The following is a 102437-nucleotide window of genomic DNA, read 5'->3' as shown; positions in this document are numbered from 1 at the left end:
CGCGCGAGAGGCGGCGGCGCGCGCGCGCGNGNGNGNGNGNGTCGCGTATTCCCCTCCACCACCGACTGCGTCGGCCGTCCCCCTCCCCATCGCTGCGCGACAGGGAGGACTTGCGGTACTTCCCTTCCCCCTCACTCCCCTGTAGGGCGCGGCCCATGGCACTCGCACCGATCCTCAGCTGGGAAAATCTTGGCCTCGTCCAGGGCAATGGTTGGCTCTTTCAGGGCCTCGACATCAACGTGGGGCCGCGCGACCGGCTGGCGCTGATCGGCCGCAACGGCGCCGGGAAAACCACGCTGCTCAAGCTGCTGGCGGGGATCGTCGATGCCGACAAGGGCACCCGCTCGGTGCAGCCGGGCACGCGCGTCGTCACGCTGGAACAGGACCCGTTCTTCACCGGCTACAACACCCTGCTCGACTTCGCGATCCATGGCGACGACGCCCCCGCGCAGCACGAAGTCGAGGCGATCGCCGACCAGCTCGGCATCGACCTTTCGCGCGAGGCCGCCAGCGCATCGGGCGGTGAGCGCCGCCGCGCCGCGCTGTGCCGTGCGCTGGCGATGGAGCCCGACCTGCTGCTGCTCGACGAGCCGACCAACCACCTCGACCTCGCCGCGATCGACTGGCTGGAATCGTGGCTGCAGCGCTACAACGGCGCCTTCGTGGTCATCAGCCACGACCGCACCTTCCTCACCCGCCTGACCAACGCGACGCTGTGGCTCGACCGCGGCGGCCTGCGCCGCAAGGACATCGGCTTCGGCGGCTACGAGGCATGGGAAGAGGAAGTCTACGCCGAGGAAGCGCGCGCCGCGCAGAAGCTCGACGCCAAGCTCAAGATCGAGGCGCACTGGCTGGAACGCGGCGTAACCGCGCGCCGCAAGCGCAATCAGGGCCGTCTGGCGAAGCTGTGGGAAATGCGCGCCACCCGCGCCGCGATGGTCGGCCCGCAGGGCGCGGCCAAGCTGGAAGTCGTCGCCAACGACAGCAAGACCAAGTCGGTGATCGTCGCCGACAAGGTGACCAAGGCCTTCGGAGACCGCACGGTCATCAAGGACTTCTCCCTACGCATCCAGCGCGGCGACCGCATCGGCATCGTCGGCGCCAACGGTTCGGGCAAGACCACGCTGCTCAAGCTGCTGATGGGCGAGATGCAGCCCGATTCCGGCACGATCACGCAGGCCGCCAGCATGGAGCCCACTGTGATCGACCAGCAGCGCAGCCGCATGGAGCCGGAAATGCGTATCCGCGACGTGCTGGCCGAAGGCAGCGACTGGATCGACGTGCGCGGGGTGCGCAAGCACATCCAAGGCTATCTCAAGGACTTCCTGTTCGATCCGGGTCTGGTCGAGGCGAAGGTCGGCACCCTTTCGGGCGGCGAGCGTTCGCGCCTGCTGTTCGCGCGCGAATTCGCCACCACCTCCAGCCTGCTGGTGCTCGACGAGCCGACCAACGATCTCGATCTGGAAACGCTCGACCTGCTGCAGGAAGTGATCTCGGACTACGACGGCACCGTGCTGATCGTCAGCCACGACCGCGACTTCCTCGACCGCACGGTGAACATCACGCTGGGCCTCGACGGCTCGGGCCACATCGACGTGATCGCGGGCGGCTATGCCGACTGGGAAGCCAAGCGCCGTGAGCGCACCGTGGGCGCGGCGAAGAAGGCCAAGGCGGAAACCGCAGCCGCCGCGCCGCAGATGCCCGCCAAGAAGGCCAAGCTGTCCTACAAGGACCAGCGCGACTACGAACTGCTGCCCAAGCGGATCGCGGAACTGGAAGGCCTGATCGCGCGCGACGAGACGGCACTGTCCGACCCGGCGCTCTATACGCGCGACCCGAAGAAGTTCGCCGCGCTGACCGACGCCATCGCCAAGGCACGGACTGAAAAGGATACGGCGGAGGAGCGCTGGCTGGAACTGGCGGAGCAGGTCGAGGGCTGAAACCCACCCCCAACCCCTCCCGCGAGCGGGAGGGGAGCGAGACTTGGCGATTTATCGACTAGTCGCAGCGGGGTGGGCATACCGTGCGCAACGCCCCCTTGCCAAACCCCGCCAATCGGCCGATAGCCCCCTTAAACCAAATCGGTTACAGAGGCTCCGCATGATAAACCGCATCCGCGACATCCGCCGCCAGAAGAACATGACTCTGGCCGACGTGGCGCTGGCCTGCGATCCGCCGACCACCGCGCAGACCATCGGCCGCCTCGAAACCGGCATGCGCAACCTGTCGCTGGTATGGATGAACCGCATCGCCGCCGCGCTGCAGGTGGAGCCGGAAACGCTTCTGCGCTCCGAAGGCGCCGAGCCCGCCCGCCTAGTCGCCACGCTGGGCACTAAAGGCGCCGAGGCGCTGAAGAAGCCGGTCGATGCCGTGCTGCCCAACGATCTCTCCGCCGATGCGCCATGGGTCGTGGTTTCAGTGGACGCCGCCGTCGGCGAATACCGCGAGGGCGACCAGCTGTGGCTGCGCCAGCACCGTCCGGAAGAGGCCACCGACCTGCTCAACCGCGACGTCCTCGCGCCCATGCCGGGCGGACGCTTCGCGTTCGGTCGGCTTATCGAGGGTAGTGCACAAACCGTCACCCTCCTGCCGCCCGCCGCTGGCAAAAGCCCGGTCGCGGTGGAACAACCCGCCTGGCTCGCGGTTGCCGAAATGCTGGTCCGCAAGCTCTGACCCTCGGCCGCCACGGGAAATCCATGCACGTCCTGTCCATCGCCACGCTGTTTCCCAACCCGGTGAAGCCCTCGTTCGGCGTTTTCGTCGGCAACCAGATGCGCGCGGTCGTCGCCAGCGGTCAGGTGGAACTGACGATGGTGAGCCCCATCGGCATCCCGCCCTGGCCACTCTCCACGCGCGAGCCCTACGCGCGGCTGAAGGACATTCCGGAGGTGAGCGACGCGGTGGGCCTCAAGGTCCACTACCCCAAGTTCACCACGTTCCCGAAAGTCGGCGGTGACACCAATCCGGGGCGCATCGCCCGCGCCGTGCTGCCGTTGGTGCGCAAATTGCACAAGGAGAAGCCCTTCGACCTCGTCGATGCGCAGTTCTTCTTCCCGGACGGCCCGGCCGCGGCGATCGTCGCGCGTGAACTGGGCATTCCGCTGACAATCAAGTCGCGCGGGGCGGACATCCATTTCTGGGGCCAGCGCCCGCATGCCCTGAAGCAGATGCTGGAGGCGGCGCACCAGTCCGCCGGGCTGCTCGCGGTCAGTCAGGCGCTGCGCGAGGACATGATCCAGCTCGGCATGCCCGCCGACCGGATCGACATCCACTACACCGGCCTCGACCGCGAGAAGTTCCATCCGATCGAGCGCGGCGCCGCTCGCGCCCTCGTCTCGGCGATGCCGAATCTCGGCATCTGGTCCGAAGGTCCGCTGCTGGTGACGCCCGGTGCGCTGATCCCGCGCAAGGGTCAGGCGCTGGTGATCGAGGCGCTGTGCCGCCTGCCCGAAGCCCGCCTTGCGCTGGCCGGTAGCGGCGAGGACGAGGCACGGCTGAAAGCCCTCGCCCAGCGCCTCGGCGTGGCCGAGCGCGTGCAGTTCCTCGGCCTCGTCGATCACGAACTGCTGCCGCACGTCCTGTGCGCGGCGGACGTGCTGGTACTGCCCTCCGCCAGCGAGGGACTGGCGAACGTGTGGGTGGAGGGCCTCGCCTGCGGCACCCCGATCGTCATTCCCGACATCGGCGGCGCGCGCGAGATTGTCAGCGACGCCAGCGCCGGACGCATCGTCGAACGCACCCCCGACGCCATCGCGGCAGCGGTGGAGGACATCCTCGCCGATCCGCCGACACAGGCGCAAGTAGCCGAACACGTCAGCCGCTTCTCGTGGGGCGTCAATGCCGAGAACATCGTGCACTTCTGGAAGGGCGTGCTGGGGCAGGACGAACCCGCCCCGGAGCTTGAGGAAACCGCCTGACTTTTGCTTCGTCATTGCGAGCGCAGCGAAGCAATGACGGATTTCAGAGCGACGAGCCGCCGTCCAGCACGAACTCCGCGCCGGTGGCGAAGGCGCTCTCGTCGCTGGCGAGGTAGAGGCACAGCGCCGCCACTTCCTCCGGCTTGCCGAGACGGCCGATCGGGTGGCCCGCGACCCATTCGGCGTAGAGCTTTTCGGGCTGGTCGGATTGCGCCAGCACTTTGTCGAGGATCGGCGTGTGGATCACGCCGGGATGCACCGAATTGCAGCGGATGCCGTACTTCTCGTGCGCGTAGTGCAGCGCGATCGACTTGGTCATGTGAGTGACGCCCGCCTTCGCGGCGTTATAGGCGGCCAGATAGTCCCGAGCACGGATGCTCGCCATCGAGGCGATGTTGATGACCGAACCGCCGGTGCGCTTCATCAGCGGAACGACATGCTTGCAGCCAAGGAACGGCCCGGCAAGATCCACGTCGAGTTCATGGCGGAAAGCGTCCAGAGTCAGCGCCTCCACCGAACCGACGGTGGTGATCCCGGCGCAGTTCACAAGCACGTCGAGGCGGCCATGCAGTTCGTCCGCCCGAGCGAAGGCGGTGATCCACTGATCTTCCTGCGTCACGTCGAGAGGGACGAAATGCGCCGCCGCGCCAAGGTCTGCGGCCAGCCGCTCGCCCGCAGCCGCGTCGATATCGGCGACCAGCACCGCTGCGCCCTCGGCCATGTAACGGCGCACGATCGCCTCGCCCAGCCCCGAGGCGGCGCCGGTGACCAGCGCCACTTTGCTTTCGATCCGTCCCGTCATGCCGCTCTCTCCGTTTTTCTTCGGCCACGGACTTGGCCCGCGGCGTCGCTCTCGGCCACCTGTGCAAAGTGAGAGCGGCGCTTCGCCCGGGGCGCCCCTAGCCTTCGCGGCACAACGAAGAGAGGACAATTCCATGCGCATCATCGTGGCCGGCTGGCTGCGCTATGCAGGCGACGAGAGCACCTGCGCCGAGATCATCACCACGGGCCGCGACCACATCCTCGCCGCGCGCGAGGAGAAGGGTTGTCTCGCCTATACGTGGGCGGTCGATCCGATCGATCCCGGCGTGATCCAGGTCTACGAGGAATGGGAGAGCGAGAAAGACCTCCTCCAGCACTTCGCCGACCCGCCTTACGCCGACATGCGCGCGCATCTGGAGCAGTGGGAGATCACCGGGTTCGGCGTGCAGCTTTACGGCGCGGGCATGCCGGAGGCGGTCTATGCGGATGACGGCTGGCCGCGGAAGGAGATTTTCGGGGTAACGCTGGAAGGCTGACACCGGGCAAATGTGCGTCGTCCCGGACTTGATCCGGGACCGCTGGCCGTGAACCACCGAACCATCGGCAGGGTGCTTCGCGGCGAGCACGCATCTAAAGACAGCCAGCGGCCCCGGATCAAGTCCGGGACGACGTCACCCCTCGATCGGGATCAGGAAATCCATCGTGTAGCGCTTGGCCTTCCAGCCCTCGGGCGTGCGCACGACGTCGAAGTAGTAGCGCCCGTTGACGGTGATCCCGCCGCCCGCCTTGTACTTGCCCATGCCGATCACATAGGCGCGGATCGACGCGGTATCGCCGTCGTAGGCGGTGATCGCGAAGTTCGTCAGGTAATGCGCGTGAGCCGCCATCGCCGTGAAGGTGTCCTCGAAGAACTTGCGGATCTCGCCGTGTCCATTGAGGCTGGGAAAACCGATGCCCGACAGGTCGAACACCGCGTCCTCCACGAAGACGGCGCAGATGCCGTTAAGGTCATGCAGGCTGTCGACGGCATGGGCATAGGACACAAGCAGGTCCTGGATCGCCAGACGATCCTCGATGGGGCAGGCGATCATTCTGACGCACCCTTCACGTAATCGTTGAGCAGTTCGTGGAAGCGCTGGATACGCTTTTCCTGACCCGGCAGGATGCAGCCCTTGAACCCGCGGGAGTTCAGGCCCTGTTGCTGGCTGGTGCCGATCGACAGGTCCTGATCGGCCACGTAGCCCACCGAAACGCCGTCGCCGTAAACCGAATGGCGCGCCACCGCGTCATGCTGCAGCGGCAACATGCCGAGCGGGGTGAAGACCTCCTTCATGCCCTCGACCGGCGGATAGAGGCACCAGTGCTGGAACACGCACTTTTCCGGATCGGTCGGGTGCGGCTCGGTGCGCAGGACCTGCAACTGCTCGGGGCTCATGGTGAGCGTCAGGTTGGGGAACAGAGTGCAGTGGAAATAGTCCACCAGCTGCTGGTCGCTCATGTTGTCGTAATTGGTGTAGCCCCGGCCCGGACCGAGGCGGCGCTTCGCCTCGATGATCGCTTCGCGCAGATCACCCGTGCGGCCGTTGTATTCCTCGGGATCGATGCCCCACGCCCGCGCTGCCTCGCCCAGCGGAGCGGGCACTTCGGAGGTGTGGTAATCGACGCGGGTGGTCGCCTGATGGCCCTTCATCCACATCGAGTTGTGGCCCGAGGGGTACATCTCGAACAGGGTGTCGGGCAGGCCGTCGTTGATGAAGGTCGCCAGTTCGGGGTGGATCGTCGGGAGGTGATAGCTCTCGTTGAAGTTGTCGCGGATGATCTTCCAGTTGAAGTCCGCATCGGCCGAGACGTTGAGCACCCGCACCCAGTTCTCGATTCCGTAGCCCTTAAGGCGCTCGGGGAACGGTTCGAGCCATTCGTGCAGCGGGGCGACGTCGTCGTCCATGCACCAGAACACGAACGGGCCCCATGTCTCGCAGCGCAGTTCGGAAAGGTGGACCTTGCCGCAGGGCGTGCCGCCTTCGAAATCGTCGGGGTCCTGCACTTTGGCGAGGGTGCCGTCGAGGTCGAAGGTCCAGTTGTGATAGCCGCAGACGATGCGCGGCACGCTGGCCATCTCGCCCAGCACGAGCCGGTTACCCCGGTGCGGGCAGGAGTTGTAGAACGCCTTGATCGAGTCGTCCTCCTGCTTGACCATGATGACGGATTCTTTGGCGAAGTTGTGGCGGATGATGTCACCCGGCTCCTCCAGTTCCGCCAGCAACCCGCCAAGGTGCCAGACCTTGGGCCAAAGGTTCTTCATCTCGCCGTCCATCCACTCCTTAGTGGTGTAGCGGTCGGCGGTGATGGTATCGCCGCGCACCGGCGGATCGAATTCCTGCGAGTAGCGGGAAACCTTGGTATGGATGTTCATGGCTTCAGGTATCCTGTGGTTATCGCTGTTATCGTTGGCCAGAATTGGACTGGCTGGGATCGGTGCCGGCCCGGCCGCCGCGCGGGGCTTCCGGATTGGCGGCGAAGAAGTCGAGGGTGCCCGGATCGTCCTTGACCCAGTCGGTCACCAACGTGCGGGTGACGATGCGCCATTCGCCGTCGCGGCAGGCATAAGTGTCGAGGTAGCGGCCCGAGATGAACAGGTCGCGCACGCCCCCGTCCTCGCTCGAAACCGAGTGCCACGCCTGGAAGTACCACTCGCCGGTAGCGCCATCCCCGTCGACGGCGATGCGCGACTGGCCGAGCAGGTGGTGCGTGGCGTTCATGTCGGCGAGGAAGCCTTGCGCGAAGGCCACGAATTCGTCGGCGCTGCCCTTCATCAGGCCGCAGTCGACGACGGCGTCGTCATGGAAGGCGCTGCGCTGCAGGTCCGGTTCCAGCCGGTCGAGACCGCGCATGTAGCGCGCCGCCGCATCGGCGATGTCGCGCCGCGCAGCGAGGTCGCGGACTTCAGCCTCGAGGTCGAAGCGGGTGGTCGTCAGAGTGTCCAAGAGGCAGGACTCCGGACAGATTGCTCGCGTGCGCTGGGCATGGCCTTTCACTCTCCCGTTCCCGGACAGGGCGCGTCTGTTTTCTTGCGCGCCTCTGGCCTTGAGTGCGGCCGGCGATAAATAAACCGGCTCAACTGCCGGTTTTTATGCTACGCTCCGGCGCATCTGCTAACCTGCGACTTAGGATAGGTTCGGGCGAACCCGCTGATAGCGCAGGGAAACAAAGGGATACGGGGGAAGGACGATGAAGGCCGAGGCACTGCAGGACCGGATGCTCAACGCGCTCATGCCCGAACTGCATGCCCGCCTGCCGGAGAATGGCGTCCCCGAAAAGTGGCAACAACGCAAGAGCGCGATGATGCGCGAGCGGCTGGTTTCCGGAGCGATCGACTGCCTCGTGGAGAGCGGCTACCCCGGCCTTACCACCGCCGCGGTGGCGAGCGCCAGCGAGGTGTCGCGCGGGACGATGCACCATCACTTCCAGACCAGAATGGAACTCGTGTCCGCCGTCGTCGATCAGGTCGTCTACCACCGGATGCGCACGTTCCTCGCCGACTACTTCGACGCGGTTTCGCGCCGCACCGACGAGCCGATGATCGAACTGGCCTGCGATGCCCACTGGCGCTCGGTCCAGACGCGGGACTATGCGGCATGGCTCGAACTGGCCGTCGCGGCCCGCACCGACGCGGAACTGGCGGCAATCTTCGAACCCGCCGCGCGCCGCTACGACGCCATCTGGGCAAGCGAGATGATCGAGGCCTTCCCGCAATGGCGGGAGGACTGGGACAACCTGAAGCTCGCGCACGACTTCACCAGCGCGGTGCATGCCGGGATGCTCCTGCACAAGCCGATCTTCGACGACACGCGGATCGACCGCCTGCGCCGCTTCGCCGCACGCACGATGCAGAAGCTGAGTGAGGATGCGGCGGGGGCTTCGACAAGCTCAGCCTGAGCGGGATCGGGAACAGAGCCCTACCTCCGCTCACCCTGAGCTTGTCGAAGGGGCGCAGCACCCGCGCTTCTCTCAAAAGTCACAGGTGTCGCTGCGGCGATCCCTCTTCCAGACTTGCTCCCGATAACGAATCCCGAAAACCGGGCATCGAAGGAAAGGATATCCCGATGGCGACAGTGGCAATCACCGGAGCAGCGCGCGGCATCGCGTACGAACTCGTCAAGCAGCATGCCGAGCGCGGCGACCGGGTCTATGCCCTCGCCCGCGATCCCTCGGGCGCGGCCGCGCTCAACGAACTGGCAGCCTCCTCGGACGGCAGGATCACGGTCCACGCGATGGACGTGGGCGACAATGCCTCGGTCGCCTCGGGCGCTGCGGATACCGGCAGCGAACCGGTCGACGTGCTGTACAATGTCGCCGGCGTCACCGGCAAGGCGGAACCGCAGTTTGACGGGATCGACTGGGACGACTTCGACAATTCGATCGAGATCATGCTGAAAGGCCCGCTGCGCGTGCTCAGCGCCTTCCTGCCGCGCCTGCACGACGGTTCGAAGGTCATCAACTTCTCCAGCCAGCTCGGCGCATCGACCTGGCCTTACGGCGGCTACTGGCCTTACGCGGCGGTCAAGGCAGGTCTGAACCGCATGATGCGCTCGGTCGCGTTCGACCTGAAGGAACGCGGCATCGTGGTCGGCGTCATTCACCCCGGCTACGTCGCCACCGACATGAGCGGCCCCGGCGCCGACATCTCCCCGCAGGAAAGCGCGTCCTCGATCATGGCCCTGACGGATGGCTGGGCGATCGAGGAGACCGGCGAATTCTACAAGTGGAACGGCGAAAAGCACGCCTGGTAAGGAGACCCCGACCATGGCATTCACCGGACCGCTGGAGGACCGCATCCTCATCCGCGAATTGCTCGATACTTATGCCCACGCGGTGATGACCCGCGATGCCGAGACATGGGCCTCGACCTGGGCGGAGGATTCGTACTGGGCCTTGCCCGAATTTCCCGACCTTGGCGGCTTCACCGGCAAGGAAACGATCGTTTCCGCCTGGGTGGAATCGATGAAGAACTATGGCCTCGGCGGCAATGCCGCCAAGCCGATGGTCTACGTGGCCCACCCCGGCGAGATCCGCATCGAGGGCGACCGGGCCTCGGCGATCTCCTATACCTCGGAGATCTTCGAGGACCCGGCCTCGGGCAAGACCATGCGCCTTCGCGGCCGCTACGTGGACGAACTTGCGAAAGCGGACGGCCAGTGGCGCTTCACCCGCCGCGAATACACGACCTTCGACGCGCGCGAGGATTGATGCCCCGTCGTCCCGGGGCCAAGCCCGGGACGACGACGGCTTCACAGCCCCAACTGCTCGAACATCTTGCGGGTCATCGCGCTCATGTGAGCCATGACTTGCGCAATGGTGCCCTGCACTTCCGCGAAGCGCAGCGGCTTCACGCGCTCGACCAGCACTTCCTCAGGCGTTGGCTGCTGCGCAAAAAGCGCCATGACCTCGTCGGCGAATTCATCGAGCGGTTGGTAGCCTTCGCGCGTGCTCTGTCCGGGGGTGAGGTCGGTCTGCACGGCGGGAGGAGCAAGTTCGATCACCTCGACGCTACCGCGCAGCATCTCGCGAAGCGACATCGTGTAGCTGTGGATCGCAGCCTTGGTCGCATTGTAGGTCGGTGTGCCCGGCAGCGGCACGAAGGCCAAGCCCGACGTAACGTTGACGATCGTCCCGTCGCCCCTGGCCACGAGATGATCCACCAGCGCGTCGATGAGCCGGATCGGGCCGAGCAGGTTGGTGGTGATCGTCGCCTCGGCGTCCGACAAGTCGCGGGCGCGGTCCAGCCGCTCGTAGCGCATGATGCCGGCATTGTTGACCAGCACGTTGAGCGCCGGGAACTTCTCCAGCACTTCTGCGGCGAACGCAGCTACGCCTGCGGCGCTTTCCACGTCGAGCCTGATCGCATGCATGTTCTCGCGGCCCGCACAGGCGGCTTCCAGCGCGTCAAGGCGACGCCCGGCGACGATCACGGTGTTACCCGCATCGTGGAAGCGCTGCGCCAGCGCCTCGCCGATGCCCGAGCCGCCGCCGGTGATGAGGATGGTGTTTCCGGTGGTCTTCATGGGGACACTCCTTGGTTGACGCCTCCGATCTAGCACTCCACATTCTATCGGAAAGAAGGCACCCAAAAGATTTATACTTACCCGAAAGAGAGTGACCCAATGGCCGCCCGTCCCGCCCCCGACAAGAACTGCGAGCACATCGACCCGCGCGTGGAAGCGCTCGTCACCGAGCTGATCGGGCGTGTAGCGGACAAGTGGACGATGATCCTGCTCGAAGTGCTCGAGGAAAACGGCGTGCAGCGCTTCACCCAATTGGCCCGCGCCGTGCCGGATATCAGCCAGAAGATGCTGACCCAGACGCTGCGCCGCATGGAGAGGGACGGGATGCTGACTCGCACCGTCCATCCCGTAGTCCCGCCGCGAGTGGACTATGCCCTAACCCCGCTGGGCGAGACGCTGTCCGAGGCCTTCTGCGGCGTATGGATGTGGGCGGAAGCGAACCTTGATCGCGTGGAAAGAGCACGCGAGGAATTCGACGCGCGTTAGAGCGGCTCCCGAGTCATCAGGTGATTCCCCCTGCTTAGAAAATGCTCTAATTCAGGAGGCTGCGCAGCAGTTCCATCGCGCTGCGCCGGGCCAGTCGCTCCGGGACGTAGACGACCGGGACGGCCTTTCCCTCGATCAGTTCGGCGACGTCGATGGTTTCCTTGAGCGCGATGCCGCAGCGGTCATGCGCGCGCCAGCGGACCTGTCCCTTGATCACCTGATCGCCGACGACAAGCTCTACCGCGACGCCGCGTGCCGGAGGTGCATCGACCAGCGCCAGCACACCGCGCGAAGAGGCATTGGCCAGCGTCGCCTCGGCAACGCGGCTACCGATGCGGATGTTGGCCTTGATGGCCAGCATCGTGCGCGTTTCCATCCGCTGACGGTGAATGAACATGCCCGCTCCCTGCAAAGAACCGGGTCCGAGTATACGGGATGAATGCCTAAAACGGAGTTAAATCGCCTTTAACATCCCGGCCCGCCTTCACGGCGGGCCGGGAGCGTGGATCACGCCGCCTTCTTCTTAAGGCGCCAGGCATGCAGCAGCGGCTCGGTATAGCCGCTCGGCTGCTCGACGCCCTTGAACACGAGGTCGCAGGCCGCCTGGAAGGCCATGCTGGTGTCCCAGTTGCCCGCCATCGGTTCATAGAGCGAATCGCCCGCATTCTGCGCATCGACCTTGGCGGCCATGCGCTTGAGCGATTCCATGACCTGCTCCTTCGAGCAGACACCGTGCAGCAGCCAGTTCGCCATGTGCTGGCTGGAGATGCGCAGCGTCGCGCGGTCCTCCATCAGCCCGACATCGTTGATGTCCGGCACCTTGGAGCAGCCGACGCCCTGGTCGATCCAGCGCACGACATAGCCGAGCAACCCTTGCGCATTGTTGTCGAGTTCCTCGCGAACCTCTTCCTCGGACCAGTTGGTGCCTTCGGCCAGCGGCACCAACAGTAGCAGGTCGAGCCCGGGAATGTCCTCATTGGCGATGCCTTCGCGCAGGCCGAAGACATCGACCTGGTGATAATGCATCGCGTGGAGTGTCGCAGCGGTCGGCGACGGCACCCAGGCAGTGTTAGCGCCGGTCTTCGGGTGGCCGATCTTCTGCTCCATCATGTCGCGCATCATGTCGGGCGCCGCCCACATCCCCTTGCCGATCTGCGCCACGCCCGAAAGACCATGGCGCAGGCCGATGGCGACGTTGCGCTTCTCGTAGGCCGCGATCCACGCCGAGCCCTTGATCGCGGCCTTGCGGATCATCGGACCCGCATGCATCGAGGTGTGAATCTCGTCGCCGGTGCGGTCGAGGAAGCCGGTGTTGATGAAAACGATACGGTCCTTCACCGCCTCGATGCAGGCACCAAGGTTCGCCGACGTCCGGCGCTCCTCGTCCATGACGCCGACCTTGATGGTGTAGCGCGAGAGGCCCAGCAGGTCCTCCACCGCATCGAACAACGCGTTGGTGAAGGCGCACTCCTCAGGCCCATGCATCTTGGGCTTGACGATGTAGATGCTGCCCTCGCGGCTGTTGCCGTACTTCGTGAGGCCCCGAACGTCCTGCGTCGAGATTGCGCTGGTGATCACCGCGTCCATGACGCCCTCGGGGATTTCCGAGCCATCGGGCAGCAGGATCGCCGGGTTGGTCATGAGGTGACCAACATTGCGCACGAACAGCAGCGAGCGGCCGAACAGCGCCTTCTCGGCCCCATCCGCAAGCGTCACCGTCTTGTCGGCCGCCAGTTCGCGCGTGAGCGTCCGGCCACCTTTTTCGAAGGTGTCGGTCAGGTCGCCCCGGATGATGCCAAGCCAATTGGAATAGCCGGCGATCTTGTCTTCGGCATCGACCGCCGCGACCGAATCCTCGAGATCGACGATGGTGGTCAGCGCGGCTTCGAGGACGATGTCGGCGATGCCAGCCTTGTCCGTGCTGCCGACCTGGCTGGCCGCATCGACGACGACTTCGATGTTGAGGCCGTTGTTGGCGAACAGCAGGCCCTTGGCGGTACGACCGATGAACTGCGACGCGTCGGCGATTTCGACTGTATCGACATCTGCCAGATCAGCCCACGAGCCTGCCTTCAGCGGCACCGCCCGGTCGAGGAACGCCCGACCCGCCGCGATGACTGCGGCGCCGCGCACCGCGTCGTAGCCCGGCCCCTGCGCGGGCGCGGCGTCGAGCGCATCGGTGCCATACCAGGCGTCATAAAGGCTGCCCCAGCGAGCATTGGCGGCGTTCAGCAGAAAGCGCGCGTTGAGCACGGGCACGACCAATTGCGGCCCGGCCATCGTCGCGATTTCGGGATCGACGCCCTGGGTGCCGATGGTGAAGTCGGCCGGTTCGGGCACGAGATAGCCGATCTCGCGCAGGAAGGCCTGATACTCGGCCTGGTCGATCGGCTTGCCCGCACGCGCAAGGTGCCACTCATCGATCCGGGCCTGAAGCGAATCGCGCTTGTCGAGGAGTGCGCGATTGCGCGGCGCAAACTCGGCCACGAGCGACGCGAAGCCCTGCCAGAAGCCGGCAGCATCCTGTCCGATCGGGGGCAGAACCTGCTCCTCCACGAACTTCGCCAGCCCCGCATCGACCTGCAGCCCCGAACGATCAACTCTGTCAGTCATTGCCATCTTCACCCTTTGGCCTCGCAATGGTTTGGAACGCGCACGGGTATCGTGCCACGCTCTCGTCAAATACCAAAACTGCCCTGGGGAAGGATGTGAGCCCTATGGCCGATGCGCGCGGCCTTGGCAACCGCGCCGAAAGTATCGTCATCCATCAGTCGGTTGCGACGCGGGACACCTTTTACGGGCCCGTCCTGATTTATTAATCGTCGGAAACCCTTACATTCAAGGTTTCGTTAAGCACGAGACTCGGCGGGAACGCGCGGTTGGCACGAACGTTGCTGAACTGTGACCAGAACAAAGGGATGAAAATGCTCCGGAAAGTCGGTCGCCTGTTCGTGATCAAGAGCAACTGGGAAGCCTACATGATCATCTACGCCCTCGCGCTGGGCGCGGTGGAGCGTGGCAGTGTGTACCTTACCCGGTTCCCCGGATTCGGTGGCAAGCTCCTGTTCCTGGCTTGCACCGGCGCCGTGTTCATGGCCGGCGCCAAGATACTCGACTGCATCAAGTTCGAGAAGGCCGCGCTGCTTGCGAAGGCACAAGCCTCCTCTCCCGACCATGGGGTCGAGCGAAAGGCCGCGTAACTGTCAGAAATTCGCCCCGTCGATCTTTTTGACCGTCAGCGCGTCAAGGTCGGCGTCCGGCACGCAGCGCAAGTTTATCGCCGCCATCTTCGCGCCGTCGGGCCCCTCTCCTCGCGCAAAGGCCTCAACCCCGCAGGTCGGGCAGAACTGGTGCCCGATCACGTGCCGGTTGAAGCGATACTCGACGAGATCATCCGCCCCGCTCCCGATCGTCAGGGCCTCGTGCGGGACGAAGGCAAGGAGGAATCCCTTGCGGCGGCAATGTGAGCAATTGCAACTCATTGCCTCGGCAGGAATTTCTCCGGAGACCGAGAACGTCACCTTGCCGCAATGGCAGCTGCCTGAAAATGTCATGGCCGAACCATCCTTTCCGTGAAGCGGCCGCAAGCCGGGCATGGAGCGGAGAGGTGGGGCGATTCTGTTGATAGGCTCGCCCCCAGCCCCCGGAATCCGCTTCTGTTACCCGGTGGGTCCAACCGTGTTCTAACTTTGTAACTTCAGGGCGTTAGCCCCTAGAATTACGCCGCGAGAGCAAGTGCTTCGTTGTCGTTGGCACTTATGAGTTTTGAGCCTTGAACGGGTTACTCAGCCCGGAAGAAAACACCGCTTTTCAACACACGTCGATCCTAGTTCGGCCCCGTCATCACCCCTGCGACAACAGGGTTGTTCCCGTATGGAAACGGGTGATGGTGGAGCCGCCGGGTACCGCCCCCGGGTCCGCTGCGTCTATTGCACGGGGCAATTTATCCTCATAGCCGACCGAGGCCGGCAGGAGCCCATATAGGGGCTCCCGCCTGAATGTGAAGTGAAAGTGGATGAGTTGTTTGGGGAATGCCCATGCTGGGCATTCCCGTTGCGGCACCGGCCCACGCCCCCACCCGACCACCCAACGATAGTACCCTAAGGGTGGTCGGGTGGGGGCGTGGGCCGGTGCCGCAAAAATCCGCCTGCGGCGGATTTTCAGATTACTTCTTGCGCAGTTCCTCGAGGATTTCCTTCAGCGCGATCAGTTGCGGATCAACCGGGGCTTCCGGTGCCGGAGCGGCTGCAGCGGCTTCGGCTTCCTGCTTCTTCACCGAATCGATCATCTTGTTGACCGAACGGACCAGCAGGAACAGCACGAAGGCGATAATCAGGAAGTTGACCACCTGGGTGATGAACTCGCCGTAGCCGATCATCGGCACGCCGGCCGCCTTCAGCGCGGCATAGTCGGTAAGGCTGCCCTTGTAGTCCGCCGGTGCGTCGCCCAGCTGGAAGAAATACTTCGAGAAATCGATGCTGCCGAACAGCCAGCCGATTACCGGCATGATCATGTTCTCGTTCAGTGACGACACGATCTTGCCGAAGGCAGCACCGATCATCACACCGACTGCGAGGTCCAGCACGTTGCCGCGTGCAATGAACTTCTTGAATTCGTCTACGATTGCCATGCGCCTGGTTCCCCTTCTGCCGGCCAAATGGAAATAAATCTGAGTGCTGTTTGACACACTCCACCCGGCCCCTCAAACGTTTGTTAACCGACCGGGTTTCCACCGAGCCCGCCCGGCGTCCTTGATCCGCCATCGCGGAGCGCTATCTATCCCGTGGAAGCCGCCGGTTCGCCCGGCGCGCAGTGGAGGAACGAAGTCCGATGACGCTCTTCAACGCCCGCTCGGCAAAGACCGGTCTGGTTCTCGCGGCCGCGCTTTCGCTGTCCGCTTGTGGTTTCAACTCGGTGCCTACCAAGCAGGAGGCTGCCAAGGCCAAATGGGCCGATGTCGAGGCCGCTTTCCAGGAACGCTCGAACCTCGTTCCCAACCTTGCCGCCGTCGCCAAGGGTGCGGCCGAGCAGGAAAAGTCGATCCTCGTCGGCGTGACCGAGGCCCGCGCCAAGGCCACCTCGGTGCAGATCAGCGCCGACGACCTCGGCGACCCGAAGAAGATGGAGCAGTTCCAGCAGGCGCAAGCCAACCTTGGCGCCGGCATCGGCCGCCTGCTCGCCAGCGTGGAAGCCTATCCGGACATCAAGTCCAGCACCAACTACCAGATGCTGCAGAGCCAGCTCGAGGGTCAAGAAAACCGCATCCGCGTCGCCATCCGCGACTACAACGGCGCGGTTCAGGACTACAACACCGAAGTCCGCACTTTCCCCTCGATGATCGGCGCGCGCCTGCGCGGAGCCGATCCGCTGGTGCCCTACAAGGCCGTTACGCCCGGCGCCGAAGCCGCCCCGAGCCTCGAAGGAAAGCTCTGATCCGATGGCCCGCATCCGGGCCGTCTCGCTGGCCGCGCTTCTGTGCCTGCTGGCCCTCGTTTCGGGGGCTGGCAGCGCATGGGCGCAGGCCGCGCAACTGCAGTTCCCCAAACTCACGGGGCGCGTCGTCGATGCCGCGAACATCATCCCCGACGCCGAGGAAGCGCAACTGACGCAAAAGCTGGAGGCGCTGGAGAAGCAGTCGCACCGCCAGCTGGTGGTGGCGACGATCCCTTCGCTCAATGGCTACGAGATTTCCGACTACGGCTACCAACTCGGCCGCGCCTGGGGGATCGGGCAGAAGGGTGACAACAACGGCGCCATCCTCATCGTCGCACCCAACGAGCGCAAGGTGCGCATCGAGGTCGGCTACGGCCTCGAAGGCACACTGACCGACGGGATGAGCTTCCTCATCATCAACCAGCAGATCCTCCCCCGCTTCAAGGCCAACGATTACCCCGGCGGGATCGAGGCAGGCACCGACGCCATCATCAGGCAACTGACCCTGCCCCCCGAAGAGGCGCAGAAGATCGCCGCCCAGGCCGACAAGGCGCGCGCCGATCAGGGCGACGACATCTCGCCCGGCACGGTCATCTTCATCCTCTTCGTGATCTTCTTCTTCGTCCTGCCGATCATGCGCGCGGCCAGCCGCGGCGGACGGCGCAGCCGCTACGGCAGCATCGACACACCGATCATCTGGTTCCCCACCAATTCCGGCGGTAGCAGTTGGGGTGGCGGCGGTGGCTGGGGCGGCGGAGACGGCGGCGGCTTCTCCGGAGGCGGCGGCGATTTCGGCGGCGGCGGCGCGAGCGGGGACTGGTAGGCCATGGCAAGACCCAAATACCTCACCCCCGAGGACCACGAGCGCATCCGCGCCGCGGTGGCCGAGGCCGAACTGCTCAGTTCAGGCGAGATCGTCACGATGCTGACCGACCGATCGGACGGCTACACCGACGTCGCGCTGGCGTGGTCGGCCTTCGTGGCGTTCCTGGCCCTCTCCGCGCTGGCGATCGCGCCTGATTTCTACATGGGTCTCTACGACGCACTGATCGCCGACTGGGGCCATGAGTGGTCGCCCGGAATGATCCTCTCGCTGGCGCTGGGCGTGGCGACGATCAAGTTCGCGGGGATGACGCTGCTGCAGCTGTGGCAGCCGCTCAAGTTCTTCCTGATCCCGGCGCCCATCCGCACCACCCGCGTCCACGGCCAGGCCACCCGCGCCTTCCGCATGAGCGCGGAGCGGCGCACCACCGGGCGCACCGGCATCCTCATCTACATCTCGATGCGCGAACACCGCGTCGAGATCCTCGCCGACGAGGCCATCGCCAGCAAAGTAGAGCCCGGCACCTGGGCCGACGCCATCGCCGCGATGCTGGGCGAACTGCGCGAGGGCCGCACCGCCGACGCCATGATCGCCGGCGTCGCCAAAGTCGGCGCGATCCTCTCCTTGCACGTCCCGCGCCTGCCGGACGACGTCAACGAACTGCCCGACGGAACCATCGAATTATGAGCATGCCGGATCATTACGATGCCGATCACCCCGTCGAGACGATGTGGGAAGGCCGCTTCATCACCGTGAAGAAGAAGGGCCGCTGGGAATACGTCGGCCGCGCGCGCGGCATCCGCGCGGCGGTGATCCTGGCGATCGACCCGGAAGACCACGTCATCCTCGTCGACCAGTACCGCGTGCCGCTCGGCAAGCGCTGCATCGAACTGCCCGCAGGGCTCGTCGGCGACGATGACGATAAGGCCGATGAGCACGCCGCCACCGCCGCCGCGCGCGAACTGGAGGAGGAAACCGGCTACCACGCAGGCCGCATCGAGAACCTCGGCGAGTTCTACTCTTCGCCCGGCATGGTCTCCGAAAGCTTCACGCTGTTCCGCGCGCACGATCTGGTGAAGGTCGGCGAAGGCGGCGGCGTCGACAGCGAGGACATCGTGGTGCACCGCGTGCCGCGTTCGGGGCTTGCACAGGCGCTCGAAACGTGGCGCGGCGAGGGATACGCGATCGACGTGAAGATGCTCACGCTGCTCGGCCCGTCCATCCTCGGCTGACATGCGCACCAACCCCGGCGTCTGCCAGCGCAAGGCGCGCTACGCCAGCGAAGCCGAGGCGCTGGAAGTCGCCGCGCGGGCACCCTTCCCGCTGCGTCCGTACAAGTGCGGGCTGTGCCGCAGGTATCACCTGACCAGCCGGACCAAGGGCATGAAGCTGCCGAAGTTCGAACTGGAGAGGCGATCGAGTAATTCCTCCCCGAGCTTGTCTCGGGGAGGTGGCAGCCCGGAGGGCTGACGGAGGGGGAATTTCCGGAACTCGCGCCCTCCACCACCCGCTGCGCGGGCGGTTTCCCTGCCCGAGACAAGCTCGGGGAAGAATTTTACTTACAGCGTCGTGAAGATCGCGCCGAAGTCCTTGCCGCCGTTGCCGGCCTCGACGAAGGCTTCGTAGATCTTCGTCGCGTGCTCGCCCATCGGCACGGTGGCGCCCGCCGTCTCAGCGCCGCCCATGGCGAGACGCAGATCCTTAAGCATCAGCGCCGAGGCGAAACCGCCCGCATAGCCATTGTCCGCCGGGCTGGCCGCGCCGACGCCCGGTGCCGGGGTATAGTCGTTGAGCGACCAGCAGTAGCCGGTGGACTTCGAGCTGATCTCGTAGAACTTCTGCGGATCGAGGCCCGCCTTCTCGGCCAGCGCCAGCGCCTCGCAGGTGCCGATCATGTGGACCGCGAGCAGCATGTTGTTGCACATCTTGGCAACCTGCCCCGCGCCGCTCTCGCCCGCGAGAATGACGGCTTTGGCCATCGGTTCGAGCACGACTTTCGCCTTCTCGAACGTGGGTGCCGGACCGCCCACCATGAAAGTAAGCGTGCCGCCGTTGGCCGCCGCGATGCCGCCCGAGACCGGGGCATCGACCATCTCGTAGCCCGCCGCCGTCGCCAGCTCGGCCACTTCGCGCGCCGTGGCGAGGTCGATGGTCGAGCAGTCCAGGAACAGCGCGCCCGCCGGGGCCTTGCCGATCACGTCGGCAGTGTAGACCGCCTTCACGATGCCGCCGTTGGGCAGCATCGTGACGACGGCTTCGGCGTCCTTCACCGCGTCGGGGACGGCGGTATAGGTGGCGCAGCCGTTCTCGGCCGCCTTGGCCAGCGCGTCGGCGGACAAGTCGAAGGCGTGGACTTCGTGGCCCGCCTTGACGAGGTTTGCGGCCATGCCGCCGCCCATATTGCCCAGGCCGATGAATGCGATCTTCATGGAATATCTCCCCTCCCGCTTGCGGGAGGGGCCGGGGGTGGGCCTTCTCCCGAAACTAATGGTGGACCTGTCTAAATCAGGCCCACCCCTGCCCCCTCCCGCAAGCGGGAGGGGAATGCGACGTTACTTGCCCTTCCACACCCCGGGGCGCTTCTCGACGAAGGCGGCCATGCCTTCGGCCTTGTCCTCGGTCGCGGTGAGCACCTGGAACATGCGGCGCTCCAGCACGAGGCCGGTGTCGAGCGTGGTCTCGAAGGCGAGGTTGACCATTTCCTTGTTCATGGTCGCGGCGAGCGGCGGCATCGCGGCGATCGTCGCGGCCGACTTCAGCGCCGTCTCCAGCAGGTCGGCGAGCGGTACGACTTGGCTGACGAGACCCGAGCGCTCCGCCTCCGCAGCATCCATCATGCGGCCGGTGAGGCACATGTCCATGGCCTTCGACTTGCCGACGGCGCGGGTCAGGCGCTGCGAGCCGCCCATGCCCGGCGCGACGCCGAGCTTGATCTCGGGCTGGCCGAACTTCGCGTTTTCCGAGGCGATGATGAAGTCCGCCATCATCGCCAGTTCGCATCCGCCACCCAGCGCGAAACCGTTGACGGCCGCGATCCAGGGCTTGCGGGTGGTCTTGACGATCTGGCTGGTCCAGCCAGCGAAGAAGTCCTCCGAATAGAACTCGGCGCTGGGCTTGTCCGACATCTCCTTGATGTCGGCGCCAGCCGCGAAGGCCTTCTCGCCCGAACCGGTGATGACCGCGCAGCCCTGCGACGGGTCTGCCTCGAAGGCGGCGAAGGCCGCGATCAGATCGGCCAGAACCTTCGAATTCAGCGCGTTGAGTGCCTGCGGACGGTTGAGCGTGATGAGCGTGACGCCGCCCTTCTGCTCGACCAGGATCGTTTCGTACGTGCTCATAGGGGCTTCCATTCCTCTTCGGGGGAAAGGGGCGCGAAGATCGCGTCCAGCATCTCTTCGGTCACGCCTTCGGGCGTAGCCGGGTTCCATTGCGGATTCTGGTCCTTGTCGACGATGACCGCGCGCACCCCTTCCGCAAAGTCCGGCAGGACCAGCACGCGGGCGCCGAGGCGGTATTCCATGGCCATGTTCTGCGCGAACGTCTCCAGCCCCAGCGAGGCTTCGAGCTGGCGCAGCGAGACCTTGCAGGCCTGCGGGCTCTTGGTGCGCAGGCTCGCGAGTTCCTTCACCGCCCATTCGCCGCCATCGCTTTCCAGCGAGGCCAGCACCTGTTCCAGCGTGTCGAAGACGAAGTGCTTGCGGATCGCACCGGCGTTGGCGGCGACCTTGGGTTCCGGCGCCTTGACCGAGAGCGCGGCGAGGACGCCGCCGATCTCGTCGCCCGCAGCGATCCGGCTCTTGGCCTCGGCCAGCGCTTCGGAGGGAAGGTAATGGGTGGAAAGGCCAGCCCAAAGGCATTCCGCGCCGTCGAAGCGCGCGCCGGTCAGCGCCAGGAACTGGCCAACGCGACCATCTAGGCGCGAGAGATACCAGCCGCCGCCGACGTCGGGGAACAGGCCGATACCGGTTTCGGGCATGGCGTAGCGGGTGTTCTCGGTCGCCACGCGGTACTTCGCGGGCTGCGAGATGCCGACGCCGCCGCCCATGGTGATGCCGTCCATGAAGGCGACGATCGGCTTGTCGTACGTGAACAGCTGGTGGTTGAGGCGGTATTCCTCGAAGAAGAACCTGCGTCCCTCCACGCCGCCGTCGTTAAGCGCGGAATGGCGCAGCAGGTTGATGTCGCCGCCCGAGCAGAACCCGCGCCCTTCGGCGTGGTCGATCAGCACGACTTCCACCGCGTCGTCGGTGGCCCACGCGGTCAGCTGCGCGCTCATCGCCTCGCACATGGTGAGCGTCAGCGCATGGATTGCCTTGGGGCGGTTGAGCGATATGACGCCTGCGACGCCTTCGCGCCGGAACAGCACTTCGTCAGTCATGAAGGCCCCCTTACTTGACCAGTTCGCGGCCGACGATCATGCGCATGACCTCGTTGGTGCCTTCGAGGATGCGATGGACGCGCAAGTCGCGCCAGAAGCGCTCGATCGGATAGTCCTTGAGGTAGCCGTAGCCGCCGAAGATCTGCAGCGCGCGGTCCACCACCGAGGAGCCGGTGTCGGTGGCGATCAGCTTGGCCATGGCGGAGAAGCGCGTCTTGTCGGGCGCTCCCGCCGTCACCTTGGCGGCGGCGAGGTAGAGCAGCGCGCGGGCGGCCTCCAGTTCGGCGGCCATGTCGGCGAGGCGGAACTGGGTGTTCTGGAACTCGGCGATCGGCTGGTCGAACTGCTTGCGGTCCTTGGCATACTGCACCGCCTCGTCGAGGCAGCGCTGCGCTCCGCCGAGCGAGCAGGCGCCGATGTTGAGGCGGCCGCCGTCGAGGCCCGCCATCGCGAACTTGAAGCCGTCACCCTCGGCGCCGACGCGGTTCTCGGCCGGGATGCGCGCGTCTTCGAAGACGACCTGCGCGGTGGGCGAGCTGTTCCACCCCAGCTTCTTCTCCGGCGCACCGAAGCTGACGCCGGGGGTGTCCTTGTCGACCACGAAGCAGGAGATGCCGCGCGACTTGTGCTCGCCGGTGCGGGCCATGACGACGTAGACGTCGTTGACGCCGCCGCCCGAGATGAACTGCTTGGTGCCGTTGAGGACGTAGTGGTCGCCATCCAGCCGCGCCGTCGTCTTGAGCGCCGCCGCGTCCGATCCCGAGCCGGGTTCGGTCAGGCAGTAGGACGCGATCTTCTCCATCGACACGAGGTCTGGCAGGTAGCGGTCCTTGAGCTGCTGGTCGCCGAATTTGTCGATCATCCACGCGCCCATGTTGTGGATCGAGATATAGGCGCTGGTCGCCGGGCAGCCGTAGGACATGGCCTCCATGATGAGCGCCGCGTCGAGACGGCCAAGGCCGATGCCGCCGCTTTCCTCGGACACGTAGATCGCGCCGAAGCCCAGTTCGCCCGCGGCCTTCCAGACGTCGACGGGATAGTGATGCTGCTCGTCCCACTCCGCCGCGAAGGGGGTGATCCGGTCGGCGGTGAACCGCTGCGCCGTTTCCTGGATCGCGAGCTGGTCTTCGGTGAGGCCAAACTGTTCGGTCATCGTGATTCCTGTTTGGCCATGGGGCCCTGTTTCGTCATGGGCGCTGTCAACCGCAGCGGGTGTATGTGAGCGGTCCCGGCATCGCGTCCTTGCCGTAGTCCCGCCGGATCATCATCTTGCCGTCCTCAGCCACGTCGAGCACGACGTCGTTGGTCCAGCTCTGGCCTTCGCCGGTGTAGTCGAAGGTGCCCCGGATGCGGCTTTCGCCGGCTTCCTTGATTTCGCCCAGCTTCGCCACCGACTCGTAGAACTTGAGCTGGTCGGCCGAGACTTCGAGCAGGCCCTTCGCATCGCCCTTCGTACTGGTGCAGTCGGCCGGGACGAGGCCCCAGCGGCCGCGGATCGTCTCGGGGATTTCCGATGCGCTCGCGCCGCCGCCGGCATCGAGCCCCGCTTCGCTCGCCTCGACCGGGGCGGGCGATTCCTGGAACACTTCCTCGGTCTCGGTCGGCGCCGCCGAGGTGGCGGGCGTCGCGGGCTCTTTCGAGCAGGCACCCAGCGCCAGCGCGGCGGTCAAGGCGAGAAAGGGAAGCGTGCGGGTCATCGGTCATCTCCATCCACGGAACCGGATAAAAGGTGTGGAACGCTCCACCCCTCTACCCGGTTGCCGCACGAAGATCAGCCCACCAGTGCGATGATATCCTTGCCGAACAGCGCTTCGTCCGACGGGATCACCTTGTGCTGCGCCAGCGGCTTCGACACCCAGGTCTCGTTGATGAGATCGCGCCACGTCACGTTGTTGTTGGTGCCGTTGCCGCCCCACGAACCGCAGCCCAGCGAGAAGGTCTGGCGCATGCCGTTCCACACGTTGCCCGAGTTCGAGGCCGACTGCGGCTGGTTCACCATCACGCGGCTGGTCTTGGTGCCCTCGGCCAACTTCATGATGTTGGCGTCGCTCTGCGAATAGATGCCGCAGGAATGGCCCTGGCCCTGGTAGCCCTGGATGGCGTTGGTCAGGCGGATCGCCTCGTCGATGTCCTTCGCGCGGTAGAGCGCCATGGTGACGGTCATCTTCTCGCCCGAGAACTTGTAGTCCGGGCCGTAGCCGGTTTCGGGCACGATGAAGAAGGCAGTGCCTTCGGGGATCGCGAAGCCGGCATAATCGGCGATGAACTTGGCCGACTGGGCGACGACTTTGGCGTTGATGTGCTCGCCGTCTTCCCAGATCGCGTTCTGCAGCTTGGTCTTATTCTCACCCTCGATGATGAAGCCGCCCTTGGCCTTCAGCTTTTCGAGCATGGTGTCGTAGATCGCGTCTAGCAGGATCACCGCGTTGTCCGACGAGCACGAAGCGGCATAGTCCAGCGTCTTCGACAGCAGGATCTTGGCGGCGGCGTCATCGAGGTCGGCGGTGTCGTCGACGGTGATGACCGCGTTGCCCACGCCCACGCCCAGCGCCGGGGTGCCCGATGAATAGGCCGCCTTCACCATCGGCGTGCCGCCGGTGGCGAGGATGCGGTCGCACTGCTTCATGACTTCGTTGGTCTTTTCGACCGAGGGCTGCTCGATCGGGATCACGAGGTCGGCGGGCGCGCCCATCTTGACCAGTGCATCGCGCATCAGGTTGCAGATCTTGGCGTTGATGAACTTCGCGCGTGGGTGCGGGCAGATGATGATCGAGTTCCGGCCCTTGACCGCGCTGATCGCCTTGATGACCGGGGTAGCCTCAGGGTTGGTCGAGGGCGACAGCGCACCGATCACGCCGACGGGCTTGGCCAGCTTGACGATGTTCCGCTCGGGGATCTCGTCGATCACGCCGACCGACTTGTCGTCGATGATGTCGTAGAGGGTGGCGCGGGTCTTGACCGAAATCTTCTTGAACTTGCCCTCGTAGTTGCCGAGCTGGGTTTCCTCGACGGTCTCACGGGCGATTTCCTCGTCCATGCCGGGCTTGCACACGGCGTAAACCATGCCGCGGATCCAAGTGTCGACCTGCTCCTGCGTGGCGTTTTCGATCTGCGCCTGCGCGGCGCGCGAACGGGCGACCAGTTCGGCGACTTCGGCGGCGACGGGGGTTTCGGCGATCAGTTCGGCAGTGGCCATGTCCATCTTCCCTTAAAATTTGCGCGCAGGTGTCCGGCGAGGCCCCGCGTTTCGCTGGCATCCGGATCGTCCCTCGCCTTCACGAGTAGGCGATCCGCCACACACTCCTCACCTGCACCTTTGAGCAGGGCGAAGCAAGTTTAATTAATCGCGCGATTAAAACGCCGGGTTGCAAAAACAGCATCTGAGGACGCGGTTCGTGCAATGATCGCCCGCCGGACGATTTCGCCATGAATACCGGTGCCCCCTTGCCCGGCACAGGCCTTACAGGCACTAGGGATGCACGATATCGCGATGGCGCTTCCGTTCGGAAATGCTAACTGCGGTTCCATATGACGAACACCCGGCGCGCAAGGTCGCCGCCGGCACAACAGACGAAGGTGACATGCGCGTGAGTGAGACGACCATCGATGCGGCGGAATTCCGTAAGGTCCTGGGCACCTATCCCACCGGCGTCTGCGTCATCACCGCGCTGGACGAAGGCAAGCCGGCCGGCATGGTGGTCGGCAGCTTCACCTCGGTATCGCTCGACCCGCCGCTGGTCGGCTTCTTCCCGGACAAGTCATCGACCTCGTGGCCGCTGATCGAGAAGGCCGGCCACTTCTGCGTGAACGTCATGGCCAGCGACCAGGGGCCGGTCTGCAAGGCCGTCACCGCCAAGGGCGAAGCCAAGTTCGTCGGCGTCGAATACGCCATCTCGGACCATGACCTGCCGGTCATCGCCGACTCCATCGCCGCGATCGAGTGCAAGCTCTACTCGGTGACCGAAGCGGGCGATCACTGGTTCGTGCTGGGCCAGGTGCTGCGCATGGAGACCGTGCGCGAGGACGAGCCGATGCTGTTCCATCGCGGCCGCTACGGCAGCTTCGCGGAGAAGATGTAACAATCCCGTGTCCCGGACTTGCTCCGGGGCGACGTATCGCTTCGGCGGTTTGACTCTCCCGGCACATATGCTGTTCACCTGTTCAGCATTATTGATCCGGGAGAGCATTGCACATGACACGTTCGCTTGACGGCAAAGTCGCCGTCGTCACCGGCGCGGGTTCGGGGATCGGCCGGGGCATCGCGCTGCGGCTGGCCGAGGACAAGGCCGCCATTGCGGTGTGGGACCTCAACCCCGAAGGCGCGGCAGAGACGGTGAAGCAGATCGAGGCGGCGGGCGGCAAGGCGCTGGCCATCACCGTCGACTGCTCGGACAAGGCCGCGATCAAGGCTGCTGCCGACGAGACCCGCGCGAAGTTCGGCGCCATCACCATCCTCGTCAACAACGCCGGCATCGCACCGTTCACGCCGTTCATGGACGTGCCGGAAGAGGAATTCGACAAGGTTATCCGCATCAACCTCAAGGGTCCCTGGCTAGTGACCCGGGAGATCGTGCCGGACATGCTGGCCGCCAGCTGGGGGCGGATCATCAACATCACCTCCTCTTCCACGCAGTCGGGTTCGTTCGCGCAGAGCCATTACGTCGCCTCGAAGGGCGGGCTGCTGGGGCTGACCAAGGCGCTGGCAATGGAACTGGGCAAGACCGGGATCACCGCCAACATGATCCCCCCCGGCTCGATCGACACCCCCATGCTGCGCGGCGCGCCGATCGACGCGGATGCCTATGGCGCCTCGCTGCCGGTCGGGCGGCTCGGCCAGGTGGCGGACATCGCGGCGGCGGCGGCGTTCCTCGCTTCCGATGAAGCGGGCTACATGACCGGGCAGACGATCAGCACCAACGGCGGCCGCTACATGGGTTCGGCCTGAGCCATCCTGGGTCCCGGGCTTGCCCCGGGACCGGCGACGGCCATTAGACGAGAGCTGCGACGGGTGCTTTCATCCCGGCGCGCCGCGCTTTAAGGTCTTGGCATGACCTCGCAATTCCGCATCCCCGTGGGCGGCGCCGTCCTCAGTGGCGAGCGCCGCGACGCCCCCGGAACGCCGCTGGTACTGGCACACGGCTTCGGCGGATCGCGGCGCGACTGGGACCCGCTGGTCGCCGCCCTCACCGTGCCGCGCCCGTTGATCGTCTACGATCAGCGCGGCTTCGGCGACTCCGACATTGGCACCGACATTGACGACTCGGCTTATTCGCATGCCGACGACCTCCTCGCCGTGCTCGATGCGCTGGGGATCGCCGAGGCGGACTTGTGCGGCATGTCGCTGGGCGGCGCGACGGTACTGAATTTCGCGCTCGACCACCCGGAGCGGGTGCGGCGGCTCGTTCTGGTGAGCCCCCTGATAGTCGGCTGGACCTGGACCACCGACTGGGTCGAGCGCTGGAAGGCGATCGGCCGCGCCGCCCGCGCGGGCGACATGGCGCAGGCACGCGCGCTGTGGTGGGAGCACCCGCTGTTCGACGCGGTGCGGGAAACCACCGCCGCAGCCGCCATGCGCGCCTCGATCGAGGCTTTCCACGGCCGCCAGTGGGTGCAGGACGCCCAGCGCCCCGCCCTCCCCGACAGCGAGCGGCTGGGCCAGCTCGCGATGCCGGCCCTGCTGCTGACCGGCGGGTGCGACACCGCCGACTTCCGCATGATCGCCCAGGCCATCGCCGCGATGGGACAGCGCGTCATCCGCATAGACCATGAAGCGGCGGGGCACATGCTCAACCTCGAAATGCCCGGGACGATCGCGGCCGAGATAGAGCGGTTCCTCGGCTAGACCGGTGCATCCTCCACCATCATCGCCGCCGCGCGCGCATCGAGAATATCCTGCAAATGGTTGACCGGATCGCCCACGGTCACCCCGCCCTCCACCGGGATCGCCGCGCCGGTCATGTGCCGCGCGGTCGCTGGCGAGGAACAGCGCGACTTGGGCCGCGTCCTCGGGCTCTCCCCGTCACTTGATGAGCTGGTTGGAGAGGTAGACCGCGTTCACCCCCTCCTCGATCCCCGCCGCCAGCGCGGTGTCGGGGCCCGCCTGCCCGAACGAGGACAGCCCGGTGCGCACATGTCCCGGCACCAGGCAGTTCAGCCGGATGCCATGCCGTGCAAGGTCGATGGCCGAGGACTTGGCGAACTGGATCAGCGCCGCCTTGGAAGCCCGGTAGGTCATCATCCCCATGCCCGCCAGCGTCCCCGCGATCGACGCGTTGCTGAGGATCACCCCGCCCCGCCCTTGCCTGCGCCTCACCCGCGCCGCATTGCGCGTCCCCAGCATCGGCCCCAGCACGTTGACGCGCATCACCCGGTCGAAGTCGGACAGTTCGTCGTCGAGGAAGTTCAGCCAGGGGCGGGTCGATATGAAGACCGCCGAGGGCCTCGACCTCGTCAAGCGCATGGTCGCCACGGCCGACATCCTGATCGACAACATCCGCTACGGCGATTCCACCGCAGGCGCCTGCGCGGCGCTCGCCTGCGTGGCGGCGCTTCATCACCGCGAAAGCACCGGTGAGGGCCGGTTCATCGATCTGTCCGCCGTGGAAGCGATGACCGGCCTCGTCGGCGACAGCCTTTCGCCGCGAGCGTCATCGGTGCGGTGCCGGAGGCCGACGGCAACTTCCATCCCGAGATGTGCCCGCACAGCGCATACCCTTGCGCGGAGCACAGCTGGACAAGTATCGCAGTGGCGAACGAAGCCGAATGGCAGGCGTTGTGCCAAGTGCTCCAAGCCCCCGCACTGGCCGCCGACGAGCGCTTCGCCGCCCTCGCCGACCGGCTTTTGAACCGCTTGGCGCTGGACGCTGCGATCGGCGCGCTGACCGTCTCGCACGATGCTGCGCGACTTGCCGAAAAGCTCAGGAATGCAGGCGTTCCGGCGTTCAAGTCGATGAGTTCGCTGGACCTCGTCACCGTTGCATTCCTATGGCAGCGGCAGGCATATCGCCTGGTCTCCGATCACCGCTCCGGCACTCGCCCGATCATCGGCCCGTCCTGGCGGACCAGCCCCGATCCGCCCCTCATCGAACGCGGCGCGCGGTTGCTCGGGGAGCATAACGGCTACGTCTAACGCGATCTGCTGGGCTTGCGGAGGGGCGAAATGGACGATCTGATCGCGCGCAAGGTGATCGACTAGGGGCATTCCCCGGTCGGCCAAATTCGGGGAGGACATCATGAAACTAGGCTTTGCGATGCCGCACATGCTGCGGCTCAAGGCGACGATGCAGCCGTGGGAAACCGAGGTTACCGGCGCCGATCAGACCCGCCTTGCGAAATGGGCGGAAAAGCTGGGTTTCGAGATGATCGCCGTGCCCGAGCATCACGTCATTCCGAAAAGCCACGTCGATCTTTCCGGGCCTTTCTACTTCAATGCCTATGCCGCCATGGCCTATATCGCCGGGGCGACCGAGCGGGTGCGCGTCAATTCGTGCATCGCGATCCTGCCGGCGCAGCATCCGATCGTCACGGCCAAGGCGCTCTCGACGATGGACTGGCTGTCGAGCGGCCGGGTCACGATCACTTTCGCCGTCGGCTGGCTCGAGGAGGAATTCGCGCTGCTCGGTGTCCCCTTTCACGAACGCGGGGCAATGGCGGAGGAGTACATTCAGGCGATCATCGCACTGTGGACTCAGGAAAATCCCGAATTCGAGGGGAAATACGTCTCATTCCGCGATGTCGCCTTCGAGCCGAAGCCGGTACAGAAGCCGCATCTGCCCGTCTGGTTCGGTGGTGATGCCGACGCCGTCCTCAAGCGCGTTTCCCGCTATGCGCAAGGCTGGTGGCCATTTCTGACCAAGCCCGAGGACATTCCCGCGCGCATCGACTTCATCCGCTCCCAACCCGACCATAACGGCCAGCTTGCGGACATCTATTACGGCATGTCCACCAGCCGCGTCGGCGAGGGTCATGCGGTGCTCGACGATCCCACCGCCCGTCCCGGCCAGACGAAACAGGAGATCATCGACCGCCTCGGCTGGCTGAAATCCCTGGGTGTCACATGGAGTTCCGTGCCCATCCCGGCCCTTCCCGGCATCCAGGCCTATTACGATTACACCCAATGGATCGCCGAGGAGATCATGCCCGCGATCCGGTGAGCGAACGTCGCCGCGATGCCTGCGACGAACGCCTTGACCTGATGGCACTCGACGGCCCTTAACGGCACACAGAACGGGGAGAGCAACACATGAGCCCACCAAGACCGAGGCCGAAACTGGACCAGGAAAACACGGCGTTCTGGACCAGCGGCGCCGAGGGCGAACTGCGCATCGTTCGCTGCAGCGACTGCGGCGAATACACCCATCCGCCCCGCATCCTGTGCCGCCATTGCCAGTCCGAAAACGTAGCCGCGCAGGCTGTCGCCGGGACCGGGGTGATCGACACTTTCACGGTCAATCACCAGCCCTGGGCCAAGGACCTCCCCGTCCCCTACGTCATCGCCCGCGTCGCGCTCGACGGAGTGCCCGGCGTCTACCTCACCACCAACATCGTGAACTGCCCGGTCGAGGCCGTCGCGTTCGGCGATCCGGTCCGCGTGGTGTTCGAGGAGCAGGCCGGCATCTTCTATCCCTTGTTCGAGAAGGTCGGCTGATGGCCCGCGAAGCCTACATCACCGGCGTCGGCCAGTCCGAGGTGGGCGTGCGCCTGCCCCGCCATCCGCTGCTGCTGACGCTCGACGCCGCGAAGGAGGCGATCGCCGAGGCGGGCCTTACCTTCGGGCAGATCGACGGCGTGTTCTCGTTCCCCGGCAAGAGCCACGGCTACCTCGCCTTCTCGCCCGTCGGCACCGACGAGGTGATCGAGGCGCTCGGCATCAAGTCGAAGTGGCAGATGGGCGGACTGGAGCAACCGGCGCAGCTCTCCGCCATCGGTATGGCGGCGTGGGCGGTGAAGCAGGGCATCTGCCGCCACGTGCTGTGCTACCGTACCGTCTACGAGGCGGGCGGCATGGCCGATCCGGCGACCTACATGGGTGCGCGGTCGGACACCGTCTCCGGCGCCTCGCAGTGGACCAGCCCGTTCTGGGCGACTTCGGCCGCCTGCTGGACCGCGCAATATGCCGCGCGCCACGTCCACAAATACGGGTTGACGCGCGAACAGTTGGGCCAGATCGCCATCAACGGCTCCAAGAACGCCATGCTCAACCCAAGGGCGCGCGCGATCACCAAGGAGGAACTGACGCTCGACAAGTACATGTCGGCACGGATGATCTCGACGCCGCTGTGCCTCTACGACTGCGACCGTTTCTCCGACGCCTCCACGGTGGTGATCGTCTCGGCCGGCGATGCGCTCGACGAGATCACATGCGAGCCGATCCGCATCGCCGCGATGTCGGGCTCTGTCGACCGGTATTCGTGGGATCAGGTCGAGTGGCCCGCCGCCTACGATGCCGGGCGCGACTTGTGGCAGCACACCGATTACACCGTAGGCGATGTCGATACCGTGCAGTTCTATGACGGCTTCGCCTATCTGCCGATCACCTGGCTGGAGGGCCTGGGCTTCTGCGAGAAGGGCGAAGGCGGCCGCTTCATCGAAGGCGGCACCCGCATCGCGCGCGATGGCCAACTACCGCTCAACACCGCAGGCGGTCAGCTCGGTGCGGGACGCCTGCACGGCTTCGGCTTCGCGCACGAGGCGGTGACGCAGCTGCGCGGCAAGGCAGGCGAGCGGCAGATCCCCGGCGATCCCAGAGTGGCGGTGGCGACATCCGGCGGCGGCCCGCTCGCGGCGGCGCTGCTGCTGGCGAAGGACTAGACGGCTCCGGCCTCGCGGGCTCTCCTCTCGCGAGGTCGGGGATACGGAAGAAGGCTTCGAAAAGCTCAGCCTGCCCCTTCCACAAGCTCAGGGTGAGGGGCGGTTGTGCAAGAACCTCCAATCCCGCTCAGGCTGAGCTTATCGAAGCCCCAGCGCAATCACGCAACCGTCGGCGGTACCACGCTCGCCTTCGCCCGCTTGACCGGCTTGGCGCGCTTCAGCCCGATCAGCGGGCGCAGCGGCCCGACCTCGCGGCCAACGAGATAGAACAGCCAGGAACCGCCCGCCACTACCGCGCAGAGCACCAGAAACTCCGGCAGAGCCGTCAGTCCCTTGTCGCGCAGCCAGTAGCTGACCAGCACCATCACCGTCTGGTGCGCGATGAACACCGGGAACACCGCCTCGGCCAGCATGCCGCGCCAGCGGGCGTCACGGTTCCAGAAGCGATCGGCGATGCCGAACAGAGCGATCACGGTACCCCAGCACTGCACCGCCTTGGCGAAGTCCAGCGGCTCCATCCATGCACGCGGCGTGCGCACGTTGCCGGGAAAGTACCACGCCTCGAGTGCGACGAAGGCGTAACCCGCCAGCCCCAAGACCAGCGCCCATTTCCACTGCCGTGCGATCGCCGCGCGCAGCGGTTCCGAGTTGCGCAGCAGGTAGCCGAAAAGGAACATGCCGCCATAATGAAGGTGCGCGCAAAGGTCGGTGAGCAGGCTGTGAGTGTCGGTCCAGCCGTCGCCCGGCGCGCGTACCGCATAGATGGCCAGGCATCCGAACGGCAACAGCCACGGCCCCGACAGCAGCTTCTCCGATCCCCGCGCCAGCGCGGCGCGCCAGCTTGCAGGCAGCACCATTACCGACACGCAAAGCGCGACCGTATAGGCGAGCAGGTAGATCACGAACCACAAGTGCATGATCGCGGGCAAATCCTCGTGGATCACCCGGCGGAAACCGAAGGCATCGTGGAACAGGAAGTAGGCGTAGCCATGGGCATAGCCGCTGTTGAGCAGACCCATGTAAGGCTGTGGCGGCACGATCACCGTCAGGCCGAACAGCAGCGGAATGCCCAGCCGCAGCAGACGGCTCCTGAGAAAGCTCCCGGCGTCGCGCTCCCGGGAAAACAGCGCCGCGCTGGCGTAGCCCGAGATCGCGAAAAGCAGCGCCAGCCGCCAGGCGCTGAGGCCCAGCAACGGGATTTCCGCCCACCACACCACGCCGCGCGTGGGCGTCTGGTAGCCCCATGGCGTGAACGAGAAGCCGACATGATAGAAGATCAGCATCACGAAGGCACCCACGCGCAACCAGTCCATTCCGTAGTGGCGTTGGCTGGGGGCGGGGTTCATCGCTATCCGTCAAGTCTTCGGCCCGCCACGCGGGTCAGGGGTGCCCGCAAGAAGCGGCATGTATTTGCAGGGCTCATTAAGCGCGTTGTCACCACTCTGCAATCGCGCGGTTGTAATAGACGGTAACGCGGGGCCTGTCCGGTTTCATCGGTTCCGGAGCTAACTGCGGTTGGTCCGCCGCGCGCGAGCGCCCAGCATCGCGGTCATGACTTCACCCGAAGCGTCCGTCGCACCCCGGCCCGCTCGCAAGCGACCTGCCACCTCGATCGAACGGGCGGCCTATGCCCCCGACCTGCGCGCGCCACTGCGTCCGCCGGAGAGTGTCGGTGCGGCCGTGCCGGGCGGGGCGATTGTCCTGCTCGTCCACGACGGCCGGGAGAGCGCCGTTCGCGAAGCCCTGCAACGCGGCATGGAGCGCGCCGTGACCACGGCGCCTCTGCTGCTTGCCATCCACGTCCAGCCCCCGGATGAAAGTACCGCCATGTTCGCGCAGGTTCTCGAACATCATCGGCCTGAAGCCGTGGTGCTGACGCCGCCCCTCGGCGGGCGCAGCGATCTTGTGGACGTGTGCGACCGCGCGCGGACCCGCTGCCTGCGCATCGGTCTGGCGCCCGAGTTGTCCTGCGACGAACGGGCCGCCACCGCGCTGACCGTGCGCCGTCTGGTGACGCTGGGCCATGCGCGGATCGGACTTGTAGCCGGGCCGGAAACCTCCCCCGGCGCCCGGCAACGCGAACTCGGCTATCTCGATGCCATGGCCGAACATGGGCTCGACCGGGGCCCGGCGCTGATCGTGCCGGGCGACGATACGTTCGAGTCCGGCATGGCCGCCGGACGGCTGCTGCTGGAGATCAGTCCGCGGCCGACCGCGATTCTCGCCTGCAACGACGACATGGCCGCCGGCGTCCTTCATGCGGCCGCACAGGCGGGCGTGCCGGTTCCCGAAGCGCTATCGCTCGTCGGGTTCGACGACACCTCGATCGCCCGCCGCCTGCTTCCTCCGCTGGCCTCGGTGCGCATCCCCTGGGAGCGCATCGGCCACGAGGCGATCAACCGGATACTGGACCGGAGCGCGGCACCGCCCGGCCCTTTCGATGCGCAACTGGTAGAGCGCGCCTCGCTAGCCGTGCTCACGTGAAAGCCGGCAGTTCCTCGAAGGTGAAGCCGTTGCCCGGGGCACATCGCTGCACCTCGATGACGCTCCCCTCCGGGTCGCATGCCCGACAGCGACGAAATCGCGGTCGTTGAACGTCATCCCGCATGCCTTCAGGTGCGCGATATCCCGTTCGATGTCGGTCACGTCGATACGGAAATGCGTGTAGCCCCGATCGTTGGGCCGCAACGGCCGGTCGAGGTCGGAAGGCGGCGCGGTATATTCGAACATCTCGATGTAGCAACCGCCCACCCGCAACACATACCCTTTTGCGACAGAGCCCCGCAGATCGACGATGTGGTCCATGACCGGCTCCCGCGCCCAGGAAAGCCCGTCGGCGTCCACCGGCGCAAAGCCCGGCGCGTCGCAATAGAGGCGCTTCATCCGCTCGAGATCTCGGCAGTTCATGCCGATATGGTGGATGCCGCGGATCATGGCGCTTTTCTTCCTTTGTCCCGACCGAAGGCTATCCGCAGCCCGGGCAGAAATGACAACGCCGCAGGCTTGACCCCATCGGAGCAATGCGCCCGCTCAAATGGCAGTTCCGTTAGCGAACGTTTTACCATAAGGAATTAAACCATTGTGGATCCATTGGCGGATGGATGGCGCAAGGGGGCCAATCTTGTATCTGCAGACCGACCGGCATCGTACCGCCATCCGCCCGCTTACCGACGGTCGCCTCGTGTCACGGGCCGCGGCGCTGGTCGGGCTCAGCGCCTGGAGCTGCGACCTCGCTACCGAGCAACTCGAATGGACCGACGGCGTCTTCGAAATCTTCGGCCTCTCCCACGACACGCATTTCGAACGTCGCGATACCGTCGCCCTCTACCACGAGGAATCTCGCGAGATCATGCTGCGCCTGCGCGCGCAGGCGATCGAGACAGGCTCCGGCTTCTCGATGGAAGCGCAGATTCGCCAGCCGGGCGGCGAGGCGCGCTGGCTGAGGCTGGCCGCCAACACGCGAGTGGAAAATGGGCGCGCGGTCCAGATCTACGGCATGAAGCAGGACATCACGCAGGAGCGCCTGCAGTGGGAACAGCTGCGCCGCCTTGCCGAGAACGACCCGCTCACGGGCCTCGGCAACCGGGCGCGGTTCCAGTCCGAATTCCTCGACCTTCCCGCCGGGTCGGAACGGCTGTCGCGCATCGGTGCGCTGGCGATGTTCGACCTCAACGACTTCAAGGCGATCAACGACCGCTGGGGGCACGCCGCCGGGGATGCCTGCATCGCCCGCTTCGGGGAACGCCTGGCCACTGCCTTCCCCGGCGCCCGTCTGATCGCCCGCATCGGCGGTGACGAATTCGCGGCGCTGCTACCCGCCACGATGCCCGCCGCAACGCTGGAAAGCGCCGTGCGCCGCCGCATCAACCGCCTCGTCACCCGGGTCGAGTGGCAGGGTACGCTGATCCCCATCGGTGTCAGTGCCGGTCTCGCCTTCATCGACGGATCGCCGGAGGCCACCTTCGCCGCCGCCGATGCCGCGCTCTATGCCGCCAAGCGTAGCGGCCGCAACGTGCTGCGGGTGGCGGCCTGAAACTCCCGTCAGATCAAAGGCAACCCCCAAACCCCGCTCAGACTGAGCAGACTATTCCGGCTCCACCCAAGTCGTGCGGGTGACGCGCGGGGAGAGATATTTCGTCGTCGTCCAGCCGCCGTCCACCACGATCGACTGCCCGTTGATCATCTCGCTGCCCGGCAGGCACAGGAAGGCGATGACCGAGGCGATGTCCTCCGGCTGGGCGAGGCGCGGATAGGGCGTGGTCTCGACGTTGGCGCGCTTGAAGCCCTCGTCCTCGAAGCGGTGGCGCACCATGTCGGTCATCGTCACGCCCGGTGCCACGCAGTTGGAGCGGATGCCGCGCGGGCCGTATTCGCAGGCCATGTGCTCGGTCATCGACTTGAGCCCGCCCTTGGCCGCCGAATAGGCCCCGCCGCGCCGTCCGCCGATATGCGCGAATGTACTCGTCACGTTGACCACGCTGGCGCCCTCCCCCAGATGCGGGATCACGTCGCGGCAGAGCCGGAACGGGGCGACGAGCATGATGTCGAGGAAGTCGTCGAGCGTCTCGTCGTCCGTCTCGTCGAGCGGCTTGGGGCTGCCGACGCCCGCGTTGTTCACCAGCGCGTCGATGCGGCCGAAGCGGGCCAGCGCCTGCGCGACGACGGCTCCGGGCGCGGCCGGGTCGGTCAGGTCGGCGCTGATGGCAAGGACGTGGTCGGGATTGCCGATCGCGGCTTCCAGCGCCGCCAGCTTGTCCTTCGAGCGGCCGACACCGACGATCGCGAAGCCCTCGCCGTGCAGGATCTTCGCGGTTTCGAGGCCGATGCCGCTGCCCGCACCCGTGATGATCGCTACCTTCACTTCGACTTCCTCCACCGTTGCAAGGCCGTGTTAGCCGCCGCTCCGGCAGGCGTCGAACCGCCCCGGCGGTATTGCCCGAGGCTGCCTTGTCCCCGGACCGCACAGGGCTAGTCAGAAGGCTCAGACAACGAGCGAACAGGCACAATGAGCACACCCAAGGCCGCCCTCGAAGGCATCCGCGTCATCGACATGAGCCGCGTCTTCGCCGCCCCCGTCGGCGCGCAAATCCTCGGCGATCTCGGAGCCGACGTCATCAAGGTGGAGCGGCCGGGCGTGGGCGACGACGGGCGCGGCTACGGCTTCTCGTGGGTGCCCGGCAAGGACGGGATCGAGACGCGGCACTCCAGCTTCTTCACCGTGTCCAACCGCAACAAGCGCTCGATCACGCTGAACCATTCCCGGCCCGAGGGGCAGGCGATCCTGCGCGATCTGGTGAAGAACGCCGACGTGCTGATCGAGAACTACAAGGTCGGCGACCTCAAGCGCTTCGGCCTCGATTACGAGAGCCTGCGCGCAATCAACCCGGGCCTCATCTACTGCTCGGTCACCGGCTTCGGCCAGACCGGGCCGATGGCGGCGCTGCCGGGCTATGACGGGCTGTTCCAGGCGACCGGCGGCATGATGGCGGTGACCGGCATTCCCGAGGGCCAGCCGGGCTCCGGCCCGCTCAAGACCGGCCCCAGCCTCGTCGACTTCGTGACCGGCCACAACACCGCGCTGGCGATCCTCGGCGCGCTGATGCACCGCACCCGCTCCGGCGAGGGGCAGTACATCGACATCGCCCTGCTCGACAGTTCGGTGGCGATGGTCAGCCACATCATGCAGGACTACCTGATAAGCGGCAACGCCCCGCCGCGCCTCGGCAACGGCGGCAACGGCGGCGGCCCGGCGGACCTGATCCATTGCGCGGACGGCATCATCTACCTCACCGCCGGCACCGACGAGCACTGGCGGCGCCTGACGGTGCTGATGGATCAGCCCGAACTGAACGACGATCCGCGCTTCGATTCCAACCTGAAGCGCGGCAAGACCAATCGCGCCGAGTTGATGGCCATCATCAACGACTGGAGTGGCCGCTTTCCGACCCTCGAGGTTCAGGCCATGCTCGACGGCGCGGGCATTCCGGCGGCGCGCTACAATGAACTGGCCGACGTCTGGGAAGACCCGCAGGTGCAACATCGCGGCCTGAAGGCGACGACGCCGCATGCATGGGCGGAAAGCGGCTCGGTCGATCTCATCGCCAGCCCGCTCGCGAAGATGTCGGCGAGCCCGGCGACGATCCGCATGGCCCCGCCGATGCTGGGCGAGCATACCGACGCCATCCTTTCGGAGCTGGGCTACGACGAGGCGCAAGTCGCCGCGCTGCGGGACGCGAAGGTGGTGTGAACGCCCAATCCTCCCTGTTCCGAGGGAATGGGGAGGTGGCAGCCCGCCGGGCTGACGGAGGGGGCTGCTACCCCTCCACCACCGCCTTCGGCGGCGGTCCCCCTCCCCATTACTGCGCAACAGGGAGGATATAGCCTCAGCGTCCCTTGAACGCGGGCTTGCGCTTTTCGAGGAACGCATTGACGCCTTCGAGGAAGTCCTCGGTCCGCCCCGCCTCGCGCTGGCCGCGTCGTTCGGCCTGCAGCGCGGTCTCAAGGCTCGAATCCAGCGCATCCCACGCCATCCGCTTGATGAGGCCGAGCGAGCGCGGACCGGTGGCCAGCCGCTTCGCCAGCTTCATCGCCTCGGCGTCGAGGTCGTCCTCGGGCACCACCCTGGTCGCAAGGCCCCAGTCGAGCGCGGTCCTAGCATCGACCTTCTCGCCCAGCAGCATCATCTGCATGGCGCGCACCCGGCCCACCGCCTGCGCCAGCAGGTAGGTCGCGCCGCCATCGGGGACGAGGCCGACGTGGCAGAAGGCGCAGAAGAAGTACGACCCTTCCGCCATCAGCACCACGTCGCCCGCCGCCGCCAGACCCGCGCCGAAGCCCGCCGCAGGCCCGCGGATCGCGGTGACGACCGGCTGCTCCATAGTCTTGATCTGCATGATGACCGGGTTGAACGCGCGGTCGAGCTGGCCGCCGATATCGCGCATGGGATCGGCCAGCATATCCTGCGCCGCCGCAAGGTTTGCGCCCGAGCAGAACGCCTTGCCCTCGCCCGTCAGCAGCACCGCGCGGGCATCGCGCGCCGCCACGTCCAGGGCGTGGACCATCTCCAGCCCCATCGCCTCGGTGACGCCGTTCATTGTCTTGGGATCGTTGAGGGAAATGCGCGCGACGCCGTCCTCCAGCGAATAGAGGATGTGCTCGTAACTCATGGAATCTCCCTCTCCGTCGATCAGGCGAGCATGGCGCCCAGGCGTTCCTTCACGATTGCCTCGGCCTCGCCAACGATCCTTTCGATCAGTTCCTTGCAGGTGGGCACGTCATGGATCAAGCCCTGCACCATCCCGGCCCAGAAGATGCCCTTGGTAAGATCGCCGCTCTGCAGCAGTTCGCGGCCCACAGCGCCCGCGACGAGGTGGCGGATATCCTCGAAAGTCGAGTCGGGCCGTTCGGAAATCGCGACCACTTCGTCGGACACATCGTTCTTGCCGACGCGCGCCGAGTTCTTGAACTTGCGGAAGATGAGGTTGGTGCCGCGCTCGTCGTTCTCGACGTATTTGGCCTTCACGTTGTCGTGGATCGGCGCTTCCTTGGTGGCGCAGAAGCGGGTGCCCATGTTGATGCCCTCCGCCCCCAGCGCCAGCGCCGCGACGAGGCCGCGCCCGTCGCCGATGCCGCCGCTCGCCAGCATCGGAATCTTCACCTTGTCCGCCGCCGAGGGGATCAGGATCAGGCCGGGAATGTCATCCTCGCCGGGGTGCCCGGCGCATTCGAAGCCGTCGATCGAGATGATGTCGCAGCCGTGCCTCTCTGCCGAAAGCGCGTGGCGCACGGCGGTGCACTTGTGCAGCACGGTGACGCCGTGGGGCTTCACCATCTCCCAGATCTCGCGCACCTGCTGGGTGCCCGCGGTCTCGACGATCTTCACCCCGCCGTCGATCACGGCCTGCGCATAGGCCTTGTAGTCGGGCGGCAGGATCGTGGGCAGGACGGTGATGTTCACCGCGAAGGGCTTGTCGGTCATCGAGCGGCAGCGCTCGATCTCCTCGCGCAGCGCCTCGGGGCTGGGCTGGGTCAGCGCGGTCAGGGTGCCGAGGCCGCCGGCATTGGACACCGCGCTTGCCAGTTCGGCATAGCCGACGCCCTGCATGCCGCCCTGGACGATCGGATGTTCGATGCCGAGCATCTCGGTCACGCGGGTCTTGAATGGCATGGTTCTCGCTGCTCCCTATCGATGGTTGCAAGCGGGGCTATGTCATGCGGCGCGGGGCTTCAAGGCACCCGGGGTGCCAAGGGGCGCGTCCATCGCGGCGGCGAAGGTTTCACACCTTGCCGTTCGCCCCGATCCCCTCGATCACGAAAGCCGCGATGGCATCGCGAATCTCCGCCTCGCTGGCCATGCCCGGCGGGAACAGCCAGTCGCGGAACATCAGGTTCGCCAGCACCGCCGCGAACGACACGCGCACCATGAGTTCCGGCGCGATGCGCGGGGTCTCCCCGATGCGCGCGCGCGACATCGCCTCGCCCTTGCGAAAGTAGTCCTGCAACCCGTCGAGCGCCTCGATCCCGCCCGAGGCTTCGGGCGAATAGGCATTGGCGACCGCCAGCGAGAGGAACATCTTCGAATGGCTGCCCATGAAATCGAGCAATTCGCCGATGTAGGCCCGCGCCACATCCTTGCCCTCGCCCGCTCCGGCGGTTCGGGCCTGAAAGTCCGCGAAGTGGCGGTTCAGCGGCGTGAAGATCGCCGCGCGGAACAGCGCCTGCTTGCTGTCGTGGAAGCGGAAGATCTGCGCCTCGGTCACATCGGCGCGGCGGGCGATCGCGGCGGTCGTCGCCCCGGCATAGCCCGAAGCCTCGAACTCCTCGGCGGCGGCTTCGAGGATGCGGTCAGCCACTTCCTCGGAAGAGCGGCGGCGACGTTTCGGTTTCGGGTCGGGAGCGGTCAATCTTTCCTGCCGGTTTCGGTTGCGTGACTGCATGTGTCGGGAACGGCGCGCGCCATTGAAACCCTCCCGCCCGACCCTAGATTCGCCGGGACAAACGCTCAAGGAGACAATTGAAAGTGAACGGAATGAAGACGGCCATGCTGCTGGCGGCGCTGACGGCGCTGTTCATGGGGCTGGGCTACATGCTGGGCGGAACCGGCGGCGCCATCATCGCGCTGCTCGTGGCGGCGGGCATGAACCTGTTCACCTTCTGGAACGCGGACAGCATCGTGCTGAAGATGCACAACGCCCGCGAGGTCGGCCCGGAGAGCGAGTTCCACCGCCTCGTCGCCGAACTGGCGCAGCGTGCCGGGCTGCCGATGCCGCGCGTCTACGTGATCGACACCGAGGCGCCCAACGCATTCGCCACCGGCCGCGACCCCGAGCACGCCGCCGTCGCCGCGACCACGGGCCTGCTCGACATGCTCAGCCGCGATGAAGTGGCGGGCGTGATGGCGCACGAACTGGGCCACGTGAAGAACCGCGACACGCTGGTGATGACGATGGTGGCGACGATCGCGGGCGGCATCTCGATGATCGCCAACTTCGGCATGTTCTTCGGCCACATGGGCAATTCGGAGGATCGCCCGAGCCCGATGGCCGCGATCGCGGCAATGGTCATGGCCCCCTTCGCGGCGATGATCGTGCAGATGGCGATCAGCCGCACCCGCGAATACGGCGCCGACAAGGCGGGCGCCGAGATCAGCGGCAACCCGCGCGCGCTGGCCTCTGCGCTGCAGAAGATCGCCGGGCCTGCCGCCCACTTGCGCAACCCCACCGTCGAGCGCAACCCGGCGGCGGCGCAGCTCTACATCGTGCCCTCGTCGGTGTCGGACTTGTTCTCGACCCACCCGGCGACCGAGAAGCGCATCGCCGCGCTGATGGCGCTGGACGGCGGGGCTATACCCCCGCGTCCAGCGATGGCTTCGGTGCCGCGTAGTAGCGCGACGCGTGGCCGCTCGGCGCTCGATCCGAACCGGCGCTGACCTTCGCCGACTATAATTGCTCGGACAAAGTACCGTCCGTCATTCCCGCGAAGGCGGGAACCCATCTCCTGACGGTGCCTGTTGCATGAACATCAGATGGGTCCCCGCCTTCGCGGGGATGACGGGTTTAAGGCGAAACTCCCACGACGCGGCTGTCCGCTACCTCAGCCCTTCACCCACCGCGCGATCAAGAAGCCGTCGAGGCCGCCCGCCTCGGCCAGCATTCCCGGATCGGTGCGCAGCCAGCCCTCGCCCGTCGGCGAGAGGCCCTCGGGCAGTTCCGCCGCCGTGATCGGGGCGAGCGTCAGTTCGACGTCGGCCGCCCGGTCCTCGCCTTCCTCCTGCTCCAGCGAGCACACAGCGTAGACCAGCGTGCCGCCGGGCTTCAGCCACTCGGCCGCCCGCGCCAGCATCCGCGTCTGGATTTCGGCCATCTCCTCGATCTGGCGCGGCGCGATGCGGTGGAGCACGTCCGGATGACGGCGCGAGGTGCCCGTCGCGGTGCACGGCGCGTCGAGCAGGATCGCGTCGAACTTCTCCTGCGGCTCCCACGTAAAGGCATCTGCGAGCACCACCTCCGCCTCCAGCGCGGTGCGCTCAAGGTTCTCGCGCAGGCGTTCAAGCCGCCGCTTGGCGTTGTCGAGCGCGGTCACCTTCCAGCCCGCCGCCGCAAGCTGCATCGTCTTGCCGCCGGGCGCGGCGCAAAGATCGAGCACGGACCGCCCCTCACCCGCACCGAGCATGCGCGCGGGCAGGCTGGCGGCGAGATCCTGCACCCACCACGCACCCTCGCGGAAACCTTCGAGATGCTCCACCGCGATCCCGCGCGGCAGGCGCACATGACCCGGCATCAGCGAGACGCCGCCGAGACGCTCGGCCCACTCCGCCGTCGCCGCGGCATCGCGCAGCGCGAGGTCCAGCGGCGGCGGCACGGCGAGACCGGCGGCGATCGTCTCGGCCCGGATGCCCCAGCGCTCCATGACCGGCTCAGGCAGGGTCGGCACTTCGGGCAGCGTCACGGCGCGCTTGGTCAGGGTCGAGAACACGCCGTGCGCCAGACGGCGCGGGCCGCCCATCAGCAACGGCAGGCCGGTGGCGATGACGGCGTGCGCGGGCGTCTCCAGCCGCAGCACTTGCGCCAGCATGATCTGCAGCACCGCGCGCGCCTTGGCGTCGTCGGCCAGCGGCAGGCGGGTGGCGGAGTCGATCAGCGCGTCGAGGTCGGCGCGCCAGCGCAGCACCTCCCCGGCGATGGCGCGGGCGAGCGCGCGGTCGGCATCGCCCTTGATGCGCGCGAGCGCGGAGCCGCCCGCCTGGTCGAGCGTCTCGCCCCTGCGCAGAACGGCATCGATGAGGTTGAGCGCGGCACGGCGCGCAGGAAGTCCGGGTATGTCCATCGTCGGCCCCTATACCGGATTGCCTTTTTCCGCCACCCGCACCACATGGGGCCCATGACCAAGCGCGCCACTGAACGTCCGGCGGCCTTCACCAAGCCCGCTCACTGGACCAACGACCCCGCTCCCCCGCCTGTCAAGGCCAAGGACGAGCAGGATCCCGACGGCCTTTCACCCACCCGCTACGGCGACTGGGTGCAGAAAGGCATCGCGATCGATTTTTGATTTGGGGTAGGAAAGCCCACCCCCAGCTCCTCCCGCAAGCGGGAGGGGAGAACAAGGCCATGCCCTCCCGCTTGCGGAAGGGCCGGGAGGCTTGGCGGTTTACCTCCTAGCCGGACGGGGTGGGCCGGCCGCTACTGCCGCCACCCGCCGCCGAGCGCCAGGAACACCGCGATCTGGTCGTCTACCAGTGTGGTTTGCGCCGAGGCGTGACTCACCTGAGCGGAAGCCAAACTCGCCTGCGCACTTAGCAGATCGAGAAAAGCGCTACGCCCGAAGCGAAACAGCTTGCCTGCCTGCGAAGCCGATAGCCCCGCCGCATCTGCCGCCCGGCCCAGTGCCGCCTCGCGCTCCCGATCCCGCGCGTAAGTCTCCATGGCCGATTCCGCCTGCCGCAGCGCTTCCAGTACCGTACCGTCGAAATTGGCGAGATCGACGCGCACTTGCGCGTCGGCCTGATCGATCTTCGCGCGTACGGCCGGGCGGTTGGGGAAGCTCCAGCTGAGCAGCGGGCCGAGACTCATGCCGAAGCTGTCGCCGGTGCCGAAATCGTGGATCGGGCCGGAGAAGCCCAGCGACCCGCCGATACTGACCGAAGGATAGAGGTCCGCCGTCGCCACCCCGATGCGCGCGGTGTCGGCGGCGATGGTACGTTCCGCAGCACGGATATCGGCGCGGCGACGGATGAGCGCGGCACCATCCTCGACCGGCACTCCGCCCGCGAGGCGCGGCAGCGTAGCGCAGTCTGCGACTTCCGCAGGAAAATCGGCGGGCGGACGGCCCAGAAGTGTCGCCAGCAGGTAAAGCGAGTTCTGCCGCGCGGCAGTGAAGGCCGGAAGCGCGGCCGCGCTGGTCTCTACTGCGGCGGCAGCACGGCTGACGTCGAACGCGGTGCCGCGACCGCCCTTCTGCAGCCGCCGCGTGGCGTCGAGGGTCTGGCGCTGGAGCTGTACCACCCGCTGCGTCACCCCGAGCTGGTAGTTGGCGGCGCAGACTTTGGCATAGGCGCTGGTGGTCGCGGCGGCGACGCTGACGCGCACGGCATCGCGCGCGGCCTCGGTCGCCTCGGCATCGGCGGTGCTGGCCTCGATGGCTCGGCGCAGCTTGCCTTTCAGGTCGAGCGGGTAGCTCAACGCAAGTCCGAGATTGTCGGTCACCACGCCCGGCATCGAGACGCCAGTGGAGGACTGGCGCGACAAATCGACGCCGCCGCTTACCGCCGTCGACAGCGTGCGGGCGGCAGCAGCCTCGCGCAGCACGGCGCGGGCGCGGTCGAGATTGGCGTCGGCGGCACGCAAGTCGGTGTTGGCCGCCAGCGCCTGCTCCACCAGCGCGTCGAGGCGCGGGTCGTCGTAGAGCTTCCACCAGTGATCCGGCAGCGGCTCCTGCGAGAACGCCGCACCATTTGCCGAGTTGAACGTCCCTTGCGCGGCCGGCGCATTGGAGACGGCGTTCTCAGGCGGATGATAGTCCGGCCCCGCTGTCGCGCAGGCGGACAAGGCGAGCGCCAGCGCTGCCGAGCACAGGAAGCGCGGCAAGGTCACTGCACCTTCCCCTTCGGTGCGGGCTTGTTCTGGCTGTGCTGCTCGCCATGCTGCTCGCCATGCTGCTCGATCGTGACCGTCGCGGTGCGGCCCAAGATCAGGCGCACGTCCTTAGGCACCTGCGTCAGCCTCACGCGCACCGGGATGCGCTGGGCGAGACGCACCCACGAGAAGGTCGCCGCGACATTGGGCAGAAGGTTGCCCGAATCGCTGCGGGTATCGTCGTTGATGCCTGCCGCGATGCTCTCGACCCGCCCCTTGAGCACGTTCTCCTCGCCCATCAGTTTCACGCTCACCGGCGCGCCGATGCGGATCAGCGGCAGCTTGGTTTCCTCGAAGTAGCCTTCGACCCGGATCGAATCACCATCGACCAGCGCCATGGCCTGGCTACCGGCGGCCACGTAATCGCCGGGATGCAGGTCGAGGTTGGTCACCGTGCCGTTGACCGAGGCATGGACCTGCGTGCGCTGGAGGTTTAGCCTGGCCCCGTCCAGCGCGCTCTGCGCCTCGGCCACGGCGGCGCGGGCGGTGGCCACCTTGGCGACGTTCTGTTCGTGCGACTCGGTGGCGACGAGGTCTCCCAGCGCCAGATCGCGCGAGGACTCGCGCTGTGCCTGCCCCAGCGTCGCCCTTGCGCTGGAGAGGCTGGCCTCGGCCTGCTCCACCGCCAGCGAATAGCGCGGCTTGTCGATCACGAAGAGGAGATCCCCGGCCTTCACCTGCTGGTTGTCGTGCACCGAGACGGATGTGACGAGCCCCCCGATGTCCGGCGTCACCCGCACCACATCGGCACGGACACGGCCGTCGCGGGTCCAGGGACTGCGCTCGTAATGCATCCACATCCAGTATGCGATGAAGGCCGCAAGCAGGACGATGACGATGGTAGCGGCGCTGCGGCCGATGGCGGGAAGCAGGTTCTTCATGGGTGGAGACCAAAATAGGTGGCAAGGAAGGAAAGCGCGCCGAACACCATGACATAAAGGCACAGGTCGACGAGCGCGCGATAGGCGACAATGCGGTAGAACCCCACGAAATCGGCCACGCGCATGAGCAGCATGGTCAGGACCGAGGCGATGACCGCGATCAGCAGGAGCGTGGGCATGAACACGCCCAGGATGGAGACTTCGCCGTTCATGGCTGGCCTTTCAGCGCGGCGGCTTCGGGAAAGATGTTACGGCGCAGCGAGACCAGCGCCAGTGCCGCCTTGCGGCGCACGGACCGGTCCTCGTCGCGGGTGAAGACGTGGAGCGCAGCATCGATGTCGGCCAGCAGTTCGGGCGCGGCGGGCGGACGGTGCTCGGGCTCGAGCCGGCGGTAGTAGTCGGCCACGTCGGCCAGCACACTGGTGAGGGGCGCGCTGCGAGCGGGCGGCAGGTCGAGCCGCAGCTCGCGCAGTTCGCCGATCGCCACGCCCGTGCGCAGATCCCGCAGCACGTCGTAGAGCGGCGCGCCCGGCTGCTTGCCTGATAGCGCGAGGCGGGGATTGAGCAGCGCGATACGGTCGAGCATGCGGTTGATCCAGCCGCGCACGTCGGGCGGTCCGTAGAGGTTGGCACGCTCGGCGATATCGCGCCAGCCCGCGCGCAAGGTCCGCCGGATGGCGCTCTCCAGCCCGGCCGTTTGCAGCAGGCGCGCCATCACGATGGCGAACAGAGTGCCCAGCAGCTGAGCCAAGGAGCCGTTGGCGAACGTGGCGAAGTTGTCGCTATACTGCTCGGCGATGATGAACGGGCTGCCCATGCCGAGCAGCGCAGGCAGCGCGACACCGGCGTAGCGCGGCGAGTGCATCAGCGAGCCGAGCACCAGCAATGGCGGCGCCAGCGTCAGCGCCAGCATCGTAAAACCGTCGATGCGTGGCAGGATGCCGAAGGCGTAGATCATGCCCAAAATCGTTGCGATGAGCGTGCCGTTGAAGAACATCCACAGCGGCAACAGCGGATTGTCGGATGCCGAGAACAGCGCCAGGAACACGCCCGCCAGCATGACGGCGGTGGCACCGTCGTTCCAGCCGCTGCCGATCCACAGCGTGCAGCCCAGAATGATCGTCAGCGCCGCACCGGCCGCGCCGCGCAGGGCGCCGCGATAGTCGCGGTGAACCTCGCGGTTGCGCCGCCCTTCCAGCAACGGCGGAATGCGCGCGGAAACCGGCTTGCGGTTGCGGGTGCCGAGTTGTTCCGCAAGATCGCGGCAATCGAGATGCGCCTCGATCAGGCTGGAAAGCCGTGAACCCAGGCTGAGGACGAGCATGTCGTCCCAGCCGGACGCGGCATCGATCCGCGGTTCAAGCGCGGCACAACGGGCCTTGAGGTCGGCGCCGACCTGCTCGCGCTCCTCGCGGCTCGCTTCAATCCGCGAGAGCCAGTCACGCGTGTCGGCAAGCAACGCCTCCGCCTCCTCGCTCATGGCATCGTGTTCGCGTAAGGCGCCGATACGGTCGGAGACGGCGGCACCCAACGGCATCAGCAGCGAAAGTTGGTCCTGCAGCGCCCGCACCGTGCGCACACGCGGGGCCAGGCGGCTGGTCTCGAACGGTAAGTGGATCGAAAGTTGATGCAGTTCGGTCACATCCTGCGCCAGTCGCCGCTTTTCCGCCTCGATCGAAGGATCTGGTTCCAGTTCCAGCGAATCGCGACTCCAGCGCTCGGCATCGCGCAGCATCATCGCCACGCGGCCGAGCAGGAACGTCGAGACCGAACCCGGCAGGACGATACCGTGGATCAGGCTGCCGCACAGGATACCAATGGTGATCTCCTGAACGCGCAGCGCGGCATCCTCGAAGATGAGGTCGGGCGTTTCCACCGTCGGCAGCACGATCAGACAAGCGGTATAACCCGCTAAAACGAACATATAGCCGCGCGGCGTGCGATCGAGCAGGGAGACGAAGACGCACAGCGCCAGCCACGAAGCGAGCGCCAGAGTCAGCAGTTCCGGCGAATGGGCCAGCGGCGGCACCATGAGCACCGAAGCCGTGGCCCCGACGAAAGTGCCGATGACGCGGAACAGCGCCTTGGAAACGACCGCGCCGGCTAGCGGCGCGGCGACGATATAAGCGGTAAGGAAGGCCCAGTACGGTCGCTCCAGCCCGATCGAAAACGAGATATAGGCCGCCAGGATCGCTGCCAGAAACGCCTTGATCGAGAAGATGGCCGCCGGGACGCCCCAACGCGCGAAGATCGGCCGGTTCATGTCCGCCCCCGCATCTCTGCAGCGCGGTTGCCCACAGTAGTAATCAAGTTTACGGCCGCTTCGAGGTCGGCGTCCGGAATGCCGTCCAGCAATTCCCCCCGCAGCGCCACCAGCCGCGCTTCCGCCTTGCGGGCGATACCCGCGCCCTCTCGGGTAAGGTGGAGAAGATTGGCGCGGCGGTCACCGGCATCGGCGAGGCGCTCGACGAGACCCGCCGATTCGAGCTGGCGCACGGTGGTGGTCAGCGAGGCTTCGGTGATGCCGATCGCCCGCGCCAGATCCGCCTGCCGCGCCCCCGCACCCAGCCGCTCGAGATGAACCAGCGCCCAGCCCGCCGAGTTGGAAATCTCCAGCGAGGCGAGGATGCGGTCGGCAAGCTGCCTCCACGCCCGCCCAACAGGCGCGAGTTGCGTGGCGAGGTCATGGGCAAGGCTCGATCGGTCGGTCATGGGTCCTGGGGGGATCGGGGGTGGCGGGTACTTAGGCTCCTAACTATTATCGGGCAACCGGGTTGCCCTTGCGATTTACAAGCCAGCAATGCCGGAAATTGCAATTCGCGCAAGTGGGACGTTTGGGCCACTTCGTCGTCCCGGACTTGATCCGGGACCGGTGGCAGTGAACGGCCCATGTCGCTGCGTGAAGCTATTGCTCACCTAAAGACGGCCACCGGTCCCGGATCAAGTCCGGGACGACGCGACATTCAGGGTTCGATCTCGATGGGGGTGCCGTCGGCCACGACTTCCCACAGAGCCTCAATCTCTTCGTCGGAAACCGCAATGCAGCCGTCGGTCCAGTCGCCGGGTACACGCCCCTCAGCCCAATCGTTCGGCTGACCGTGAATCATGATCATCCCGCCCGCAGAGCGCCCCCGCCCCGCCGCAAAGGCGCGGTCGTCGGCGTTGGGGTAAGAGATATGAAGCGAGAGATGATAGGCGCTCGCCGGGTTGCCCCAGTCGATGACATAACGCCCCTCCGGGGTCCGCTCGTCGCCTTCGAAGCGCTTGGGGCCGACGGGCTCGTCGCCGAGCTGGATATGCTCGATCACATGGACGAGGCGGCCTTCCGAGTAGAGTTCCATGATCCGCGCCGCCTTGCGTACGCGGATCATGTCGATGTCAGGCAGTTTCAAAGGCCGGGGCGCCTCGGTGGCGCCCAGCAGCAGAAGCAGCGGGGCGAACCTCAGGACGCCCCGCATCATCATCAATCCACGAAAGGATCGCGCACGAGGATGGTGTCCTCGCGCTCGGGGCTGGTGGAGACGAGCGCCACCGGCGTCTCGATCAGTTCCTGGACGCGCTGGATGTACTTGATCGCCTGCGCGGGGAGGTCCGCCCATGAACGGGCACCGGCGGTGGTGCCCTGCCAGCCGTCCATTTCCTCGTAGATCGGCTCGACCGCGGCCTGATCGGCGGCGTGGCTTGGGTAGTAATCCAGCACCTTGCCGTGCAGGCGGTAGCCGGTGCAGATCTTCACCTTGTCCATGCCGTCCAGGACGTCGACTTTCGTGAGGGCGATGCCGGTGACGCCCGAGATCGCGCAGGACTGGCGCGTCAGCACCGCGTCGAACCAGCCGCAGCGGCGCTTGCGGCCGGTGACGGTGCCGAATTCATGGCCGCGCTCACCCAGACGCTGGCCGGTCTCGTCCTCCAACTCGGTCGGGAACGGGCCGGAGCCGACGCGGGTGGTGTAGGCCTTGACGATGCCCAGCACGAAACCGGTCGCCGAGGGGCCGAGGCCCGAACCACTGGCGGCGGTGCCCGACACGGTGTTGGAGCTGGTGACGAAGGGATAGGTACCGTGATCGACGTCGAGCAGCACGCCCTGCGCGCCCTCGAACAGGATGCGCGCGCCCGCCTTGCGGACCTTGTTGAGACGCTTCCACACCGGCTGGGCGAACTGCAGCACGAAGGGCGCGATCTCGCGCAGTTCGTTGAGCAGCGCCTCGCGGTCGATAGGGGGCTGGCCGAAACCGGCGCGCAGCGCGTCGTGGTGCGCGCAGAGGCGATCGAGCTGCGGCTCCAGCGCATCGAGGTGCGCCAGATCGCAGACGCGGATCGCGCGGCGGCCGACCTTGTCCTCGTAAGCCGGGCCGATGCCGCGACCGGTGGTGCCGATCTTGCCCGCACCGGCGGCCGCTTCGCGCAGGCCGTCCAGCTCGCGGTGGACCGGCAGGATCAGCGGGCAGTTGTCCGCGATCGCGAAGTTCTCGGGATTGATCTCGACGCCCTGCCCGCGCAGCTTCTCGACTTCGGACTTGAGGTGCCACGGATCGAGCACGACGCCATTGCCGATGATCGAAAGCGTGCCGGTGACGATGCCCGAAGGCAGCAGGCTCAGCTTGTAGACCTGTTCGCCGACGACGAGCGTGTGGCCCGCGTTGTGACCGCCCTGAAAGCGCACCACTGCATCCGCCCGGCTGGCGAGCCAGTCGACGATCTTGCCTTTGCCCTCATCGCCCCACTGGGCGCCGATCACGGTAACATTTGCCATGGATATGCTCCTCCACCCTGCCACGGTGGATCCGGTATCGCCCTTCGACAGGACTCGACGATACGGATTTACGGTGGGGCAGGAGGCCCCGGCTTTTTCGGTCGGCGCCCTAAGGGCAAGGGGGGGCGGTAGTCAAGGGTCACCGGCACGAACGGGGTACTCTTCATTACACTTGGCGACTTGCCCCTGCCCGCTCCGGCCTGCGACCGTGCAGACATACCACGGGAGCATGCGACCATGAAGAAAACCCCAATGATCACGATCGGTGCCCTGCTGCTGGCGGCAGCCACGCCCGCCCTCGCGCAGCAGCGAACGGAAACGCTGAGTTACGGTACCGGAGCGCTGCAGACGCTCGATTTCTGGCCAGGAACTCAGAACGGGGCCGCGCGCAAAAAGCCTTCCCCACTGGTCGTCTTCGTTCACGGCGGTGGCTGGAAGCGCGGCGACAAGGACAGCGCCACCGGCCGCTACAAGGTCGCGCACTACACCGGTGAAGGTTACGCCTTCGCCAGCGTCAACTACCGGCTAGTCCCGGACGCGACCGTGGAGCAGCAGGCGCAGGATGTTGCCGATGCGCTCGCGGCCCTGCTCAAACAGGCGGATTCGCTAGGCATCGCGCGCGGCAAGGTCGTGCTGATGGGGCACAGCGCAGGCGCGCATCTGGTGGCGCTGGTCGGCACCGATCCGCGGTATCTGCGCAAGGCCGGACTGGCCTACTCCGACATTCGCGGCGTGATCCCGATCGACGGCGCCGCCTACGACGTCCCCGCGCAGATGCAGGACGCCGAGCGGCTGATGGGCGGTGCATATCGGCAAGCCTTCGGAACCGAGCCGTCGCGCCAGCGCGCGCTTTCGCCCACCTTGCAGGCGGCCGCGCCCAATGCGCCGCAATTCCTGCTGCTCCACGTCCAGCGCGCCGACGGCGTGCGGCAAGCCCAGGAACTGGAAGCGGCGCTGCGCAAGGCGGGCACAAAGGTCGAGCGCGAAGGCTTCCCCGGACGCGGATTGCCGGGGCACATTCAGATCAACCGCGAACTGGGCAATCCGGACTATGCCGCGACCGGCGTGGTCGATCGCTGGCTCGTCCGGGTGTTCGGCTAAAGCGCGACCGCCTCGCCGCCTTCCAGCTTGTGCGAGCAGCCCAGCGCCAGCGCATCGTCCGCTTCTGAGAGCGCGGCCACGGTCACCCAGCCGATCGCCCGCTGACGACTGGCGACCTCGCGGTCATGGCCGAGCGGGAGGAACAGGCGGCGCTCTTCGCCCGCAGCGGCGGACAGGCTCTCGATCAGCGGATCGGGATAGAGCGAGAAGCCCGTCGCGGATTCCGGATTGCGGCCGGTCTGACCAAGGATCGAATAGGTGCCACCACGCCCAAGACTGCCCGGCACGCCATCGGCGTAGATCGTGAAACCGAACCAGGACTGATACTCGAAGCCATGGCGCTCGGACGGATCGAGCGTCAGCCGCGCCTTGCCGCCGACCCGCGCGGCGATCGCCCGCAGCGCGGCAATGCGGCTGGCGAGTACACCGCCGACATCAAAGGCTGCCAGTTGCTCGATCGCGCTGTCGAACGGCCCGACGGCGTAGAGCAAAGGCAGATAGGCTTCACCGCCCGCATCGACCAGCCCGCCTGCGTCCTTGGCGTCGAGCATCTGGCGCACCGCCTCGATGTTCATGGAGGGCAGCGGCAGTGCCCCTGCGCTCAGCGTATCGACGAGGTCGGGGAGGGTGAAGTCCACCGAAACGCCCGTCGCGCCCGCCGCGCGCAGCGCCTCGATCGCCAGTTCGACGATCTCGGCCACCGCTTCGGTCGAATCGGCGCCGACGAGTTCCGCGCCCAGCTGCAGGCGCTCACGCGCCGGATCGAGGCCGTCGCCCTTGATCGTCACCACCTGCCCCGAATAGGACAGCCGCAGCGGCCGCGGCGCCTGCGCAAGGCCGGTCGCGGCGATGCGCGCGACTTGCGCGGTGATGTCGGACCGCAAGGCCAGCATCCGCATCGAGACCGGATCGACGAAGCGGAACATGCGGCGCACCTGAACGCCCGCCATGCGGTGCGCCAGTGCCTTTTCGAACTCCAGCACGGGAGTCTCGACGCGCGCGTAGCCGTGACTCGCAAGAACGTCATGCGCGGCGCGGCGCACCGTCTGGGAAGCCCATGCCTGCTGCGGCAGACGGTCGCCCAAGCCCTCGGGCAGAAGATCGCGGTCGTTTTCCTGCATAATGGCCGCGCCCTTAGCCCGCCGAAGCGCGGTTGTCGAATGTACAAATTTGCGACGATTGGCGACGAATTTTCCATCGGCTCCGGAAGGTCCAGCCGCTAAGTCGAAGCCAGGCGTCTGGCGGGACGCATCCTGTTTCAATCAACGAAGGCGCAACCATGAGCCCTGCCCGCAAGATTACCCCGCTTCTGGCCGTACTGCTGATGACACTGGCTCCACCAGCCCTTGCGCAGGGCATGGGAGGCATGGATGGCGGCATGGGCGGCGGCGGAATGGGTGGCGGTGGCATGGGCGGAGACGACATGGGCGGCGGAGGCCCTCCGGGAGGCGGCGGCGGTGCTCGCCCCCCTCAGCCGCCCAAGCCGATCAAGCGCGCGCGCTTCGACAAGATCGTCACCGACATGTTCCGCGACGCCGACACCAACCGCGACGGCACCGTAACACTCGACGAATTGCACGCGCTCGTCGAGGCGCGACGCGCGGTCATCATCAAGGAACGCTTCGCCGCAATCGACGCCGACCGCAACGGCTCGATCTCCATGGCGGAATTCAGCGCGTGGCAGAGCAAGATGGGCTCGGCCGCCACCAGCGACGATGCCGCGACCGGTGACCGAAGCGGCCCGATCGTCGAGGCCGTCATGCCCGACGTCGGCGAAGATCGCGCACTCGCGCGGTTGATCGAGCCCCTCAGCGGCACCGTCATCGCCCGCGCCAACACCAATTACGACGCAGGCGTCTCGCTGGAGGAACTGCTGGCCTACGAAGGCAAGCTGTTCGACACGGCGGACACCGACCACGACGGCTACCTGTCGATGGAAGAACTGCGCCCCAAGGGCAAGGACGGGGAGCGCATGCGCGGTCCCGGCGGCCCCGGCCCGATGGGCGGCCCGCCGCCGCGCTGATGCTTCAAAGCAACACGCGCCAGGTCTCGCCCTGAACCGGTTCGCCGAACGTATGGTGGACCTGGGTGTCGATGCACTCGAAGCCGTTGCGCGCGTAGATGCGGCGCGCGGCTTCGAGCACGGTATGCGTCCATAGCACCACCTGCCGGTAGCCCTTCTCCCGCGCGAAATCGAGGCAGCCGGCGACCAGCGCGTCGCCGATGCCCCGCCGCCGCGCGAAAGGCTCGACGTGGAGCAGGCGCAGCCGAGCGGTGCCTTCCCCCTCGTCGGTAAGGAACACCGCGCCGGCCATGACCCCGCCCAGATCCGCGACCCAGCAGCGCTCTCGCTCCGCATCGGAGTTTCGCAGGAACGCTGCAGTGGTTTCCGCCTCCACCACTTCGAGCCCATGCCCCCAACTGTGGCTTTCGGCGTAGAGCACCGACTGACGGGCCGCCACCTGACTGACTTCGCCGACCCGCGCGTCGCGGATCGTGAAGGCATCGGGCGCCTGGCGATCCAGCAGCAGCCGCGCCCGCGTCAGCGCCTGCACCAGATCGTCGCGCTCGGTCGCGCTCAGGCTTTCCAGATCGTGCGCGACAGCATCGCGCTGGCGCCCGTCGATCTCCTCGAACGCCGCCTGCCCCGCCTGCGTGAGCCGGATCGGGCGGGCGCGCGCATCACTGTCGAGCCGGTCGCGCGCGACCCAGCCCCGTTCCTCGAACCGGGCGATCATCCGGCTGAGGTAACCGCGATCGAGGCCCAGTTCGGCCTGCAGGACATTCGCCAGCACCGGCCCCAGCCGTGCGATCTCGAACAGGAGGCGCGCTTCCGGCAGGTTCGCATCGGTGTCGAGAAAGCGCGCGTCGATGGCGCCGACGTGCCGGGTGAAGAAGCGGTTGAAGGTGCGGATCGCGTCGATGGCCTGGTTCATGCGCCAGCCTTGATCGATTATGTTGACTTAGTCAACAATATCGAGAAGTGCGAGACGAACGACGCCTCCCGAACGAGAAAGGGGCCGATGCCGCAAGGCACCGACCCCTTTTCGTTGGGAGCTTGTTAAAGCGTCAGCTTAGAACGTCAGCGCCTTGACGGTCTTCACGCCCGGCAGCGCACGCGCCTGCTCAAGCAGTCCGGCCGAGAGATCGCCGTCCACCGAGAGCAACAGCACCGCTTCGCCGCCAGCCGCGCGGCGACCGAGGTTGAAGGTGCCGATGTTGATCGCGTTCTCACCCAGCAGCGTGCCGATGCGGCCGATGAAGCCCGGCGCGTCCTCGTTGACGATATAGAGCATCGAGCCGTCCAGCTCGGCCTCGACCTTGATGCCGAACATCTCGACGAGGCGCGGCTCGACGTTGTTGAACAGCGTGCCGGCCACCGAACGCTCGCCCGCTTCGGTCTTCACCGAAACGCGGATCAGAGTGTGGTAGTCGCCCTCGCGCTCGGTCTTCACTTCGCGCACTTCGAGGCCGCGCTCCTTGGCGAGGAACGGGGCGTTGACCATGTTCACCGTAGCCGACTGCACGCGCAGGAAGCCGGCGAGGACGGCGGCGGTGATGGGCTTCTGGTTCAGTTCGGCGGCGGCGCCCTCGACGTGGATCGAGATGCGCGGAACCGAGTCCACGGTCAGCTGGCCGACCATCGAACCCAGCACTTCGGCCAGCTTCATGTAGGGCTTGAGCTTGGGGGCTTCCTCGGCGCTCAGCGAGGGCATGTTGAGCGCGTTGGTGACACCGCCGTTGACGAGGTAGTCGGCCATCTGCTCGGCCACCTGGAGCGCCACGTTGACCTGCGCTTCGGTGGTCGATGCGCCCAGATGCGGGGTGCAGATGAAGTTCGGGGTGCCGAACAGCGGCGAATCCTTCGCCGGTTCGGTCTGGAACACGTCGAGAGCGGCGCCCGCGATGTGGCCCGAATCGAGGCCCGCCTTCAGCGCGGCTTCGTCCACCAGACCGCCGCGTGCGCAGTTGATGATGCGCACGCCCTTCTTGGTCTTGGCAAGGTTCTCGGCCGAGAGGATGTTGCGGGTCTGGTCGGTCAGCGGCGTGTGCAGCGTGATGAAGTCCGCCTTGGCCAGCAGCGTTTCGAGGTCCGCCTTCTCGACGCCCATTTCCACGGCGCGCTCAGGCGTCAGGAACGGGTCGAAGGCGACGACCTTCATGCGCAGGCCCAGCGCACGGCTGGCGACGATCGAGCCGATGTTGCCCGCGCCGATGAGGCCGAGCGTCTTGCCGGTGACTTCGACGCCCATGAAGCCGTTCTTCGGCCAGGTGCCGGCCTGCGTCTGGGCGTTCGCCTCGGGCAGCTGGCGGGCGAGCGCGAACATCAGCGCGATGGCGTGCTCCGCGGTGGTGATCGAGTTGCCGAACGGGGTGTTCATCACCACCACGCCCTGCGCCGAGGCAGCCGGGATATCGACGTTGTCGACGCCGATGCCGGCGCGGCCGATGACCTTGAGGTTCTTGGCGGCGGCCAGCATTTCCTTGGTCACCTTGGTCGACGAACGGATGGCGAGGCCATCGTATTCACCGATGCGGGCGATCTGCTGTTCCGGATTCTCGCCGGTGATGACGTCGACGTCGCAGCCCATCTCTTCGAAGATGCGGGCGGCGTTGGGGTCCATCTTGTCGGAAATGAGGACTTTGGGCTTGGTCATGGAATGTGTTCCTTCACGCTGGCCGTAAGGGAGGCCATGGCGGAGTGAAATTCTCGAATAAAATCGCGGAGTAAAACTCGATCACGCGGTAAAATCCCCGTCATCCCAGCGTAGGCTGGGACCGCAATCGGCCTTGCACGAGATGTCGCGCGTGGCGGCCAGCGGTCCCAGCTTTCGCTGGGATGACGGCGGTATTTTTACGCCGCGACCTGTTCGGCCTTGACGGTGGCGTAGGCCCAGTCGAGCCAGGGACCGAGATCCTCGACGTCCTGGGTGTCGACCGTGGCACCGCACCAGATGCGCAGGCCCGCAGGGGCATCGCGGTATCCGGCGACGTCGTAGGCGGCGTCCTGCTTTTCGAGCAGGGCGGCGAACTTCTTGATGAAGTCGGCGTCGGCACCTTCGACGGTCAGGCACACCGAGGTCTTCGAACGGGTCGCCTCGTCCACCGCAAGGTGGTCCAGCCAGTCACGCTCGGCGACGATCTTGCCAAGGGCAGCGGCGTTGGCGTCCGAACGGGCCTTCAGACCTTCCAGACCGCCCAGCGACTTCGACCATTCCAGCGCGAAGATCGCGTCCTCGACGGCGAGCATCGAGGGGGTGTTGATCGTCTCGCCCTTGAACACGCCCTCTGCGAGCTTGCCCTTGGAAACGAGGCGGAACACCTTGGGGAGCGGCCATGCCGGGGTGTAGGTTTCCAGACGCTCGACCGCGCGGGGGCCGAGGATGAGGACGCCGTGACCGCCCTCGCCGCCCAGAACCTTCTGCCAGGAGAAGGTGGCGACGTCGATCTTCGACCAGTCGATGTCGTAGGCAAACACCGCCGAGGTCGAGTCGGCGAAAGTCAGGCCCTCGCGGTCGTCGGGGATGAAGTCGGCGTTCGGAACGCGCACGCCCGAGGTGGTGCCGTTCCAGGTGAACAGCACGTCGGTGCTGAAATCGATCTGGGTGAGGTCAGGCAGCTGGCCGTAGTCGGCGCGGATCACGGTGGGATCGAGCTTGAGCTGCTTGGCAGCGTCCGTCACCCAGCCTTCGCCGAAGCTTTCCCAGGCAACCGTGGTCACGGCGCGCTGGCCGAGCATGGTCCACATGGCCATCTCGAAGGCGCCGGTGTCGGAACCCGGGACGATGCCGATGCGGTGGGTATCCGGCAGCTGCAGCACTTCGCGCATCAGGTCGATGCAGTAGGCGAGGCGAGTCTTGCCGATCTTCGCACGGTGCGAACGACCCAGCGATTCGGTGGCGAGCTTTTCGGGGGAATAGCCGGGCGGCTTGGCGCAAGGTCCGGAAGAGAACTGCGGACGAGCAGGTTTACGCGCGGGAACGGCAATCAAATCAGTCATTTCTGACTCTCCTTACAGAGAGCACGCGCGGCGTTGGGACCGCGTGGCCCGGAGCCGCTCCTAGTGGCACCCACGGGGATGTCAATCGTCTTGCAGGCCAAAGGGCGGTCAGTTCACTGTGTAAAACGGTCGCATGCATATGGCGCCCTGCCGCCGTGTAAGGCACGGATAAGCGCAGGTTAAGGCACTCCCCCCAAGAGCTTGGACCCATGCGCAGAATTTTGTTCACCCTCCCCCTGCTCGCCGTGCTCAGCGGGTGCATCGACCGTCCGGCGCCTTCGAACCGACGGCCGAATCACACGGCGAGTCGCCCCCGACCCTCGCCGCCGCGCCCCGAACTGCGGCAGTGCCTCTCTACGCTGAGCGCACAGCAGGCCGTATTCACCCCGGTCGAGGATCGCTGGTACGGCAACGCCTGCTCCACGGTGGGAACGGTGAAGCTGGCTGCGCTGAACACCGACGACGCCACTGTGACCGTATCCGGGCTCGGCCCCGTGACCTGCGCAACCTCGACAGCCTTCGCGGGCTGGGCACGCTACGGCGTTGACCGCGCGGCACAGCAGATCCTCGGCAGCCGTCTGGTGAAAATAGAGACGTTCGGCAGCTATTCATGCCGCAACGTTGCGGGCACCGCGCGCCGGTCCGGCCATGCCAGCGCCAATGCCATCGACGTCTCCGGCTTCGTCCTCGGCGACGGGCGACGCATCACCGTGTTGCAAGACTGGAACGGCGGCACCCCGGCCGAGCGCCGCTTCCTGCGCGTGGTCCACGACAGCGCCTGCAAGCGCTTCGGCACGACGCTGGGACCGCAGTACAACGCCGCGCACGAGAACCACTTCCATCTTGAGGCCGACGGCGCGGATTTCTGCCGCTAGAGTGCTGCCTCTGTCAGTCGCCGGTCACGATCGGCTGCGCATTGTCAGTGTCAGCCCCTGCCACGTCAGGCTTGATCACGAAGCGGACACGATCGACACAGCCGCTGCTGCCCTCCTGTGAAGCCGCCGCCTTGGCGGACTGGATCATTTGCACCGCCTGTCGTCCGAAGTCATCACTCGGTTCGGCGGCAAGCACGGACGCATTGCCGACCGCGCCCCACGGCGCCACATCGTAGCGCACCACGGCCCAGCCCTCGATCCGGCGACGGTTGTAGGCGGCCGGGAAACGCAGCACCGGGGCAGTGGTCCACTCCCGCCCGGTGGAACAGGTTTCGCCCGACTTGAACGCATTTTTATCAGGCATCGGCGGTGCAGCCATCACCTCGGGCGCCCGCCAGTAAGGATAGGAACAGCCCGTTCGTGCGCCGCCGGTAAAGCGCGATTCCTGAACCGCCTTCACGCTTGCCTGATCCAGCGCCTTGTTGCCGGTCCCGGTCTGCACCCGCACGTTCAACGGCTTGCCCGATGCGTCGGTATCGTAAGCGATCATCGACCAGTCCCTGACGCCGGGAGTCGCGGGCAGTTTGTCGAAGTCCGGGTAGGCGCGCATAAGCGGCTGCGGACGCGGCGCCTGCCCGCAGTTGCCAGCCTCTTGAATACGGTCCCACCCCTGCTGCGGCAGGCGTCCGCTCAACGGGGTCACGCTGTAGGAAACAAGGTCAGCGACCGGAGCCGCGGCGAACGGTTCGATCTGCGCCGTGTACGTCACCGAGCAGGCCGAGCGCGCCTTGGCCGGAAAGCGGCTGGCCGCCAGCGACGGCGCAATGTCGTCATTGGGGACGTAGCGCGATCCTCTCGCGTGATCGAGATGGGCCGCCCACTGCCGTCGATATCGAAGCGCAGCGTCACCGATTGACGGCTGTTCGAACCGCGCCAGCCAATCGTGCCCAGCGGACGGCGGATCGGCTTGCCCACTGCAGCGCCGCCATCGCACCGGACTTCGCCCGGCATCCAGGTGGCGAGCCCCCGCTCCGCCGGGCCCGTTGAAACCGGAGAATGCGGCACGGGCGGCGCAGCGGCCAGAACCAGAAACGCCAGAGCAGCTGCCACCATGCCTGATCTCCTCACTCGAGATCGTCAGGCTAACATGCTGGGAAGACAGAACAAGGACGTATCGGCGCCATATCCGCACAGGTTGAGCGCCGAAATCGATGCAGTTCAGATTTCCAGCTGGCTGCCCAGTTCGACCACGCGGTTCGTGGGCAAGCGGAAGAACTCCATCGCGCTCGCCGCATTGCGCATCATCCACGCGAACAGCTTTTCGCGCCAGATCGCCATGCCGGGCTTTTCCGAGGGCACCAGCGTCTGGCGTGAGAGGAAGAAGCTGGTCTTCATCATCTCGAACGGCCCCCCACAGAACGGCGCATGGGCGAGCGCAGCGGGAATATCGGTCTCCTCCATGAAGCCGTAGCGCAGCGTCAATCGGTAGAAGCCCTGCCCCAGATCGACGACGGTGAAGCGGTCCTGCGGCTCCACGTAGGGGCCGTCCTGCACTTCCACCGTCAGCACCACGACGCGCTCATGCAATACCTTGTTGTGCTTGATGTTGTGCAGCAGCGCCGAGGGCACGCCCATGTTGCTGGAGGCCATGAAGATCGCCGTGCCCGGCACCCGCGCGGCGCTGCCGTGGGCGCTCTTGGCGAAGACGTTGAGCGGCAGCGCGGCCTCGGTCATGCGGTCGCGCATCAGGCGGCGGCCCTTGTTCCACGTCGTCAGCAGGGTGAAGGCGATGCCGCCGATCATCAGCGGAAACCAGCCGCCGTCGGGGATCTTGGTGGCGTTGGCGGCGAAGTAGGCGCCATCGACCACGAAGAAGGTGACGATCACCGGGATCGCCAGCGCCTTGTGCCACTTCCACACGACCAGCAGCATCACCGCCATCAGGCAGGTGTCGATCAGCATCGCGCCGGTCACCGCAATGCCGTAGGCCGAGGCGAGGTTCGACGAGTTCTGGAACACCAGGACCAGCACGATCACGCCGGTCATCAGCGCCCAGTTGACGAAGGGGATGTAGATCTGCCCCGCCTCGTGCTCGCTGGTGTGGCGGGTCGAGAGCCGCGGGATGAAGCCCAGTTGCATCGCCTGATGGGTGATCGAGAACGCGCCCGAGATCACCGCCTGGCTGGCGATGAAGGTGGCGCAGGTCGCCAGGATCACCAGCGGCAGGCGCAGCGATTCGGGGGCGAGGTTGAAGAACGGGTTCTCCATCGCGACGGCCGCCTGCGCGTCGTCGAGACCGAGGATCATCGCCGCCTGACCGAAGTAGTTGATGAGCAGGCAGGGCATCACGAAGGCGAACCACGACAGCCGCAGCGGGCCGCGCCCGAAGTGCCCCATGTCGGCATAAAGCGCCTCCGCCCCCGTCACCGCCAGCACGACCGAGCCAAGCGCGAGGAAGCCGAGGATCTTGTCGGTCAGGAAGAACTGGATCGCGTACCACGGGTTCAGCGCCACCAGCACCTCGGGCATCTGAACCAGATGGTAGATGCCCAGCACCGCGAGCACGGTGAAGTAGGTCACCATGACCGGCGCGAACAGCGCGCCGATCTTGGCGGTGCCGCTCTTCTGGATGACGAACAGCGCGATCAGCAGCACCAGCGCGATCGGCAGCACGAAGGGCGCGAGGTCCGACTGGACGACGGTGAGGCCCTCGACCGCCGAGAGCACCGAAACCGCCGGGGTAATCATCGAATCGCCGTAGAACAGCGAGGTCGCGAAGACGCCGAGCAGTACCACCAGCGGCCCGTAGCCGGACTTGCGGATCGCGCCCGAGATCAACGCAACGAGCGCGAGGCTGCCGCCCTGCCCCTTGTTGTCCGCGCGCATCAGTACGCCGACGTACTGCACCGACACCACCAGCGTCATCGACCAGAAGATCAGGCTGACGACGCCGAGTACGTGCAGTTCGTCGATCGCCAACGGATGCGGGCCGACGAAGGTTTCGCGGAAGGCATAGAGGGGGCTGGTGCCGATGTCGCCGAAGACGACGCCGACCGCGCCAAGCGCGAGCTTGGTGATATTGCCCGAGCCCTGGCCGTGATGGCCGCCCGAACTGTGAGACTCACCCGCCGTCGAAGGAACGTAAGGTGTGTCTGCTAGAGAATCACTCATTCATGCGTCCTGTAATGGACTCGCAGACACGCTAGAGCGGCTGCGGCAGGCTTGCGCCGTTAGCAGCATGAATGGGGCCAAGCAACGATACTTACAATCCCCGCGCCCGGCGGCAATGTTCCGTTCAGGGATTGGCCGGGCCGGGCTGAACGGGCGCCGATTCGGTCGGGGCCTGACCGTTTTGCGCCACGATCGCGGCGTCGAGGCGCATCAGTTGCTGGGCGAGCGGCAGGCGCCATGGCGCATCCTCGGGTGCGGTCTTCACAACATCCACCCACAAGGCACGCGCCTCGGCGAGTTTCCCCTCGCGCGCATAGGCGAGGCCGAGGAAGAATCGTGCGCCCGGCGCATCCGGCTCCGCGTCGATCGCACGCTGGTAGGCGTAGAGCGCGGGCGGCGTCAGCATGTTGTCTGCGTGGGCGACCAGCGAATTGGCCAGCGCCAGCCAGGCGTCGGCGTTCTTGGGGTCATCCTCGATCGCCCCGCGAAGGACTTCGGCGGCATCGGCATACTGACCGTTGCGAGCGAGGCCATCGGCGATCACCACCCAGCGGTTGTTGGTCGGGATGCCGCTATTGGTGACCTTGGCGCGGCCTTCGACAAGCGCGGCGGGGTCGGCGGACACGGACTCGGCCGAATCCTTCGGCGCTCCTGCCAAGCTCGGCGAGCCCTGCGTCACGTATCCCGCGATGCCGAGCAGCAGCGCCGAAGCCACCGCCTCGCGGCATCCGCGCGGCACTTTGAATACGAAAAGCAACACCGCCAGCACGAGGGCGGCTAGGCCGATCACGAAAACCCAGGTCACTGCCCTGCTCCTTTTGCGGAAAAGCGGCGCCGTAGCAGCAGGAAGGCGATGAGGAGCAGCACGCCCGGCACCGCGAACAGCGGCCAGGTCAGGCCGGTGAGCTGAGGTGCATAGCTGACGTAGTCGCCGTAGCGCTCGATCAGCCAGGCGCGGATCTGTTCGGGAGTCTCGCCCGCCTTGATCCGCTCGCGCACCAGCGAGCGCATCGAACCCGCGATCGGCGCGTCCGAATCCGCAATCGACTGGCCCTGGCACTGAAGGCAGCGCAGGGTTTCCATGAGATCCTGCGCCTTGGTTTCCTGCGCCGGATCATCGAGCTGACGATAGGCGTAAGGCGCAGTGGACTGCTCCTCCTGTGCGAACACGGGAGCCGCGAGAGCCAGCGCAACGAGAGCGATCAGGCGCTTCACTGGCCCGCCTCCTTCAGCTTCTCAAGCAGCAGCCCGAGGTGCTCGGGCCGGATTTCGCCGATGTGCTGGTAGACAATCGTGCCCTTGCCATCGACCACGTAAGTCTCCGGAACGCCGGACGAGCCGAGCGCCAGTTGCACTTTCCCGTCATCGTCCGCGCCGATGCGCTGGAACGGGTCGCCGTTCGTTTGAAGGAAGCCCTGCAGGTTCTCGGTCGTGTCGCGCACCGAGATGCCTTCGATCGGCACCCCGGCCTTGGCCAGCGCTCCGAGTTGCGGCGCCTCGACGCGGCAGGGAATGCACCAGCTGGCGAACACGTTGACGAGGTGCGGCTTGCCGTTGGCAAGCACCTTGCTGTCAAGGCCGGGCCGTCCCGGCAAGGCGGCAGGCAGATCGAACTGCGGCATCGACTTACCGACGAGCGCGGAGGCGACATTGCGGTCCGCCGGGCGATAGAGCCCGACGATCACCAGCGCCACGAAGCCGAGGAACAGCGCCAGCGGCAGCCAGATCGCCCAACGAGGCGCTTTTGCGGGTAAATCGCTCATCGTCCCTGCTTCTCGCGCCGATAGGCGATCTTGTCCTTGGCCACGATCCGCCGCACGTCGGCCGCCACCCGGCCCAGCAGCGCCAGCAGGCCGCCCAGCGCGATCAGCAGACCGCCGATCCAGATCAGCGGCGCGAAAGGCTTCCACCACAAGCGCAGTTGCCAGCGCGATTGCTTCTCGCCATCGACCTTGGGCGCCTCGCCGCCGAGCACGGCGTAAAGCTGGCCATTCCAGCGCGTCAGCAGCGCCGATTCGCTAGTTTGCTGCGGCGGCGTCCAGAAGCTGCGCGACTGCGGGAGCATGCGCGTCACCTTACCGTCGATACCGTAGCGCACCAGCAGGCGCGCCTCCATCGCCGTCCAGTTCGGCCCGGCGACAGGCTCGACGGTGCCGAGCTTGACGCCCCATGGCCCGACTTGCGTGACCTCGCCCATGCGCACCGCGACCAGCTTCTCGACCGAGAAGGCGCTCTCGCTGCTCATGCCAAACAGAGCGACGGCAATGCCGAAATGCGCGACGACCATGCCCCAGATCGGCAGCGGTGTGCGGCGCAGGTTGCGGCCCTTGAGCGGCAGCAGGCTGGCCCAGCCGAGCCCGACCGAGAGCGCAAGACCGATCCAGGGCAGCAGCGCGACACCGCCCAGAACCAGCACGCCGATCCCGCCCGCGACGACCAGCATCGCCGGGATCACCAGCCCGCGCCCGACGCGCCCGAACTTGTCCCGCCGCCAGCGCAGCAACGGCCCGACCATGAGCACGACCAGCATCGGCACCGCGAACAGCGCGCTCATCGGGTTGAAGTACGGCGGCCCGACCGAAACCTTGGCTCCCATCGCCTCTGCGAACAGCGGGTAGAGCGTGCCGAACAGCACGATGCCCAGGATCGCCGAGAGCATCACGTTGTTGACCACCAGCGCGCCCTCGCGGCTGACGAAGGCAAAGCGCTCGCCCTCGGTCACCGTCGCGGCGCGCAGGCCGAACAGCACCAGCGCGCCGCCGATGTAGATCGCCAGCAGCGCGAGGATGAACGTGCCGCGCTGCGGATCGACGGCAAAGGCATGCACGCTCGTCAGGATACCCGAGCGCACCAGGAACGTGCCGATCATCGACATCGAGAACGCAACCACGCCCAGCATGATCGTCCAGGCGCGCAGTGCATTGCGCGCCGCCAGCACGCCGCACGAATGGAGCAGTGCCGTCGCCGCCAGCCAGGGCATCAGCGAGGCGTTCTCGACCGGGTCCCAGAACCACCAGCCGCCCCAGCCCAGTTCGTAATAGGCCCAGTACGAACCGGCGGTGATCCCCACGGTGAGGAATATCCACGCGCCCAGCACCCACGGGCGCATCGCCTTGGCGAACGCCGGGCCGACCTCGCGCGTCACCAGTGCGCCGATCGCGAAACTGAACGCGATCGAGAGCCCCACATAGCCCAGGTAGAGCGTCGGCGGATGGAACGCGAGGCCAAGGTCCTGCAGCAGCGGGTTGAGCCCGTTACCCTCCATCGGCACCGGCGAAAGCCGCTCGAACGGGTTGGAGGCGAGCAGCAGGAAGGCATAGAAGCCAAGGCTCACGAAAGCCTGCCCGGCCAGCGTCGCCAGCATGGTGCGTTCCGGCAAGCGCTTTTCGACGAGCGCCACGAAGGCGCCGCCCAGCCCCATGACCGTCACCCACAGGAGCATCGAGCCCTCGTGGTTGCCCCAGGCGCCGGCGATCTTGAACACCAGCGGCTTCATCGAATGCGAATTGAGCGCGACCAGCTTCACCGACAGATCGGTGACCGAAAAGACGTAGATGAGACAGGCGAAGGCCAGCAGCGCCAGCCCGCCCTGCACCACCGCCACGGGGCGCACCGCACCGCCGAGCACGGCGCCGCGCTCTGTCAGCCCCAGCGCACCGGAAACGAGTTGCAGCGCCGCCAGCGCCGCCGCCAGCCAGAGGGCGGCAAGACCTAGTTCAGCGATCATTTGGGTTCAGCGATCATTTGGTTTCTTGCATGACCTTCTGGGCCTGTTCCCTGGACATGTCCTGCATCTCGTGGGGCACGTAGTTCTCGTCATGCTTGGCGAGGAGGTTGTCGGCGACGAATGTGCCGTCCGTGCCCATCTTGCCCTCGGCGACGACGCCGGATCCCTCGACGAACAGCGAGGGCACGATGCCCTTGAAGGTCACCGGCACGCGCGCCTTGCCGTCCTGCACGGCGAAATTGATCGTCACTCCGTCCGCCGCCGTCTTGAGCGAGCCCTTCTCGACCATGCCGCCAAGGCGCACGGCGCGGCCGGGCTCGGGCGGCCTGGCGACGATCTCGCTCGGCACGTAGAAGTAGCTCGCCTGATTGCGCAGCGCCCATGCGGCGAGCAACGCCGCCCCGATGAGCACGACCAGCGCGACGATCAGCAGCACGAGGCGCTGGTGCTTGGCCTTGATCGGGCTCTTGGCGACCGTCGCCATCAGCGGTTCCTCGCCGAATCACGGCGCTTTTCTGCGCGGCGCATCGAAAGCAGCGCCCATGCGACCATCGCCAGCGTCGCGCCGATGCCGACCACATAGGCCGCGACCACGAAGGTCCATGGGTCCATCGCTTCACGCATCAGAATGCCTCCACTTCCGCGCGCGCTTTCCTGCGCAGCCGCGCCTCGGCCTGCTGCTCGGCCAGGATCGCACGCATCCGCGCCAGCACGACGCCTGCGAAGATCAGCGTGAAACCGAGCATCGCGGCAAGCAGCGGCACCAGAAAATCGCCCGACATCGCGGACTTGCCCACGGTGATGCTCGGCGGCTGGTGCTGGCTGTTCCACCAGATCACCGAGTAATGAATGATCGGCACGTTCACCGCGCCGACGAGCCCGAAGATGGCGGGCGCGCGATTCTGGCCGCCGTCCGCAGCCTCGCTCGCCTGCGACAGCGCCATCCACCCGAAGTAGAGGAACAGAAGCACCAGCATCGAGGTCAGCCGTCCGTCCCAGACCCACCATGTCCCCCACGCAGGACGCCCCCACAGCGAACCTGTAAGTAAGCAGACGGCGGTAAAAACCGCGCCCGGCACCGCGCAGGCTTTCGCCGCGATGGCCGCGAGCGGATGACGCCAGACGAGTTCGGTGAAGCTCGCACCCGCGATGCCCATCCACCCGGCCATGCCCAGCCAGGCGGCGGGCACGTGGAGATAGACGATGCGCACCGTCTCTCCCTGCAGGCGCTCGGCAGGGGCGACGAACAGCCCCCAGCCCAGCGCCGCGAAGGCGACGACCAGTCCCGTGCCCATGCACAGGGGCATCAGCCAGCGGGCGATGCGCAGAAAACGGGCGGGGTTGGCAAAGCCGTGCATGACAGGCGCGCTTCTATAGTGCGTGTTGAAAGGAGCAAGTGACTCAGATCAAAGCACAGCGCTTTTCATGCGCCAATCGGGCATTGGTATCATGATGCCGCTATGAGCATCACACTGTGGTAAAAGGGAGAAAATGGGGCGATCGATGGGGTTCGAACCCACGACCTCCGGTACCACAAACCGGCGCTCTAACCAACTGAGCTACGATCGCCACAGGCGCACTCGAGAGGCGCCGCGCCCGGCATCGGACGCTGCTGCATCCGGTGCGGAGCGCGCCTTTTGCACAGCGCGCGGATTCTTGCAAAGCAAAAATGCGGAGAGGCGAAATTTACCTGCCCGTCGCCTCGCCCGCGATTTTCCTGCGCCCTGCCCGTGGCTAAGGTCGGCGCATGGACGAACCCGGCGAATCATCGGCTGCAAGACTGCTATCCCACCCCGGCGTTCAGCGCTTTCCCTCGTCCCGGCTCGACCTGTTCATCCTGCGCGAGTTCCTTAGCGCCGAGCGCTGCGCGCAGTTGATCGACCTGATCGAGACCAACAACCGCCCCTCGACGATCGCCGACTACAACGGAGACGATGCGTTCCGCACCAGTTCGACCTGCGACTTGTCACGCAACTATCCGGTGGTCGACGAACTGGCGCAGGCGCTCTCCCGCCTTTCCGGCATCGACCTTGCCTATGCGGAACCGCTGCAGGGACAGCGCTATGAAGTCGGGCAGGAGTTCAAGGCGCACACCGATTATTTCGAGCCCGACAGCGCCGATTTCGAGAAATACTGCAAGGTTCCCGGCCAGCGGACCTGGACCTTCATGATCTACCTGAACGACGTCGAGGCCGGAGGCGCGACTCGCTTCAAGGTCATCGACAAGATGATCCAGCCCGAGACCGGCAAGCTCATCGGCTGGAACAACCGCCGCGCTGACGGCAGCTGTAACGCGGCGACGCTTCATCACGCGATGAAGGTGCGCAAGGGCCGCAAGTACGTCATCACGCAATGGTATCGCGAGCGGCCCTGGGGGTGAACCGATGGGGCTTCGACAAGCTCAGCCTGAGCGGATTTGAGAAGTTCTCTCTATTCCGCTCAGGCTGAGCTTGTCGAAGCCCCATCGGCAAAAGCCATCAGCAGCCGCCCCGGAATGAGCCCGGGACGGCTGGCAGCCCGGCTTACTTGGCCGCAGCGATCACCGCGCAAGCGATGCGCCCGCCGGCATTACCCGAAGGCTGGCTGGTGTAGTCGTCCACGCCTGCGTGGATCACCAGCGCCGAACCGTCCGCGTCGAGCAGCGACTTCGGCCCCGGCGAGAGCGTCACGCCGGAATTCAGCACCTGCGTCTTGAGCAGGCCGTCCGCGCCGACATTCTGATTCGGCATGTCACCGCCATGCGGCCCCGTAGCGACCATATAGCCGTGCTGGTGATCGCCGCCGGTGAAGTGGCCGCCCGAACTGTCGAACTTGGTCGCGGTGTCGCACACGCCCTTCTGGTGGAAGTGGAAGCCGTGCTCACCCGCCGGAATGCCCTTGGCCTCGGCGCTGACGAGGACGCCTGCCGGGGTCTCCTGCAGCATGACCATGCCGATGGTCTTGCCGTCCAGCCCAATCAGATCGGCGTGGATCATCGGCGCGGCGGCCGCCGTCGTTGCGGAATGGCCGGTATGGTCATCAGCCGCACCGGCAGCGCCGGCGAGCGAGAGCAGGACCGCCGAGGCGGCGAGGATGCGGGAGGATCGCTTCATATCGTATCTCCGGTCTTTCGGGCTGGATGGCTGCGAAACGCAGCCGCACGCATGGACGTTCCCCCGCCCCGCGTGGACATTCACGACCCTAAAGCCCTGCACATGAAAGGCAATCGCAACTGGCAATGAAATTTTGCACGCTATGCGGACAACAAAAAAGGCGGCCCCAGGGACCGCCTTCTTCGTGAAGCTGATGTTCGGAGCCTGAAGCCCCGCCCAATCAGTTCTTCTTGAGCGTGAGACCGCCGAAACGCTTGTTGAACTGGGCCACGCGGCCACCGTCCTGAAGCTGGGCCTTGCCGCCGGTCCATGCCGGGTGCGAGGTCGGGTCGATGTCCAGAACCAGCGTGTCGCCTTCCTTGCCCCAGGTCGAGCGGGTCTGGAAGGTGCTGCCGTCGGTCATCTGTACCGTGATGGTGTGGTAGTCGGGATGCGTATCGGCCTTCATGGGTCTATCTCTTTCGCATGTGGCCGGTTCCGACCGGCCTGGCTTGGAAAGCGGCGCGCTTACAGCGAAGCGGGCCTGAATGCAAGGGCGAAGAAGCCCAACCCTGCCCCTCCCGCGAGCGGCAGGGGAATGAGAGGTCCCCGCCAACACAGCCCTCCCGCTTGCGGGAGGGCCGGAAGCCTTGGCAGCTTGCTGCCTAGCCGGACGGGGTGGGCAGCAGCCTCAGGCGTCTGCGATCATCGCCGTGAAGTTGACCTCGCAGGTCACCTTGTCGTCGATGGAGGCCTTGCCCCAGAACTTGCACACGCGCGAACGCTTCTGGACGAAGCCGGTGCGCAGTGTCAGCAGGTGCCCCGGGGTCACGGGGGCGCGGAACTTCGCGTCCTCGATCGCCATGAAATACACCAGCTTGCCGGTCCCGGCGAGGCCGAGGGTCTCGATCGCGAGGATGCCCGCAGCCTGCGCCAGCGCCTCGATCTGGAGGACGCCGGGCATGATCGGTCGGCCGGGGAAGTGCCCCTGGAAGAAGTCCTCGTTGAAGCTCACCGCCTTGACCGCCTCGATCTCCTCCTCGGAGATCGAGACCACGCGGTCGACGAGCAGCATCGGGTAGCGGTGCGGAAGCGCCGCCAGGATCTTCGCGGTGTCGTACACGACTTCGGCCTTATCGCTCATGCCCGTGACGTCCGATCAGCGGCCCGAGGGCTGCGTCGCCGGCGCGGCGCCGGCCGGAGCCTGGCCCTGCGCGGCAGCCTGCTGCGCACGCTGTTCACGAACCTGGCGCGGTTCCCAACCGGCGGGCGGAACCAGCTGCGCCGAGGGGATCGACGTGTTCAGCTCGTTCAGGATGTCCTGGTTGAGGTTGTAGGCGCCGCCGTTGACCGCGAGGATCGCGTCGGGCGAGATCAGGATCGACACGCCCTTCTTGGTCATCGCTGCCTTGACCGCATCGTTCAGCTTGTCTTCGATCTGCTCGTTGACGTAAGCCTGCGACAGGCCGACCGGCTGCAGGATGCGCTGGAGTTCGGCCTTGCCGTTCTCCTGGATCTGCTGGATCGAACCGGCCTGCTGCTCAAGCGCGGCCTGAGTCACCTTGCCGCCCTGACGGTCGGCGTTGAACTTGTCGATCAGCGGCTTGATCTGGGCGTTGAGCGCGTTCTGACGGGTCTGCGCCTGGTCGAACTGCGCCTTGAATGTGGTCTGGCGCTGCGTCTCGGCGGTCTTGAACGCGTTCGAGTTGGCGATCACCGCATCGAAGCTGGCAACGCCGAGGCCCTGCACGATAGTACCGCCGGTTGCGGGGGCGGCGGCGGCCGGAGCGGGCTTGGCAGCCAGCGCGGGCTGCGCCGAGACGGCGGCGAACGCGAGGCCGGCAGCCAGCGCGATGGTCTTGTTCTTGGTAATCATCAGAACTGGGTTCCCACGTTGAAGTTGAATGCCTTGGGATCGTCGCCGTACTGCTTGAGCAGAACGCGCGAGAAGTCGATGCGGAACGGACCGAAAGGCGAGTTCCAGTTCACGCCGATGCCGATGGCGACACGCGGCTTCCAGGTATCGCCGACGAATTCCTCGACGAAGTTATAGGCATAGCTGCCGGTGGCGGTCTGCGTGCGACCACTCGAGTCAGTCGAAGACGTGACCGGCGTGCCGCTGGTGTTCGCAGTGCCATCGGTATTGTTGGGATAATACGTCGGGATACAGCCCGGATCGCACTGCGTGAGCGTCGGCCTCTTGACGCTCCAAACCGCGCCCACGTCGGCAAAGATGGAAGGACGGAGGCCCATTTCGCGAGCACCGGAACCGAGCGGAATTTCCATCTCCGCACGGCCCATGTAGTAATAGTTGCCGCCCAGCGCGTCGTCGGTCCAGTTGCTGCGGTCGGTCGTAACGCTGCCGTCCGTGTTCAACTGCTTGCGCAGCACGCGCGGGCCGACGCCGCGGATGGCGAAGCCGCGGAACTGCGGTTGACCGAGGTAGAAGCGGTCGGTCAGGCGGATGTCCTGCCCGGACAGACCCTTGATCACGCCACCTTCCGCCGAGAGCGAGAAGATGAAGCCGTGGCCCATGTTGAAGAACTTCGACGCATTGCCGCGAACACGGGCATACTTAACGTCGCCGCCAAGCCCTGCGAAATCGACATTCACCGAAGCGGTCGTGCCACGCGTCGGACGGACGCGATTGTCGAGCGTATCGTAGATCAGAGAGGCGCCAACAATCGAACTAAGGCGCTTCCCGATCGCGTCACACAAGTAACGCCCGGCGATTAGCGGACTGCACTGGCCGTTCGCGTCGTAATATTCACTGCCGAGGCTAACGTCATCGTAGTTGAGCGTATAGCTGCCCACCGCAGTCAGATACTCGGTCAGCGGCACACCCGCACGGACATTGAAGCCGGTAGTCGACTGCGAGTACGTGGTGTTACGATTGGTGTTATAGTAGTTGAAGCTGTTGTAGTCGCGGCGGTAGATATTGACGCCGAGCGACACGTTCTTGTCAAACAGGTAAGGCTCGACGAAGCTCGCCTCGACGCTCTTCGAATAGCGCGAGATGCTGCCCGACAAGCCCACCGTCTGGCCACGACCGCGGAAGTTGCGCTGGCGGATCGATGCCTGGAAGATGAAGCTCTCAAGGCTGGAGAAACCTGCCGAAAGCTGGAGTTCGCCGGTCGGCTTCTCCTCGACGTTGGCTTCCAGCAGGATGCGGTCGTCGGCGCTGCCGGGCTTCTGCTCGACCTCGAACTTCTCCTGGAAGTAGCCGAGCGACTTGATGCGATTGGTCGAACGCTTGACCTGCAGCGAATTGAACGCGTCGCCTTCCGCGAGGCGGAACTCGCGGCGCACGACCTTGTCCTGGGTCAGCGTGTTGCCGTTGATGTCGATCTTCTCGACATAGACGCGCGGCGCCTCCTGGATCACGAAGGTCAGCCCCATGGTGAGGTTTTCCTTGTCCCGATCGTACTGCGGGCGGACGTCGGCAAAGGCGTAGCCGAAGGCACCGGCAGTCTCGTTCAGACTGTCGATCGTGTCCTCGACCTGCTTGGCGTTGTACCAGTCGCCCTTGTGCATCGGCAGGCGCGACGCCATCTTCTCGCCGTCGAAGTCGCGCAGTTGGCTTTCGACCTTCACGTCGCCGAACTTGTAGCGCTTCCCTTCCTCCACCACGTACGTGATGATGAAGTCCTTCTTGTCCGGCGTCAGTTCGGCCACCGCCGAGACGACGCGGAAGTCGGCATAGCCCTGCGTCAGATAGAACTGGCGCAGCTTCTGCTGGTCGAAGGCCATGCGATCGGGGTCGTAGCTGGTGCCCGAGCTGAACAGACGGGTGAAGCGCGCCTGCTTGGTCACCATCTGGCCGCGCAGTTCGCCGGCCGAGAAGTGCTCGTTGCCGATGATGTTGATCTGGCGGACCTTGGACTTGTCGCCCTCGGTGATCTCGAAGACGATGTCGACGCGGTTCTGGTCGAGCGAGACCATCTTCGGCTCGACGGTCGCGGCGTAGCGCCCTTGGCGCTTGTACAGCTCGATGATGCGGGCGACGTCGGCGCGAATCTTGGAACGGGTGAAGATCTGGCGCGGCGCGACCTTGATCTCGGGAAGGATCTTGTCGTCCTTGATGCGCTTGTTGCCTTCAAGGATGATGCGGTTGACGACCGGGTTCTCCTGAACCGTGATCGTCACCACGCCATTGTCGAACGCAACCTGCGCGTCCTTGAACAGTTCGGTGCCGTAGAGGTCCTTCAGCGCGGCGTCGGCGGAAACCTTGGTGTAGTTCTGGCCGACGCGCATCTTGATGTAGGACAGGACCGTCTGCGCCTCCAGACGCTCGGCGCCCTTCACCACGATGGTCTGGATCGGCTGGCCTTCCTCGACCGGCGCTACCACGGCCGGGGCCGGAGCGGCGGGAGCGGCAGGAACCGGCGCACGCTTGCCGGCCTTTGCAGCTTGCGCGGAAGCCTCCATGGGCATCCCCGCGAGAATGGTGGTCCCGAGGAGCACTGCTGCAACTTGCGAGCCCCAGAGGCCTCGGGCGCTGCGCGCTCCAGTGCCGCGAACCATTTCCCGTCCGATCATTCTACGCAAAATCCCGTATTCGCTTTCGCGATGAAAAACAGACCACCGGCGGGAGCGCACCCAGACCCGCAGGCAATCGCAGCCATCTGCCCGATGGAGCCGGTCCAATCAAGCAGACAAAACCCGGCAACATTGTGATCGCTCGTGAATCCCTCCAGGCTATCCCCCGAAAATAGGGAGAGAGGCCAGGTCATTGACCGTGACGAAGACCATCAGCGCCAGCACCAGCGCCACACCTGTCTTTATCGCCCATTCCTGACTGCGTGCACCCAGGGGTCTGCGCCGGACCAGTTCAGCCGCGTAGAAAGCCAGATGTCCGCCGTCGAGGCCAGGAATTGGCAGGAGGTTGATGAATGCCAAGTTAATCGAGATCAGGGCGGCGAACTCCACGAAGGCTTCCCAGCCCAGCGTGAAAGTCTGCCCGGAATACTGCGCGATCTTGATCGGACCACCCAGTTCGCGGACAGAGCGGTCGCCCGTGAAGATCTGGGTTATGCCGGTCACCATGTTGCCCATGGCGCGGAAGCTCTGCTGGAATCCGAGGGCGACGGCATCGACCGGGCCGACCTGCTCGAAGCGGCCTGCGCGTACGCCGATCTGACCGACCTTCTGCGGCTTGCCCTGTGCGTCAGGGATCGAGCCTTCGGTCACCTTGACCTGGAAAGTGCGGACTTCACCGTCACGCCGCACCGAGAGATCGACGCTGCGCCCCGCCTGCGGGCGGATGAGTTCGGGGATGTCCTCGAAGCTGGTGATTGCGGCGCCGTTCACCGCGACGATGCGGTCGCCCACCTTGAGCCCGGCGTCCTCGGCCGGCGAATCGCCATAGAAGCCGCCGACGACGGGCGGCATCATCCGCACGCCGATATCGCCGATCTTCGCCTTGTTACCGAACTGGTCGCTGAACTCCTGCGTCGCCAGCTTCACCGGAAGGACAAGCGTGCGCCCTGCCCGCTCCACCGCGATCGGCAGCGTCTTGCCGGGGAAGTACGCGACGCGGCCCGGCACGTCGGTCGCTCCGTCAACCTTGTCACCGTCGATCGCGACGATGCGGTCGCCGACGCGCATACCCGCAGCCTGCGCGGGCGAGTTGGCGGTAAAGCCGCTGATCTCCGCATCGTTTACGACGCGGCCGTAGATCGAGAAGAACCCGGCGAAGATCGCGACGCACAGCAGCAGGTTGGTCAGCGGCCCGGCAAAGACGATCAGCGCGCGCTGCCACAGCGGCTTGGAATGGAAGGTCTGCGCCCGCTCACGCGGGGAAAGGCCTACGTCGTCGGGCTTCGGCGCGCTCGTCGGGTTCATGTCGCCCGCGAACTGGACGTAGCCGCCGAGAGGCAGCGCCGAGAGCTTCCAGCGGGTGCCGCGCTTGTCAGTCCAGCCCGCGAGTTCCTTGCCGAAACCGATGGAAAAAGCGTCCGCCTTCACGCCGAACAGGCGGCCGACGAGATAGTGCCCCAGCTCATGGATCAGGACCAGTGGCCCCAGCACCAGGAGGAAGGCGAAGATCGTCGTCAGAATTCCTGGTGAACCGGTCAAGCTATGCCTCTCTTCAGGTGCTGGTCACGAGTACACGCGCCCTCGCCCGGGCCTCCGTATCCACGTCGAGGACGTCGGAGAGGCTGCCGGGTGGCGGCGGCGCATACGAGCCTAGCACGTCTTCCACTTGTGCAGAGATACGCGTGAACGAAATCTGACCGCCAAGGAACGCAGCAACCGCGATTTCGTTCGCGGCGTTGAGCACGGCGGGGATCGCCCCGCCCGCCTGCGCCGCCTCGCGCGCGAGGCGCGTGGCGGGAAAGCGCACTTCGTCGGGCTTGCGAAAAGTCAGTTCGCCGATCTCGGCAAGGTCGAGCGGGGCGCAGGGCGTGTCCATGCGCGCGGGCCAGGCCAGCGCCGAGGCGATCGGCACGCGCATGTCCGAGGGGCCAAGCTGCGCCAGGGTCGAGCCGTCCCGGTACTCGACCATCGAATGGACCACCGACTGCGGGTGGACGATGATCCGCAACTTGTCGAGGCCGACGGGGAACAGGTGGTAGGCTTCGATCAGTTCGAGGCCCTTGTTGAACATCGTCGCCGAATCGACGCTGATCTTCGCGCCCATGTCCCAGTTGGGATGGCGCACCGCCTCGGCCGGGGTGGCGGCGCTGAGGCGCTCCCACGACCAGTCCCGGAACGGGCCGCCGCTGGCCGTCAGGGTGATCCAGCGCACATGGGCATGGTCGTTGCCGGTGAGGCACTGGAAGATCGCGTTGTGCTCGGAATCGATGGGCAGCAGCGTGGCGCCATGCCGCGCGACTGCGGCCATCATCACCTCGCCCGCGGAAACCAGCGCCTCCTTGTTGGCGAGGGCGATGATCCCGCCCTGCTCGATCGCCGCCATCGTCGGCGCAAGGCCGGCACAGCCGACGATCGCCGCGACGGTGACGTCGGCGCCGCGCGCAGCCGCCTCGATCAGCGCGGCGGGGCCGCCTGCAACTTCGATCCCGGAACCCGCAAGCGCCTCCCGCAGAGCAGGCAAGTGCACCTCATCGGCGACGACGGCGACCTCGGCTCCGAATTCCCGCGCCAGCTTCGCCAGTTCGGCCGCATTGGAATGCGCAGTCAGCGCCACCACGCGCCACTCGTCGCGATTGCGGCGGATCAGGTCGAGCGTCGAGGCGCCGATCGAGCCGGTCGCGCCAAGCACCGTCAGGGAGCGCAAAGAACCGGTCATGCCAACACCACGATAGCCATCGCCAGCAGGAACAGCACCGCCAGCAATCCGTCAACCCGGTCGAAGAAACCGCCGTGCCCCGGAATGAGGTTGCCCGAGTCCTTGAACCCCGCGCGGCGCTTCATCCAGCTTTCGAAAAAATCGCCCGCCTGCGCACAGACCGCCACCAGCAGTCCGGCCGCAAGGCAGGTCGCAAAGAGCGGAACCGCGCCCGCTGTCGCATACCAGCAGGGCTGCGTACCGAAGCACGACACCGCGTTCGCCGCCGAGACATCGGGCGTAAGACGGATCGCGCCTTCCTGCCAAAGCTGCGCGGCGGTGAAGAGCGCGAGCGTCGCGCCCAGCGCCGCGCCCATCAGGCCCGACCATGTCTTGGACGGACTGACCGACGGCGCAATCTTCGGCCCGCGCAAGGTGCGGCCGGTGAAATAGGCGCCCACGTCCACCGCGATCACCGTCCCCAGCAGGGTCAGGATCGGCGCGAGGGTGAAGGCGTCGTTATGCAGGAACAACAGCATGGCCGCGCCGATGCCGACATAGAGCATCCCGGCGAAGTTCCACGCCGCGCGCGCCCCCGGCCCCGGCACGATGCGGCGGGCAAGCCGAATCCATTCCCACAGCACACCGACCGACACCGCGCAGACGAAGGCGATCCACACCGCTCCGCCCAGCCACAAGGCAGTCCCGGCGACCGCCACCATGACGATGGCCGAGAGCGTGCGCACCTTGAGATCGGAGGTGCCTTTCGCCGGAGGCTCAGCGCCCGCCATAGCGACGCTCGCGAGTGGTGAAGGCGCTGAGCGCATCGCGCAAGTGATCGGCGGTGAAATCCGGCCAGAGCACGTCGGTGAACAGCATTTCGGCGTAAGCCGCCTGCCACAGCAGGAAGTTCGACAGCCGTACCTCGCCGGACGTGCGGATCAGCAGGTCGAGCGGCGGCAGGTCCGCCGTATCGAGTTCAGCCGCGATCGTCTCGGGCGTGATCGGCCCCTTCGCCGCAGCCCTGGTCGCCGCGCGGGCGATCTCGTCCTGCGAGCCGTAGTTCAGCGCCACCGCCAGCGTCGTCTCGGTATTGTGCGCGGTCTTGGCCATCGCACCTTCAACCAGTTCGACCAGTTCAGGCTTGAACGCCTTGTAATCGCCGACGATCTTGAGGCGCACGCCGGCCGCCGCGAATTCGTCGAGGTCGGAAAGGATGAAGCGCTTCATCAGGCTCATCAGGTCCGAAATCTCGTCCTCGGGCCGCCGCCAGTTCTCGGTCGAGAAGGCGTACAGGGTCAGTGCCTCCAGCCCCATCTCGCGCGCGCCGCGTACGACGCGGCGCACCGCCTCCACGCCGCGCTGGTGGCCCACGGCGCGCGGAAGCAGGCGCTTCTTCGCCCAGCGCCCGTTGCCGTCCATGATGATGGCGACATGACGGGCGCGCAGAGATTCGTCCTTGGCCATCAGGCTCCCTTCTCGGCGAAGCGCAACAGGCTCACTTGCCGAGGATTTCCTTTTCCTTGGCCGCGAAGACCTCGTCGAGGGCCTTGACCATCTCGTCGGTCAGCTTCTGGACTTCGGTTTCGCCGCGCTTGCGGTCGTCTTCCGAGATTTCCTTCTTCTTCTCGTCGGCCTTCAGGTTCTCGATGCCGTCGCGGCGCACGTTACGCACGGCGACGCGCGCCTTCTCGGCATAGGAGCTGGCGAGCTTGGCCAGTTCCTTGCGGCGCTCTTCGGTCAGATCGGGGATCGGCAGGCGCAGGGTGTTGCCGTCGTTGATCGGGTTCAGGCCCAAACCCGCCGAACGGATCGCCTTCTCGACCGGACCGATATTGGTCTTGTCCCACACCTGCACCGAAAGCATGCGCGGCTCGGGCGCGGAGATCGTCGCAACCGACGTGATCGGCATCGCGCTGCCATAGACGGTCACGGTGATCGGCTCCAGCAGCGCGGTGTTCGCGCGGCCGGTGCGCAGGCCCGAGAGGTCGTGCTTGAGCGCGTCGATCGCGCCCTTCATGCGGCGCTCGAGGTCCGCCTTGTCGTACTTTGCCATGGTTCAGGCTCCTTTCTGAACGATCGTCTTGGTGCCGCCACCCGCAAGGACGGTGGCCAGGTTGCCCTGCTCGCGGATCGAGAACACGACGATCGGAATGCTGTTGTCGCGGCACAGGGCCACGGCGGAGGCGTCCATCACCTGCAGGTTGTCGGCGAGGACGGTGTCGTAATCGACGGAATCGTACCGCTTGGCGTCGGGGTTGCGCTTGGGATCGCTGTCGTAGACGCCATCGACGCTGGTGCCCTTCAGAAGAGCATCGCAGCGCATCTCGGCGGCGCGCAGGGCGGCGCCGGAATCAGTGGTGAAGTACGGCGCGCCGACACCGGCAGCGAAGATCACCACGCGCCCCTTCTCAAGGTGGCGCTCGGCCCGGCGGCGGATCACCGGCTCGCAGACCTGGTCCATCTGCACGGCGCTCTGCACGCGCGTTTCCACGCCGATCTGTTCCAGCGCGTTCTGCATCGCCAGCGCGTTCATCACGGTGGCCAGCATGCCCATGTAGTCGGCCTGCGCCCGGTCCATGCCGCGCGCGGCGCCCGCCATGCCGCGGAAGATATTGCCGCCGCCGATGACAAGGCAGATCTCGAGCCCGGTTTCCTTGGCCGCCTTCACTTCCTTGGCAAGTTCCGCGACGAAATCGGGATCGATTCCGAACTGCTGGCTCCCCATCAGCACTTCGCCCGAAAGTTTGAGCAGGACGCGCTTGTAGGGGGATGACATGCCGCTGGGTCTCCTGTGGGGGCCGGAAATACTGGAACGGCCCCGGCTTTAGGAGGGCAAGCGCGAATTGCCAAGGGGCTTGGACTGTGGATGAACCCGGTTCAGCGCGCCATTACGGACAGCTCTTCCTCACGCCGATCGTAAGCAACTTGCGCCGAGGCCACCGATCCCATCCGCCTCTCCGCCCAGTCGATCATCGCCTGCAGCGCATCAAGCAGTTCCCGCCCCAGCGGCGTTACCGCATAACTGACCGAAACCGGCACCGTCGGCACCACATCGCGGCGCACCAGCCCGTCGCGCTCCAGCGAGCGCAGGGTCTGGCTGAGCATCTTCTGCGAAATGCCGTCGATATGCCGCTTGAGCCCATTGAAACGCATGTCGCCGACCCCAAGCGTCGTCAGGATCAATACGCTCCACTTGTCTGCGATACGATCGAGCAACTGCCGCGTCGGACAATCCGCCGCATAGACGTTGGGCGCGAGGCAGGCGGTTCCCTCAAGGTAACCCGGTGCGGTGAAAGTGCCTTCTTGCATGGGAATTGACGATATCACATCTGGTCACCATTGGATACCTGGTGGAGAATGGAAATGAAGATCGCAGTCCTCGGTGCCAGCGGCCGCGCCGGATCGGAAATCACGAAGGAAGCCGCCGTTCGCGGCCACGAAGTCCTCGCCATCGCACGCAACCCGGAAAAGATCGCGACCGGCGAGCGGATCACGGCAGCGACGGGCGATGCCTCGGACCCTGCATCTCTCGCCGCCTTCATCGCCGGAAGCGACGCCGTCATCAGCGCCCTGCACTTCGACGTCCCCGCCGAAACCTTGCTCTCGGCAATCCGCGAGGCCAGCGTGCCCCGGCTGCTGGTGACCGGAGGCGCGGCCAGCCTGGAAGTCACTCCGGGCAAGCGCCTGATCGACACACCGGACTTTCCCGAGGAATGGAAGACCTTCGCGATGGGCGGGATCACCTTCCTCAACGCCCTGAGGCAGGTGGACGACGTGGACTGGACGTTCTTCTCCCCCGCCGCGGATCTTCGAAGGCCCGCGCACGGGCAGCTACCGCTCGGGCGGTGACGAACTGGTCACCGACGATGCAGGCGAGAGCAAGATCAGCTTCGCCGACTACGCAATTGCGATGGTCGATGAACTGGAAGCGCACAAGCATTCCAGGGAACGATTTACGGCAGCATATTAAGATAAAAGGGAAGTTCTGGGGCCATCGCCCCAGACCCCGGAACTGTCGTCGCCCCGCGCGCAGCCGCCTCAGCCCAACGCGGCGGCGCAGGCTTTAAAAGTCTCCCGGCGCAGCGTCATCGCATGACGAAGCCGCGCACCAGACCGCGACGGTATACGGGGTGCAGGGATGGTAAACCCCTGCCTTCCCCTCCTTAGGCTGCTTCCGCCAAAGGCCCGCCGATCGAGCAAACCCCATCGACACCCAGCACATGCGCGACCCTGCCCATCGCCATCCACGCAGCAGTGCAATGGGTCAGATCGACGATCTCGGCGTCGGTCATCACACTCTTGAGCTGTGCCCAGAACGCGTCGTCCTCGGCCAGCCCGCGCGGATCGGTGCCCATCTTCTGCGAGTACCGCACGGCAAGACGCTCCTTCTCGGTCAGGCTGGCGAGGTCACCGCCGAGCACGGCCTGGTACATAGCCTCGTCAGGCGCATTGCCCTGCTCGATCACGCCGCCATCGTAGCCGAGAATCCGCAAGTCCCGCTGGGCGCGCCAGTTCATGCAGACGGTGCAGCCGTTGATGACGGCGGTGGCGATGCGGCATGCCTCGAACAGCCGCAGGGGCAGTTTGGAATACTGGTAGGGCGCCATCGCGAAGGCGCCTGAAGCCCGGACGATTTCGGGCGAATACTGGACCGAAAGATCCGGAATCGGATTCTGCGGCTGGGGAGCGAGTTCTACGCGCATGGGGCCTCTCCGGTTGCGCCCGGATCTGGCCGGGTCAATGCGGGAGGCTACGCCGACCCTTTAATAAGTCAATCGTGCATGTTTTTTATGGAGCCGCAAACGAGACGGGCCGCAGAAGCATATGCTCCTGCGGCCCGCACGTTTCTTCAGCGAAGAAGGCTTGAGATCAGCCGGCGACCGCTGCGGCCACTTCAGCTGCGAAGTCGGTGACTTCCTTCTCGATGCCTTCGCCCAGCTGGAAGCGCACGTAGTCCTTGAGGACGATCTTCGCGCCAGCTTCCTTGCCGGCCTGGTCGACGACCTGCTGGATCGGGGTCTTGTTGTCCATGACGAAGACCTGCGAAAGCAGCGCGTTTTCCTTGGCGTATTTGGCGATCGCGCCGTCGACCATCTTCGCCTGCACGGCTTCGGGCTTGCCCGATTCGGCGGCCTTTTCCTGGGCGATCTTGCGCTCGCGCTCGATCAGCTCGGCGTCGAGGTCTTCGGCGTTCAGGGCCAGCGGGAAGGCAGCGGCGATGTGCATCGCGATCTGCTTGCCGAGACCTTCGAGAACGGCAGCAGGCGCTTCCGATTCCAGAGCTACGAGCACGCCGATCTTGCCGAGGTTCGGCGCAGCGGCGTTGTGCATGTAGGGAACGACGAGACCGGCCGAGACTTCGACGGTCTTCATGCGGCGAACCTGCTGGTTCTCACCGATGGTCGCGACATTGTTGGTCAGGGCGTCGGTCACGGTGCCGCCGCCCGGGTAGGCCGATGCCTTGAGTGCTTCGACGTCGTCACCGGCAACGCCGAGCGCTGCTTCGGTGGTCTTGCGCACGAAGTCCTGGAACTGGTCGTTCTTGGCGACGAAGTCCGTCTCCGAGTTGACTTCGACGGCAACGCCCTTGGTGCCGGTCACGGCGATGCCGACCAGGCCTTCAGCGGCAGTGCGGCTGGACTTCTTGGCAACGGCGGCGAGGCCCTTGGCGCGCAGCGCGTCGATCGCGGCTTCGATGTCGCCGTTCGTCTCGTCGAGAGCCTTCTTGCAGTCCATCATGCCGGCGCCCGAGCGCTCGCGCAGGGTCTTCACGTCAGCGGCGGTGTAAGCCATCGCTCAATTCCTCTTGATTGAGTGGGGAACCGTGCAAGGTTCCTTGAAACAGGTGCGCGCCGGGCCACATGGACCCGGCGCGCGACAATTCCGTGACGAAAGTGTCGTCGTGCCGGGCTATTACGCCTCGACAACAGCCTCTTCGGCGACCGGCTCGTCGAACGAACCGATGTCGGCACCGCTGTCGACCACGGCGGCGCGGCCACCCTTGGTCGCGGCCTGGGCGATCGCTTCGCAGTACAGGCGCACGGCGCGGCTGGCGTCGTCGTTACCCGGGATCGGGAACGCGATGCCGTTCGGGTTGACGTTGGTGTCGAGCACGGCGACGACCGGGATGCCGAGGACGTTGGCTTCCTTGATCGCCAGCTCTTCCTTGTTGGCGTCGATCACGAACATCACGTCCGGGATGCCGCCCATGTCGCGGATACCGCCGAGCGACAGCTCGAGCTTGTCACGCTCGCGGGTCAGCTGAAGGACTTCCTTCTTGGTCAAACCGGCGGTGTCGCCAGCCAGCTGCTCTTCAAGAGCCTTGAAGCGCTTGATCGAACCCGAGATGGTCTTCCAGTTGGTGAGCATGCCGCCCAGCCAGCGGTGGTTGACGTAGTGCTGGCCGCAAGCGCGGGCTGCCTGAGCGATCGGCTCCTGCGCCTGGCGCTTGGTGCCGACGAAGAGGACCTTGCCACCGGCCTGGACGGTCGACTGCACGAATTCCAGAGCGCGCGCGAAGAGCGGCACGGTCTGCGACAGGTCGATGATGTGGATGCCATTGCGCGCGCCGAAGATGTACGGCTTCATGCGCGGGTTCCAGCGGTGGGTCTGGTGACCAAAGTGCGCGCCGGCTTCGATGAGCTGCGACATGGTGACGACAGGTGCCGCCATAGTAGAATTCCTTTCCGGTTGAACCTCTGGAAGGCAGGAACCGCGCGGAAGTCTTTCGACTCTGGCCGCAACAGCACCGGTATGTGCGCCTTCCATGTGGATTGCCCGCTTCGAGTCGCACCGGACGATCCGGGCAATCTCTTAACGAACGCGGCGCGCTTAGACGCCTTCGCCATCAAAATCCAGCCCCAATTCGCCGCAAACGCTTGTCAGTTCACCGTCAAAATGGCCGATTCGCACGCGATTCAAGGACTTGAACAGGAACTCGCCGCGCCTGACGGTTTTCTCAAGGCAAAGCTGGTGATAAATTGGCTAACGTAGCAAACATCTCAAATTGCACAGGTCTCGCGCCAAAGGAGGCGTCAAAAGGACGGGGTGGGGCGAAACCGGATACAAGGAGGTCGCTCGCACATGACTATCATTGCATCCATCCTGTTCTCGCTCGCTGCCGCAGCGGCCGCGCTCACGATCTGGAAAAGCCTGACCACCGCCCTACCCGCCGTCCGCGCGATGCACGCGGCGCTTTGCGACAGCGCGGCACCGCCGCCGATCCATGCAAAGACGCTGCAGACCCGGACGGACGGAAAGGTCCGGTCGCTCCGCCGCCCCCGGCGCCAGCTGCACCCCAAGCCCGTCACACACCGTCTGCACCACTATCCGCATCGCAATCACGCAGTGTGAAAGGGCATCGCGACGGGGATTTCAAAAAGCGCTTGACTCGGATGGAACAAAAAGAGAACTAACCGCCATCGGAACATTGTTAGAACAGATTCTCTTTTTCCACAAGCTGTCCACAGCCCTCTACCGACTTCAGGCGAGGGGAGCGGGCGAAGATTCGAAAGGAACGGTCATGACTGCATTCGCCGCCTGTCTCTTTGCCTTCGCCGCGATGGCTTCGGCATTCTCGATCCTGGTGACGATCAGCCGCTATGCGCCGCAGGCTCTGACCTTCCGGGAACAGCTCGCTGCGTGCCCCGGGACGATGGTTGTGACGTGGAAGGTGATCGAACGCGTGCAACTGCCCGCGCTCGGCGCGCTCAGGAAGCGGCCGATCCGTCGTACTGCGGCGCGACTGGAGTGGCCGGGTACGGCATCGATGGACCTTGCCGCCTGACCTTGGCGTAAGTGACAAGGCCGACCGGGATCAACAGCAGATATACGATGGTCACGACCGCAAGCGTGAACCAAGGCTCGATCAGCAGGGCTGCCATCGTCAGGCCAACCAGTGCAAGGACGCCAAGTCGCAGATGCGGCGGCGGACGCATCCGCGACCAGGCGAGCGTCGGAATGCTCGAAATCATCAGGAAGGCCACCAGCACCATCCACCCGCTCACGATAATCGGGTTGGCGAACTCCGGCATGCGCCCGCTCGCTACCCACAGATAGAGCGGCAGGAACGTGAGCCCGGCGCCGAGCGGCGCGGGAACGCCGGTCAGGAACCCGGCATCCTTGTGCGGCTGGTCGAGCATGTCGAGCCGCGCATTGAAGCGCGCGAGCCGCAGGACACAGCAGATCGCAAAGGCCAGCGAGGCGATCCAGCCCATGCTGGGAAGCTGATGCAGCGTCCACAAATAGACGATCAGCGCCGGTGCGACGCCGAAGGAAATCGAATCGGCAAGGCTGTCGAGTTCGGCCCCGAAGCGCGTCTGCGCCTTGAGCAATCGCGCGGCGCGCCCGTCGATGCCGTCGAGCAGACCGGCGAGAATGACTGCCTGCACAGCCTTTTCGTAATCCCCGGCAATGGCGAAACGAATGCCGGTCAGACCGGAGCAGAGCGCCGCCGCAGTGATAGCATTGGGCACCACTGCACGCATCGAAAGGCCGGGAGCCAGACGCCGGCGCGGTGCGTCGCCGGGAGCTTCGTCCAGATCGCTGCCCGGCCGATCGTCGATCACTGGGCAATGCCCTCGATCAGCGGCGCGCTGCCGAGTTCCGCAAGCACAGTTTCACCCGCAACGATCTTCTGACCCATGAGGACTTTCGGCTCAACGCCAACCGGCAGGTAGACGTCCACGCGGCTGCCGAATCGGATGAGGCCGATGCGCTGGCCGGAAGCGATGATGTCGCCCGGCTTCACGAACGGCACAATGCGACGCGCAACCAGTCCGGCAATCTGCGTGAAGCAGATGCGCAGGCCATCGCCGCGTTCGACGAGGATGTGCTGGCGCTCGTTCTCTTCGCTCGCCTTGTCGAGATCGGCATTCACGAACTTGCCGGGAATGTAGATCACCCGCTTGATCGTTCCGCTGATCGGCGAGCGATTGATGTGAACGTCGAACACCGACATGAAGATCGAGATGCGGGTGACCAGATCGGTCGGCATCGGCGCATTGCCGCTTCCGTCATCCATGGTGAGTTCGCGCGGCGGCGAGACTTTGCCGATCAGCGTGACAAGGCCGTCGGCAGGCGCGACGATGGCGCGTTCGTCCTGCGGCGTGACGCGGATCGGATCACGGAAGAACGCCAGCACGCAGACCGTCAGGACCACCAGCGGCCAGCCGAACCACGGCCCCCACAGTATCCAGACAATCGCAGCGACGACGCCCGCGATGGCGCCGAACTTGCGACCTTCCTTGTGAATGGCGGGCCATTGCCACGACGCTTCGCCGCGACCTTGATTATCTAGAATGTTTCCGGGCATCGTTCTCGTCTAGCCAGTGTGCACGTGTACCGCAATGCCACCACGCGCCCGTTGTTCCCTGTCCACGGGAAAGCGCGGGTAGAACCCGCTCGCCGCGAACCACGATCTTTCGTAGACCGCAGCCAGACGGGAACGAAGCCTCGCACCGAGAGACATCTATTTTTCTATGTGAAAACCCTGAACGGGACCGGCGCTCATTCGCCGGGTCAGCTGGTGGTGGACAGGGCTGGATTCGAACCAGCGTACGCTTGCACGGGCAGATTTACAGTCTGCTGCCTTTAACCACTCGGCCACCTGTCCACACCAGTTGCTGGCGGCTGGAAATCCAAGGAAAACCTGGGAAATCCGGCGTTGGTCGGGGCCCCCGAAGGTGCCCCGTTGCCGAGGAGCCGCGCCTTTGCCGAAGCGAGCCTTGCCTGTCAATGCCCTCCCTGTCAGAGGGGGCAAGATTTTTGCATTTACGCTTAGATTTTTCGAAAGGACTACAGATGACCAAGCGTGGCGGACACGTCGGCCCCCAGGGCGGAGACGAAGGCGAAGCCCGCCGGGGCAAGGCGCTGCGCGGCCGCGCAGGCCGGATGAAGAACGGCCGCGGCAGCGGTCGTGCCTCCACGGGCATGGTGCGCCTATGGGGCCGGCACGCCGTCGAGGCCGCGCTCAAGAATCCGGACCGCAGCCATCGCAAGCTTTGGGCGACTCGCGAAGGCGTCGAATCGCTCGACGGCGAACTGCCCAGCGACTTCCCGGTGGAATGGGCGCAGGCCGCCGACCTCGCCCGCCTCGTCGCCAAGGACGCGCCGCATCAGGGTCTCGTCCTGGAATGCGCGCCCCTCGACGACATGTTCCTTGCCGATGTGCTCGACGGCGACCCGGCCCGCCCGGTCGTGGTGCTCGACCAGGTGACCGATCCGCACAACGTCGGCGCGATCATGCGCTCGGCCGCTGCCTTCGACGCCTGCTGCATCGTCACGCAGGACCGCCACGCACCGCCCGAATCGGGCACGCTGGCAAAGTCCGCATCGGGCGCGCTCGAAGTCCTGCCCTGGATCCGCGTGGTGAATCTCGCTCGCGCGCTCGAAGAAATCGCCGAAGCCGGTTACTGGCGCATCGGTCTCGACGGCGCAGCCGAATCCACTCTTGGTGAAGCCCTCCCCACCGGCCCGGTCGCACTCGTGCTCGGTGCTGAGGGGGACGGAATGCGCCACAACATCACCCAGCACTGCGACGCGATCGCGAAGCTGCCGATCAGCGAGGCCATGGAGAGCCTGAACGTCAGCAACGCCGCCGCCATCGCGCTTTACGCAGCGGCGACCCGCGAGACGGAATAGGGAACCCGACCAGTTGCGTATGGCCCCATCATATGAAGGGGCCGTACGCACTGTAACCGAGTGTCCGGGCGCCTTAGCTCACCGCTAGGTGCAGTTAAGTACACTTTGGGTACTCCTATAGAGGCTTGCACCCAAGCCCAAACGACAAACGCCGCGCCGGCCCTGACGGACCGGCGCGGCGCTTATTCTGGTCAACCTGCGAGGCGTTGCAGGCTGCCGTCCGTCTTAGTTGACGGCGTCCTTCAGGCCCTTGCCGGCCTTGAACTTCGGCTGAGCCGAAGCCTTGATTTCCATGGGCTCGCCGGTGCGGGGGTTACGGCCGGTCGATGCCTTGCGCTTGGCCACCGAGAAGGTGCCGAAGCCGACGAGACGCACTTCGTCGCCCTTCTTCAGCGCACCGGTGACCGCGTCGAACACGGACTCGACAGCCTTGGTGGCGTCGCTGCGGGTCAGTCCGCTGGAATCGGCGACTGCGCTGATGAGATCGTTCTTGTTCATTATGGGAACCCCCTTACCTTTCAGTGGAGCGGATGGTTGAGAAATTCTACTCGCCTCGAGAGGGACGGAATTGAGCCGTTTTTCCTGCGGGTGGCAAGGCCCAAATAGAGCCAAAACTCGCAGTTAATCGCGTTTTTCCGCCGTTTTCTCAGAGACAAAGCGTTGTGCGGCGCAGCATCGGACAAAACCCGGCGCTGCGACTCGCTTGCAGGACTCGCGCCAGCCGATCCGCCGAACATGAACATCAATGGATCGGAGACACGAAAAAAGGCGGCCCGAATCCGAACCGCCTCTTCGTGCAACCCAGCGGTGAGACCGGGCCGCTGCTTTCGCTTACGCGTTGTCGGTGATGCGACGCTCGGCGATACGAGCGCGCTTGCCGGTACGACCACGCAGGTAGTACAGCTTGGCGCGACGCACGACACCGCGACGCACGACCGTGATCGAATCGATGTTCGGCGAGTAGAGCGGGAAAACGCGCTCCACGCCTTCGCCGAAGCTCATCTTGCGCACGGTGAAGTTCGAACCCATGCCACGGTTCGAGCGCGCGATGCACACGCCCTCGTAAGCCTGGACGCGGGTACGGGTGCCTTCGACGACCTTCACGCCGACGCGGACGGTATCGCCCGGACGGAACTCAGGGATATCCTTCGCAGCCTTGGCGATTTCCTCGGCTTCGATCTGCTGAATCAGGTTCATGAACCCAAATCCTCGTTTTTTCGCCGCGCGCCAGAGGCAGGCTGAACCCGAGCGTCCCTGTGACGCTCCCAGAGGTCCGGCCTGCGTGACCGTGTGTCGTCCTCCGCCTGTCGTTTCCGCCAGGCGGCGATCTTCGCATGATCCCCCGATCGCAGCACTTCAGGGATCGTGCGCCCTTCCCACTCGGTGGGTCGGGTATAATGCGGGTACTCGAGAAGACCGTCCTCGAACGATTCCTCGGCCCCGCTGGAAGGGGCGCCCATTACGCCGGGAAGCAGCCGAATGCAAGCATCGAGTACCATCAAAGCGGCGCATTCTCCGCCAGACAGGACGATGTCGCCGACCGAGACTTCCTCGACCTCGCGGCCTTCGAATATCCGCTCGTCGAAGCCCTCGAAACGGCCGCACAGCAGGATGACGCCTGGGCCGTCCGCCAGTTCGCGAATGCGCTTCTGCGAGATCGGCTTTCCACGCGGCGTCATGACGATCACCGGCGCGCCCGGGTTGACGCTGCGGGCATGGTCGATGGCGGCGGCGAGGATATTGACCTTGAGCACCATCCCGGCGCCGCCGCCCGCGGGCGTGTCATCGACGGTGCGGTGCCTGTCGGTGGCAAAGTCGCGGATGTGGACGGGATCAATCGACCACGTGCCCTCCGACAGCGCCCTGCCCGCCAGCGACACGCCGAGCGGGCCGGGGAACATCTCGGGGTAGAGGGTGAGCACGGTGGTGGAGAAAGTCATCGCACGCCCTTGGCCTGACACCGCGCGGCGATCAAGGTGCTGACGACGGAGCCGGCCGCGCCGACGAAGGGCTGAGGCCTGCTCATCGGTCTTGTCCGGTTGACACGGATGCGTGTGTGAACCAGCGGAGATTTTCGGTATTAGTAATTGATATTATTATTTTTTCATGGTTAGCACTGTGACCTTTGGCGGAACCGCAAGGTGACAGGTCGGAAAAGCACGGCGGTGTGGTCATGCGGGACATGCTACCGATCTCGCTACGTGTAGGACAGAGCGCGAATTCCGGCACGAAGAAAAGCTCACCGCCCACCGTGGATCGATAGGTCTGGTTTGGGTGGTTAGCGGACATAGGGAGCGATTGGCTCTCCATCCCACTGCGACCGACTTGTAAACGGCCATACGCTTAGATCGCCGTGTTGCTCCATGGCGGCGTCGATCTTGGCGTTCCGCGCTTTGATTATCCGGTCAACTGGCCTCAATAAACCCAATGAAAGCGGCACCAAAGCGCCAAGACCCTCAATACGAATGAAGCTGTCTTCGGGCCATTCGTATGGCAAATCGCCGTGCAGATAGGCTTGGTATCGAGCGAAAAGCGTCAGTTCCTCTGGATTTGCTGCATCTTTTCCCACTGCAAGACGCGGTTTGTGATCATCGTAATGCAGCCAGAGCATTGAACCGACAGCTTCCAACGCTCGATCTTCTTTGGATGTGGGCCAGTCCGATTCCAAGTCGTCACTGTCGATCTCCCCGCTGGCAAAGCGTGCGATCAGAGAGGCAGCTTCATCTCTTTTTTGTCGGTCGATCATCACCGCATAATGCGAGGTTGTTCTACGACTGCAATGGGGCGGAAGCAGTCGCCAGACTTCTCTCCCGACCGCGCCGCCCGGCATTATCTCGTCCAGTTCTCCACCTTCAACCCGGCCACGTCCGCGAAGTCGGCTTCGTTGTTCGTGACGACGATCGCAGCGATGCTCAGCGCGTGTGCGGCCAGCAGGCGATCGAAACGGGCGCGCCTGAACGGCAACCGAGCATATTCGCGCGCGGCCATTTCATCGAACGGCATCAGCGGCACGGCTTCGAGAAATGCCTCGAGGACTCCTGGCGGCGGCGGCTCCTGCAGTTGCACGCCCAATGCGATCTCGGCGAAACTGATGGTCGATATGACCACATCACCCGGTTCGCAATCGGCCAGCCGGGCATTGACCGGACTTGCCTGATCCACCATCGCGTAGATCGAGCTATCGGCGTCGATCATATAGCGCGTCACTCGCCGCTCTCAGCCTTCTCGCGGGCAGCGATAGTGCTCGGCCGTTCCTCGAATTCGCGCAGTTCCGGTGGCAGCGGCTTGAGCCAGGGCGCCTTGCCCGCGAAGCCACTGACGTCGATCTTGCGCCTTGGCTGCTCCTTGGCATGCAGGCGCAAGTCACCGTCGACCCATTCGGCGATCCATTCGCGGTCCGGCTCGATACCCAGACCAGCGGGCATCCGGATCGCGACCGAATTGCCCGACTTGAAGCTTCTGGTGGTGTATACCTTGCCCATGACGCGCTCCGGCAATGTATATATACATCGCCGGACAGCACGCGACAAGGCGAGCTATTCTTCCGCGAAGGCCGCGTTGAGGACGATACGCTCGTCGTTCCATTCGGGCACGGCGGCGGGCGTCATCGGCACCATGAAGCGGCGGCGCTTGCCGTCCTCGCTCACCGGCCGTTCGATCTCCAGCACGTCGCCCGCGCCGAAGTTCTCGACCGCCACGCACGTACCCAGCGCCTCGCCCTCTTCCGAGACAGCGGGCAGGCCGAGAAAGTCAGCGTGATAGTACTCGCCCTCCTCAAGCGCGGGCATCGCCGAGCGTGGGACAGTAAGCACGGTGCCGCGCAGCTTTTCCGCCGCGTTGCGGTCCTTCACCTCGTCGAATCGGGCGATCGCGCCGCCCTTGCCGTCGTCCTTCAGCTTCACGACAGTGAGGCTGGAATCGTTGAAGGCGCGGTAGCGCTTGAGCGCAGCCACGCCTTCACCGAACAGCTTGAGGCGAACCTCCCCCATCACGCCATGCGCGCCGGAAACGGCGGCAAGCGTGACGGGGCGATCCTTACCGGGCTGTACCAAGACTTACGCCTCGGCCGATTCCTCGGTGGCTGCTTCGGGAGCAACTTCCTCGGCCGGAGCAGCGGCTGCAGCGGCAGCGGCAGCGGCTTCTTCGGCTTCGCGCAGCTTGGTCGCGCGGTCTTCAGCGCGCTCCTTGGCCTTCTTGCCGGGCTCTGCCTGCTTCGGGTTGTTGGTAGCGGCGCGCTCCTTCACACCGGCCTTGTCGAGCAGGCGGGCAACGCGGTCGGTCGGCTGGGCGCCAACGCCGAGCCAATAACGCACGCGGTCCTCGACCAGACGTACGCGGTTCTCGTCGTCCTTGGCGAGGATCGGGTTGTAGGTGCCGACCTGCTCCAGGTACTTGCCGTCGCGCGGCGCGGTCGCGTTGGCGACGACGATCTTGTAGTACGGGCGCTTCTTGGCACCACCACGCGAGAGACGGATCGAAACGGACATGAGACTTACCTTTCTATAATTCTGGGAATATTTGAGATTATCGTTTCAGGAATTTGCTGAGATCGGCCCCGCCGCCACCAAGCCCGGGGAAGCCCCCGGCCGAGGGACCGAGACCGGCACCGCCGAGGCCCGGCATCGCGGCATCGAGACCGCCCTTGCCGAACATCGCGGCCAGCCCCTTGAGGCCGCCCATCTTCTTGATCTGCTTCATGGCCTTGGACATCTCCAGGTGCATCTTGAGCAGCTTGTTGACGTCCTGGACCTGGGTGCCCGAGCCGTTGGCGACGCGGATCTTGCGCTTGGCGTTGAGCAGCGCGGGATTGCTGCGCTCCTTCGGCGTCATCGAGCCGATGATCGCGTCCATGCGCAGGAGGACGCGGTCGTCCATGCCCGACTGCTGCATCGCCGCCTTGGCCTTCTTCATGCCCGGCATCATGCCCGCCAGCGCGCCGAGACCGCCCATGTTCTGCATCTGCTTGAGCTGCATGCGCAGGTCGTTCATGTCGAACTTGCCCTGCTCCATGCGCTTGGCGAGCGCCTCGGCATCCTCGATCTTGACCGCTTCGGCGGCCTTCTCGACCATGGAGACGATGTCGCCCATGCCCAGGATGCGGTTGGCGACGCGGCTGGGGTGGAAGACCTCCAGCGCATCCATCTTCTCGCCGGTGCCCGCGAACTTGATCGGCTTACCGGTGACGGCACGCATCGACAGCGCCGCACCGCCGCGCGCATCGCCGTCCATGCGGGTCAGCACAACGCCGGTGAGGTCCACCTGCCCCGCGAACGACTGCGCGACGTTAACCGCGTCCTGACCCGTCAGCGAATCGACCACGAGCAGCGTTTCGCGCGGGGTCGAGATGGCGGCGACCGCCTTCATCTCGTCCATCAACTGCTGGTCGACGTGGAGGCGGCCCGCGGTGTCGAGCAGCAGCACGTCCACGGCCTGCAGGCGCGCGGCCTGCATGGCGCGCGTGGCGATCTCGGTGGGCTGCTGGCCGGCGATGATCGGGAGCGTGGCGACGCTCACCTGCTCGCCCAGCACCTTGAGCTGTTCCTGCGCCGCCGGACGGTTCACGTCGAGCGAGGCCATCATCACCTTCTTGCCCTGCTTCTCCTTGAGAAGCTTGGCGATCTTGGCGGTGCTGGTGGTCTTGCCCGAGCCCTGAAGGCCGACCATCATGATGACGATCGGCGGCACAGCTTCCAGATCGAGGCCGGGGGTCTCTTCACCGCCCAGCGTCTCGATCAGTGCGTCGTTGACGATCTTGACGACCTGCTGGCCCGGCGTGACCGAGCGCAGGACGTTCTGGCCGACGGCCTTTTCGGTGACGGTATCGATGAAGCGGCGCACCACCGGCAGCGCGACGTCGGCCTCGAGAAGCGCGATGCGCACTTCGCGCATGGCATCGAGAACGTCCTGCTCCTTGAGCGCACCACGGCCGCGCAGCTTGTCGAAGACGCCACCAAGGCGATCTGACAGACTGTCGAACATAGGCCGTTCACTCCTTCAAATCCGGCGCGAAACACGCCAAAAACGCCGGTGGGCGAAACCTCGCTGACCGGCGGATGCATGACCCGATAGCAAAAACGCCAGTGGACGAAACCTCGTCAACCAGCGTGTCGCAATCATGCGAAACTTCAATGTAGCGAAATGGTGGAGCCTAGCGGGATCGAACCGCTGACCTCCTGCATGCCATGCAGGCGCTCTCCCAGCTGAGCTAAGGCCCCAATCATTTCAGCAAGTTAGCCCTGGGAGGACCAACCCGTTTCCCTCGTTTTCGGCGTTTCGAAGAAGCGCCTCCGCTTGGGAGGCCGCCATCTACGGGCGGTCCGAAAACTTGGCAAGAGGAAAATTTGCGTGATGTCGATTTTTTTCGGCAGCGAGTTTTGAAGCCCGCCTCGCCGTTCAAAACCACACCTGCGCTCCTGCTCCCCCGTCATCCCCGCGAAGGCGGGTGGCCCAACTGATGCGGGTTCAACAGGAGCCGTCGGGAGATGGGTTCCCGCCTTCGCGGGAATGACTGGCGGAGCAAAAGCGCGGCAGCGTGCGCCACCGAACAAGCACCCCAGAATCAGCCGGGGCCGGTTCGCTATAAAGCGGACCAGCCCCGTGTCAGATCAGTTGTCGTGGTCTTCGTCGTCGCCGCCGGCGCCGATGCCGAGATCGTCGTCGCCGCCGAGGTCCACATCGTTGTCCGGCGAATCGCCGTCGTCATCGATGTCGAGATCCTCTTCGGCCAGATCCTCGTCCTCGGTCTCGACGACTTCCTTCTTCTTCTGGATTTCCTCGTAGGGAATCGGCTGCTTGGACTTGAGCACCGGCTCGGGGGTCCATTCGTTGCCGCATTCGATGCAGGTGACCGGGTCATCCTTGCCCAGGTCGTAGAAGCGGGTGCCGCATTTCGGGCAGCCATGCTTGGCGCCCCATTCAGCCTTGGCCATGGAAAGTCCTCGTCTGGCCCGTTCCGGATGGCGCGGGCGAAGTAAATTGCGTGTCTTGATGGGAAAGCCTGCGAACTTAATCAAGTCTCGCGAGATTAGGCGCGCAAGGCCGCATCAGGGCGCGCGCCTTGCCATAGCGGGCAGGCGCTGTCAAAAGCCGCCCCGTTTTTGCAGCATTCCAGCCTCGAAAGTCCAACCCCGTGAGCCACGACACCCTGAACATGCGCCCCCGCCGCTTCCTGCCGACCGGGCCGCTCAAAGGGCGAATCCGGGTTCCGGGCGACAAGTCGATCAGCCATCGCTCGATCATGCTGGGCGCGCTGGCAGTGGGCGAGACGAAAGTGACCGGCCTGCTCGAAGGCGAGGACGTGCTTTCCACCGCCGCCGCGATGCGCGCGATGGGCGCCACCGTGACGCGCACCGGGGAAGGCGCCTGGACCGTCAACGGCGTCGGCGTGGGTGCGCTGCTCCAGCCCGAAGCGCCGCTTGACATGGGCAATTCGGGCACGTCGACGCGCCTCTTGATGGGCCTCGTCGCCAGCCACCCGATCACCGCGACCTTCATCGGCGACGGCTCGCTCTCCAAGCGCCCGATGGGCCGCGTGATCGATCCGCTTTCCGAGATGGGCGCCAGCTTCGAGGCATCGGAAGGCGGCCGCCTGCCCCTTATCCTCAAGGGCGCCAGCCCGGCGGTGCCGATCCGCTACCGCCTGCCGATGGCCTCGGCACAGGTAAAGAGCGCGATCCTGCTGGCCGGCCTCAACACGCCCGGCATCACCACCGTCATCGAGCCGGTGCCCACCCGCGACCACTCCGAGCGGATGCTGCGCGGATTCGGCGCCGACCTCACCGTCGAGACCGATGCCGACGGCGCGCGGGTTATTTCGATCCGGGGCGAGGCCGAACTGGAGCCGCAGACCATCGAGGTTCCGGGCGATCCTTCGTCCGCCGCCTTCTTCATCGTCGCCGCTCTGGTGATCCCGGGCAGCGAAGTGCTAATCGAGAACGTCGGCCTCAACCCCACCCGCGCCGGGATCGTCGAAGTGTTGCGCCAGATGGGCGGGTCCATCGAGGAAGTGAATCCGCGCGAGGTCGGCGGCGAACCGGTCGCCGATTTGCTGGTCAGGCACTCCGCGCTCAAGGGCATCGATGTCGATCCCGCGATCGTGCCCGCCATGGTCGACGAGTTCCCCGTCCTGTTCGTCGCCGCCGCGCTGGCCGAGGGCGTCACCACCACCACGGGCCTCGAGGAACTGCGCGTCAAGGAATCGGACCGCATCTCCGTCATGGCGACCGCCCTCGCCGCCGCTGGCGCCACGGTGCGCGAGACCGAGGACGGCCTGATCATCACCGGCACCGGCGGCGAGCCGCTGGTCGGCACCAACGGCACCATCGCCACGCACCTCGACCACCGCATCGCCATGTCGATGGCGGTCGCCGGCCTTGCCAGCCGCGCAGGCGTCGAAGTGGACGACGTGCGCCCGATCGCCACCAGCTTCCCCGTATTCGAAACCATGCTGGAGGGCCTGACCGCATGATCATCGCCGTCGACGGACCGACCGCCTCGGGCAAAGGCACGATCGCCAAGGCGCTGGCGGCGCACTTCCACCTGCCGCATCTCGACACCGGGCTTCTCTATCGCGCGGTCGGCCACCAATGCGCGTTGAGCGGCGGCGACCCTGACGATCCCGAAGATGCGCTGGCCGCCTGCACGTTCGCGCCCGAACTGCTCTCCGATCCCGAACTGCGCTCCGAGGCGACCGGCGGCCTCGCCAGCCGCGTTTCGATCCACCCGGCCGTACGCCAGGCCCTGTTCGAACGGCAGCGCAGCTTCGCCACCCAGCCCGGCGGCGCCGTGCTCGACGGGCGTGACATCGGCACTGTCATCGCGCCGGAGGCCGAGGCCAAGCTGTTCGTCGTCGCCTCGGTGGAGGCCCGCGCGCAGCGGCGCTTCCTTGAGATGCAGGCGCATGGCCGCGACGCTTCGCTGGAAGAGATCGCCGCCGACCTCGCCGCCCGCGACGCCCGCGACAAGGGCCGCAAGGACGCCCCGCTGGCCGCCGCCGCCGATGCGCTGCTGATCGACACCTCCACCCTCAAGCGCGAGGAAGCAATCGCCGCCGCCATCGCCGCCGTGGACGCGCTCGTTCAGTCGGCCTGAGCGAGCCGCCTTTCGATTGCTTCGCGCAGTTCGAGCCGCCTGCCGAAGTGGAACACCGCCTCGGCCAGCACGAACAGCGGGCCGATCAGCAGACCGCGCACGTCGTCGAGGAAAGCGGGCTTGCGCCCCTCCCACTTGTGGCCGAGCAGCTGGAACAGCCAGCCCACCACGAACAGGCTTAACCCCCAGCCCAGCCAGGTCGCGGTATCCTGCTCGGCCAGCTTGCCGCCGATCACCTTGCCCACCGCAAGCACCGCCGCCATGCCGCAGGCCAGCCTGCGGTCCAGCGTGAAGTAGAAGCAGCACACCGCGACGATGGCGAAGTCGACGGCTGCAAGGCCGATGCCGGCGATCTCGATCCGGGGCCGCGCCAGCAGCACCTCGACCGCCAGCACGATCATCGGAATGCCGATCATGTGCGTCATGACATTGCGCCGGTCGCGGTGATACGCCGCATATTGCGCCAGATGGCACACGAGCCGTTCGGACATCTCTTTTCTCCCGAACGACATGATAGCGGCATGAAAAAATTCAGCCAGCGATGTTGGCGGCCCCATTGCGCGAGAAACGGAATTTCCCGCCCTGCCCCGTGAGCGCTGCTCCTGATCGAGTGAAACCATCGCCTTCGGGAAACCTTGTAATATCTCCAGCGAATAGCCATGTATTCGCCACGCTGTTGCAATTTATTTCGTCGCAACCCTGTCCAGCGGTGTCTCTTCACGATCAAAAATACTTTTCGATCGGCTTTCCTGAGACAGGAAACGTTGCCGCCATTGCCTGGATTTTGACAGCCAGTCATGCGCGGCTCGAAATGGACAACCGCATGATTGCTTATTTCCTGCTCGTTCACCGCTATCCGGCACAGTTCAAGCGGCTATTCGAGGCCATCTATCAAGCGGGAAATCAATACGTCATCCATGTCGACAAAAGCTCAGGCGAGGCCCTTGCGAATGACATTGCGTCCTTTCTGCAGCCCTATCAGGGGGTCGCAATCCTCGACCCCCAAAATGCGCTGTGGGGTGGCTACAGCCTCGTCGATGCGGAACTGCGCGGAATGGCTCGTCTCCTCGAAATGGACGGTCGCTGGACACATTACATAAACCTGTCCGGCCAGGACTTTCCTCTCAAAAGCCAGAACTACATCCGTCAATTCTTTGCAGCCAATCCGGGCAGGCAGTTCATCCGCGCGCTCGATCAGCGCCAGGAACGGCCCGACACCCTGAATCGCATCAGCCATCGGTTCACCGAAGAGCATGGCAAGCTGACGCCGGGAGCCGCCCGCCCCTACCCCGCGGGCAGCACCCCCTTCATCGGCACTCAGTGGAAGGCCGTGACCCGCAGCTTCTGCGAATATGTCTGCCATGATCGGCGAGCCGACTCGTTCAAGACATTCTATCGCAACAGTTTTATCGCGGACGAAGCCTTCTTCCAGACCGTGATGATGAACGGCGGCGACCACGGCATCGTCATGAACGACGATCTGCGGATGATAGACTGGGTCCCCGATGGTGACATCAAGCTGCGCCCGCGCAATTACGACGAACGCGACATCGACCGCTTGCGGGCAAGCCCAGACCTGTTCGCGCGCAAGTTCGACGCGGAGACCGACACCACGATTCTCTCGCTGCTCGAACGCCATCTGTGCTCGGAAGCGGCAAATATCTACCGTCCGGCAGCCGCATTTTCGAGCCTGCCGGACGTCGTCGCCGCCTGACGGCGCGCTCCATCGAACCAGCACAGGAAGAACGAACATGGCCAAGTCGCAGAAAAAATCGAACCGCGAAGTCCGCAAGCCCAAGGCGGCAAAGCCGAAGACCAACGCGTCGAAGCCGACCGAAAAGCCGGGCGTGGTCGCCGGTCTTCAAAACATGAAGCGCTAAGGGAGCAACAAAATGCGCATGTCAGCAACTTTCTGCAGAGAGCAAGAAGCGCTGCAGCGCGCGAAAGCCCTCAGCGAGCCGCTCGAAAACCGCCGGGGTATCGCGATGGCTGCAGCGAAAGCCTGGGAGGCAGAAGCCATCTCGGCCGAAAAACGCGATGCCAAACTGACCCCGCTCGACAAGCTTGATACTGCCATCGTCCTGCAGTTCGCGCTCGAAGCCGACGAGGTCGGTGAAGGCCAGCACATAGGTCCCGGACACGTGTGACGCCGCCGCTTGCGCACCGTGGTCGTTGCGGGGCCGTCGATGTCACGGGAAATGCCAAATCCCTTGCATTTCCGCCCCCTCGCGCGTAATGGCCCCGGGTCCCGAAAGGCATCTGCCTCAGGGGCGCCGCGAACGGCATCCGGCCGCCGTGGCAGTTCGGCCCCTTTGGCCCGTTTTCCTGCATGGTGCAGGCAGCGGAGAAAAGACCGGCGGATACAACCGCCAGGCCGGAAAAATCGAACGAAGGAAATGTGTTGATGGCATCTGTTGCCAATCCGACCCGCGACGATTTCGCGAAGATGCTCGACGAGCAGCTCGGCGGCGTCGCTGACGACGGCTTCGAAGGCCGCGTCGTCAAGGGCACCGTCACCGCGATCGAGAACGACAAGGCCGTCATCGACGTGGGCCTCAAGAGCGAAGGCCGCGTGTCGCTGCGCGAGTTCGCTCGTGGCGAAGACGACCACGGCCTGAAGGTCGGTGACGAAGTCGAAGTTTACGTCGATCGCGTCGAGAACGCCGACGGCGAAGCGATGCTGTCGCGCGACCGTGCACGCCGCGAAGCCGCCTGGGACAAGCTGGAAAGCGAGTTCGGCGAAGGCAAGCGCGTCGAAGGCGTGATCTTCGGCCGCGTCAAGGGCGGCTTCACCGTCGACCTCGACGGCGCCGTTGCATTCCTCCCCGGCTCGCAGGTCGACATCCGCCCCGTGCGCGACGTCACCCCGCTGATGGACGTGCCGCAGCCCTTCCAGATCCTCAAGATGGACCGTCGCCGTGGCAACATCGTCGTGTCGCGCCGCGCCGTCCTCGAAGAGACCCGCGCCGAACAGCGCAGCGAGCTGATCGACAAGCTGAGCGAAGGCCAGGTCATCGACGGCGTCGTCAAGAACATCACCGACTACGGTGCGTTCGTTGACCTCGGCGGCATCGACGGCCTGCTCCATGTCACCGACATGAGCTACAAGCGCGTCAACCACCCGAGCGAAGTGATAGCCATCGGCGACACCGTGAAGGTGCAGATCATCCGCATCAACAGCGAAACCCAGCGCATCAGCCTCGGCATGAAGCAGCTGGAAAGCGATCCGTGGGAAGGCGCTGGCGTCAAGTACCCGGTCGGCGCGAAGCTGCAGGGCACGGTCACCAACATCACCGAATACGGCGCCTTCGTGGAGCTGGAAGCCGGGATCGAGGGCCTCGTCCACGTTTCGGAAATGTCCTGGACCAAGAAGAACGTCCACCCGGGCAAGATCGTCTCGACCTCGCAGGAAGTCGAAGTGGTCGTTCTCGAAGTCGATTCGGACAAGCGCCGCATCTCGCTCGGCCTGAAGCAGGCCCAGCAGAACCCCTGGGAAGCGTTCGCAGAGCGTCACCCGGTCGGCTCGCAGGTCGAAGGCGAAGTCAAGAACGCGACCGAATTCGGTCTGTTCATCGGCCTCGATGGCGACGTGGACGGCATGGTCCACATGTCGGACATCGCATGGGGCATCTCGGGCGAAGACGCGCTGGCTCTGCACCGCAAGGGCGAGCAGGTCTCGGCCGTGGTTCTCGACGTCGATGTCGAGAAGGAGCGCATCTCGCTCGGCATGAAGCAGCTTGAGCGTGGTGCTCCGGCTGCCGGCGGCACCGGTTCCTCGGCTGAGGGCAACCTGCGCCGCGGCCAGGTCGTCACCGTCACCGTTCTCGAAGTTCGCGACGGCGGCCTGGAAGTCCAGGCTGGCGACGATGGCGCCACCGGCTTCATCAAGCGTTCGGACCTCGGCCGCGACCGCGACGAGCAGCGCCCCGACCGCTTCCAGGTCGGCCAGAAGCTGGACGCCATGGTCACCGGTTTCGACCGTTCCAAGAAGCCGAACTTCTCGGTCAAGGCCCGCCAGCTGGCCGAAGAGAAGGAAGCAGTCGAGCAGTACGGTTCGTCGGACTCGGGCGCTTCGCTCGGCGACATCCTCGGCGAGGCCCTGAAGGCGCGTTCGTAAGAACGGTCTTCGGCTTCATCGAAGCTGAAACAGTGAAAGCCCGCCCGGAGCGATCCGGGCGGGCTTTTGCTTTTGGGGAACCGCGATGCCCCGCCCGCTTTGTTTCTGCGAGCCGGGCAAGGATCGAAAACCATGCAAGCCACTCCCTTCCTCATGTTCCAGGGCGATGCGCAGGAAGCGTTGATCCTGTGGAAGCGTGCGTTTCCCGATCACATCAAGGTTACGGAACTGGAGCGCCACTCCGGCGGCGAGGCGCAGGGTAAGCTCTCCTCCGCGCGCTTCACGCTCGGCGGCACCGAGTGGCGGGTGTTCGACAGCCCGATCCCGCACGCCTTCACCTTCACCCCCGCGACCTCGATCTTCGTCGATTGCGAGGACGAGGCGCAGCTTCGCCACGCCGCGAAAGTCCTGGGCGAAGGCGGCAAGGTGATGATGCCGCTGGACGGCTACGAGTTCGCGGCTCTGTTCACGTGGCTCAGCGATGTGCACGGCGTCAGTTGGCAGCTCTCCCTGCCCTTTCCAGAGCCCGACTGAGGACCTACATCGCTCTCGCAAGGATAGCCCTCGCAAGGAGAGTGCCATGCTCGAAGTCCACCAGTTCCCCTGCCTGTCCGACAACTACGGCTACCTGCTGCACGATCCGGTGAGCCAGGAAACCGTCTGCATCGACACCCCTGACGCCGATGAATATCTGCGACAGGCGGGCCGGAAGGGCTGGCAGATCACCCAGATCTGGAACACCCACTGGCACCCGGATCACGCAGGCGGCAATGCCGCGATCAAGGCGGTCACCGGCTGCCGCGTAACCGCTCCGGCCGGGGACGCGGACAAGATCGAGGCGGTCGATCGCACTGTCGGTCAGGGCGACATCGTCACCATCGGCGACCGGCAGGCTTTCGTGATCGACGTCGGCGGGCATACCAATGGCCACATCGCCTACCACTTGCCCGGATCGTGCATCGCCTTCGTCGGCGACGCCCTGTTCGCGCTCGGCTGCGGCCGGATGTTCGAAGGCAACCCCGAGCAGTTCTGGGCGTCGCTCAAGCGCCTCAAGGCCCTGCCCGGCGAGACGATGATCTACTGCGCGCACGAATATACGGCGTCGAACGCCCGCTTCGCGCTCCATGCCGATCCCGACAACGCCGACCTCCAGGCCTACGCCGAGGAAATCACCCGCCGCTGCGACAAGGGCCTGCCGACGGTGCCGACCAAGCTGGAGCGGGAACTGCGCACCAATCCCTTCCTGCGCGCCGACGACCCCGCCCTCCAGAAGCGCTGGGAACATTCCGGCGACGCGGTGGCGACGTTCGCAGCGCTGCGCAGTGCGAAGGATTCGTTCTGACCGTGCTGAAAAGCGTCGCCGCCGCGCTCATGGCCCTGCCGCTCGCTTCCTCGCCTGCTCTCGCCGCCGAAGTCATCGTATCGCCCACGCCGCTACCGTCCTCGCATGACCGGCCGCGCGTATTCCTCGGCGGCAGCATCGAGATGGGCGTCGCGCGGGACTGGCAGGCGGACCTGATCGCCGCGCTCGCCGACCAGCCCGCGATCCTCCTCAACCCGCGCCGCCCGGACTGGGACCCTGCGTGGAAACCCGTGGCCGAAGAGCCGCATTTCCGCCAGCAGGTCGAATGGGAGCTTTCCGCGCTCGACAGCGCGGACGTGATCGTCATGTACCTCGCACCCGGCACGCAGAGCCCGATCAGCCTGCTCGAACTGGGCCTTCACGGGCGCAGCGGCAGGATCGTGCTGCTGTGCCCCGACGGCTTCTGGCGCAAGGGTAACGTCGACATCACCGCCGAGCGTTACGGCATCACCCGGGTCGCGGCCTTCGAGGACCTCGTCTCCGAAGTCCGCGCCCGGTTGAAGCGCTGGAAAGCGGAATAGCCCTTCAGGTCTCCGGGAAGGAGAGTGTCTTGTTCAGCCGCTCGATCACTTCGTCGAGCGGCTCCACCACGGTGACCGAACGCCCTTCGCCGAAACGGATGCGGGTGCCTTCGGTCACCTGGGACACGAATGTCACCTGCGAGGCGTTGATGGCGGTCGCGGTGCGGTCTGCCCCGGTTAGCTTCACGAACATATGACACCTCTCCTGCTTATTATTGGACAGCCAGACTAGTGCGGGATCATCCTTCGCGAAAGAGGGCTTTGCGAGACTGTCGGCGATACAAGACCTGACGCCCCAGCAATGAATGCGACACGTTCCAGCCATATCGCCGCGCCATGATTTCGCGCCTCGCCCACCTCGCCCTGACCGCTGCCGCCGTGTTGACCTCCAGTTCCGTTCACGCGGAAACGACACAGGACGAGCAGGCCTGGATCAATCTCACGGCGATGGGACCGATTTCCGGCGACGTGGTCTATTTCGCCGAATTCCAGCCCCGCATCGGCGACGGCATCTCGCGCCTCGACGCCCTGCTGCTGCGCGGAGCGGTGGGGGTTAAGCTCTCGTCCTCGGCCACTCTGTACCAAGGCTACGCGCATATCGTGTCGCCCGTCGACGGCGGCCGCGACATCAACGAGGAGCGCAGCTTTCAGCAGTTGAACCTCGCCCTCGGCAAGCCTTTCGGCGGCGAGTTGTCCTCACGCACGCGGCTGGAGCAGCGCTGGCGTTCGGACGGCAGCGACGTGGGCTGGCGCCTGCGCGAGATGATCCGCTACGAACACCCGCTCAAGGCCGGCAGCGATGCGGTGAATGCGTTGGTCTATGCCGAAGGTTTCGTGGCGCTCAACGACACCGACTGGGGCGCACGCAGCGGCTTCGACCAGCTGCGCAGCTTCGTCGGTGCGGAAGTGGGCCTTCCCGGCGCCTCGACGCTGGAACTGGGCTATCTGAATCAGACCATCGATCAGACCCGCGGACGCACGCGGATGAACCACGTGGCGTCCGTGACGCTGTTCTACCGGCACTAACATCCTCCCTGTCGCGAAGCGATGGGGAGGTGGCAGTCCGCAGGGCTGACGGAGGGGGTTC

117 protein-coding genes, 3 tRNA genes, 1 other RNA gene and 2 pseudogenes are annotated in these 102437 nt (G+C 65.6%); 46 read left to right on the top strand and 77 right to left on the bottom strand.

Features of this window, described 5'->3' with window-relative positions:
- The first annotated feature begins 155 nt into the window (after positions 1–155).
- The 3 genes from HWN72_RS05115 (at position 156) to HWN72_RS05105 (ending at position 3917) form a co-directional block, all read left to right on the top strand.
- Complete coding sequence (locus HWN72_RS05115) at positions 156–1940, top strand: ABC-F family ATP-binding cassette domain-containing protein (RefSeq protein ID WP_069707527.1); 1785 nt, start codon at positions 156–158, stop codon at positions 1938–1940.
- Between the two features lie 160 nt (positions 1941–2100).
- Entirely contained in the window at positions 2101–2673 is a 573-nt protein-coding gene (locus tag HWN72_RS05110; protein ID WP_069707526.1) for a helix-turn-helix domain-containing protein, read from the top strand.
- A gap of 23 nt (positions 2674–2696) precedes the next feature.
- Complete coding sequence (locus HWN72_RS05105) at positions 2697–3917, top strand: glycosyltransferase (RefSeq protein WP_069707525.1); 1221 nt, start codon at positions 2697–2699, stop codon at positions 3915–3917.
- A gap of 43 nt (positions 3918–3960) precedes the next feature.
- Here the strand turns inward: HWN72_RS05105 and HWN72_RS05100 are convergent, their stop codons facing one another.
- A complete protein-coding gene (locus tag HWN72_RS05100) occupies positions 3961–4719 on the bottom strand; it encodes a glucose 1-dehydrogenase (protein WP_008830437.1) in 759 nt (252 codons plus the stop codon).
- A 133-nt stretch (positions 4720–4852) separates the two neighbouring features.
- Between HWN72_RS05100 and HWN72_RS05095 the strand changes: the two genes are divergently transcribed.
- On the top strand, positions 4853–5215 hold the full coding sequence (locus HWN72_RS05095; RefSeq protein WP_069707524.1) for a putative quinol monooxygenase: 363 nt from the start codon (positions 4853–4855) through the stop codon (positions 5213–5215).
- Positions 5216–5350: 135 nt separating this feature from the next.
- Here HWN72_RS05095 and HWN72_RS05090 read toward each other — a convergent pair whose 3' ends face one another.
- Genes HWN72_RS05090 through HWN72_RS05080 form a run of 3 tightly spaced genes read right to left on the bottom strand, consistent with a single transcriptional unit; the run spans position 5351 to position 7663 of the window.
- Positions 5351–5770 carry a nuclear transport factor 2 family protein gene (locus HWN72_RS05090; protein ID WP_069707523.1) on the bottom strand — a complete coding sequence of 140 codons (420 nt, stop codon included), beginning with the start codon at positions 5768–5770 and terminating at the stop codon, positions 5351–5353.
- Positions 5767–7092, bottom strand: coding sequence for an SRPBCC family protein (locus HWN72_RS05085; protein ID WP_069707522.1), 1326 nt, complete (start codon positions 7090–7092; stop codon positions 5767–5769). The genes HWN72_RS05090 and HWN72_RS05085 overlap by 4 nt, the downstream gene beginning before the upstream one ends.
- 28 nt (positions 7093–7120) lie before the next feature.
- Complete coding sequence (locus tag HWN72_RS05080) at positions 7121–7663, bottom strand: nuclear transport factor 2 family protein (RefSeq protein ID WP_069707521.1); 543 nt, start codon at positions 7661–7663, stop codon at positions 7121–7123.
- A 244-nt stretch (positions 7664–7907) separates the two neighbouring features.
- On the opposite strand from HWN72_RS05080, the gene HWN72_RS05075 reads away from it, so the two are divergent.
- The 3 genes from HWN72_RS05075 (at position 7908) to HWN72_RS05065 (ending at position 9926) form a co-directional block, all read left to right on the top strand.
- Positions 7908–8615, top strand: a complete 708-nt coding sequence (locus HWN72_RS05075) for a TetR/AcrR family transcriptional regulator (protein WP_069707520.1) — start codon at positions 7908–7910, stop codon at positions 8613–8615.
- A gap of 167 nt (positions 8616–8782) precedes the next feature.
- A complete protein-coding gene (locus HWN72_RS05070) occupies positions 8783–9469 on the top strand; it encodes an SDR family NAD(P)-dependent oxidoreductase (protein WP_211149949.1) in 687 nt (228 codons plus the stop codon).
- Between the two features lie 13 nt (positions 9470–9482).
- On the top strand, positions 9483–9926 hold the full coding sequence (locus HWN72_RS05065) for a nuclear transport factor 2 family protein (protein WP_069707518.1): 444 nt from the start codon (positions 9483–9485) through the stop codon (positions 9924–9926).
- A 41-nt stretch (positions 9927–9967) separates the two neighbouring features.
- On the opposite strand, the gene HWN72_RS05060 is transcribed toward HWN72_RS05065, so the two are convergent.
- The gene (locus HWN72_RS05060) at positions 9968–10741 is read right to left on the bottom strand and encodes an SDR family oxidoreductase (RefSeq protein ID WP_069707517.1); all 774 of its coding nucleotides are present in this window, start codon (positions 10739–10741) and stop codon (positions 9968–9970) included.
- Between the two features lie 99 nt (positions 10742–10840).
- Here HWN72_RS05060 and HWN72_RS05055 point away from each other — a divergent pair, with 99 nt between their 5' ends.
- A complete protein-coding gene (locus HWN72_RS05055; RefSeq protein WP_069707516.1) occupies positions 10841–11227 on the top strand; it encodes a helix-turn-helix domain-containing protein in 387 nt (128 codons plus the stop codon).
- Between the two features lie 46 nt (positions 11228–11273).
- On the opposite strand, the gene HWN72_RS05050 is transcribed toward HWN72_RS05055, so the two are convergent.
- Both HWN72_RS05050 and HWN72_RS05045 read right to left on the bottom strand, forming a co-directional pair.
- A complete protein-coding gene (locus tag HWN72_RS05050) occupies positions 11274–11624 on the bottom strand; it encodes a hypothetical protein (RefSeq protein ID WP_008830426.1) in 351 nt (116 codons plus the stop codon).
- 110 nt (positions 11625–11734) lie between these two features.
- Positions 11735–13840: a malate synthase G gene (locus tag HWN72_RS05045; RefSeq protein WP_211149948.1), complete on the bottom strand. Its 2106-nt coding sequence runs from the start codon at positions 13838–13840 to the stop codon at positions 11735–11737.
- A gap of 311 nt (positions 13841–14151) precedes the next feature.
- Here HWN72_RS05045 and HWN72_RS05040 point away from each other — a divergent pair, with 311 nt between their 5' ends.
- Positions 14152–14427, top strand: coding sequence for a hypothetical protein (locus HWN72_RS05040; RefSeq protein ID WP_069709114.1), 276 nt, complete (start codon positions 14152–14154; stop codon positions 14425–14427).
- 3 nt (positions 14428–14430) lie between these two features.
- Here HWN72_RS05040 and HWN72_RS05035 read toward each other — a convergent pair whose 3' ends face one another.
- From HWN72_RS05035 to mscL, 3 genes are all read right to left on the bottom strand, one after another.
- Positions 14431–14823 (bottom strand): GFA family protein, encoded by a 393-nt coding sequence (locus HWN72_RS05035; protein ID WP_375154513.1) that lies wholly within the window; start codon positions 14821–14823, stop codon positions 14431–14433.
- A 10-nt stretch (positions 14824–14833) separates the two neighbouring features.
- Positions 14834–15236: a transfer-messenger RNA gene (gene ssrA, locus HWN72_RS05030) on the bottom strand.
- Positions 15237–15392: 156 nt separating this feature from the next.
- Complete coding sequence (mscL, locus tag HWN72_RS05025) at positions 15393–15857, bottom strand: large conductance mechanosensitive channel protein MscL (RefSeq protein WP_069707514.1); 465 nt, start codon at positions 15855–15857, stop codon at positions 15393–15395.
- Between the two features lie 200 nt (positions 15858–16057).
- Here mscL and HWN72_RS05020 point away from each other — a divergent pair, with 200 nt between their 5' ends.
- The 5 genes from HWN72_RS05020 to HWN72_RS05000 are packed head-to-tail and all read left to right on the top strand — an operon-like array spanning position 16058 to position 18953.
- On the top strand, positions 16058–16660 hold the full coding sequence (locus HWN72_RS05020) for a LemA family protein (protein ID WP_008830421.1): 603 nt from the start codon (positions 16058–16060) through the stop codon (positions 16658–16660).
- Between the two features lie 4 nt (positions 16661–16664).
- The gene (locus HWN72_RS05015) at positions 16665–17483 is read left to right on the top strand and encodes a YgcG family protein (protein ID WP_069707513.1); all 819 of its coding nucleotides are present in this window, start codon (positions 16665–16667) and stop codon (positions 17481–17483) included.
- Between the two features lie 3 nt (positions 17484–17486).
- Entirely contained in the window at positions 17487–18170 is a 684-nt protein-coding gene (locus HWN72_RS05010; RefSeq protein WP_069707512.1) for a TPM domain-containing protein, read from the top strand.
- Complete coding sequence (locus HWN72_RS05005; protein WP_375154512.1) at positions 18167–18715, top strand: NUDIX hydrolase; 549 nt, start codon at positions 18167–18169, stop codon at positions 18713–18715. Before HWN72_RS05010 ends, HWN72_RS05005 begins: the two co-directional genes overlap by 4 nt.
- 1 nt (position 18716) lies before the next feature.
- A complete protein-coding gene (locus HWN72_RS05000) occupies positions 18717–18953 on the top strand; it encodes a hypothetical protein (protein WP_036522589.1) in 237 nt (78 codons plus the stop codon).
- Positions 18954–19042: 89 nt separating this feature from the next.
- Here HWN72_RS05000 and mmsB read toward each other — a convergent pair whose 3' ends face one another.
- From mmsB to HWN72_RS04970, 6 genes are all read right to left on the bottom strand, one after another.
- Positions 19043–19912 (bottom strand): 3-hydroxyisobutyrate dehydrogenase, encoded by an 870-nt coding sequence (gene mmsB, locus HWN72_RS04995; RefSeq protein ID WP_069707511.1) that lies wholly within the window; start codon positions 19910–19912, stop codon positions 19043–19045.
- A gap of 123 nt (positions 19913–20035) precedes the next feature.
- Complete coding sequence (locus HWN72_RS04990; protein ID WP_008830415.1) at positions 20036–20821, bottom strand: enoyl-CoA hydratase-related protein; 786 nt, start codon at positions 20819–20821, stop codon at positions 20036–20038.
- Entirely contained in the window at positions 20818–21861 is a 1044-nt protein-coding gene (locus HWN72_RS04985) for an enoyl-CoA hydratase/isomerase family protein (protein ID WP_069707510.1), read from the bottom strand. The genes HWN72_RS04990 and HWN72_RS04985 overlap by 4 nt, the downstream gene beginning before the upstream one ends.
- Before the next feature lie 10 nt (positions 21862–21871).
- The gene (locus HWN72_RS04980) at positions 21872–23014 is read right to left on the bottom strand and encodes an acyl-CoA dehydrogenase family protein (RefSeq protein WP_036522582.1); all 1143 of its coding nucleotides are present in this window, start codon (positions 23012–23014) and stop codon (positions 21872–21874) included.
- Between the two features lie 46 nt (positions 23015–23060).
- Positions 23061–23558, bottom strand: a complete 498-nt coding sequence (locus HWN72_RS04975; RefSeq protein ID WP_069707509.1) for a hypothetical protein — start codon at positions 23556–23558, stop codon at positions 23061–23063.
- Positions 23559–23632: 74 nt separating this feature from the next.
- Positions 23633–25057, bottom strand: coding sequence for an aldehyde dehydrogenase family protein (locus HWN72_RS04970; RefSeq protein ID WP_069709111.1), 1425 nt, complete (start codon positions 25055–25057; stop codon positions 23633–23635).
- Positions 25058–25448: 391 nt separating this feature from the next.
- Here HWN72_RS04970 and HWN72_RS04965 point away from each other — a divergent pair, with 391 nt between their 5' ends.
- From HWN72_RS04965 to HWN72_RS04955, 3 genes are all read left to right on the top strand, one after another.
- Positions 25449–25940, top strand: a complete 492-nt coding sequence (locus HWN72_RS04965; protein WP_036523302.1) for a flavin reductase family protein — start codon at positions 25449–25451, stop codon at positions 25938–25940.
- A 113-nt stretch (positions 25941–26053) separates the two neighbouring features.
- Positions 26054–26806: an SDR family NAD(P)-dependent oxidoreductase gene (locus HWN72_RS04960; protein WP_036522578.1), complete on the top strand. Its 753-nt coding sequence runs from the start codon at positions 26054–26056 to the stop codon at positions 26804–26806.
- Between the two features lie 102 nt (positions 26807–26908).
- On the top strand, positions 26909–27703 hold the full coding sequence (locus HWN72_RS04955) for an alpha/beta fold hydrolase (protein WP_069707508.1): 795 nt from the start codon (positions 26909–26911) through the stop codon (positions 27701–27703).
- Positions 27704–27880: 177 nt separating this feature from the next.
- On the opposite strand, the gene HWN72_RS04950 is transcribed toward HWN72_RS04955, so the two are convergent.
- Positions 27881–28321: an SDR family NAD(P)-dependent oxidoreductase gene (locus HWN72_RS04950; RefSeq protein ID WP_231958127.1), complete on the bottom strand. Its 441-nt coding sequence runs from the start codon at positions 28319–28321 to the stop codon at positions 27881–27883.
- Here HWN72_RS04950 and HWN72_RS31000 point away from each other — a divergent pair.
- From HWN72_RS31000 to HWN72_RS04930, 5 genes and pseudogenes are all read left to right on the top strand, one after another.
- Positions 28284–28439, top strand: a pseudogene (locus HWN72_RS31000) (CoA transferase); the annotation flags it as partial. The gene HWN72_RS04950 and the pseudogene HWN72_RS31000 sit on opposite strands and share 38 nt — an antisense overlap.
- A gap of 113 nt (positions 28440–28552) precedes the next feature.
- Positions 28553–28990 carry a CoA transferase gene (locus HWN72_RS30995; protein WP_083274560.1) on the top strand — a complete coding sequence of 146 codons (438 nt, stop codon included), beginning with the start codon at positions 28553–28555 and terminating at the stop codon, positions 28988–28990.
- Between the two features lie 103 nt (positions 28991–29093).
- On the top strand, positions 29094–30014 hold the full coding sequence (locus tag HWN72_RS04940) for a TIGR03619 family F420-dependent LLM class oxidoreductase (protein ID WP_069707505.1): 921 nt from the start codon (positions 29094–29096) through the stop codon (positions 30012–30014).
- Between the two features lie 89 nt (positions 30015–30103).
- Positions 30104–30508 (top strand): Zn-ribbon domain-containing OB-fold protein, encoded by a 405-nt coding sequence (locus HWN72_RS04935; RefSeq protein ID WP_008831112.1) that lies wholly within the window; start codon positions 30104–30106, stop codon positions 30506–30508.
- A complete protein-coding gene (locus HWN72_RS04930) occupies positions 30508–31671 on the top strand; it encodes a thiolase family protein (protein WP_069707504.1) in 1164 nt (387 codons plus the stop codon). The genes HWN72_RS04935 and HWN72_RS04930 overlap by 1 nt, the downstream gene beginning before the upstream one ends.
- A gap of 158 nt (positions 31672–31829) precedes the next feature.
- Here HWN72_RS04930 and HWN72_RS04925 read toward each other — a convergent pair whose 3' ends face one another.
- Entirely contained in the window at positions 31830–33017 is a 1188-nt protein-coding gene (locus tag HWN72_RS04925) for an acyltransferase (protein ID WP_069707503.1), read from the bottom strand.
- A gap of 205 nt (positions 33018–33222) precedes the next feature.
- Between HWN72_RS04925 and HWN72_RS04920 the strand changes: the two genes are divergently transcribed.
- Complete coding sequence (locus HWN72_RS04920) at positions 33223–34155, top strand: substrate-binding domain-containing protein (RefSeq protein WP_069709110.1); 933 nt, start codon at positions 33223–33225, stop codon at positions 34153–34155.
- Here the strand turns inward: HWN72_RS04920 and HWN72_RS04915 are convergent.
- Positions 34138–34605: a VOC family protein gene (locus tag HWN72_RS04915; protein ID WP_069707502.1), complete on the bottom strand. Its 468-nt coding sequence runs from the start codon at positions 34603–34605 to the stop codon at positions 34138–34140. The genes HWN72_RS04920 and HWN72_RS04915 overlap by 18 nt on opposite strands.
- Before the next feature lie 187 nt (positions 34606–34792).
- Here HWN72_RS04915 and HWN72_RS04910 point away from each other — a divergent pair, with 187 nt between their 5' ends.
- Positions 34793–35704: a GGDEF domain-containing protein gene (locus HWN72_RS04910; RefSeq protein WP_051586667.1), complete on the top strand. Its 912-nt coding sequence runs from the start codon at positions 34793–34795 to the stop codon at positions 35702–35704.
- A 51-nt stretch (positions 35705–35755) separates the two neighbouring features.
- Here the strand turns inward: HWN72_RS04910 and HWN72_RS04905 are convergent, their stop codons facing one another.
- Complete coding sequence (locus HWN72_RS04905) at positions 35756–36532, bottom strand: SDR family NAD(P)-dependent oxidoreductase (RefSeq protein ID WP_069709109.1); 777 nt, start codon at positions 36530–36532, stop codon at positions 35756–35758.
- Between the two features lie 144 nt (positions 36533–36676).
- Between HWN72_RS04905 and HWN72_RS04900 the strand changes: the two genes are divergently transcribed.
- Complete coding sequence (locus HWN72_RS04900; RefSeq protein ID WP_069707501.1) at positions 36677–37918, top strand: CaiB/BaiF CoA-transferase family protein; 1242 nt, start codon at positions 36677–36679, stop codon at positions 37916–37918.
- Positions 37919–38054: 136 nt separating this feature from the next.
- Here the strand turns inward: HWN72_RS04900 and HWN72_RS04895 are convergent, their stop codons facing one another.
- The 3 genes from HWN72_RS04895 to HWN72_RS04885 form a co-directional block, all read right to left on the bottom strand.
- A complete protein-coding gene (locus HWN72_RS04895) occupies positions 38055–38837 on the bottom strand; it encodes an enoyl-CoA hydratase-related protein (RefSeq protein WP_069707500.1) in 783 nt (260 codons plus the stop codon).
- A 20-nt stretch (positions 38838–38857) separates the two neighbouring features.
- Positions 38858–39838 (bottom strand): nitronate monooxygenase family protein, encoded by a 981-nt coding sequence (locus HWN72_RS04890; RefSeq protein WP_008832640.1) that lies wholly within the window; start codon positions 39836–39838, stop codon positions 38858–38860.
- A gap of 109 nt (positions 39839–39947) precedes the next feature.
- A complete protein-coding gene (locus tag HWN72_RS04885) occupies positions 39948–40523 on the bottom strand; it encodes a TetR family transcriptional regulator (RefSeq protein ID WP_309141553.1) in 576 nt (191 codons plus the stop codon).
- Between the two features lie 167 nt (positions 40524–40690).
- Between HWN72_RS04885 and HWN72_RS04880 the strand changes: the two genes are divergently transcribed.
- Positions 40691–41599: a M48 family metalloprotease gene (locus HWN72_RS04880; RefSeq protein ID WP_231958125.1), complete on the top strand. Its 909-nt coding sequence runs from the start codon at positions 40691–40693 to the stop codon at positions 41597–41599.
- A gap of 164 nt (positions 41600–41763) precedes the next feature.
- On the opposite strand, the gene HWN72_RS04875 is transcribed toward HWN72_RS04880, so the two are convergent.
- Positions 41764–42996: an RsmB/NOP family class I SAM-dependent RNA methyltransferase gene (locus tag HWN72_RS04875; RefSeq protein ID WP_211149947.1), complete on the bottom strand. Its 1233-nt coding sequence runs from the start codon at positions 42994–42996 to the stop codon at positions 41764–41766.
- 54 nt (positions 42997–43050) lie between these two features.
- On the opposite strand from HWN72_RS04875, the gene HWN72_RS04870 reads away from it, so the two are divergent.
- Entirely contained in the window at positions 43051–43218 is a 168-nt protein-coding gene (locus HWN72_RS04870) for a DUF1674 domain-containing protein (protein WP_008832636.1), read from the top strand.
- A 131-nt stretch (positions 43219–43349) separates the two neighbouring features.
- Here HWN72_RS04870 and HWN72_RS04865 read toward each other — a convergent pair whose 3' ends face one another.
- The 7 genes from HWN72_RS04865 to HWN72_RS04835 form a co-directional block, all read right to left on the bottom strand.
- The gene (locus HWN72_RS04865; protein ID WP_008832635.1) at positions 43350–44759 is read right to left on the bottom strand and encodes an efflux transporter outer membrane subunit; all 1410 of its coding nucleotides are present in this window, start codon (positions 44757–44759) and stop codon (positions 43350–43352) included.
- Positions 44756–45682: an efflux RND transporter periplasmic adaptor subunit gene (locus tag HWN72_RS04860; RefSeq protein ID WP_008832634.1), complete on the bottom strand. Its 927-nt coding sequence runs from the start codon at positions 45680–45682 to the stop codon at positions 44756–44758. Before HWN72_RS04860 ends, HWN72_RS04865 begins: the two co-directional genes overlap by 4 nt.
- The gene (locus tag HWN72_RS04855) at positions 45679–45894 is read right to left on the bottom strand and encodes a DUF1656 domain-containing protein (RefSeq protein WP_008832633.1); all 216 of its coding nucleotides are present in this window, start codon (positions 45892–45894) and stop codon (positions 45679–45681) included. Before HWN72_RS04855 ends, HWN72_RS04860 begins: the two co-directional genes overlap by 4 nt.
- A complete protein-coding gene (locus HWN72_RS04850; RefSeq protein ID WP_211149946.1) occupies positions 45891–47945 on the bottom strand; it encodes an FUSC family protein in 2055 nt (684 codons plus the stop codon). Before HWN72_RS04850 ends, HWN72_RS04855 begins: the two co-directional genes overlap by 4 nt.
- Positions 47942–48394, bottom strand: a complete 453-nt coding sequence (locus HWN72_RS04845) for a MarR family transcriptional regulator (protein WP_008832631.1) — start codon at positions 48392–48394, stop codon at positions 47942–47944. Before HWN72_RS04845 ends, HWN72_RS04850 begins: the two co-directional genes overlap by 4 nt.
- Before the next feature lie 251 nt (positions 48395–48645).
- Positions 48646–49140 carry a murein L,D-transpeptidase family protein gene (locus HWN72_RS04840; protein ID WP_069709108.1) on the bottom strand — a complete coding sequence of 165 codons (495 nt, stop codon included), beginning with the start codon at positions 49138–49140 and terminating at the stop codon, positions 48646–48648.
- Between the two features lie 5 nt (positions 49141–49145).
- A complete protein-coding gene (locus HWN72_RS04835; RefSeq protein ID WP_008829316.1) occupies positions 49146–50435 on the bottom strand; it encodes an adenylosuccinate synthase in 1290 nt (429 codons plus the stop codon).
- A 237-nt stretch (positions 50436–50672) separates the two neighbouring features.
- On the opposite strand from HWN72_RS04835, the gene HWN72_RS04830 reads away from it, so the two are divergent.
- Positions 50673–51536 carry an alpha/beta hydrolase gene (locus tag HWN72_RS04830; protein ID WP_375154511.1) on the top strand — a complete coding sequence of 288 codons (864 nt, stop codon included), beginning with the start codon at positions 50673–50675 and terminating at the stop codon, positions 51534–51536.
- Here the strand turns inward: HWN72_RS04830 and HWN72_RS04825 are convergent.
- Entirely contained in the window at positions 51533–52657 is a 1125-nt protein-coding gene (locus HWN72_RS04825) for an ATP phosphoribosyltransferase regulatory subunit (protein WP_008829318.1), read from the bottom strand. The genes HWN72_RS04830 and HWN72_RS04825 overlap by 4 nt on opposite strands.
- Positions 52658–52815: 158 nt before the next feature.
- Between HWN72_RS04825 and HWN72_RS04820 the strand changes: the two genes are divergently transcribed.
- Positions 52816–53559, top strand: a complete 744-nt coding sequence (locus HWN72_RS04820) for an EF-hand domain-containing protein (protein ID WP_069707493.1) — start codon at positions 52816–52818, stop codon at positions 53557–53559.
- Positions 53560–53563: 4 nt separating this feature from the next.
- Here HWN72_RS04820 and HWN72_RS04815 read toward each other — a convergent pair whose 3' ends face one another.
- The 3 genes from HWN72_RS04815 to HWN72_RS04805 form a co-directional block, all read right to left on the bottom strand.
- Positions 53564–54472 (bottom strand): helix-turn-helix domain-containing GNAT family N-acetyltransferase, encoded by a 909-nt coding sequence (locus tag HWN72_RS04815; protein ID WP_069707492.1) that lies wholly within the window; start codon positions 54470–54472, stop codon positions 53564–53566.
- A gap of 138 nt (positions 54473–54610) precedes the next feature.
- Positions 54611–56194 (bottom strand): phosphoglycerate dehydrogenase, encoded by a 1584-nt coding sequence (gene serA, locus HWN72_RS04810; RefSeq protein ID WP_069707491.1) that lies wholly within the window; start codon positions 56192–56194, stop codon positions 54611–54613.
- Between the two features lie 197 nt (positions 56195–56391).
- Positions 56392–57537 (bottom strand): phosphoserine transaminase, encoded by a 1146-nt coding sequence (locus HWN72_RS04805; RefSeq protein WP_211149945.1) that lies wholly within the window; start codon positions 57535–57537, stop codon positions 56392–56394.
- 209 nt (positions 57538–57746) lie between these two features.
- On the opposite strand from HWN72_RS04805, the gene HWN72_RS04800 reads away from it, so the two are divergent.
- A complete protein-coding gene (locus HWN72_RS04800; protein WP_069707489.1) occupies positions 57747–58412 on the top strand; it encodes an extensin family protein in 666 nt (221 codons plus the stop codon).
- 13 nt (positions 58413–58425) lie between these two features.
- Here HWN72_RS04800 and HWN72_RS31790 read toward each other — a convergent pair whose 3' ends face one another.
- From HWN72_RS31790 to HWN72_RS04750, 11 genes are all read right to left on the bottom strand, one after another.
- The gene (locus tag HWN72_RS31790; RefSeq protein WP_289357644.1) at positions 58426–59181 is read right to left on the bottom strand and encodes an energy transducer TonB; all 756 of its coding nucleotides are present in this window, start codon (positions 59179–59181) and stop codon (positions 58426–58428) included.
- A complete protein-coding gene (locus HWN72_RS30985; RefSeq protein ID WP_248005818.1) occupies positions 59178–59525 on the bottom strand; it encodes a hypothetical protein in 348 nt (115 codons plus the stop codon). Before HWN72_RS30985 ends, HWN72_RS31790 begins: the two co-directional genes overlap by 4 nt.
- Positions 59526–59630: 105 nt before the next feature.
- Positions 59631–61583 (bottom strand): potassium transporter Kup, encoded by a 1953-nt coding sequence (locus HWN72_RS04790; protein WP_069707487.1) that lies wholly within the window; start codon positions 61581–61583, stop codon positions 59631–59633.
- Between the two features lie 124 nt (positions 61584–61707).
- Positions 61708–62388, bottom strand: a complete 681-nt coding sequence (locus tag HWN72_RS04785; protein WP_069707486.1) for a tetratricopeptide repeat protein — start codon at positions 62386–62388, stop codon at positions 61708–61710.
- Complete coding sequence (locus HWN72_RS04780) at positions 62385–62798, bottom strand: cytochrome c-type biogenesis protein (RefSeq protein WP_008830270.1); 414 nt, start codon at positions 62796–62798, stop codon at positions 62385–62387. The genes HWN72_RS04785 and HWN72_RS04780 overlap by 4 nt, the downstream gene beginning before the upstream one ends.
- On the bottom strand, positions 62795–63346 hold the full coding sequence (locus HWN72_RS04775; protein WP_069707485.1) for a DsbE family thiol:disulfide interchange protein: 552 nt from the start codon (positions 63344–63346) through the stop codon (positions 62795–62797). Before HWN72_RS04775 ends, HWN72_RS04780 begins: the two co-directional genes overlap by 4 nt.
- Positions 63343–65310 (bottom strand): heme lyase CcmF/NrfE family subunit, encoded by a 1968-nt coding sequence (locus HWN72_RS04770; protein WP_069707484.1) that lies wholly within the window; start codon positions 65308–65310, stop codon positions 63343–63345. The genes HWN72_RS04775 and HWN72_RS04770 overlap by 4 nt, the downstream gene beginning before the upstream one ends.
- A gap of 13 nt (positions 65311–65323) precedes the next feature.
- A complete protein-coding gene (ccmE, locus tag HWN72_RS04765) occupies positions 65324–65794 on the bottom strand; it encodes a cytochrome c maturation protein CcmE (RefSeq protein ID WP_069707483.1) in 471 nt (156 codons plus the stop codon).
- The gene (locus HWN72_RS04760; protein WP_197524414.1) at positions 65794–65934 is read right to left on the bottom strand and encodes a hypothetical protein; all 141 of its coding nucleotides are present in this window, start codon (positions 65932–65934) and stop codon (positions 65794–65796) included. The genes ccmE and HWN72_RS04760 overlap by 1 nt, the downstream gene beginning before the upstream one ends.
- On the bottom strand, positions 65934–66668 hold the full coding sequence (ccmC, locus tag HWN72_RS04755; protein ID WP_008830265.1) for a heme ABC transporter permease CcmC: 735 nt from the start codon (positions 66666–66668) through the stop codon (positions 65934–65936). The genes HWN72_RS04760 and ccmC overlap by 1 nt, the downstream gene beginning before the upstream one ends.
- 134 nt (positions 66669–66802) lie before the next feature.
- A tRNA-His gene (locus HWN72_RS04750) sits at positions 66803–66879 on the bottom strand.
- Between the two features lie 178 nt (positions 66880–67057).
- Between HWN72_RS04750 and HWN72_RS04745 the strand changes: the two genes are divergently transcribed.
- Positions 67058–67690 (top strand): 2OG-Fe(II) oxygenase, encoded by a 633-nt coding sequence (locus tag HWN72_RS04745; protein WP_069707482.1) that lies wholly within the window; start codon positions 67058–67060, stop codon positions 67688–67690.
- Between the two features lie 142 nt (positions 67691–67832).
- Here HWN72_RS04745 and HWN72_RS04740 read toward each other — a convergent pair whose 3' ends face one another.
- The 12 genes from HWN72_RS04740 to HWN72_RS04685 all read right to left on the bottom strand — a co-directional run bounded on the left by HWN72_RS04740 (position 67833) and on the right by HWN72_RS04685 (position 78927).
- Positions 67833–68402 carry a superoxide dismutase family protein gene (locus tag HWN72_RS04740; protein ID WP_069707481.1) on the bottom strand — a complete coding sequence of 190 codons (570 nt, stop codon included), beginning with the start codon at positions 68400–68402 and terminating at the stop codon, positions 67833–67835.
- Between the two features lie 220 nt (positions 68403–68622).
- The gene (gene rpmE, locus HWN72_RS04735) at positions 68623–68850 is read right to left on the bottom strand and encodes a 50S ribosomal protein L31 (protein WP_008830262.1); all 228 of its coding nucleotides are present in this window, start codon (positions 68848–68850) and stop codon (positions 68623–68625) included.
- 222 nt (positions 68851–69072) lie between these two features.
- The gene (gene fabZ, locus HWN72_RS04730; protein WP_069707480.1) at positions 69073–69525 is read right to left on the bottom strand and encodes a 3-hydroxyacyl-ACP dehydratase FabZ; all 453 of its coding nucleotides are present in this window, start codon (positions 69523–69525) and stop codon (positions 69073–69075) included.
- Positions 69526–69540: 15 nt separating this feature from the next.
- Complete coding sequence (locus HWN72_RS04725; RefSeq protein WP_036522553.1) at positions 69541–70257, bottom strand: OmpH family outer membrane protein; 717 nt, start codon at positions 70255–70257, stop codon at positions 69541–69543.
- Positions 70257–72920 (bottom strand): outer membrane protein assembly factor BamA, encoded by a 2664-nt coding sequence (gene bamA, locus HWN72_RS04720; protein ID WP_231958124.1) that lies wholly within the window; start codon positions 72918–72920, stop codon positions 70257–70259. Before bamA ends, HWN72_RS04725 begins: the two co-directional genes overlap by 1 nt.
- A 159-nt stretch (positions 72921–73079) precedes the next feature.
- Complete coding sequence (gene rseP, locus HWN72_RS04715; protein WP_069707479.1) at positions 73080–74459, bottom strand: RIP metalloprotease RseP; 1380 nt, start codon at positions 74457–74459, stop codon at positions 73080–73082.
- 13 nt (positions 74460–74472) lie between these two features.
- Entirely contained in the window at positions 74473–75636 is a 1164-nt protein-coding gene (locus HWN72_RS04710) for a 1-deoxy-D-xylulose-5-phosphate reductoisomerase (RefSeq protein ID WP_197524413.1), read from the bottom strand.
- Entirely contained in the window at positions 75633–76406 is a 774-nt protein-coding gene (locus HWN72_RS04705) for a phosphatidate cytidylyltransferase (RefSeq protein ID WP_211149944.1), read from the bottom strand. The genes HWN72_RS04710 and HWN72_RS04705 overlap by 4 nt, the downstream gene beginning before the upstream one ends.
- On the bottom strand, positions 76393–77082 hold the full coding sequence (gene uppS / locus HWN72_RS04700; RefSeq protein ID WP_069707477.1) for a polyprenyl diphosphate synthase: 690 nt from the start codon (positions 77080–77082) through the stop codon (positions 76393–76395). The genes HWN72_RS04705 and uppS overlap by 14 nt, the downstream gene beginning before the upstream one ends.
- Before the next feature lie 31 nt (positions 77083–77113).
- A complete protein-coding gene (frr, locus tag HWN72_RS04695) occupies positions 77114–77671 on the bottom strand; it encodes a ribosome recycling factor (protein WP_008831814.1) in 558 nt (185 codons plus the stop codon).
- A gap of 3 nt (positions 77672–77674) precedes the next feature.
- Positions 77675–78394, bottom strand: coding sequence for a UMP kinase (pyrH, locus tag HWN72_RS04690; protein ID WP_008831813.1), 720 nt, complete (start codon positions 78392–78394; stop codon positions 77675–77677).
- A 101-nt stretch (positions 78395–78495) separates the two neighbouring features.
- Complete coding sequence (locus HWN72_RS04685) at positions 78496–78927, bottom strand: helix-turn-helix domain-containing protein (protein ID WP_069707476.1); 432 nt, start codon at positions 78925–78927, stop codon at positions 78496–78498.
- Between the two features lie 48 nt (positions 78928–78975).
- Here HWN72_RS04685 and HWN72_RS04680 point away from each other — a divergent pair.
- Positions 78976–79588, top strand: a pseudogene (locus tag HWN72_RS04680) (NAD(P)-dependent oxidoreductase).
- Positions 79589–79781: 193 nt separating this feature from the next.
- Here HWN72_RS04680 and HWN72_RS04675 read toward each other — a convergent pair.
- The 3 genes from HWN72_RS04675 to rpsB all read right to left on the bottom strand — a co-directional run bounded on the left by HWN72_RS04675 (position 79782) and on the right by rpsB (position 82290).
- Positions 79782–80321, bottom strand: coding sequence for a carboxymuconolactone decarboxylase family protein (locus HWN72_RS04675; RefSeq protein WP_069707474.1), 540 nt, complete (start codon positions 80319–80321; stop codon positions 79782–79784).
- A 166-nt stretch (positions 80322–80487) separates the two neighbouring features.
- Positions 80488–81411 (bottom strand): translation elongation factor Ts, encoded by a 924-nt coding sequence (gene tsf, locus HWN72_RS04670; protein WP_036522544.1) that lies wholly within the window; start codon positions 81409–81411, stop codon positions 80488–80490.
- Positions 81412–81531: 120 nt separating this feature from the next.
- A complete protein-coding gene (gene rpsB, locus HWN72_RS04665) occupies positions 81532–82290 on the bottom strand; it encodes a 30S ribosomal protein S2 (RefSeq protein WP_036522542.1) in 759 nt (252 codons plus the stop codon).
- Positions 82291–82308: 18 nt separating this feature from the next.
- On the opposite strand from rpsB, the gene HWN72_RS04660 reads away from it, so the two are divergent.
- From HWN72_RS04660 to HWN72_RS04650, 3 genes are all read left to right on the top strand, one after another.
- Positions 82309–82611 carry a hypothetical protein gene (locus HWN72_RS04660; RefSeq protein ID WP_211149943.1) on the top strand — a complete coding sequence of 101 codons (303 nt, stop codon included), beginning with the start codon at positions 82309–82311 and terminating at the stop codon, positions 82609–82611.
- A gap of 90 nt (positions 82612–82701) precedes the next feature.
- Entirely contained in the window at positions 82702–82971 is a 270-nt protein-coding gene (locus HWN72_RS04655; protein WP_069707472.1) for a hypothetical protein, read from the top strand.
- A gap of 169 nt (positions 82972–83140) precedes the next feature.
- Positions 83141–83404 carry a hypothetical protein gene (locus HWN72_RS04650; protein ID WP_155986139.1) on the top strand — a complete coding sequence of 88 codons (264 nt, stop codon included), beginning with the start codon at positions 83141–83143 and terminating at the stop codon, positions 83402–83404.
- Here HWN72_RS04650 and HWN72_RS04645 read toward each other — a convergent pair.
- The 3 genes from HWN72_RS04645 to HWN72_RS04635 all read right to left on the bottom strand — a co-directional run bounded on the left by HWN72_RS04645 (position 83328) and on the right by HWN72_RS04635 (position 85231).
- A complete protein-coding gene (locus HWN72_RS04645; protein ID WP_081798894.1) occupies positions 83328–84104 on the bottom strand; it encodes a phosphatidylcholine/phosphatidylserine synthase in 777 nt (258 codons plus the stop codon). The genes HWN72_RS04650 and HWN72_RS04645 overlap by 77 nt on opposite strands.
- Before the next feature lie 77 nt (positions 84105–84181).
- On the bottom strand, positions 84182–84931 hold the full coding sequence (locus tag HWN72_RS04640) for a phosphatidylserine decarboxylase (protein WP_069707471.1): 750 nt from the start codon (positions 84929–84931) through the stop codon (positions 84182–84184).
- Between the two features lie 214 nt (positions 84932–85145).
- Positions 85146–85231: transfer RNA gene (locus HWN72_RS04635), tRNA-Tyr, on the bottom strand.
- 188 nt (positions 85232–85419) lie between these two features.
- Here HWN72_RS04635 and HWN72_RS04630 point away from each other — a divergent pair.
- Complete coding sequence (locus tag HWN72_RS04630; protein ID WP_069707470.1) at positions 85420–86259, top strand: RNA methyltransferase; 840 nt, start codon at positions 85420–85422, stop codon at positions 86257–86259.
- A gap of 225 nt (positions 86260–86484) precedes the next feature.
- On the opposite strand, the gene HWN72_RS04625 is transcribed toward HWN72_RS04630, so the two are convergent.
- From HWN72_RS04625 to HWN72_RS04575, 11 genes are all read right to left on the bottom strand, one after another.
- A complete protein-coding gene (locus HWN72_RS04625) occupies positions 86485–86757 on the bottom strand; it encodes an HU family DNA-binding protein (RefSeq protein ID WP_008829169.1) in 273 nt (90 codons plus the stop codon).
- Between the two features lie 333 nt (positions 86758–87090).
- The gene (gene rplS, locus HWN72_RS04620) at positions 87091–87456 is read right to left on the bottom strand and encodes a 50S ribosomal protein L19 (protein WP_008829168.1); all 366 of its coding nucleotides are present in this window, start codon (positions 87454–87456) and stop codon (positions 87091–87093) included.
- Positions 87453–88199 carry a tRNA (guanosine(37)-N1)-methyltransferase TrmD gene (gene trmD, locus HWN72_RS04615; protein ID WP_211149942.1) on the bottom strand — a complete coding sequence of 249 codons (747 nt, stop codon included), beginning with the start codon at positions 88197–88199 and terminating at the stop codon, positions 87453–87455. The genes rplS and trmD overlap by 4 nt, the downstream gene beginning before the upstream one ends.
- A 338-nt stretch (positions 88200–88537) precedes the next feature.
- Positions 88538–89005 carry a hypothetical protein gene (locus tag HWN72_RS04610; RefSeq protein ID WP_069707468.1) on the bottom strand — a complete coding sequence of 156 codons (468 nt, stop codon included), beginning with the start codon at positions 89003–89005 and terminating at the stop codon, positions 88538–88540.
- Between the two features lie 83 nt (positions 89006–89088).
- Complete coding sequence (locus HWN72_RS04605) at positions 89089–89466, bottom strand: type II toxin-antitoxin system VapC family toxin (RefSeq protein WP_197524412.1); 378 nt, start codon at positions 89464–89466, stop codon at positions 89089–89091.
- Positions 89463–89741: a hypothetical protein gene (locus tag HWN72_RS04600; protein WP_069707467.1), complete on the bottom strand. Its 279-nt coding sequence runs from the start codon at positions 89739–89741 to the stop codon at positions 89463–89465. Before HWN72_RS04600 ends, HWN72_RS04605 begins: the two co-directional genes overlap by 4 nt.
- Before the next feature lie 54 nt (positions 89742–89795).
- A complete protein-coding gene (gene rimM, locus HWN72_RS04595; RefSeq protein ID WP_083274559.1) occupies positions 89796–90311 on the bottom strand; it encodes a ribosome maturation factor RimM in 516 nt (171 codons plus the stop codon).
- 3 nt (positions 90312–90314) lie between these two features.
- The gene (gene rpsP, locus HWN72_RS04590) at positions 90315–90746 is read right to left on the bottom strand and encodes a 30S ribosomal protein S16 (protein WP_069707465.1); all 432 of its coding nucleotides are present in this window, start codon (positions 90744–90746) and stop codon (positions 90315–90317) included.
- Between the two features lie 37 nt (positions 90747–90783).
- Entirely contained in the window at positions 90784–92238 is a 1455-nt protein-coding gene (gene ffh, locus HWN72_RS04585; protein WP_036522535.1) for a signal recognition particle protein, read from the bottom strand.
- Positions 92239–92398: 160 nt separating this feature from the next.
- Positions 92399–92474: transfer RNA gene (locus HWN72_RS04580), tRNA-Ala, on the bottom strand.
- 390 nt (positions 92475–92864) lie between these two features.
- Positions 92865–93188 (bottom strand): TIGR02300 family protein, encoded by a 324-nt coding sequence (locus HWN72_RS04575; protein WP_008829084.1) that lies wholly within the window; start codon positions 93186–93188, stop codon positions 92865–92867.
- A 221-nt stretch (positions 93189–93409) separates the two neighbouring features.
- Between HWN72_RS04575 and aroA the strand changes: the two genes are divergently transcribed.
- Positions 93410–94726, top strand: coding sequence for a 3-phosphoshikimate 1-carboxyvinyltransferase (gene aroA / locus HWN72_RS04570; protein ID WP_069709105.1), 1317 nt, complete (start codon positions 93410–93412; stop codon positions 94724–94726).
- Complete coding sequence (locus HWN72_RS04565; RefSeq protein ID WP_069707464.1) at positions 94723–95349, top strand: d(CMP) kinase; 627 nt, start codon at positions 94723–94725, stop codon at positions 95347–95349. Before aroA ends, HWN72_RS04565 begins: the two co-directional genes overlap by 4 nt.
- Here the strand turns inward: HWN72_RS04565 and HWN72_RS04560 are convergent.
- Positions 95337–95840, bottom strand: a complete 504-nt coding sequence (locus HWN72_RS04560; RefSeq protein ID WP_069707463.1) for a DUF962 domain-containing protein — start codon at positions 95838–95840, stop codon at positions 95337–95339. The two genes, HWN72_RS04565 and HWN72_RS04560, sit on opposite strands and share 13 nt — an antisense overlap.
- A gap of 218 nt (positions 95841–96058) precedes the next feature.
- Here HWN72_RS04560 and HWN72_RS04555 point away from each other — a divergent pair, with 218 nt between their 5' ends.
- The 7 genes from HWN72_RS04555 to HWN72_RS04530 all read left to right on the top strand — a co-directional run bounded on the left by HWN72_RS04555 (position 96059) and on the right by HWN72_RS04530 (position 101350).
- Complete coding sequence (locus HWN72_RS04555) at positions 96059–97063, top strand: beta-1,6-N-acetylglucosaminyltransferase (protein WP_231958122.1); 1005 nt, start codon at positions 96059–96061, stop codon at positions 97061–97063.
- 37 nt (positions 97064–97100) lie between these two features.
- Positions 97101–97229, top strand: a complete 129-nt coding sequence (locus HWN72_RS31570) for a hypothetical protein (protein WP_256434545.1) — start codon at positions 97101–97103, stop codon at positions 97227–97229.
- A 12-nt stretch (positions 97230–97241) separates the two neighbouring features.
- The gene (locus tag HWN72_RS04550; RefSeq protein WP_008829089.1) at positions 97242–97496 is read left to right on the top strand and encodes a hypothetical protein; all 255 of its coding nucleotides are present in this window, start codon (positions 97242–97244) and stop codon (positions 97494–97496) included.
- A 257-nt stretch (positions 97497–97753) separates the two neighbouring features.
- Positions 97754–99466 (top strand): 30S ribosomal protein S1, encoded by a 1713-nt coding sequence (gene rpsA / locus HWN72_RS04545; RefSeq protein ID WP_008829090.1) that lies wholly within the window; start codon positions 97754–97756, stop codon positions 99464–99466.
- 132 nt (positions 99467–99598) lie between these two features.
- Entirely contained in the window at positions 99599–100000 is a 402-nt protein-coding gene (locus HWN72_RS04540) for a VOC family protein (RefSeq protein WP_069707462.1), read from the top strand.
- A 46-nt stretch (positions 100001–100046) separates the two neighbouring features.
- Positions 100047–100808 (top strand): hydroxyacylglutathione hydrolase, encoded by a 762-nt coding sequence (gene gloB / locus HWN72_RS04535; protein ID WP_069707461.1) that lies wholly within the window; start codon positions 100047–100049, stop codon positions 100806–100808.
- A 2-nt stretch (positions 100809–100810) separates the two neighbouring features.
- Positions 100811–101350: a nucleoside 2-deoxyribosyltransferase domain-containing protein gene (locus tag HWN72_RS04530; RefSeq protein ID WP_069707460.1), complete on the top strand. Its 540-nt coding sequence runs from the start codon at positions 100811–100813 to the stop codon at positions 101348–101350.
- Between the two features lie 4 nt (positions 101351–101354).
- Here the strand turns inward: HWN72_RS04530 and HWN72_RS04525 are convergent, their stop codons facing one another.
- Positions 101355–101543 carry a hypothetical protein gene (locus HWN72_RS04525; RefSeq protein ID WP_008829093.1) on the bottom strand — a complete coding sequence of 63 codons (189 nt, stop codon included), beginning with the start codon at positions 101541–101543 and terminating at the stop codon, positions 101355–101357.
- A 143-nt stretch (positions 101544–101686) separates the two neighbouring features.
- Between HWN72_RS04525 and HWN72_RS04520 the strand changes: the two genes are divergently transcribed.
- Complete coding sequence (locus tag HWN72_RS04520; RefSeq protein ID WP_069707459.1) at positions 101687–102376, top strand: DUF2490 domain-containing protein; 690 nt, start codon at positions 101687–101689, stop codon at positions 102374–102376.
- The last annotated feature ends 61 nt before the right edge of the window (positions 102377–102437 follow it).

The sequence above is a fragment of the Novosphingobium sp. HR1a genome (assembly GCF_015594425.1).
GTDB classification, from domain to species: domain Bacteria; phylum Pseudomonadota; class Alphaproteobacteria; order Sphingomonadales; family Sphingomonadaceae; genus Novosphingobium; species Novosphingobium resinovorum_A.
The sequence above is the reverse complement of the archived record's forward strand: the minus strand, read 5'-3'. Positions and strand labels throughout refer to the sequence as shown.

Coding starts and splice junctions, on each gene's coding strand:
- HWN72_RS05115 (WP_069707527.1), top strand. CDS start 156: ATGGCACTCGCACCGATCCTCAGCTGGGAAAATCTTGGCCTCGTCCAG.
- HWN72_RS05110 (WP_069707526.1), top strand. CDS start 2,101: ATGATAAACCGCATCCGCGACATCCGCCGCCAGAAGAACATGACTCTG.
- HWN72_RS05105 (WP_069707525.1), top strand. CDS start 2,697: ATGCACGTCCTGTCCATCGCCACGCTGTTTCCCAACCCGGTGAAGCCC.
- HWN72_RS05100 (WP_008830437.1), bottom strand. CDS start 4,719: ATGACGGGACGGATCGAAAGCAAAGTGGCGCTGGTCACCGGCGCCGCC.
- HWN72_RS05095 (WP_069707524.1), top strand. CDS start 4,853: ATGCGCATCATCGTGGCCGGCTGGCTGCGCTATGCAGGCGACGAGAGC.
- HWN72_RS05090 (WP_069707523.1), bottom strand. CDS start 5,770: ATGATCGCCTGCCCCATCGAGGATCGTCTGGCGATCCAGGACCTGCTT.
- HWN72_RS05085 (WP_069707522.1), bottom strand. CDS start 7,092: ATGAACATCCATACCAAGGTTTCCCGCTACTCGCAGGAATTCGATCCG.
- HWN72_RS05075 (WP_069707520.1), top strand. CDS start 7,908: ATGAAGGCCGAGGCACTGCAGGACCGGATGCTCAACGCGCTCATGCCC.
- HWN72_RS05070 (WP_211149949.1), top strand. CDS start 8,783: ATGGCGACAGTGGCAATCACCGGAGCAGCGCGCGGCATCGCGTACGAA.
- HWN72_RS05065 (WP_069707518.1), top strand. CDS start 9,483: ATGGCATTCACCGGACCGCTGGAGGACCGCATCCTCATCCGCGAATTG.
- HWN72_RS05060 (WP_069707517.1), bottom strand. CDS start 10,741: ATGAAGACCACCGGAAACACCATCCTCATCACCGGCGGCGGCTCGGGC.
- HWN72_RS05055 (WP_069707516.1), top strand. CDS start 10,841: ATGGCCGCCCGTCCCGCCCCCGACAAGAACTGCGAGCACATCGACCCG.
- HWN72_RS05050 (WP_008830426.1), bottom strand. CDS start 11,624: ATGTTCATTCACCGTCAGCGGATGGAAACGCGCACGATGCTGGCCATC.
- HWN72_RS05045 (WP_211149948.1), bottom strand. CDS start 13,840: ATGACTGACAGAGTTGATCGTTCGGGGCTGCAGGTCGATGCGGGGCTG.
- HWN72_RS05040 (WP_069709114.1), top strand. CDS start 14,152: ATGCTCCGGAAAGTCGGTCGCCTGTTCGTGATCAAGAGCAACTGGGAA.
- HWN72_RS05035 (WP_375154513.1), bottom strand. CDS start 14,823: ATGCCCGGCTTGCGGCCGCTTCACGGAAAGGATGGTTCGGCCATGACA.
- mscL (WP_069707514.1), bottom strand. CDS start 15,857: ATGGCAATCGTAGACGAATTCAAGAAGTTCATTGCACGCGGCAACGTG.
- HWN72_RS05020 (WP_008830421.1), top strand. CDS start 16,058: ATGACGCTCTTCAACGCCCGCTCGGCAAAGACCGGTCTGGTTCTCGCG.
- HWN72_RS05015 (WP_069707513.1), top strand. CDS start 16,665: ATGGCCCGCATCCGGGCCGTCTCGCTGGCCGCGCTTCTGTGCCTGCTG.
- HWN72_RS05010 (WP_069707512.1), top strand. CDS start 17,487: ATGGCAAGACCCAAATACCTCACCCCCGAGGACCACGAGCGCATCCGC.
- HWN72_RS05005 (WP_375154512.1), top strand. CDS start 18,167: ATGAGCATGCCGGATCATTACGATGCCGATCACCCCGTCGAGACGATG.
- HWN72_RS05000 (WP_036522589.1), top strand. CDS start 18,717: ATGCGCACCAACCCCGGCGTCTGCCAGCGCAAGGCGCGCTACGCCAGC.
- mmsB (WP_069707511.1), bottom strand. CDS start 19,912: ATGAAGATCGCATTCATCGGCCTGGGCAATATGGGCGGCGGCATGGCC.
- HWN72_RS04990 (WP_008830415.1), bottom strand. CDS start 20,821: ATGAGCACGTACGAAACGATCCTGGTCGAGCAGAAGGGCGGCGTCACG.
- HWN72_RS04985 (WP_069707510.1), bottom strand. CDS start 21,861: ATGACTGACGAAGTGCTGTTCCGGCGCGAAGGCGTCGCAGGCGTCATA.
- HWN72_RS04980 (WP_036522582.1), bottom strand. CDS start 23,014: ATGACCGAACAGTTTGGCCTCACCGAAGACCAGCTCGCGATCCAGGAA.
- HWN72_RS04975 (WP_069707509.1), bottom strand. CDS start 23,558: ATGACCCGCACGCTTCCCTTTCTCGCCTTGACCGCCGCGCTGGCGCTG.
- HWN72_RS04970 (WP_069709111.1), bottom strand. CDS start 25,057: ATGGCCACTGCCGAACTGATCGCCGAAACCCCCGTCGCCGCCGAAGTC.
- HWN72_RS04960 (WP_036522578.1), top strand. CDS start 26,054: ATGACACGTTCGCTTGACGGCAAAGTCGCCGTCGTCACCGGCGCGGGT.
- HWN72_RS04955 (WP_069707508.1), top strand. CDS start 26,909: ATGACCTCGCAATTCCGCATCCCCGTGGGCGGCGCCGTCCTCAGTGGC.
- HWN72_RS04950 (WP_231958127.1), bottom strand. CDS start 28,321: ATGCGCTTGACGAGGTCGAGGCCCTCGGCGGTCTTCATATCGACCCGC.
- HWN72_RS30995 (WP_083274560.1), top strand. CDS start 28,553: ATGTGCCCGCACAGCGCATACCCTTGCGCGGAGCACAGCTGGACAAGT.
- HWN72_RS04940 (WP_069707505.1), top strand. CDS start 29,094: ATGAAACTAGGCTTTGCGATGCCGCACATGCTGCGGCTCAAGGCGACG.
- HWN72_RS04935 (WP_008831112.1), top strand. CDS start 30,104: ATGAGCCCACCAAGACCGAGGCCGAAACTGGACCAGGAAAACACGGCG.
- HWN72_RS04930 (WP_069707504.1), top strand. CDS start 30,508: ATGGCCCGCGAAGCCTACATCACCGGCGTCGGCCAGTCCGAGGTGGGC.
- HWN72_RS04925 (WP_069707503.1), bottom strand. CDS start 33,017: ATGAACCCCGCCCCCAGCCAACGCCACTACGGAATGGACTGGTTGCGC.
- HWN72_RS04920 (WP_069709110.1), top strand. CDS start 33,223: ATGACTTCACCCGAAGCGTCCGTCGCACCCCGGCCCGCTCGCAAGCGA.
- HWN72_RS04915 (WP_069707502.1), bottom strand. CDS start 34,605: ATGATCCGCGGCATCCACCATATCGGCATGAACTGCCGAGATCTCGAG.
- HWN72_RS04900 (WP_069707501.1), top strand. CDS start 36,677: ATGAGCACACCCAAGGCCGCCCTCGAAGGCATCCGCGTCATCGACATG.
- HWN72_RS04895 (WP_069707500.1), bottom strand. CDS start 38,837: ATGAGTTACGAGCACATCCTCTATTCGCTGGAGGACGGCGTCGCGCGC.
- HWN72_RS04890 (WP_008832640.1), bottom strand. CDS start 39,838: ATGCCATTCAAGACCCGCGTGACCGAGATGCTCGGCATCGAACATCCG.
- HWN72_RS04875 (WP_211149947.1), bottom strand. CDS start 42,996: ATGGACATACCCGGACTTCCTGCGCGCCGTGCCGCGCTCAACCTCATC.
- HWN72_RS04870 (WP_008832636.1), top strand. CDS start 43,051: ATGACCAAGCGCGCCACTGAACGTCCGGCGGCCTTCACCAAGCCCGCT.
- HWN72_RS04860 (WP_008832634.1), bottom strand. CDS start 45,682: ATGAAGAACCTGCTTCCCGCCATCGGCCGCAGCGCCGCTACCATCGTC.
- HWN72_RS04855 (WP_008832633.1), bottom strand. CDS start 45,894: ATGAACGGCGAAGTCTCCATCCTGGGCGTGTTCATGCCCACGCTCCTG.
- HWN72_RS04850 (WP_211149946.1), bottom strand. CDS start 47,945: ATGAACCGGCCGATCTTCGCGCGTTGGGGCGTCCCGGCGGCCATCTTC.
- HWN72_RS04845 (WP_008832631.1), bottom strand. CDS start 48,394: ATGACCGACCGATCGAGCCTTGCCCATGACCTCGCCACGCAACTCGCG.
- HWN72_RS04840 (WP_069709108.1), bottom strand. CDS start 49,140: ATGCGGGGCGTCCTGAGGTTCGCCCCGCTGCTTCTGCTGCTGGGCGCC.
- HWN72_RS04835 (WP_008829316.1), bottom strand. CDS start 50,435: ATGGCAAATGTTACCGTGATCGGCGCCCAGTGGGGCGATGAGGGCAAA.
- HWN72_RS04830 (WP_375154511.1), top strand. CDS start 50,673: ATGAAGAAAACCCCAATGATCACGATCGGTGCCCTGCTGCTGGCGGCA.
- HWN72_RS04825 (WP_008829318.1), bottom strand. CDS start 52,657: ATGCAGGAAAACGACCGCGATCTTCTGCCCGAGGGCTTGGGCGACCGT.
- HWN72_RS04820 (WP_069707493.1), top strand. CDS start 52,816: ATGAGCCCTGCCCGCAAGATTACCCCGCTTCTGGCCGTACTGCTGATG.
- HWN72_RS04815 (WP_069707492.1), bottom strand. CDS start 54,472: ATGAACCAGGCCATCGACGCGATCCGCACCTTCAACCGCTTCTTCACC.
- serA (WP_069707491.1), bottom strand. CDS start 56,194: ATGACCAAGCCCAAAGTCCTCATTTCCGACAAGATGGACCCCAACGCC.
- HWN72_RS04805 (WP_211149945.1), bottom strand. CDS start 57,537: ATGACTGATTTGATTGCCGTTCCCGCGCGTAAACCTGCTCGTCCGCAG.
- HWN72_RS04800 (WP_069707489.1), top strand. CDS start 57,747: ATGCGCAGAATTTTGTTCACCCTCCCCCTGCTCGCCGTGCTCAGCGGG.
- HWN72_RS30985 (WP_248005818.1), bottom strand. CDS start 59,525: ATGGTGGCAGCTGCTCTGGCGTTTCTGGTTCTGGCCGCTGCGCCGCCC.
- HWN72_RS04790 (WP_069707487.1), bottom strand. CDS start 61,583: ATGAGTGATTCTCTAGCAGACACACCTTACGTTCCTTCGACGGCGGGT.
- HWN72_RS04775 (WP_069707485.1), bottom strand. CDS start 63,346: ATGAGCGATTTACCCGCAAAAGCGCCTCGTTGGGCGATCTGGCTGCCG.
- HWN72_RS04770 (WP_069707484.1), bottom strand. CDS start 65,310: ATGATCGCTGAACTAGGTCTTGCCGCCCTCTGGCTGGCGGCGGCGCTG.
- ccmE (WP_069707483.1), bottom strand. CDS start 65,794: ATGGCGACGGTCGCCAAGAGCCCGATCAAGGCCAAGCACCAGCGCCTC.
- HWN72_RS04760 (WP_197524414.1), bottom strand. CDS start 65,934: ATGCGTGAAGCGATGGACCCATGGACCTTCGTGGTCGCGGCCTATGTG.
- ccmC (WP_008830265.1), bottom strand. CDS start 66,668: ATGCACGGCTTTGCCAACCCCGCCCGTTTTCTGCGCATCGCCCGCTGG.
- HWN72_RS04745 (WP_069707482.1), top strand. CDS start 67,058: ATGGACGAACCCGGCGAATCATCGGCTGCAAGACTGCTATCCCACCCC.
- HWN72_RS04740 (WP_069707481.1), bottom strand. CDS start 68,402: ATGAAGCGATCCTCCCGCATCCTCGCCGCCTCGGCGGTCCTGCTCTCG.
- rpmE (WP_008830262.1), bottom strand. CDS start 68,850: ATGAAGGCCGATACGCATCCCGACTACCACACCATCACGGTACAGATG.
- fabZ (WP_069707480.1), bottom strand. CDS start 69,525: ATGAGCGATAAGGCCGAAGTCGTGTACGACACCGCGAAGATCCTGGCG.
- HWN72_RS04725 (WP_036522553.1), bottom strand. CDS start 70,257: ATGATTACCAAGAACAAGACCATCGCGCTGGCTGCCGGCCTCGCGTTC.
- bamA (WP_231958124.1), bottom strand. CDS start 72,920: ATGATCGGACGGGAAATGGTTCGCGGCACTGGAGCGCGCAGCGCCCGA.
- HWN72_RS04710 (WP_197524413.1), bottom strand. CDS start 75,636: ATGACCGGTTCTTTGCGCTCCCTGACGGTGCTTGGCGCGACCGGCTCG.
- HWN72_RS04705 (WP_211149944.1), bottom strand. CDS start 76,406: ATGGCGGGCGCTGAGCCTCCGGCGAAAGGCACCTCCGATCTCAAGGTG.
- uppS (WP_069707477.1), bottom strand. CDS start 77,082: ATGGCCAAGGACGAATCTCTGCGCGCCCGTCATGTCGCCATCATCATG.
- frr (WP_008831814.1), bottom strand. CDS start 77,671: ATGGCAAAGTACGACAAGGCGGACCTCGAGCGCCGCATGAAGGGCGCG.
- pyrH (WP_008831813.1), bottom strand. CDS start 78,394: ATGTCATCCCCCTACAAGCGCGTCCTGCTCAAACTTTCGGGCGAAGTG.
- HWN72_RS04685 (WP_069707476.1), bottom strand. CDS start 78,927: ATGCAAGAAGGCACTTTCACCGCACCGGGTTACCTTGAGGGAACCGCC.
- HWN72_RS04675 (WP_069707474.1), bottom strand. CDS start 80,321: ATGCGCGTAGAACTCGCTCCCCAGCCGCAGAATCCGATTCCGGATCTT.
- tsf (WP_036522544.1), bottom strand. CDS start 81,411: ATGGCTTACACCGCCGCTGACGTGAAGACCCTGCGCGAGCGCTCGGGC.
- rpsB (WP_036522542.1), bottom strand. CDS start 82,290: ATGGCGGCACCTGTCGTCACCATGTCGCAGCTCATCGAAGCCGGCGCG.
- HWN72_RS04655 (WP_069707472.1), top strand. CDS start 82,702: ATGACTATCATTGCATCCATCCTGTTCTCGCTCGCTGCCGCAGCGGCC.
- HWN72_RS04650 (WP_155986139.1), top strand. CDS start 83,141: ATGACTGCATTCGCCGCCTGTCTCTTTGCCTTCGCCGCGATGGCTTCG.
- HWN72_RS04645 (WP_081798894.1), bottom strand. CDS start 84,104: ATGCGTGCAGTGGTGCCCAATGCTATCACTGCGGCGGCGCTCTGCTCC.
- HWN72_RS04640 (WP_069707471.1), bottom strand. CDS start 84,931: ATGCCCGGAAACATTCTAGATAATCAAGGTCGCGGCGAAGCGTCGTGG.
- HWN72_RS04630 (WP_069707470.1), top strand. CDS start 85,420: ATGACCAAGCGTGGCGGACACGTCGGCCCCCAGGGCGGAGACGAAGGC.
- HWN72_RS04625 (WP_008829169.1), bottom strand. CDS start 86,757: ATGAACAAGAACGATCTCATCAGCGCAGTCGCCGATTCCAGCGGACTG.
- rplS (WP_008829168.1), bottom strand. CDS start 87,456: ATGAACCTGATTCAGCAGATCGAAGCCGAGGAAATCGCCAAGGCTGCG.
- trmD (WP_211149942.1), bottom strand. CDS start 88,199: ATGACTTTCTCCACCACCGTGCTCACCCTCTACCCCGAGATGTTCCCC.
- HWN72_RS04610 (WP_069707468.1), bottom strand. CDS start 89,005: ATGATCGACCGACAAAAAAGAGATGAAGCTGCCTCTCTGATCGCACGC.
- HWN72_RS04600 (WP_069707467.1), bottom strand. CDS start 89,741: ATGGGCAAGGTATACACCACCAGAAGCTTCAAGTCGGGCAATTCGGTC.
- rpsP (WP_069707465.1), bottom strand. CDS start 90,746: ATGTCCGTTTCGATCCGTCTCTCGCGTGGTGGTGCCAAGAAGCGCCCG.
- ffh (WP_036522535.1), bottom strand. CDS start 92,238: ATGTTCGACAGTCTGTCAGATCGCCTTGGTGGCGTCTTCGACAAGCTG.
- HWN72_RS04575 (WP_008829084.1), bottom strand. CDS start 93,188: ATGGCCAAGGCTGAATGGGGCGCCAAGCATGGCTGCCCGAAATGCGGC.
- aroA (WP_069709105.1), top strand. CDS start 93,410: ATGCGCCCCCGCCGCTTCCTGCCGACCGGGCCGCTCAAAGGGCGAATC.
- HWN72_RS04565 (WP_069707464.1), top strand. CDS start 94,723: ATGATCATCGCCGTCGACGGACCGACCGCCTCGGGCAAAGGCACGATC.
- HWN72_RS04560 (WP_069707463.1), bottom strand. CDS start 95,840: ATGTCCGAACGGCTCGTGTGCCATCTGGCGCAATATGCGGCGTATCAC.
- HWN72_RS31570 (WP_256434545.1), top strand. CDS start 97,101: ATGGCCAAGTCGCAGAAAAAATCGAACCGCGAAGTCCGCAAGCCCAAG.
- HWN72_RS04550 (WP_008829089.1), top strand. CDS start 97,242: ATGCGCATGTCAGCAACTTTCTGCAGAGAGCAAGAAGCGCTGCAGCGC.
- rpsA (WP_008829090.1), top strand. CDS start 97,754: ATGGCATCTGTTGCCAATCCGACCCGCGACGATTTCGCGAAGATGCTC.
- HWN72_RS04540 (WP_069707462.1), top strand. CDS start 99,599: ATGCAAGCCACTCCCTTCCTCATGTTCCAGGGCGATGCGCAGGAAGCG.
- gloB (WP_069707461.1), top strand. CDS start 100,047: ATGCTCGAAGTCCACCAGTTCCCCTGCCTGTCCGACAACTACGGCTAC.
- HWN72_RS04525 (WP_008829093.1), bottom strand. CDS start 101,543: ATGTTCGTGAAGCTAACCGGGGCAGACCGCACCGCGACCGCCATCAAC.
- HWN72_RS04520 (WP_069707459.1), top strand. CDS start 101,687: ATGATTTCGCGCCTCGCCCACCTCGCCCTGACCGCTGCCGCCGTGTTG.